This is a genomic window from Hydrotalea sp. AMD, from assembly GCF_004100315.1.
In the GTDB taxonomy this organism is placed as follows: Bacteria; Bacteroidota; Bacteroidia; order Chitinophagales; family Chitinophagaceae; genus Hydrotalea; species Hydrotalea flava.
In genome coordinates this window covers 1-115,343 of sequence record NZ_SCKY01000005.1, presented here as the reverse complement: position 1 = coordinate 115,343, position 115,343 = coordinate 1, and the positions used below count along the sequence as shown (strand labels likewise).

The window sequence follows — 115,343 nt, the reverse complement described above, 5'->3', positions numbered from 1 at the left end:
ATTAGAACATAATTTGGTATTGTATTACACACAAACCAGCAGAGAATCGGCTGATATTATTAAAGAGCAACAAAAAAATGTGCATGCCAAAAATGAAAAAAGTATTGAAGCCATGCATCAATTAAAAGAACAATCTAAAATGATGAAGGAGGCTTTATTAAAAGGCCGTTTACATGAAATTGGAGAAATATTGGATTTTGGTTTTCAGGAAAAAAGAAAAATGGCACACAATATCTCCAACTCTTTTATTGAAGATATTTATCAGTCCGCCCGACTGGCTGGCGCTACCGGCGGAAAAATTAGTGGTGCCGGCGGTGGTGGATTCATGACTTTTTATTGCCCTAATAATACCCGTTATAAAGTTATTGATGTATTGAATAATTTTGGCGGAATTGTAAAACCCTATCAGTTTACACAACATGGACTAACCAGCTGGACGGTTCAATAAAAAAATGTATTATGCAAAACAAATTTAAAGAAGTTATCAACGCCTCAATTGAGGTAAAACAAGCCATATTGCAGGATGCCAATATGCTGCAAAATTTAGAGCAGGCCATTGAGTTAATTACCAATGCCTTTAAAAATGGCAATAAAGTTTTGTTTTGTGGTAACGGAGGCAGCGCTGCCGATGCACAACATTTAGCAGCAGAATTTTCAGGCCGTTTTTATAAAAACAGAAAGGCATTACCGTCTGAAGCCCTGCACTGCAATACCTCATACCTTACTGCTGTTGCCAACGATTATAGTTATGATGTAATTTATGCCCGAATTATAGAGGGCACCGGATTACCGGGTGATGTATTGATAGGTTTAAGTACATCGGGCAATTCACCCAATATTTTAAAAGCATTTGAAGCCGCAAAAGCCAACCAAATGATAACTATTGGCTTTACCGGCAGTACCGGCGGTAAAATGAAAGATTGTAGCGATATTTTATTCAATGTGCCTTCAACCGATACACCACGTATTCAGGAAAGCCATATTATGCTGGGTCATATTATTTGTGAAATGGTAGAAGCGAATTTGTTTACATAAAACAACCGCCCATTACATTCACTATTACACCGGTTTTATAAACAAGCAACCGGTTTAACGCAATCATTTTAGAAGCACAACATGAATGAAGCCATTATACTTGCAGGGGGCATAGGTACCCGATTAAAAAGCGCTGTGCCCGATTTACCCAAATGTATGGCTCCGGTAAACGGCAAACCTTTTATTGCATATATCATAGCCCATTTGCAACAACAGGGTATTAACAGGTTTATTTTTTCTTTGGGCTACAAACACCAATATTTTACGGAGTACTTGCAACAACATTTGTCAGCAGAAAGCTATACCATTGTAACAGAGCAGGAACCTTTAGGCACCGGTGGCGCTATTCAGTTGGCCTGTTCGGTTGTACAATCAGAAAATGTATTGGTTACTAATGGAGATACCCTTTATACCATCCAATTTGCAACATTTATGCAGTTCCATCTTAACAAAAAAGCTGCTTGCGGCCTTTGTTTAAAACCAATGGAACACTTTGATAGATACGGGGCCGTTACCATCAATGAAAACAATGAAATTATTGCCTTTCATGAAAAAAAACATACAGAAAAAGGCCTGATAAACGGAGGCGTATACTTATTAAATGTACACCGGTTTTTAGCCAACAAATTGCCTGAAAAATTTTCTTTTGAAAAAGATTATCTGGAACAAAAAACCGGCAAGAACGAATTGTTTGGCTATGTGCAGGATGAATATTTTATTGATATCGGGATTCCGGATGATTATTTAAAAGCACAAGCGGAACTCAGTTAACCATTGGCAACCTTAAATACAGTTTAATGAATCATTTACCGGACATTAGCCAGGAATGGACTTTATTTTTAGACAGAGATGGCGTAATCAATGCCGAAAAAAAAGACGATTATGTATTGTCGTGGAACGAATTTCATTTTTTACCTGGGGTAAAAGAAGCATTGGCATTATTGAACCCATTGTTTAAAAGAATTGTAGTGGTAACCAATCAAAAATGTATTGGAAAAGGCTTGTTAACAGTAGATGGCCTTCATATCATTCATACAAATATGCTGCAGGAAATACAGGAAAAAGGGGGCAGGATAGATAAAATTTATTTTTGTCCTGATTTATCGGATGATTCACCCAACCGAAAACCCGCTCCCGGAATGGCTTTTCAGGCAAAAGAAGATTTTTCTGAAATAGACTTTTCAAAAAGTATGATGATTGGCAACAAATTATCAGATATGGCATTTGGCAAAAATGCCGGAATGTATACCATTTTTGTTGCAACTACTAATCCTGAAACACCATATCCACATCCACTGATTGATGCAAGATTTGATGATTTATACCATGTAGCAAAGGCTTTAATAAAAGCATAAAATTCATCCTCATTTTTGCATCAAAATCAATAAGCAGGAGTGGTGTTGTATCTTAGAGGCATATTTTATCAACATGCGCAGTACTGTTATTGTATTTTTAATGCTTCTACCCTTCTTTTCCTTCACGCAGGAAATACCGGCAACTTCTATACAAGCCATTCAAAAAATAGAAAACCTGCTACAAAAAGATGCGCACAATATTGTATATGCCAACGACTGGTTAGAACGTTTTCAGGCCGATAGTGCATTTATACGAAATTTTGTAAAAGCATTAAAAACACCATACTCATTTTATTATCCTTTCGATTCGGTTCAAAACATTTCCAAACTATATGCGCCGGATAGCAGCTTCAGAATATTTACCTGGCAGGTAATGAAAGATTATTCTTATTACCGGCAAAGAGGGGCCATTCAAATGCGCACTGCAGATGGCAGTTTAAAATTATTCCCTTTATTCGATGCTTCCGAATTTACCAAATCGCCTACCGATTCCATACGCACCAACAATAACTGGATTGGTGCCATATATTATAAAATTATCCTTACTACGTATCAAAATAAAAAATATTATACACTGTTAGGATTAGATGAAAACAATGCACGCAGTGAGAAGAAATGGATAGAAGTATTAACATTTAAACCCGATGGTCTGCCACAGTTTGGTGGCAATTATTTTAAATATCCGGCAGATGGAATTAAACCACCGCAACCTGCTTATCGGTTTTATTTAGAATATAAAAAAGATGCAGGCGTACGCATGAATTACGATGCAAAATACCATGCCATTATTTTTAGCCGGCTGGTAAGTGAATCGCCCGATGAAAAAAATACCTATAACTTAATTCCTTATGGCGATTATGAAGGGTTTAGATGGGTGAATGGTTTTTGGGTGTATGTAAACAATCCATTTCAAAATATCATTTTCGATAAAAATCAATCCGATTTACCTGCACCAATTTTAGATGAAAAAGGCAACAGAAAGGAAAAAGTTTTAGAAGAAATTTCCCGAAAAAATATGGAAAAAGCACAGCAAAAGAAGGATAGTATACAGAACCAATAATTCATCAATCTTAAATCAACATTTTTTTAGTCGAGTATCATGATTTGTTGAGCAAAATCATACCCCCATTATTTTTAGCAAAAATCATTTCATCTCAAAAACAAAAATGCCTCGTAAATAATACATTTACAAGGCATTTATTGCGGACTGGGCGGGGTCACAATCGAACCCCTAATTCCATTTTTGACATTTTTAGATAGTTTGAAAATTGCTTAACTATTCATTATCAACGGAAAATTGCTTACAAGTCACTCTGGATGAAAAATCAGATAATAAATATATCAATTATGCCGCAGCCTGTTGTCCCAAAGCGGAGATATCGGGGATGTGACTGGGGAACCCGGTTTGGGACAAGTGGCTGCACCGCTTCCAGCGCATGGGCTTTCCGCCTACGGGGAAAGGAATGCCCATGCGCCGCCCGGGAAGGGTTTCAGGCGACCTTAATTGGGTGGGTATTAAAGTCCTTAAGGTTGTGGAAAAAGCCCCTATATTGGGTCAATCCGTTACGGAATAAGCTCCACAATAAGGAGCAACCCATTTGGGTCAGTGAGGAATTAATATACAAGTCCTGTTTTTCCAGTGCTTCTGCTAAACTGCAACTTGGCGTGTCGTCCGTTGCTTCGGAGTGTTTCAATAAATCGCCAAATTCATCTGTAACAAATGGCAGGCTTGCCACCGTTTCGTACATTTCAGATTTGGGTTGGCTTATCTTTCCAATAGTAGATAATATAACCTGTCCTGTATGCTGGCTGTTGCCGAAATCAAGCCAATACTTAGGTTCATTACCGTAATTCCTGCTATTGCTCAACGCTTTTAAAATCCCTGCAATTTCAAACCTTGCTTGTACGCTGTCTACGCAAGAGATATAAATGCTTGCAGGTGCGTATTGGGGCAATCTCCCCAAATGGTCTTTTCCGAATTTTACTGTTTCGGCTTTCCAGTTTGTCCCTTCCCATCTATTGGAACGGTTTATCAAGGCTAAGGACTTGTACAGTCCTATTTCACATGCTGCAAAACGTTGTCTACCTAAATTTGGTTCAGTTACCCTATCATCATCCCAAAGACGAACGGATAATCCTGCGTGTCCCAATTCGACCAGACTGTGCTCCATCTCAATTAAAGCAGTCAAAACCTTTGAACCTGTGCCACCTGCACCAAAAACGTTTACTTGTATTGGATTGGTGGCATTTATCAGGGAGTTATCCGTAAAATGGACTTTCGTTTTTTCCGTGTTCATCATAATAAGTTTTTAAGTGTCCTGTTATTCTTTTTCAAAACCTCTTTAGGAAAGGCATTGCCTGTTTTAATAAGCTCTTTCCAAAGGCTTACACAATTCCCTTTAACCGGGTTGTGGTTCTGCATCAGATGGCTGAAATAGCTGTTAAAAAAATAGTTTTCCCATGCTTCGATAAATTCTTCCAGCGATGTCGATTTTTTGATATTCACATTTACTGTTCCCATGCATACATTTCCGTTTTCATATACATTGAAAAATGGAGCATGGAACAACGGCGTCTTTTCATGTGGTCGCCTGTCTGAACTAAGGGCAAAAACAAAAATGCTGTTTTTACTGGCAAACCAAATCATGGGCGGTACATATGCCTTCCCATTGAGTATTTCCAAATCTTTGACAAAGAATAACGGACGTTGCTGTGCTTTGGTGTACCATAATACCGTACCGTTGTCGCTTGGATTGATAACCAGTATATTGGTTGGCAAAATTCCCCTTGGTTTTAAAAAAGCTTTGTTCTTTTCCTTTCCTGTATTCAATGCCTTTGCCAATAGCTGTGCTTCCCTCACGGTCAAAGGGTGGGCATTGATTGGGTTGCCGTTTCTGTCCATGTCAAAATGCTCTACATACATATCCGTGTTTGTGCCTTTGGTTTCATAGAACACCAAAGCCGATTTGGGATGGTAAAGCATTCCAAAATCATTGGTTATGTCTGTTGTATTATTCATCGTCTTGTCGCTTTATAGTTGTTTAGTAAGTAGCATATATCTTCCAATAAAGTAAACAGTTGGGCTTCAAAATCGAGGTTGTTACGTGTTATCGGGTTTCCGTCAAAACATTTGCGGATGGTCGGTTCTTCCAGATTGCCATATTCGTTAAACTCGTTGTTAATACTATCCGAAAGGCTTTCATATAGCCAGCCTTTTCCATTCGCCATGAAGGATATGTACTTTTCCATACCAATAGTTTCCCGGTCATAGTCTTCGCACTCATCGTCAGGGCCCTCATCAGTTTTAGGAGCATTACGAAAGATATTCGTATGAGGATATTCCACGTAAAGTGCAAGCGCATCGCAAGCTAACTGCAAACATTCCTTATCAAACTCATCTGTCGGCTTAAATATCTTTACACGCTGTTCAAAAAAACTTAAATTGGTACGGTTAAACAGTTTTTGTTCGACACGCTCACCAACCCATTCGGCTTGCCGTAACTCATTTTTATATAGTTCTGTTTCGCTGGTTTCCTCGTCTTGCTCCACCCAATCGGTTAGCATTTCGTACATCCAATAGAGGTAGCTGTTTTCCTGCCGGTAATACGGAATACTCACAATATGGTACAGGTAACTGCAAACTGACACAAGCAATTGGGCGGTCTTTTTACGCATTGGGTCATTCAGCATTTCAAAGAGTGGTATAACGGGGATGTAATAAAGCGTAGCCCCTGCGCTGTACCGTTCTTCGCTGATAAAAAAGGCTTTTTTCCTGTCCTGTACAAATTGTAAACTGTTCCAATTGTAAACTATTTGTTTTAACTTCTCCTGTGTATCCCATAATGCCAAACTGATATTGTACGGATAACCATAGCTTTTTGTCTGCATTGGCTTAAATCCGTAATCTTCCGCCAGTAGGGAAAGGGAATGGTAAAAATCCCTTTCCGTTTTTTCATTTTCTGTACAAGCCTGTGCAGAATGCGCCGTTTTTAGTTTTGGCAGGAACGTAGACTTTAGAAAATTATTGGCAACATCGAAAGGGGTACGGACTTCCGTTTGTCCTTTCGGATTTCGTTTGCCTCTTTGGGTCTTTGCATCCAATTGGCAAACTCGCCCAACTGTTGGTGCAGTTCCCGTTGTTTTGGCTGTTGCGGTTTGCGGATAATCCCGGATATAATATTGCGTTGCATCGTTCATTTCTTTTAATTTTGATTAACCTTTTGTTCCCATTACGCTCTCAAATCTGTACTGTACGGTATCATCACGAATAACAGGTGCAGATACTTTTGCCGTTGTTAATATGGGATATGTATTGGCATAAAAATTCAATACCGCCTCAACACTCCATTTGGGTTCGGGGTCGGTCAATTTGATTTCCTGCCCTTTATCTTTCAGTAAGAACACTCGTTCTAATTGTGTTGCTAATAACATGGTTGTTGTTTTTTGATGTTGGTAAATTATTCTGTTTCGCTATCGTCTTCCCAATTATCCTCCACTTCATCGAGATTTTTCTCATTGTCGGGGCCTTCATGGAAAAGCGTATTTTCTTCCTGTGGTTCTGTTGTCTCTACCCCTGTTTCAGGTGCGCCGAACAAGTCGGGCGCAAACTTGGCTGACAATGCAGTCTTGCGCTTGCGTATTACTTCTGCCTGTTCGGGGAATTGTGCAGGGTCGGGTACTTTCATCCAGGCATCCCTGTAATTGCCCTCTTTCTCCAGTTCGTCCACTTTAGCCATAGCTTCCTTAAATTTCTTTTCCTTTTCTTCCTTAGCCTTTTTTTCTTTGTCGGCTTTCTCCTTTTCCATAGCCGATTGTGTTTTGGCTTCTTCCAATTGCTTCATAAAGGCTTCCATATTATCTAATAAGCCTGAAGCGGATTGCAAAGGCGTGGTTATCCTTTCAAAAAATCCCTCGTCCAATTCGTTTACCGTTCCCTTTAGATTAAGGGGCGGAATTAGTTTTCTTGCATCATCTCCACATTGTTCATTATTGAGCATAACCGATACTATCCAATTGTTTTCTGCTCCTTTGCGTATAGTCAATTGCAGGTCGCCTGTAATATTCAATGCCGCTACTTCGCTAAAAAAATTTGTCGTTTCCATCTTTTAAATAATTTATTTTTCAAATATTCTGTATAGTCCTACTACCGTTTTGTTCCACACCGTCCTACTTAAAAAGCAAGCCCCATACACCCCAAAGCATCACAAAAAAGGCTACCCATTTCAGTATCCATTCTATGGAAAGGGTAATCAGCCCGATGAAATAGTTGCTGAAATGCTGCAATCCTCCTAAGCCTCTGCGGTTAAACTGTCGCATACCGACGATGAGCCTGATGCCCAACCCTGCAAAAAACAGGGTTGGGTAAGAAATGCCTTGCAATAGTTTTATTAATGCCTCCATAAATTCACGTTTAAGGGTTGAACAATAAATCTACTGCCAGTACGAATTTGTGATTGCTGTGCTTGCGTGTGGTGGTATATAAAGTCAGGCAATGCACCATGTATAATGCGAGGTAGCCATCAAACAACTGGTCGGCAAATACTCGGCTATGTGTATGCAGGTAATTGCCGTATCGCTTAATTTTTTTTTCCACTTCGTCCACAAAGGACAGCCATGCCTCAATGGTCAGCAAACCATTTTCCCACTTCCCATGTAAATGCTCATCCTCTTTTATGGTTGCACATAAATTGCCGGCATATTCCAGTAAAGCAGGTATTTCCTGCGGGAACAGTTCATGCAGCAACTTGGCTTTCTCTACGTTTATCAATTTCTCTAAAGGTTTCATCATCCATTTTTTTGAGTAAATAAATGAGGGCAGGCAGGACTACTGCCCGCCCTGCTGTCTTAGTTCAGTGCAAATGCGTCAGCCCCGTTCATAGCAAATTCATTGCAGAGGTTAAAGGCTGACTGTGCTTTTAGTTGTGCCGTACCGCCCATCACGATAGATTGCAGTTTGGCTTCATCATCTTTGTAATTGCGGACATTCTGATAATAGCCCGTGATGCCGTTATACGCTCCGAACACTGTTCCTTTGGTAGTATCCATTTGTTGTGTATCCGCTATCATTGCATAGGCAAAGGCATCGTTAACGGTGTTTTTGAACACGGTAGACAATTCATCTTCTGCACCTTTTTTAAGTGCTGCAAATGTTTCCTTATTCGGGCATAGTGCCAGTTGAATAAGCTTTTTCACTTCCGTATCAGTGATACGTACCTTTGCCCATTGGTTGAATATTTCTTCCAGTTTGGTACTTAACTGGTTAGCCAGTCCCATTACTTTGTGCGCCTCTTCCAAACGCTGTTTTGCACCTGATGTATGACGAATGCGCACCACGTTGGACATATTACGAAGCGATGCATTCAGCGTGTTCTGGCAAACTATCCTTATGGGTGTAAAGGCTGCGGTTATGCTGCCTGTTCCATCGTGAGAGGTGGTCAGGAAAATGTATTTTTCGGTTACGTCATCACCATTGCCCACACGAATATAATCGGGTAGTTTGGCGGTTATAAATATGCGTTCCCCATTACCCAATGCCCCTGCGGTTTCATACAGTATGCCTTCGCCACCGCCTACAATCGCATCGAAAAAAGCGAAGGCATCTGCATTTTGTACAATTTGGTAATCCTTGCCCACTACCCCGAAAACCTGATTGGTATCGGTGCGCATGGTGGCGAAGTTTTCGGGCAGTAAAATATTACCACCCTCTTTTATTTCACCATCGTTGCCAATGGTTACCCCTGTACCATGCGTGTACAGCGGTGATTTGATGACCTCGAAGTCAAGCCCTGCGCATTTAACTGCTTCGGCACTGGTGGGATATTGCTCTACTACCTGCCCTAAATTATGCCATGCCTTGTGTTGTACGCTAAAGAAACTGTATTTGCCTGTACGTTCGTTGAAATTGAGATTATGTGCCATGATTATAATTTTTAAAAATTGATAAATGAAAAATGATTGTTTAGAAAGGCAGGTCGTCTTTTTCTGCTGTATTACCGCTTTTGCGTTTGTTAGCGGATGCCACGGTATTGTCTTCCCTATCGTCTGCTACGGTTTCCGTTCTCCTGCCACCTCCGTACAGTTTAATTTGTGAAGTATGGAAATTGAGTGCTGCATGCGCTTCTCCATCGCCCCCAATCCATGCCCTTGCACTTACCCGCCCCCTAAGCTCCACCAATGTACCTTTGGTCAGTGCCTTTGCCACGTTCGTTGAAATCCAGTAGGCGCAGTTGAAGTATTCGGTTAGTTCCACCTGTTCGCCCTGTTTGTTGCGGTAGCCATCATTGACCGCAATAGAAAAGTTAACCACTTGTTTGTCGCTCGGCAGGGTGCTGATTTCCGCATCCCTTGTCAGTCTTCCGATAATGTTCATAACGTTTGAATTTTAATTGTTAAACCATTTTGTTCATTCATCTTTTTTCACGCCGTCTGCCCCAAAGAGCATTTTTCCAAAAGAAAAAACGGAAAAAAAGAAAGCAGGTAAACAGTGCGGGTAAAGCGGAAAACCAAAAGGAAACGGAATAAGTCCCGAAGGGTGGATTTGTGAGGAACGAGCAAAGCCATTATGCCGTAGTCTTTTGGTTTTCCAGCCAGCTTTGCCCGCAATACATTAGCTGCCTTTTTATCCGTTTCGCATTGGAAAATGCGGAGCAGGCTGGCCGTCATCCCTTGTCATGAGGCATGGAAGTGACTTAAATAATAAAGCATGAGGGGGATGGAAGGCGGCGAGAAACGAGCCGGTGTGATCACACGGAAGCGAAGCGAACCCTGGAATGACCCGGTCCGAAGGGACATGCCCAAAGAATAAAATTATTTCATTCAAAGTCCTTTTCAATTTACACTATATCCCCTTGACGGCGATTAACGCCGTAATTTGACATTTTTATAAATTAGTTTATGTATCTTTGTTCTGACGGCGATAAACGCCGTCTAATACAAATAATGTAAACATGGCACTCAATCCTGAGAGACGTAAAATGCTGGAACAGCTTCTTCCTGAAGGAGTGATCGCTACCAGGAAATGGCTGATGGAGCAGGCAGGGCTGAATAAACATGCAATTGACAACCTGATCAAGAGCGAACAATTAAAACTCTTGCAGAAAGGCATTTATGCCAGGGGAAGTGTGCGGCTATCCTGGCAAAGTATTGTCCATGTCCTGCAATTCATTATGAAGACGGATTTTGTCGTGGGCGGACTGTCGGCACTGGAATTAAAAGGCTTTTCGCATTATTTACCAACGTCAAAGAAAGAGATAATACAGGTTTATGGCAACGACAAATTGCCCGCCTGGGTAAATGAGGTATCAGAAAACACGGTCATTATCCGCCATTCAAGAAAGGAACTTTTTGAAGATATGACACCGGCAATAGCTAATGATTATACAGCCACTGTACCCTGGAAAGAAGGAATGGCAGAACTGAAAATATCCTGCCCGGAAAAAGCTTGTCTTGAAATGTTGAATGAAGTGCCCGAAAAAATATCGTTTGAGCATGCCGATCAATTGATACAGGGTATGACTACGTTATCGCCCCGGACCTTGCAAAAACTCTTGGAACATTGCACCAATGTAAAGGTAAAACGGCTTTTCCTCTGGTTCGGTTCTAAACACAATTATGCCTGGTATAGCAAACTAAAACAGGAAAGTATAAACCTGGGGTCTGGCAACCGAATGATTGTGAAGGGTGGCGAACTGGACAAAACCTATAAAATAACCGTACCTAAAGATTTCCAACATTAAAACATGAAGAGAGACAGCATATATTACCGTCAGGTGCAATTACTTGTGCGCATACTTCCGTTATTAGACACCGAGAAATGCTTTGCACTGAAAGGAGGAACGGCCATCAATTTATTTTACCGGTCATTGCCACGTCTTTCGGTGGATATTGACCTGTTATACCTGCCTTCAGAAGACCGTGAGGAAGCGCTGGTCAATATCCGGGCGGCCTTGTCCCGGCTGAGCGAACTGATCAGGAAGACTATTCCTGGCATCCATATACAGAATACGCATGAACAGAGCAATGCACTCCGATTGATACTCCAGGTAGAGGACATACGTGTCAAAGTAGAGCTGTCCCCTGTGATCAGGGGAACGGTATTTCCCGAAGTGCGCATGGAAGTGAACGAATTAGTGGAAAAGGAATTTGGCTATGCGGAAATACAAGTGGCTTCACTGCCGGATTTATATGCAGGCAAAATCTGTGCGGCCTTAGACCGCCAGCACCCACGCGACCTCTTTGACGTAAAATTCCTGCTGGAAAATGAAGGCTTTACAGAAGATTTACGGAAGACATTTCTGGTATTTTTAATCAGCCACCAACGTCCTATGTCCGAATTGTTGGCTCCGCACCGCAAAGACATCCGCGAGATTTACGCAACGGAATTCACACAGATGGCAGAAGTAGATATTCCGGTAGAGGAATTGGAACAAACACGGGAAGATTTAATCGCCATTATCCATCAAAACATGACCGATGACGAACGGAATTTTTTGCAATCCTTCAAAGAAAGACGGCCACAGTGGGATTTATTGGGACTACCCAAAATGGAAGAAGTTTCCAGGCTTCCTTCGGTACAATGGAAGTTATTGAACCTTTCCAGAATGGATGAAACCAAACATCAACAGGCCGCAGAGAAACTGAAAAAAGTACTTTTCCCTAATAATGGATAAGAATATATGAAGAAGCAGTTAACCGATGTTTTGCCTATTCCTTGTTGGCTGGTTATAAGGGCAAACATTTAACCCTTATTAATGACCAGATGTGCCTGCCCCGGATCATTCAGCAACCGTTCCATTTCAGACTGTATAATGTCCTGGATGTCTTGCTTAATCTGTAAATAATTGCGTTGTACCATGCTATTGTCGAGCTTACGGATTACCTCTATATTTTTATAGTTTTCTTCCTCTCTTTTTAGTGCTTCATGGTCATTTATAATTTCACAATGGAAAGATTTCAGCTCTATTTTATTATCCGGATCGTCAGCTATCATACCCACAAATTCCCCGGAACTTAAACCGGATATTTTTGAGGGTGGTATAGCGGCTTCCAGTTGTTTGGAGCGACTGATGGAAGTGTCGCCGCTGTTAATGGAATAACTTTCCCTGTCTTGCATGATCTTTCCGAAGCGTTCGGAAAGCTGTTTGGCGGTATCACCTGTTACCTGTCCGGAAACAATATTGCCGGTAATATTCATGATTACATCGGCCTGTTCACGGCCATAATCTTTGCGTAGCTGGCTGAAATCCTGGATGCCTAAACAGGTGGAAACTTTGTTACTCCTTGCAGTGGCTATTAGGCTATCCATATTGTTCAGATAAATAGTAGGAAACTCATCGAAAATGAGACTGCTTTTCAATTTCCCCTTCTTATTTACTTGTTTTACCAAACGGGTTACATACAAGGAGAGAACTGCCCCATAGATCTGAATCTTTTGCGGGTTGTTCCCCATGCAAACGATCTTCGGATCGTCCGGGTTATTAATGTCAAGATTGAAGTCATTGCCCGATAAAACGTAATACAATTGCGGGGAAGAAAGCCTCGCCATGGCTACCTTTGCGGCTGCTATCTGGCCTTCCAGCTGTTCCATCACATCATTTAGATAAGCGTTCACAAAAGGGTTGATCAGCACTTCAATTTCCTTTTCTGTCCTGAGGAGGGTAAACAAACTATCGTAGTCCGCCTGCATCAGCTCGATAACATGGGGCAGGGTGCAAAATTCGCCGTCCTTGTATTTCTTTAGATACCATATTACCGCAGACAGAAAGTTGATTGGCGATTCCACAAAGAAGTCGCCCTGGCGTTTGATCCATTCCCTGTTCAAACCCATCAGGATGGTGCGGGCGCTTTCAGCAGCATCGGTAATATCGGTCATCGCAGAAGGCTCCAAGGGATTACACCGGTGGCTGCGGGTCAGGTCGTCAAAGTTGATCACATAAAAAGCAGGTGGTTTGGGGTACCGGTGCCTGTTCTTCAGCCAAGTGTTGTAGGCAATTTTAGAAAGGTCGTCAAACTTGAAATCGTACACGAACATGGTAAATCCCTTACGGATATGCTGCGTGATCACATGGCGAATGACGAAGTAGGATTTGCCCGAACCCGGTGTTCCCAAAACCATTATGGAACGGAAGGGGTTAATGATATTGATCCAGCTATTGCGTACCTTATTCTTTAGCTGGTAACGAGCCGGCAAATTGATCGAGTACTCATTTTCCAGCAGGCGTTCCTCCTGTGGAAAAGTTTCGTTTTCTTTATTGAAAATGTCCTTATTATTGAGCCTGTTTTTAATGATGCGGGAAAGCAAAGTACTCCCTGAAAGGACTAATAGAAAACCGATAGCAGTAATGCCAATATAAATAGCTGCTTTCTCCTGCACAGGCATTCTCAGCAGCATCGAAAGATAACTTGAAAAGTAAAGAAGCAAGCCTGTAATGATATAGGCGAATGCTGTTTTATAACTCAGCTTTTCATCTTTACGGCCTTTGGCCCCAAGTAGCGAAATCGTTAAGAAACCTAAAGCAATGAGTTTGCTTTTTACAAAATAGCTGAATAGTCCAGTCCTGTAGATATTGTTTAAAATTCGGTCGCTAAACGTACTGCTAAGCCCCCAAGCTTGAAATGCCTCATAGCAGTAGTAATAAAAATGCAACACTAAAATTACGATGCTGATCAGCCTGGTCATATCCAGAATTTTCCTCAGCGCCTGTTCGTTTTCACCTGTCTGCATAGCCATAGTCGTAAGTTTTATTGATTATTTGAAATATTACTTTTCTTTTTCTTCTTTTTACCCTTTTTCTTTAATTGGCCGGGTACATAATCCGCCATTTGCTCAGGTTGCATCAGGACGTCCAAAAGGCTTGTTCTATCTGCTGTAACCGGAGTGTTATTCGGCTCGTGGTAGGTTCCCGGCATGGGTGGTGTTTTAGCCTGTGAAAGCGGCCCTGTTTCAGCCGGTTTTAACTTTACTTGTGGTAGCAAAGCAGGATGGATTGTTTCTGTGGCTTGGCATCTTTCCTGAATGGCTTTGGCACTATACTGCTTGCCTAAAACGCTGCCGTTGAAAACACATTTAGTCTGATGATCTACGTAAGTTATCCCGTATAATAAACCGCTATCACTTTTGCGCAGGGCAGTATGTATCCCTTGCCTTTCCAGTTTTTTCATCAATTCATCAAGTGTTGGCGGCTTGCCGATGAGGGCCTTGTCTATTTCGTTTTTCACGCGGACTTTAAAGGGTATTCGTTTTGCATGGTTAGGGCCACATTTATCTTCCAAAAATTTAAGGGTTGGTTTGTTGTAAAAGTCGCTCGCTTTTATGGGTACGCCGATGGGATTTCCGATGTCATCCAGAATGCGATATACTAACCCTCCACCTTTAAAAATCCTCGAATTTTCACTCCCCCGGTCAGCCATTACGTTGTATTGGCGAAGCACAGCATTAAGCTCTGGCAGGCTGGTAAATTTGTAGGTATTTAAGACACCTTCCAGCACATTCCTGATGGCCTTTTTCGACTGTAATTTCCCATAGTGGATCTTACTCATTACGATTGGTTCCAACTCGTATGGTTGCTTTGTTTGCCTGCCCTGCGCAACCACTAATCCAAATTGCTTTTCAATTTCCTTCCTTGCCGGTTCCGACTTGCGGATGCCTAAATGATGAAGGTCTATACGCCTTCCGTCGGCTTGTATGTTCGTGGTTACTAAATGGATGTGGGGATGCCCCGCATCGCGGTGCTGGTAAACCAAATATGGCTGGTCGCCAAAGCCTAATTTTTGCATATAAGTTTTAGCAATCTCTGTTAATTTTTCCTTCGGCAAACCGATTTCCGAAGGATCGAAATTGAGCGAAATATGTACGCTGTTACGCTTCACATTTTCATTAAGTGCCATGCGCTTCAGCAGGTAATTGAGCTTTATGCTAAGACTCATTTCACCTGCATTCAGCGGATAATTCTCTGCGCCGATGCACTCTGCAACGCCTTCTTTTACTTTGTTCTCATTGTAGTTGAAAATGCGGTGCATGGAATGTCCGGCCTTGATCACTGCAACCATATTTCCAACATTTTTTTGATGTTATTCCTAACCTCATCCACCTTGTTATTCAGGATTTTTCTCTCCACTTCATAAGCAATCAGCCAACTCTTAAATTCAGCAATTTGGCTGAGTGTATGCAGTTTTTTAACCGCTTGGTTGAAATTGTTTCCAACTGCGTTAAGTTCGCTGCGAAGGCGTGTAAGTTCTGCCATTAAGTCATCCTGCGAGCTGTTGCGGTATGTTGTAACAATAGGCTTTTCAAATACACTGCGGCGTACATACTCGCTTAGCTTACGGCAGGTAGAAGCCTTCCATTTCTTTTCGATTTTGGCATACTCAACGGGAGTTAAGCGCAGCCCGATGATGCGTGTCCTGTTTGAATTTTCTCTTTCCATCACTTTTCATTTTCACGTTTTCAAACTCATTTTCACATTTTAGTAGCCCTGCCCACGAGTTCCGAGTAAAGGGCAGCCAGATCCGGTTGTTTAACAACCGTTCATCTGGCCGATTGCAGGAACGTTACAATCTGACAGCCTTCTATAAGATTTTATGACCTTAGAAGCAGTTGAAGACATCCTTTAAGGCGGCAAGAAGCTACAGCGTTGCTGATATACCTATAAGGCCACGATTATATCAGCGTAACCACCTCCTAAATACTTTTGGATGGCTTGCCGAAATTCACTATCCAGTCGTTAAGGTCTTTATGATTTTTGTAAAGACTGCTTTCATCTGAATATTTATCACTAATGGAAAGTGCAAGCTGACTGTAATTTCGTCCGGTAGCATCCCTGTCCAGATAAAGCCGGATAACTTCATGCTCTTCCATAAACAGGCGGGCTTTTTCAAAAAAGGAAACAGAATTTAAAACTACAAAATCATGGCTGTTTGATGGAAGGTGTTTATGGATGGCCATGAAAGATAAAAAATCTGTAAAGCCCTCAAAAACGATGGCCTCCTTAGCTCCGTTTTTATAGGTGGTAATATCTTTAGGCGAGCTGCTCGCCTTAAAATATGGGTTCCGTATTTCAAAACCGCCCGCATCATTTTTAAACCCTATGCCATAATACGTTTTACCGTTTAGCTGATACCTGATTTCCCGGCAGTATTTCTCGGCAATTTCAATGGGGATAAGTCTTTGCTTGAGGTAGCGTAATAACGGGTAAGAAGTAAGCGAGAAATCTCCCAACACTTTGATTTTATGATCGGATGCGTTCTCCACTTTGGTAGGATAAATAACAGGCTGCTGAAGGGAAAAATTAACACTAATCTTGTCCAGTAATTCACCGATAGTACAGCGATGGTATTCGATACCGAAATCAATAAGATTACCACCTTTTGCCAGGCCATGATCGTACCATCTGTTCAGCTTACGATTAATCTTAAAAGAAGCTGTCTTTTCTTTCCGCAAAGGAGACAGATACCAATAATCGCTATTCCTGATTTTTGAAGGCTCATGGCCTAATAAGGACAAGTAATTAACCATGTCCATTTCCTTGCCTTCCTCGATGGAAAGCCTTTGCTTTCTGAAATCCATAACTACACATTTTCAACTTCACTATTCAGTTTGATGAAGTAAAGTTAAACAGGTGTTATGGATTATACCTATCCTCATCATATTTTGATGAGGATGTTAAACGATGTACTTATTATTTTTGTACTTCAAGATTTTAAAAAATAAAACGTGTGATTATGTTAACAACAAATGATGTGGCCAAGGTTTATGATACCATTCTGAGTATCCCTGGCATGAACGAAACAGTGAAGATTGATTTAAGAATCTCACGCAAAAATGTATTGCTTCTAAACAGTGTTATAGAACGTGGACTGGCAGTGGAAAATGATGATAAATCATCGAACTTGTTGAACAGTGTTCCTCAGGAAACCTTACAAGAGCTGAAAGCGTTGGCTGGTGATTGTCTGCAAAAAGCGGGACTGATAGAGCTTAGTGAAAAATTGACTTCTTTAGGCAGTGGAAAATAATATTGATCATTATTTATGATGTGACCCAACCTTTCTCAGTTCTCATATCTATCACTTTATTCAATAGCAGCCAGTGGCGAAAAGAATTAGCATCATCTGGTTTAAAGTGGATAATACTTCCATCTTTTAGCATAATGGTAAAGAAATCAAGAACGCCTAAAAATTTAGATAGATTTTGAGCTGGATAATCAAATCCTGGATATTGGCTGTTTGCGGTCATAACATATTATTTTAGATTAGACATTGACCGTTGTCGCCTGCAAAAATAAGCGCAGGCAACAACTTACAGCACTGAGGTCTTAGGAAACCCAACAACAATAAGTGCGCCCACGCTATAGCATGAGCGTTCTTCACTTATGTCCTGCTGTTGGTGAAATTCCTAAGTTTCAGTGCCGGACTTAAAGCAAAAACGCTTCAAGAATATTTTGTACAAATGTACTATTTCAGTTAAACATAAGGGAATAAAATGAGCAGTTTTGCAGTTGCCTCTTGAAGATATGAACGTATGGAAAGTAATGTATTGTCCTGGAACCAGGCATTGGTAAAAGGATATGAGCCGAAACTATATCCTTATCAAACAGATCAAATACCTTTAGGAAGGTATTATGCTAAACTGGATTTCAAAATCTGGGCGAGGAAAATAGCGGGCATCTGCTGTTACTTTACTCAGCAGGATACCGGTATCAAATTTCAATTAACCGTGTATCGCAGAAAATCCGATGAACTATACCAATTAGAAGGATGTGATATAGACTTCAAAGTTTGTCCAATTCCGGTCTTTTACGAGATTAAGATCGGGCTAAATAATAGGGGAAATATTAGCTTTAAAGAAGCGACCATTTCAGGAGATCGATAAATCAAATTCATTGTTTTTTTTCCAATCTCCAGCCATCATCATACAGAGCAAAAGTAGCCTGATGGATATTTTCTTTTTGAAAATCGGTATTGACTAAGGCGGAGAATGGAGTAACGTTTTTGTATGTTGTAGTGTACTCTGCAACCGCACCTTTTCCGTCCTCGGTCATTTTTATACCGGTAACTTCTTTCAGTTCTTCTTCAGCCAATTTCACCTTTTGTATATTTATTGATTTGTCCTTTTCGGGAGTTGGTAATAGATAAGGCTCGGCTTTGCCAGAAAGCTGGATAATAGGCTTCCCTACATCACTTAATTTCTGAGTACGTTGCACAGTCAAGAGGCCCTGTGTTTCCAAGCCGGCATCAAGCACTTTTTTTGCAAATTCGGGATCTCCGCAAAACAGGTCATACTCAACAACCTTAGGGTATGCGGTTTCCTGTTTGATGAGATTCATAGCTTCGTCTCTGCTTAAATCTTTATTATCATTGGAGCAAGCTGTCATTAGGATACATGCGGCAAAAAAGACAAATAGTACATTCTTCATAGCAATAAAAAATTAGTTATTATAAAATTACGAATAATCTCTTTTTTTAGAAATGATTTTGAGAAAAAAGGGAGTTTACATCTCCCCTTCATCTGCTAATGAGCAATATCCTTCTGTAGTTACAATGATATGATCAAGTACCGAAATGTCCAGTAGCTTGCCTACTTCCTTTATCTTTCTGGTCAAGTACTTATCAGCTTCACTTGGTTTGATATTTCCAGAAGGATGATTATGTGCCAGGATCAGAGAACTTGCATTCGCTTTTAAGGCCGCTGAGAAAATCACTTTCGGGTCAGCAACAGTCCCTGCGATGCCACCGGTTGAAACCTCAACTATGCCTAAAATTCTTCCACATCTGTTTAATAGCAATATTTTAAACTGCTCCACAAATTCGATTTTATTTTCATCCCAGCTTTGCAGCAAAACATTATATACTTCTTTGGAAGATGTTACTTTGGGACGTTGCGATGCTTTAATTTTAGTTTTGTAAACCAGTTCAATTTCTGCAACATTGTACATTTCTGAAACACTCATTACGCTTTCCATAATTCAATCATTTAAAAGTTTAAAAATTAATTATGGTGCGTTTTCAGGCACAGGGCAATCAAGTCCAAAAAGCAAAGGAATAAATGAGGGATATGTGCGAGGGGCATGTGTTTATGCCGGAAGTTTTTGGGCGCTCCAGCAGCCCTGTGCCTAACTTTGCATATAATTAATGCGATAAACTCTTTAAATCCCTATATATAGCTGTGAAAGGAAGAATTAGCTGATGTCTGAATTGGTGTGGTTCAGTCTGTTATAAGGGCATAATTATTGAAGATTAGAAAACATGAACAAATATCTTTAAGAACTGTAGTCTTAATGATCCACCAAGATGCAATTGAGAAATACAGCCATAGTGAGTATTGCCGCACTTTATCTGTTGATAGCAACAGGTATGTTTGTGTGTATTGTTCATTGTGCAGGTGATTATTTACTTGGTAAGGTTCAAATAGCGCATCACGATCAGCCTCATAAAGACAATGAAAAAAGTGCTCACAATGACAAAGACAAGGATTGCGATGGAGATAAGGACTGTTCCTGTTGTAATAAGCATGGAAATTATGTAGTTACCGAAAATATTAAAGTAAACTTTGATATTAAAATTCCTGCTGTTCCTGAGTTACTTACCTATTCGAATTACCAGTTTGCTGCATATTATAAATACATATCATTAGAAGAATCGTGGCCTGAAATTCATGGTCCCCCTGGAATTTCAGGTAAAGATATTTCCATTAAATTTCGTTCCCTTCTTATATGATTCAAGCCATAATGCTGTAACCTCTTTCAGCAATGAATTCCTATTGCCCCAAAGAGCTTGAATTTAATAATCGTTTTACATCCTACGCGAATCTTTATTACCACGGCACATGTTTGTTGTGAGTTGGAAAATCAAGATAATGTGTAACACAAATACATTTCTATGAGAATACAATTCGTTGTCATAGTGACATTGCTAATATGTAATGCACTTATGGTCCGGGCTCAGCATCATATGCCAGGAATGACAGATAGCACTAAAAATAAGAGAATGATGCAGGATTCATCTATGATGGGCATAGATATACCCCCAATGAGTCATTCTTATTCTTTAAACCTTCCTATGAGCCGAAATGGTTCAGGAACAGCATGGCTCCCGGACGCATCACCCATGTATGGCATTATGGTACATTCCAAAAAATGGATGTACATGTTTCATGGTAATATTGCTCCCAGATATACCAAGCAGGATTTAGGAAACAAAGGCTCACGTGGCGATGAAGCCTTTGATGCGCCTAACTGGTTTATGGCAATGGGTCAACGAAAAGTTGGACAAAAAGGGTTATTCCATTTCAGTGCGATGCTTTCTTTAGACCGGTTAACCGAAGGTGGAGGCGGATATCCTCTGCTGTTCCAATCAGGGGAAAGCTGGCAAAACGAGCCTTTAGTAGATCATCAGCATCCGCATGACTTGTTTTCTGAACTTTCAGTTGGTTATACTTATGCCTTTTCCAAACAATCAGATCTGTCTATCTATGTCGGCTATCCGGGAGAACCTGCTTTGGGATCAGTGGCATTTATGCACCGCCCTTCGGCCCTGTCTAACCCGGATGCGCCAATAAGCCATCACTGGAACGACGGAACACATATTACGTTTGGCGTAGCAACTATTGGCTATAGGTATGATAAGTTCAAGATTGAAGCATCATCATTTACCGGCAGGGAACCCAATGAAAACCGTTATAATTTTGATAAGCCCCGGTTTGATTCCTACAGTGGCCGGTTATCTTTTAATCCATCTAAAAACTGGTCTCTTCAGGTATCGCAAGGCTGGATCAAAAGTCCGGAAGCCCTGCACTCAGAGGAGGATATCACCCGTACAACAGCATCCGCTATTTATAGCCTGTCATTTGGGGAAGAAAAATCGCTGAACGCAACGGCTCTTTGGGGATTAAATAAAAGTAAGGGGGCTGATGGAGAAAATGCAGCACTTCTTGAAGCTACTTTGCGTTTACAACGCCTGGCACTTTATACTCGTTATGAATGGACACAAAAATCTGCTGAAGAGTTGGATTTAAACCCGGTAACGTATGGTGATCGTTCTGTATTTCCGGTAAACGCATTGACACTTGGACTGAATTATGATCTGTTTTCCATCGGTAAGTTCCGTGTAGCTGGAGGCGGCCAGTTAATCGGTTACTATGCTGATAACCGTTTAGACAATTTGTATGGCAAAAATCCTATGTCAGGACAAGTTTTCCTAAGAATATATCCTTCATTGATGAAAATGAATATGTAAAAATTCACAATTAAATAAACACTACAATTATGAAAAATACAATTAAACTTTTAGCAATCTCTCTCTTTACAATTTCAGTTGCTTCTTGCAGTAAAGATGATGATACCATCAAAATCCAAAAACATGATGATAACCAGATGATGTCCATTATGCATAATATGATGGATACAATGATGGGTATGCAAAAAACAAATGACCCTGATAATGATTTTGCGATGATGATGCGAATGCATCACCAGGGAGCTATAGACATGTCTAATGCCGAACTGAAAAGTGGCGATGATGCACAAATGAAGGAAATGGCACAAATGATTATTGACGCTCAAACAGCAGAAATCGAACAGTTAACCACTTTCTTAAATTCCCATTCCCCACACGGAAATGTCCCTGAATTCAGTATGCAGCAAATGGCTAATATGGAAAGGTCAGGAAAAGTTACTGACCTCCAGATCATCAATGGAGACATAGATCATGATTTTGCCATGCTCATGATACAGCATCATCAAAGTGCTATTGAAAATGCAAGACTGGAATTAATCTACGGTCATGAGGATGCCATGAAAACAATGGCAAAGAATATCATTGAAGCGCAGGATCAAGAGATCAAAGAATTGCAGCAATGGATTTTATCAGACGGAAAATAACAATAACAATAATTCATCTAACTAAAAAAGTAACATTATGTCACATCAACAATTCAAAGATTGCATCGATGTCTGTGTAGCATGTGCAGTAACTTGTAGCCATTGTGCTACCGAATGTCTTAAAGAAGAAGACGTAAAAATGCTATCGAAATGTATTCAACTTGATCTGGAATGCGCAGCAATCTGCCGTTCAGCAGCAGAGGTAATGAGTTTAGGGAGTGAGTACAGTAATCATCTTTGCCGGGTTTGTGCAGATGTCTGTAATGCCTGCGCCGAAGAATGCGAAAAACATGCGCAAATGGGTATGGAGCATTGCAAAGAATGTGCAGAAGCTTGCCGCAAATGTGCTGCCGCCTGTGAACAAATGGCTACAGCAGCTTAATTTAATTTTCCTGCCTGGAAGACTCCAGGCAGGAATTATATAACAATTTGCCGTAATTGTGTAAGTTCCTGACTACTTAAAAAAGTACCTTTGTTGCTAAAGATGCAGGTATTTGTATAAATAGTTTTATTTTTGTATTGATTAATGAAAAAAAACCCATCCATACAACTAAAAGCAGTTTTTCTATTGATCGTATTTTCTTTAAATACGGTTGTAGGTTTTGCTTGCTCTGTTGGGTTAGATATGGGTTTTAATGGTTCACATCATCAGGAAGAAAAAACCGTCTTGGCTCATAAGGATGCGCCTGCTCATCAGCACTCTAAAGCACATTTACATGACGAACAGAATGGTTTGGCTAAGGATCACCATTCATCGAAAAAGACTAAAGACAACTGTTGCACAGACGAGGCAGCAAAATTTGCAAAGGTTGATAAGCTAACACCGCAATCTTTCGATTTTAGTATCCACCCTGTATTCTTCACAGCATTTGTTTCCTCTTTTTATCGTTTTGATGTTTTTGCATCAAATTCGCATATACCCAACAATAAATTTTTTGTCCGAACCCATCATCCACCTATATCGGACATACGAGTAGCTATTCAGAGTTTCCAGATTTGATTTAATGTTTTTTGCCTGTGGTATGGGTGTTGCACATCCATGCCCGTAATTATTTAGCTTAAAACATTAAAATCAATAAAGATGAAAAAGATATTTTTCTTAGTTGCTTTCATAGCAACTGCATTTGGTCAATATAGCTTTGCCCAAAACAATACAAATAATACCCAGTCCTCTCAATTACTCACTCAATACTATGCTATTAAGGATGCTTTAGTGAGCGGCAATGCCAGTACAGCGGCAGCAAAGGCTTCTGAGTTTGTAAAAACTGCTAACTCGATTGACGACAAAATCCTTCCCGAAGCAAGCCGTACCGCTTTGTTAAAAGATGCAGGTGATATTGTAAAAACAAAAGACATCAAAAAACAGCGGGAATATTTTACCGGTTTCTCAGACCATATGTTTGCTTTGGCCAAAACAACAGAGCTTAGTACAGAGCCTATCTACAAGGCTTATTGTCCCATGAAAAAGGCAAGCTGGCTCAGCAGCAGCACAGCAATTAAAAATCCTTATTTCGGTAGCTCCATGCTTACCTGCGGGAAAGTCGTTGAAACTTTAAAGTAACAGTAATTTGTTTGTGCCATAGTTGTTCTGCGACTATGGTTTTTACACTTTAATTTTTCAATTATGGCTAAGATAATCGCAGTCCTTAAAAGGATTTTTAAGAGCATTTTTATAAAAAAATGCTGCCGGTAATTTAACACTTCTCAATTCACAGTTTAAAATTAAAATAATGAAAACACTAATTTTTAGCATAGTTCTTTCTACGATGTTTTTCGCTGCCTGCAATAATGGTACACCTAAAAACCAAACGGCTGACAATACTACCCCTGCAACGGCAGAGGGATTAGATACAAAGGATGGATCTGTAGAAACAGGGTCATCAATAAAAGACTTATTAAACAGTTATTTGAAAATCAAAAACGCTTTAACAAAAGATAACGATAAAGATGCTGCCGATGCCGGAAATGAAATGGTAAAAGCATTTGACAGTTTTGATAAAGCTTCTTTAACCGCTGACCAGGCCAAAGTCTATAATGATATAGTAGATGATGCCAAAGAACATGCAGAGCATATCGGGGCCAATGCAGGTAACATCGAACATCAGCGTGAGCACTTTGAAACATTAAGTCAGGAAACGTACGAACTGGTCAAAGTAGTTGGTGCAGGACAGAAATTGTATGTTGACCATTGCCCTATGTACAATAAAAATAAAGGGGCTAATTGGTTGAGCGAGACTAAAGACATCGAAAATCCTTATTTAGGAAAATCTATGCCTACCTGCGGTACGGTAAAAGAAGAATTAAATTAATAACCACAATGAGCCGGATTAAAATAGGATTGTTAGTCTTGTCGGTTATAATCATTGCCATTCAGTTTGTACAACCTGCCCGAAATCAAAACCGACAGGTTTTGGATGCGGACATAACAAGGCTCTACATGGTGCCGGAGAACGTAGAAGCGGTTTTAAAAACTTCATGTTATGATTGCCACAGCAATAACACCAATTACCCTTGGTATGTAAACGTCCAACCGGGTGGCTGGTGGCTGGCCTCGCATATAAAAAAGGGGAAGGCAGAATTGAATTTCGATGAATTTGGGAATTATTCCAAACGAAGGCGGCAAAGCAAATTAAAATCCATCGCCAGCAGCATAGAAGATGGAACAATGCCTTTGCCTTCTTATACCTTAATCCATAAAAACGCGAAACTTTCAAAAGAAGATAAAACCCTTTTACTGAATTGGGTTAAAAAAACGAGAGACAGTCTTTTACTAAAAAATTAAATGATGAAGAGAATATTAATAGTGGTGTTTATACTTTGTTTCGGTCAATTAGCATTCGCTCAGCATCAAGGGCATAACACACCTACAGGGCAAAAAGAACAGCCCGTTACCTACACCTGCCCAATGCATCCTGAAATTCATGCATCAAAGCCGGGTAATTGTCCTAAATGCGGAATGAAACTGGTTAAGGAAAACCCTAAAGCTACAGCCCCTAAAGCAGTATCTCAAAAAGAGGCAAAAATGAAGATGCCTGCTAAGGTGCCAGCAAAGGCGCAGTCCGCAACATACACCTGTGTAATGCACCCTGAAATACATGCTTCTAAACCCGGCAATTGCCCTAAATGCGGAATGAAACTGGTAAAAGAAACTCCCAAGACAGCTCCTACTAAGCATGATGGAATGGATATGCCAATGAAAGAGGACGCTAAAAAGACGGGCAATATGGAAGACATGACCGGAATGCAGATGGGAGATGACAATCCTAATATGGAAAATATCAAACAGGCAAAGGCAAATTTAGGGCCCATAAAAACCATTCCCAGCAGTACACCTCCCCGTACAGTGCGTTACGATTTATACATAGCCGATACCACGGTAACATATGGCAAAAAATCAAAAAGAGCTATTGCGGTAAACGGCCAAATCCCTATGCCTACGTTGACTTTTACAGAAGGCGACACGGCATTGATTTATGTGCATAATAATCTTGATGAAGTAACATCGCTGCATTGGCATGGATTATTTTTACCCAACCGGATGGATGGAGTTCCCTTTTTAACTCAAATGCCGATTAAACCGGGGGAAACTTACCTCTATAAATTTCCGATTGTCCAACATGGCACCCATTGGTATCATAGCCATAGTAAATTGCAGGAGCAGATCGGTATGTACGGTGCATTCATCATGAATAAAAGAAAAGAATGGGATATTCCTACCATTCCGGTAGTATTAAGTGAATGGACGGATATGAAACCCGAAGAAGTTCACCGCAGCCTAAAGAACGCTACTGATTGGTTCGCCATACAAAAAGGCACTACCCAAAGCTATGCCGAAGCAATCCGAACAGGTCATTTCAAAACCAAAGTTAACAATGAATGGAAGCGTATGAATGCAATGGACGTTAGCGATGTGTATTATGATGCATTTTTAATCAATGGAAAAAACCAAAATGAGCAACCACAATTTAAGGCTGGTGACAAAGTACGATTACGTATAGCTAATGGCGGTGCATCTGATTATTTCTGGCTTACCTATTCTGGCGGTAAAATAACGGTAGTAGCTACGGACGGTAATGATGTTGAACCTGTAGAGGTGGACAGGTTAATTATAGCTGTATCTGAAACATACGATGTAGTGGTGACTATTCCTGATAATAAGAGTTACGAATTTTTGGTAACACCTGAAGACCGTACTAAATCGGCTTCGCTGTGGCTGGGAAAAGGAGAAAAAGTACCTGCTAAGAAGTTGCCAAAACTGAAATATTTTGCCGGAATGAAAATGATGAATGACATGATGGACATGCAAGGCAACATGATCGAAATGGAAGGTATGAAAATGCAGAACCAGGTTATGGATATGAATACGGTAATGTACCCGGAAATAACCGGCCCGGAAAATCCGGCTGATACTGCAAAAGCAGATCAAATGCAGATGAATGGCGGCATGCACAACATGGCAGAGATGGAGAACTCCAGCTCCGATATCGTAACCCTCAATTACAACATGCTCCGTGATCCCAAGAAAACAACATTGCCTAAAGGGCCGTGGAAGGAATTGAAGTTCGAGCTTACCGGCAACATGAACCGTTATGTATGGTCATTGGACAATAAAACCGTTTCTGAAAGTGACAAGATCCTGATCAAAAAAGGGGAAAATGTACGGATCATCATGTTCAATAACAGCATGATGCGGCATCCTATGCACCTTCATGGCCATGATTTCAGGGTGCTGAACGAACAAGGCGAAAATGCCCCGATGAAAAATGTGCTGGACATTATGCCTATGGAACGGGATACCATCGAATTTGCTGCATCCGAACCCGGCGGGGACTGGTTTTTCCACTGTCATATTCTATATCACATGATGAGCGGAATGGGCAGGGTTTTCAGCTACCAGGATACGCTGGTTGACAAAACCGATATTAAGGACCCCAAAGTAGCTAAGCGTGGGTTAAATTCCGATGACAGGGCATTTCATCCAATGGCGACCATAGGACTGGAAAGCAACGGAAGTGATGGTGAATTTATGCTGGCTAATACCCGCTACCGCTTTTCAACAGAATGGCGACTTGGCTTAAAGGCACATCACGGCAATGAAAGTGAAACCTATTTCGGGCGGTATATCGGCAGAATGCAATGGCTGTTTCCTTCATTGGATTTGATTATCACTACAACAGTATGAACAATGAGAGAGAAAACAATCTGTTCGGGCAAGTCAGCAACCAAAAGAACCGGAAAGCTGCTGTGATAGGGGTTCAATATATCCTTCCGATGCTGGTCACTGCTGAAGCACGGCTGGACAGTAAGGGAAAGCTGCGTTTTCAGTTGATGCGTGAAGATGTTCCCCTAACCAGCAGGTTAAGAATGAACTTTATGGCTAATACCGATAAGGAATACATGGCTGGCTTCCGATATATTGTTACCAAATACTTCTCATTATCCACACATTACGACAGTGATATGGGTTATGGAGGAGGGATTACGTTAACTTATTAATTGATAGCATCATGAAACATACCTATAAAATAACCGGAATGAGTTGCGACGGATGCCGCACAAAAGTTGAAAAAGCACTGAATGCCATAGAGGGAATTTCTGCGGTAGTTACATTAGAGCCGCCACAGGCTACTATTAACATGCAAAAGCATGTTTCAACCGAAAAGCTGCAGGAAGCATTATCCGCTACGGGAAATTATACAATTGTGATGTCAAATCAACATCATTCAGATGCGTCTAACCATCATGATGTGAAGTCACATGAAACCCATCAAAATCCTGATCCTCATCACGGAACAATGGTCTCGAAACCTCTAACTACAAACAGTGGAGGTAAATATTATTGTCCAATGCACTGTGAAGGTGACAAAACCTACGATAAGCCGGGAAACTGCCCGGTTTGTGGAATGGACCTTGTCCAACAGCCATCAGTAAAAAAAGCCACAAAATATACTTGTCCAATGCATCCCGAGATTATCCGGGATGAACCGGGTTCCTGCCCAATATGTGGAATGGATCTGGTGCCAATGGATGCTGATGCGGAGGAAGAGGATCAAACTTATAGCAAGCTCTTACGCAAATTTAAAATAGCCACTGTTTTTACAATTCCCATTTTCATCATCTCCATGTCGGAGATGATCCCGAATAATCCATTGTTTAAAATCATGGATCTGCAATATTGGAACTGGGTGCAATTTGCTTTGTCAATTCCTGTGGTATTTTATGCGACCTGGATGTTTTTTGAGCGGGCATGGCGCTCTATCGCTACATGGAAGCTGAATATGTTTACGCTTATCGGCATCGGGGCTGGTGTGGCTTGGTTGTTCAGTGTTGTTGCCTTATTGTTTCCCAATGTTTTTCCAGACCAATTTAAAACGCATATGGGAACCGTTTACGTGTATTTTGAAGCAGCTACTGTTATCCTGACACTGGTTTTGCTCGGACAGCTCTTAGAGGCAAGAGCACATGGAAAAACGAACAGTGCCATTAAAGAACTGCTTAAGCTGGCACCCAATAAGGCTACGAAGATCGTAGGGGAAAAGGAATTGCTTGTTGCCATCGATGACATTCAAAAAGGAGATCTCCTGCGTGTGAAGCCAGGTGAAAAAGTACCTGTCGATGGAAGTATTAAAATAGGAGAAGTAACGATTGATGAGTCTATGATTTCCGGTGAGCCAATCCCTGTTGATAAAAAGCCAGGAGACAAAGTAAGTTCTGGTACCATAAACGGAAATAAAACTTTCACAATGCTTGCCGAAAAGGTAGGTTCGGAAACCTTGCTTTCTCAGATTATTGAAATGGTCAATTCTGCAAGCCGTTCAAAAGCGCCCATTCAAAAGCTGGCCGATAAAATTTCCGGCTACTTTGTGCCTATTGTAGTTCTGATAGCGATAGCCACCTTTATTGTCTGGGCGATTTACGGTCCTGAACCTTCCTACGTGTATGCATTTGTAAATGCGATAGCAGTGCTGATCATTGCCTGCCCATGTGCGCTTGGCCTTGCCACCCCGATGTCTGTGATGGTTGGTGTTGGAAAAGGCGCAAAATCCGGTGTGCTCATCAAAAATGCCGAATCTTTGGAAAAAATGAATGTCATTGATATCGTAATCATTGATAAAACGGGAACGGTTACCGAAGGAAAGCCATCCGTTGAAAAGGTTATCAGCACAAATCCCGGTCTAAACGAAAATGATATCCTTCAAAGGATCATATCATTGAACAGCAGCAGTGAACATCCTTTGGCACAGGCAACGCTTCGATATGGACAAGAAAAAAATATAAACGTTCAGCCTATTTCAAATTTTGAAGCCATTACCGGGAAAGGGGTTATCGGGATGCTGGAAGGCAAGAAACTGGCTTTGGGCAACAAGAAACTGATGGAACAAGTGGAAGCGGAAGTTTCCTCTGAATTGCATGAACAGATCAAAGCGGAGCAAAGACAAGGAAAAACGGTTTCTTATTTAGCTGTCGGAAGTAAAGCCGTTGGGTTTGTGGTTATTTCTGATAAGATTAAGCCATCGAGTGCTATCGCTATCAAAAAACTTCAGGAAGAAGGCTTGGAGGTAATGATGTTTACCGGAGATAATGAAGATACGGCAAGAGCAGTAAGCGAAACCTTAAATCTGGATGGTTTCAAAGCTGGGATGCTACCGGAAGATAAACTGAACGAGATAAAACATTTGCAGGCAGAAGGAAAGAAAGTAGCAATGGCGGGCGATGGCATCAATGATGCCCCTGCGTTGTCACAGGCGGATATTGGTATTGCAATGGGTACGGGAACCGATGTCGCTATTGAAAGTGCGGCAATTACGCTGGTAAAAGGCGATCTTAATGGAATTGCAAAAGCACGGCAATTGAGCCACAAAGTGATGCGGAACATTAAAGAGAACCTGTTTTTCGCTCTGGGTTATAATGTTCTGGGAATTCCTATTGCAGCCGGGGTTTTATATCCGTTTTTTGGCATCCTACTTTCGCCAATGATCGCGGCACTGGCCATGAGTTTTAGCTCGGTATCCGTTATCCTGAATTCATTAAGGCTGAGGAGCACAAAGCTGGATTAAATAAATATAATGTTTAGGTACTAAGGACAAGTTAAATGAAAATAAAAAAATTAGACCATGAAAAACGAAAATCACAAAAACATAAACGGAACAATGGGACATGGTAGCCATCCATACAGAAAGTTATTGATCATGCTGGTGCTGTCTTTTATTTCAATGTATATTCTCATGTATGCCATGGTAAATCGCCTGGAAAATGTGTATCCGAATATTAACCAGTTTTACATGGCCTCTTTGATGACCATGCCTATGATAATTATTGAACTGGTTTTAATGGGTAAAATGTATATGAACAAAAGACTGAATGCGGTTCTTATTTCTTTAAGTTCTGTAGCATTAATAGCATTTTTTTTACTGATCCAGTTTCAGACAGCGGTTTCTGATAAACAATTTTTGAAAGGAATGATCCCGCACCATGCAGCAGCCATCCTGATGAGCGAACAATCGAAGTCACAAGATCCGGAAATAAAAAAATTACAGGAAGAAATTATAACAAGTCAGCGGGAAGAAATAAAAATCATGAAAGCCAAATTGAAAGAATTCCAAAAATAATAATGGATTGCCGAGTAACATGATACCCCATACGAGAATTAGTAATTTCAGATAGAATGAAATCAAAACCAATGTCACGTTTTAAGCGGAGATTAGCGCAACATATCATTTTAGGTTTGACGAGCAGTGTTTCACTTTTCATCATTTATTTTACGCTGGAATCTCCAATGCCAAATTCAAATGGAGTATGAGTACTGCTTATGTATCTCTTTTACTTTTAGGATTAACATTAGTTACCGGTCCGGTAAACTTGCTGCTTAGGCGGCGCAACCCTGTTTCTACAGATTTACGCAGGGATATCGGTATATGGGGCGGAATTATTGGCCTGGCTCATGTTGCAATTGGCTGGCAAGTGCACATGGGAAACATGTTGTTGTATTTTTTCAAAGAAGATAAGATTGCTAAGGAATTAATACTTCGTTCGGATCTGTTTGGCTTTGCCAATTATACGGGTTTAATCGGAGCAATAATTTTGGTTATGTTATTGGCGCTATCAAATGATTTGACGCTGCGAAAGTTCAAAGCGCCCCGTTGGAAGTATTGGCAAAGATGGAATTATGTGTTTTACTTATTGGTAATCATTCACGCCATAGCTTACCAAGTTATTGAAAAGAGAGAAATTCCATACACTGCATTATTAGCAGTGCTCATACTACCCGTTTTAATTATTCAACTGATAGAATATTTTAAATATAAAAAGAGAAGTGCTATATAATTCTATCATCATTTGGAAATAAAGCCAGAACACTAAATGACCCTACGATCAAAATAAATTTATAAATGAAATCAATTATACCGTTCGTTTCCAAATTTTTTGAAAGAAATATTTCGCCGAACTGCATGGGATTGCAGCGGCATCCTCCCCAAAAGGGAGATATAGCGAACAGGTACTGTCTTAAAAAGCAAGAAAAATTTGACAAAAAAATCCGACACTTTTGATGTCGGATTTGAGAGGTGATTAAAACTCTCAGTATTTCATGAAGCTGTAAAACAGGGTCAGTTATACCGTCCGATTACAAATTTTTTTCAATAAAAATTTTATGAAAGCAGTTGTCTCTCGCGCCGGGGATAGCAGCGTAAATCCTTTTTATTAAAGAAAAGATTGCAGTACATAGCTCGATCCCAAGGAGGCGCCCAATTTTTTATATTTAAGCATTTGCTTAAATAGTTAAAATGCTATATTTTTGCTTGAAACGAATGGTATGGAAAATTTGAATAGCTGCATCCGGGAGAAAGCGAATCAAATGCAAATACAGGATTGCAGAAGTATAATATACGGTGGTAAAGATTCATTTCTTCAATTGTCGGCGCTGCTTTCATTAGCTGGAAATGAAGTAAGGTTAAAGATCCTTTACCTACTGGACCGGGAAAAGGAATTGTGTCCCTGTGACCTAAGCGATATACTGGGCATGACGGTCCCGGCTATCTCCCAACATTTAAGAAAGATGAAAGATGGGCACCTTATAGAATTTAGAAAGGAAGGACAAACAATCTTTTATTTCTTAAAATCAGACAGCCTGAGCCTGCTAACACCTTTTTTCAGCATCATTAACCAGGAAAACCTAATCCCGCAAACCTAATGAGCAGCACTAAACAAATCAGGAAGTTATTGGGATCAGGATTACTGCTGGCCCTGGCCTCATCGTTGTGCTGCATTGTGCCGATACTTGCCCTGTTCGGTGCAGCGGGCAGTGCGGTATCCATGTTTAGCTGGATAGCACCTTTGCGGCCCTATTTACTTACCCTTACAGTAGTAGTTTTGGGAATTGCATTTTACCGGGCCTACCGACCTGCAAGAAAAGATGAATGCGGCTGTGCGGATAAGAAAACAGGAATGCAGTCAAAACAATTTTTATGGATAATTGCATTTCTTTCTGTCGGATTATCTGCCTTTCCTTACTACGCAGATTATTTTTATCCAAAGAACCCTGCTCAACCTGCGGCTACGACCGGGCATTTCAGCCAGACAGTGATCCGGATCAAAGGCATGAGCTGCGAAGCCTGTGAGGGGCATGTAAACCATGCCTTGCAGCAGCAAAAAGGTGTGCAGCAGGTAAGTACCTCTTATGCTAAAGGGGAATCACTGGTCAAATTCGACAGCAGCCAGGTATCGCTCCAGCAACTGGCTGCGGCCGTAGAAAAAGAGACTGGCTATACTGTAACTAACATTAAAAATGATGTCAACTAATATGATACTTCAATCAGTAATTACCTGTCCGCTCTGTAAACACCAGAAAGAAGAAACTATGCCTACTGATGCCTGTCAGTATTTTTATGAATGTGAAAGCTGCCACGAGCGGTTAAAGCCACTTCCAGGAGACTGCTGCGTGTATTGCAGTTACGGAACAGTGCCATGCCCACCCATCCAGCAGGGTAAATCCTGTTGTTCCAAAACCTAAGCACTTTAAAAAACAAGAAATGGTCAACTTCAAAAGCAGTATTCCGGCATTACCGGTTGTGGAAATTCGAAAGCAATCGCGTTCTACCAAAAGAGATTCCATGCACGTCACCAGGAGCCTTCTTTTGCCATTCTGGTTAGGGATGAAGTGGAAATACATCTTTGGCAGGCTTGTGACAGGGGCTGGAAATTCAGAAGTCTATTTCTTTTCCTGAGACCAATATGGAGCGGTGCTGAGACCTTCCTTGCCGGAACAGCAAGCTGCCGGGTCAAAGTGGAAGGGATTGATGAACTCTACCAGGAATACAAATCCCAAAGTGTCCTGCATGGTGAACATTCGGTTGTGGAGCAACAGCATTTGGGCCACAGGGATTTTGCAACCTTGGACCTGTATGGTAACCTGATCACGTTTTACCAGGAATATTAGCTTACCCTTTCAGAAAGTTATCGGAAACCAGTATCGGGCAGTTTTCTTCCGGGTTTGCAGGATTACAGCAATCCACACATTTTTTTACGCCATTGATCAGTTGATTGCGCAAAGCAAGCATATCCATAATCTTGGCATCCAATAGCTGCACCTTTTTATCAATCATTTCGCTGACGTTGTTGCAGGTGGCTTCCTTCACTTCTATCATATCTAATACTTCTGCGGATTCATTCAGGGTAAAGCCAAAATTCTTTAACCGCTTTATGGTTTGCAACCTCTCCAGCACATCATCAGAATACTCTTTATAGTTGTTATCCCGGCGCTGTTTTCTCCTTACAGCAATCAATCCCTGCTTCTCGTAAAAGCGGATGGCGTCCCTGGAAAGACCTGTTTTTGCTGACAATTCTCCTATTAACATAAAAATATTAAGTTTTTTCTTGACAGTGGACTATACTCCACGGTTTATATTTGCTAAAATATACTTATTTACATGATATGACAATCGTAAAATCAATACTGACCTTCTTGCTTGCGGGAATTTGTGAAATAGGCGGCGGCTACCTGGTGTGGCTGTGGCTGAAAGAAGATAAACCATTCTGGTACGGCATCCTCGGCGCAGTGATCCTTGTGTTCTACGGGGTAGTTGCCACATGGCAAACCAATAGCTTTGGCCGTGTTTACGCTACATATGGCGGGATCTTCATTGCACTCTCCCTGTTGTGGGCCTGGAAGGTTGACGGCTTCAAGCCTGATCGTTACGATATTATCGGGGCGCTAATCGCGCTGGTCGGCGTCTGCATTATTTTTTACGCACCACGTTCAATCCAACAATAATATGAAATACATCCTCATTATTCCGTTACTGACCCATTCGCTCGCCGGATGCTGCCAGAGTAAGCAAACAAAAGATACGGTTATGAAAAAGAAAACGGCAGCAGCCATCTGCACAGATCAATGTACCGACAACTGCGGAGAAACAACCGGGAAAACCCTTAGCTGCAAACTGACCAGCCCTGAAATGCAGCAGCGGAAAGCAACCGTGATTGCAAGCCTTAAAAAGCAGGTGATCGAAAAAAAGGAGCTTACAAATGGCTATTCCTATAAATTCAAAGGCACAGACAGTGTAGTAAATGAACTGGCAGACTTTGTAAAAACAGAACGCTTATGCTGCGATTTTTTTGACTTTGAGCTGAAGATCGCAGGTGACGCATCAACCGCCTGGCTGACGATCACCGGCCAAAAAGGGGCAAAAGATTTTATAAAGACTGAACTGGAGTTATAACCAGTTCAGTCGTTTATTTTGCTTGTCGTAACATCTCAGCAAATTCATTAGGCAAAGGACTATCTTCAATAGCTTTCGCTGCCTTTTCTATGTCATAGTCTAAGCGAATGAACTCAACAGACAAAGGATCACTGTTGCCATTAGGCTCAATCGTTAGTAAAACATAACATCCTTTAGAATTGCCATCCTTCGGCTTTCCAACCGAACCTGTATTGACGACGTGCTTTTTGTTACCTTTTTCATCAACGATCACTCTATGGTAAGGTTTATGGGAATGACCCACGCAAAGTACATCTGCGTTTGTCTCCTGCATTAGCTCCAACACATAGTCTTCATCAGTATCAATAAGTACATATTCATCAATGCTCCGGGTACTCCCGTGCGCAAGTACAATATTCAATGGTTTCCCATCTAACGAATATTCCAGACGTATATATGCAGGTAGCGTTGAAAGATACTTGCGGCCTGGTCCTTCAATGATGTGGTAGGCGTGTTTCTTACCGGGTTCTTTCAGGCTGGCATCTGTAGTAACCAAACCATTTACCTTTACATCGTGGTTTCCGGCAATACAGGGAACCTTGCGGCGTTGCATCTCGGCGATAATTTCGTTCGGCCAGACATTATAGCCTACAAGATCACCTAAGCAATAAACAGCATCGATGGGGCGGCTATCGAGATCTGTCAGCATTTCTTCAAAGGCCGGAAGATTTGCATGTATATCAGAGAATAAAGCAATTTTCATAGGTTATCCGTTTCGTAACATATCAGCATATTCATTAGGAAGGGGACTGTCTTCAACAGCTTTGGCCGCTTTCTCGACATCATACTCAAAGCGGATAAATTCTACACTGATGCTGTCTTTCACAATGACCGTGTTGTCCGGGTTTATGGTAAGGATCACATAACCACCCCTGGGGTCCTTATCCTTTGGCTTACCCACAGAGCCGATGTTGATCGCATGCCTGAAATGATCATTGCCCTCTGTTCCGGAGTTCAAAATTCGGTGATAAGGCTGATGGGTATGTCCAAAGCACATGATATCAGCATCGGCCTGTTCCATGATCCTGATAATACTTTTCTCATCCCGGTCTTCAAACAAGTATTCATTTACTTTGCGAGGGCTTCCATGCACAAACAGAATATTCCGTTTGTCATGGTTTAACTGATATTCCAGACGGATATGTGCTGGCAATGTTCTCAGGTAAGCACGCTGCTCGTCCTTAACAACCTCATTGGTATAGGCTATGGAAACCTTGCCCATCGCTTTTTCTTCGTCCGTCTTGTAAGCACATCCGCAATCATCACTGCTTCTACCAATGCCCCAATCGTAATTTCCTGCAATGGTTGGTATTCCGCGCTTGCGGATTTCATCAATGACTTCATTGGGCCAAATGTTATAGCCGACCAGATCGCCAAGGCAGTAGATGGCATCTGTGTTGCGTGTTTCCACGTCTTTAAAAAAGGCTTCCAGCGCCGGAAGGTTGGCGTGGATATCGGAAAAAAGGGCGATTTTCATCTTATATTTGAGTTTGTGGTACAGGATAGTATTTATTACGGAGCCAGAAGGCCAAATTTACCAGTGCAATTAATGCGGGTACTTCAACCAGTGGGCCGATGACGCCTACAAATGCCTGTCCTGAGTTGATGCCGAACACACCAATTGCTACAGCGATAGCCAGTTCAAAGTTGTTTCCGGCGGCAGTGAAAGCTATGGAGGCGCTTTGCGAATAATCTGCGCCCATTTTCTTACCTGCAAAAAAGCTGACCAGGAACATAATGGCAAAATAGATCACCAGCGGAATTGCAATCCGAACTACGTCCATTGGGATCTGTACGATCAATTCACCTTTCAGGCTAAACATCACTACAATGGTAAACAGCAGGGCTATCAAGGTTATCGGAGAGATAACGGGAATAAACTTTTTCTGGAACCATTCTTCACCTTTGGCTCTGATCAGCACGTAACGGCTGACCACACCCGCTGCAAATGGAATCCCTAAGTAGATACCTACACTTTTAGCAATCTCCGCAATGGTAATATTAACCTCCAGCCCTTTGATCCCAAAAAGTGGTGGTAGCACCGTAATGAACAGGTAGGCATACACACTGTAAAGCAACACTTGGAAGATACTGTTGAGGGCAATAAGCCCGGCAGCATACTCCCGGTTGCCTTCGGCCAGTTCATTCCAAACCACTACCATTGCAATACAGCGGGCAAGTCCGATCAGGATCAGCCCGATCATGTATTCTGGATAACCATGCAAAAAAGTAATAGCAAGAACAAACATTAAAATCGGGCCGATGACCCAGTTCAGGAAAAGGGATGTTCCCAGAACCTTCGTGTTCTTGAATACCTCGCCCATTTTTTCATACTTCACTTTTGCCAGGGGCGGGTACATCATCAGAATCAGGCCAATTGCCAGAGGAACATTGGTTGTTCCGCTGGAAAAGGAATTGATAAAACCTGAAGATGATGGCAGGAAATAGCCGATGCCAACGCCAATGGCCATAGCAAGGAATATCCAAAGGGTTAAGTAACGGTCAAGGAAGCTGAGCTTCTTCCGCTCATGTGCAGGAGCACAATTGTTTGCTGTCATAATAGTTTATCAGATTAAAGATTAATTGCAACATCCCGGAGCACAGCAGGCTTCGGCTGTTTCCAATGGTTTTTCCGCGTAAACGGTGATGCTGTAGACGCCCGTTCCACTGGCTTTGAAAGCTGCTATTTCCGCTTCATTCAGGTAATCTTTCAGGATATCATCCGGAATGGTAATGGCCTTTTCTTTTTGCAGTACTACGTTCTTAAAGCCCGTGGTATCAATCAGCTTCAGGTATTCATCTTTTTGTATTGCACCAGATACACAGCCCGCGTACATTTCTGCTGCTGATTTCAGGTTTTCCGGCAGGTCACCTGCCAGTACCACATCTGAAATGCTAAAGTGTCCACCTGGCTTTAACACACGGTAGATGTCTTTAAATACACCTGCCTTATTCGGCACCAGGTTGAGGACGCAATTGCTCACGATCACGTCAGCTACATTAGCGGTAACCGGCATATTCTCAATATCCCCCTGACGGAATTCTACATTGTGGAAAGACAGCTTTTCAGCGTTTATCCTTGCTTTGTCGATCATAGCCGGTGTGAAGTCGATACCAATCACCTTACCGGTTTCACCTGCCTCTGTACGTGCAATAAAAGCATCGTTACCAGCGCCACTGCCCAGGTCAATTACCACATCACCTTTCTTGATCTTGGCGAATTGAGTTGGCAGTCCGCAACCTAAACCCAGGTCGGCATCTGCGTTATATCCCTCCAGCTTGGTGTAATCTTCGTTCATGATGTTATATACATCGGTGGAGCAGCCGCCAGAGCCACAGCAAGAGGCTGCATTGGTTTCTTTGTCTTGTAAAGCGATCTCACCGTATTTCTGCTTTACCAGTTCTTTGAGTTGTTCATCAGTTTTCATAACATTTGATTTTTATCGTACTATTGCAATATTGCGATTATTTTAAACAAAAAAATATTTAGCAGCAGCCACCGCTCAAGTCAACTTCTTTGAAGAAGCTGCTGAACAGGGAATGGTACTGGTTCCAGACTTTAGGATCAATGCAGTAACAAACGCTTGCACCTTCAATATTGCCCTGTATGATCCCGGCATTCTTCAATTCCTTTAAATGCTGTGAAGTCGTAGCCTGGGCTAGCCCCAGTTCTTCTACCAGGTCACCACATACACAAGCATTCTTCTTTACCAGATATTGCAGGATTGCAATACGGGCCGGATGCGCAATGGCTTTAGCCATCACTGCCATATCGTTCTGCGCTTTGGTAAATAATGTTGTTTTCGTTGCACCCATCGTCTTTGTTATAGTTATCGCAATATTACGATAACTATTTTTGACCGGCAAATGTTTCTGAAAAAAACTTCGAGGTGCCGGCGGTTATGACTTTAGCTTGATGAAATGCCCGAGGCATCTTCCAGTTTCCTTCGGGCGCTGGACATTCTTACGCGATATCGGAGCAGTTGTAAACACCAGCATAAAAGCCTTCGTTGATGGTATCACTGCTTCAGTGATCGGAGCCCTGGTTGGAGCAGTAATAGTTATTGGAATACGTTCTATTGTTGATATTCCGACGGCATTAATTGCTATATTGAGCGTGCTAACGCTTATATATATAAAGAAAGTACAAGAACCGGCAATCATTGCTATAGCCGCCGTAGCTGGAATTATAATTAAATTGATGCAGTAGGGCTAATAAACTATTTACAACTTGAATATTTATATTATGCAGCTCTATTTACTCAGATAGAGATAGATAGGCATCCAAAATATCTCCAATTTTAAAGCTTAACTTAGTACCAATTTCGGTAATATGAAAATTTTAGTGATAGAAGATGAATTAAGCCTGCTGAGTAGCATTCAAGAATATTTTAAGCAGGAAGAGTTCTATTGCGAGGGAGTAGCTACTTACAAAGATGCTATTTACAGAATTGAAGATTTTAGTTACGATTGCATTATTCTTGATATTAATCTGCCGGATGGGAATGGGCTTAAACTTCTACAATTCTTACGTGAAAATAAACAAGCTGACGGAGTAATTATAATTTCCGCAAGAGATTCAGTTGATGACAGAATTAATGGTCTTGAACTGGGGGCTGATGATTATCTAACAAAACCTTTTCATCTTTCAGAACTGAATGCAAGAGTAAAGGCATTATTACGAAGAAAGTATGCTAAAGGGAACGATATACTTGAAATTGAAGGATTGTGTATTGATTTATTTTCCAGATCTGTGTTTTATCGATCAAAAAGGATTATGTTGACCAAAAATGAATTTAACCTCCTAGCGTATTTAATTAATAACAAAAATCGAGTAGTAAGCAGACAGGCTATTGCGGAGCATATATACGGTAACGAAACTGAAAGCATGCCCTCTTTTGATTTCGTTTATTACCAAATGAAAAATTTAAAAAGGAAGTTAAAAGAAAATGGATGTAAGGATGTGATAGAAACTGTTTATGGGTTGGGTTATAAATTCACGGTATGAGTAAACCACTATTACAGAAAAATACTCGTTTATTATTGACCTGGCTACCGCTGGTTCTTCTAATTTGTTCCCTGCTATTTTATTTCCTGATGCAAATGCAGGCGCATCATATGCAGGAAAAACAATTGATGCTCAAACAAAAAAATATTTGGAAGGCCTTTCTGAATAAATCCGGAAATCTTGAAAGATATATACAAGGTGAGTATGATATTAGTACTGATATAAATCCCCAAATCAAATTAAACAGACCAAAAGATACTATTATTTATTTTAAGGAAAGCAATCAGTTCCTGCCTTTCGAAATGAGTACAAGCAAGGCCAAGTGGGCTAATCATGATTATTACATAACCACTTACGTTTCCTCAACAGAAATACATCATTTCATCATTAAGGTATTTATTATCGAAGCAATAATTTTACTGTTATTATTAGGGGTCATTGTTAGGTTAAATACCAAGAATTCCGCTTCATTATGGAAACCTTTCTTCAAATCTCTGGATAAAATAAGAGATTACGACATAACTAATAATTCATCTTTACAATTACCAACTCAAACCGCAACAGCCGAATTTGATGAATTAAATAAAGTACTTAATAATCTTATATACAACATTCATACAGCTTACATCAATCAGAAACAATTTGTTGAGAATGCTTCCCATGAAATACAAACTCCTTTGTCCATTATTCGGTCTAAACTGGAATTACTGATTAATCAACCCTCATTAACAGAACAAGAGGCTCTCATTTTAGCAGATATTACAGAGGCAAATAATCGGTTAAGCCAGATGAACAGAACATTATTATTGCTGGCGAAGATTGAAAATAAACAGTTCCCCGCTATTGAGACAGTAAATCTCACAAAAATGGTTAATGATACAGTAGCAAATCTAAAAGAGCACTACGAAGATAAATTTCCTGGATTAACATTATATGTTGCTGAAGACGTTGTAATACAGGCCAATAAATCTTTAATTGAAATTCTGTTGACAAACATTTTAAAGAATGCAATCGTCCATAATGAAACGAATGGGAAAATAGAAATAGAATTACGGCCATCAGTACTGATCATAAAGAATACAGGATTTGCGCCCGAAGTTGACACACAGATGCTGTTTGAACGTTTTAAAAAAGGTTCTCATCAATCTAAAACAACAGGATTAGGCTTAGCTTTAGTAAAGCAGATTTGTCAGCTATATCAGTACTCCATTGACTATTCCTATAAAGATGGATGGCATCAAATAAAAATAGTGCTTACATAAGCCCAGCCTAAATTTCTCCAAAATCTCTTATTAGGTTTGTTGTTGCTATTGTTAGCGTGAGGATATCATGTATGCAGGTAGCATGAGCATCCAAAACCCGGACTTTCTTAATAATATTATTCATTTTAAATATAAACTTATGAAGACCCAAAAATTTCTTTCAAACTTTTCACGCCGCAGCTGGCTAAAAGGCAGTGCCCTTGTTTTAGGCGCTAGTCTGATAGATATAAAAAATGCCACAGCCTTTACTTTGGCGGGTGCTAAAACACCCGCTTTAACTCAGGCAGAAATTGAGGCAATCGAAGCGGCAATGGGTAAAAAAGGGATGTATAAAGAAGCGGAAGCTGTTCACACAACACCTCTTCCGAGAAATGATCTGAAAGTAACTGTTAAGGGAGAAGCTGTCCCTATTTCATTTGGCTTTGGCGGCTGGGCTGCCATCAAAAAAACTATTGACGGAAAATCAGCGGTATTAATGAGTGATTGTGTGCTCCTCCAGGAAGAAGTTAACCCGCTTATATCCGCAGCTCATGCTAATGGTTTAGAAGTCAGCGCTATTCATAACCACTTCTTTTACGAAGAGCCAAGAATATTTTATATGCACATTCATGGAATGGGATCTCCCGAGGAACTTGCAAAAAAATATGCAAAGGCTATTGCAGAAACTAAAATTTCTCCGGCAAACCAACCTCCTGTAGGCGCTCCGCCAACTAAAACAGGGAAAGATATTTTTGATATGCCGAAACTGAATGGAATAGTTAAATATGAAGCTGCTGTCAATGGGCCAACAATTAAGTATACGATTGGAAGGGATGACCTAACTATCACAGCAATGGGTGCGGAAATGACCTCCTCGATTGGACTCAATACCTGGGCGTCTTTTACCGGATCGATGGACAACGCAATGGTAGCGGGGGATATAGCGATGCTGGAACATGAAGTAAATTCGGTAATCAAAGTGCTAAGAACTAATAACATCGAAGTGGTAGCGGTGCATAACCATATGCTGGGAGACAAGCCTCATATGATTTTCCTGCATTACCTCGGTAGAGGCCCTGCTTTGCAACTTGCTAAAGGATTTAGAGCGGCTCTGGATCAGTTAGGAAAAGGAAAGAAAATGATGCATTAACCCTTCGATCTGTAATTTCATATATACTTTGTTTGTTGGACTTGTCCTATTGATAAAAAATTATGTAGTCTTAGCATCCGTAATTTGTTCATTTTTAAATTGCTTCGCTGTTTTTCCAAATACGCCTTTAAACATTTTATTCAAATGGCTTTCATCCGTAAAGTTCATTTCATCAGCAATTTCCGAGATAGTAAGATCACTGAATTTTAACCGTGTTTGGATCAGATTAAGTTTATAACGGGTAATATAGTCCTTAATAGTATTACCCGTCTCGCTTTTAAAATACCGGTTCAAATAGTCCGGAGATTTGTTGAACCAGGCAGCCAGATTTTCTAACTTAATCAGTTCCTTGTCGTAAATATGCTCCTGAATATATGCCGTTATTTCATAGATTTTACTCTTCGGATTTTGCTTTTTTGAAAAAGTGGTCATACTCTCCTGTATGTTTCTGGCAATAAGGTGAAGAAGTAAAAAAACGATATTTTGAAGAATGATCTCTCCGAAGATCCGGTTCTTCTCTTTTTCTTTTATCAACTGAAAAATCAAAACCTTAAACAGGTTCCGGTCGGTGTTTGCTATAATATTGCCTTTGACATTGTGATGGTTATGAAATACATATTCCAGTCTCTTGAAAAACTCACTGACATCCATTTTTTCCTCATCCCTGTGGACACTTTTAGAGAAGAAACTTTTTGTAAAGTCAACAATACAAAATTTGGTTGGAGTAACAATCTGAAAAGTATGGGCATCTTCCGGGGTTAGCAAAAATACGTCGCCCTTTGAAAAATCGAAATGGTTATTGTTGATATTATGAACGCCCGAGCCATCAAGAACGTAAATCAATTCAAAAAAATGATGTTTGTGAAGGCCAGATTTATTTGCAGTAACCTCTTTAATTGTCACTTCTACGTCCTTGAAAAGCTGTACTGATTTCATAATACAAAGCTACCGAAAAATGTCGGTTTTTTACCTGTTTTACCTCTGCCGACTTAGTTAATTTTGTAGATATATGTATATGGAAAATCGAGAGGAAACAGGAAGCGATATTATCATTTATCAGTGCGTTGGACAGAATTGTAGAAAGAAAAAAGGTAAACTTTTAGAAAACTATATTAAAAAATACCGGCTTAAAGACCGAATTGATATTGAAAAAATGGACTGTAGTGACAGGTGTACTAATGCACCTGTTTTACACCTGCATCCGAATGACCTGTGGTTCTCGGAGAAGGATTTAGGAAGTGTTATTAAGAAGTTTATTCTACCCAAATAAGGAATTATGGATCAAGCAATGATATTATCAAAACCAAACAAAGGATTGTCTTTCGGTGCTTGGGAGCGACACGGGGCGGCTATCGTTACCGGTTTATGCCTCTTGTTTATTGGCCTTGCCTGGTGGGCGGGAAAGAATGAAATGAGCGTCTTAGAAATTACGCTATACATTTTCGCATATGTAATTGGGGGTTATCAAAAAGCGATAGAAGGATTAGAAACTCTTTTTAAAGAAAAAGACCTGGACGTAGATTTATTAATGGTTGTAGCTGCGATTGGTGCAGCTGCGATTGGCTATTGGATGGATGGCGCTATTCTGATTTTCATTTTCTCATTAAGCGGTGCCTTAGAAGGCTACACAATGGAAAGAACAAATAAGGCTATCCAATCTATTATGAAATTACGACCTGAGGTGGCCGTATTGTTTCAGAACGGTGTCGAAAAAAAGGTAAAAGTAGAAGATCTTAAAAAGGGAGATATTATAATAGTTCGCCCAGGCGACCGGATTGCCGCTGATGGAGTTATTGTGGACGGGTTTTCAGCTGTCAATCAGGCTTCTATCACAGGTGAAGCTATACCTGTAGACAAAAAGGAAGGCGATGAAGTTTTTTCAGGAACGATTAATGGACAGGGAGCATTGCAAATTGAAGTATCCAAGCCGGCTGAAGAAACCATGCTGGCGAAGATTATTCACCTTGTTCAGGAGGCACAGAATGAAAAACCACCAACACAGCTTTTTGTAGAACGGTTTGAAGGTGTTTATGCAAAGATTGTAGTGGCAGTTGCGATATTACTGATGACCCTGCCACCATTTTTAATTAACTGGACCTGGAGTGAAACGATTTACCGGGCAATGATTTTTCTGGTAGTTGCTTCTCCCTGTGCGCTGGTCTCTTCTATTATGCCTGCTTTTTTATCAGCTATCTCCAATGCAGCAAGAAAAGGGGTTTTATTCAAAGGAGGAGTTCACCTTGAGAATGTGAGCGGTGTTAAAGTGGTTGCCTTTGATAAAACCGGAACGCTTACCAGCGGTAAACCGAAGGTAATTGATATTGTTGCCTTAAAAAATATTACGGATATGGAATTGTTGCGTGTGGCAGCATCCATCGAAACGCTATCACAGCACCCTATTGCCAAAGCCATTGTACAAGCAGCCAATGAAAAGAATATATCCTTAGAAAGGCCAAAGGAATTACAAGCCATACATGGTTTGGGAGTTCATGGATCTTTAAATGGTGTAGCGTATAAAATAGGCAAACTTGAGATGCTGAAAGATCTAACCATCGAAAAAAAGCATTTACAAAAGATTGATGAGCTGGAAGAGCAAGGAAAGACTGTAATTTTTGTTGCAGCGGACGAACAACTAATCGGCTTGCTTTCTATTCAGGATACCATTCGTCCACAGGCAAAAAAAGTAGTGGATGAATTAAAAGCGATGGGCATAAAAGTAGCTTTATTAACGGGAGACAGCGAAACCACAGGTAAGGCCGTTGGAAAACAAGCCGGAATTGACGAAGTATATGCCGAACTTTTACCAGAACAAAAGGTAGAAGCGGTTAAAAAACTCGAAAGTAAATATGGCAAGGTAGCAATGGTTGGTGATGGCGTTAACGATGCACCGGCTTTAGCAACCGCTTCGGTTGGCATAGCAATGGGTAGCGGAGGCACGGATGTGGCGATGGAAACCGCAGATATTATTTTAATGGCAGACAATATAGAAAATATTCCGTTTGCTATTTCATTAGGAAAGCGCACCAACAGGGTTGTGAAACAAAATATAGTTTTTGCAATAGCCGTGGTGCTTACACTGGTAACCTTGAATTTTATTGGTGGAGTGGTTAATCTGCCTGAAGGAGTAGTTGGACATGAAGGAAGTACGGTGTTGGTAATATTAAGCGGATTGAGATTATTGAGATAATTATAATGCTACTAAACTCCATAATGGGAAACACATAATAAAATGTTTTCAAAGAAAACATTCAAATTTATTAAACAGCTCATGCAAGTATATCGTAATATAACACCTGATGAAATAAAGCGGCTCATATTGAGACCAGGTAAGAATAATACTGAAGTTGAGCAGATAGTTCAGCCTATATTAAATGCAGTAAAACAAGAAAAGGACTTAGCTATTCATAAATATACCCATGAACATGACGGTGTATTACTGAATACGCTGGAAGTGACACCAGACGAAAAACTTCAATGCTCGCAACAGTTAAGTGATGATTTGAAATCAGCAATAAAGCAAGCGAAAGAGAATATTGAAAAATTTCATGAAGCACAACGAGATCCTATTCTCGAAGTAGAAACAATGCCTGGAGTTCATTGCTGGAGAAAGTCGTTACCTATTCAAAAGGTAGGGCTTTATGTTCCTGGCGGCACAGCTCCTCTGTTTTCAACAGTTTTAATGTTGGCTGTTCCTGCAAAGGTAGCAGGATGTTCTGAAATAGTGATATGCACACCGCCGCAAAAAGACCAAACCATACATCCTGCCATAATTTATGCAGCAGAGCTTTCAGGTGTTCATCGAATATTTAAAATAGGTGGTGCCCAAGCGATTGCAGCAATGGCATACGGTACTGAAACGGTCCCACAAGTTTTTAAAATTTTTGGTCCTGGTAACCAGTATGTAGCTGTTGCAAAACAATTAGTAAATAAGGATGGAGTAGCCATTGATCTGTTTGCAGGCCCTTCTGAGGTTTTAATACTTGCAGACCATACTGCCAACCCTGTGTATGTTGCAAGTGATCTACTTGCTCAGGCAGAGCATGGTAAGGATAGTCATTGCCTATTAGTAACTACTTCACAAGATTTACTCGATAACGTCCAAATTCACTTGAAAAAACAAATTGAGACTAATTCAAGATTTGAAATACTTCAAGCTTCAATTAAGAATTTTAGATTGATCTTGGTTAAAGACCTGAATGAGGGAATTGCTTTCAGTAATCTATATGCACCTGAACATTTGATCATCGCTACTCAAAATGCAAAGGATATTTCACAAAATATTGAAAACGCTGGATCAGTATTTATAGGACATCATACACCGGTGTCCGTAGGCGATTATGCATCTGGTACAAACCATACATTGCCAACAAACGGATCAGCAATTGCTTATAGCGGAGTATCATTAGATAGTTTTATAAAGAAGGTAACCTTTCAAGAATTAACAATTGAAGGCTTAAAAAATATAGGCCCAATTGTAAAAGAAATGGCAGAGGCCGAGAAATTACCTGCACATAGTAATTCAATATCTGTGAGACTTAATGATAATGGCTGATATTTCTCCCGATGATTAAGGGTTTTAAAAAAAAATCTACGGAAATATATAATGAAAGAAAAATATAATGTTGAAGAATTAAATAAAATCATACTGCATAGGCGCAGCATTTATCCTTATCAATATGAAAAAGGAAAAGTGATACCCGATGAGATTATCTGGCAAATACTGGAGAATGCTAACCGAGCTCCAAATCATAAACAAACCGAACCCTGGAGGTTTACTGTTTTTACAGGCGAAGGATTGAAATACTTTGGGAAATTGCAGGCAGAAATTTATAAGAAATATTCAGGCAATAGCTTTGATGAAAGCAGGTATAAAAAATTAATTGATTACCCATTGATGTCCTCTCACGTTATCGCTATTGGTATGAAAAAAAATGAAACGAATAAGCTTCCTGAAATAGAAGAAATAGAAGCCGTTGCCTGTGCCGTTCAGAATATGTTTTTAACCGTTACCGCTTACGGCTTGGGTTCTTACTGGACAACGGCTGGAATTACATATTTTGAAGAAGCTAAATCACACTTTCATTTAAATGAGAAAGATAAGTTGCTGGGGTTCTTTTATGTAGGATATGTGGCAAAACCGCTGCTTGCTCCATCTAAAAGGAGACCTATTCAGGAAAAAGTTAAATGGACTAATAATTGTGGAACAATAGAGAATTAATTGATAACAGTAATAAAAACAGAAAATCATGAAAAAAGTAATTTTAACGGTAGCACTTGCAGCATCAACTTTAATCGCTTTTCAGGCTTGTAATAATGGTGGTGACAATAGCAGCAGTACTGAAATAGAAAATACTGATGTTGTTCCTTCAGGAACCTATACAGGGACCGCTAATAAGGTAGATCCAGACGAAAAGGAAGTTTATGTTAAAACAAGCGACGGGAAGATGTTAGAACTTTATTTTACGGATCAAACCAAGCTGATGCAAAATGGACAAACAGCTTCTTTTGACGCTTTGAAGGAAGGGCAAAATCTTGAAGTAACAGTAGAGAAAAAAGGGAACAGATTAGAGCCTATGGAAGTCAATATCATTCAATAAAATGTATGAAAACTTTGGGATTGAGAGAACTGAACTTTGGCATCCATTGTCTGTTCATTTTCCAATAGCTTTTTTATTATTAAGCACTGCACTGGGTATGCTGGCTCTATTTGCCAATAGAAAACGAACTTTGGCTGGCCACCTGAAATTTACCATGTCCTTACTCTTGTGGAGCGGCACAATACTTTTATGGCTTGCATTTTACACGGGTAAACTGGCTTATAGTTCCGAGGTAAGAAGAATATGTGATCCGTTCGTTTTAAAAGATCATTTGTACTGGGCCAACGTAACCAGCTTTGTTTTTTCGGGTGCTACAATCGCAGACATAGCGCATAAATTTGCTGCCGTGAATGCTAAAAAATGGTTATTCATTAGCAGTGTTATCTTAATGGTTGCAGGGTCAGTTGCACTTGCATATACCGGCCATCTTGGTGCGTCTTTAGTTTATGAACAGGGTGCCGGTGTTCATGCACCAGCTTCAGATTGTAGCGACTACAAATAATCTATGGAAGTTTCAAACGAGAAGATTACTGTTCCGAACAGGGGACTAAGAACAACTTTAATTGGCATCATAGTAAGTGGTGTCCTGGCAATAATCAAGGCATTGGGTGGTATATTCGGCCATTCCTATGCTTTGATAGCCGATGCCATAGAATCTACTGCTGATATTTTTACATCCACTATGCTTTGGTTAGGTTTAAAATGGTCTGCAAAGCCCGCTGATGACGAACACCCTTATGGACACGGCAAAGCCGAGGCACTTACAGCCCTCGGGATTGCAATCGCTTTAGCGATTGCCGCGTTTATTATTGCTAAAGAAAGTATTCATAATATTATAACCCCGCATAAAACGCCAGCCGCTTATACTTTAATAATTCTTGTTGTGGTTATTGCTACAAAAGAGTTATTATTCCGCTATGTCTTAAAAACCGGTCTCGAAATTAACAGCGGTGCAGTAAAAGCAGATGCTTTTCACCACCGTAGTGACGCTATTACCTCTGCGGCAGCATTTATAGGTATTACAATTGGTTTAATTGGTGGTAAAGGATATGAAGTGGCTGATGACTATGCGGCATTGTTCGCTTCTGCCATAATCTTGATTAATGCCTACTTAATTTGCAGACCTGCCATCGGTGAATTACTGGATGAAGACCTTGAGCCTGAACTTAATCAAAAAGTCAGACTACTGGCTGCTGAAGTTCAGGATGTCATACTCGTTGAAAAGTGTCATACCCGAAAAATGGGTGTGATGAATCATGCAGACCTTCACATTTGGGTCGATAAAAATCTATCTGTGGAAGAAGGACATGCTATTGCGCATAAGGCAAAAAACCATATCCAGAATAGCTTACCCCAATTTATAGATGTGATGATCCATATAGAACCTGCTAAATAAAAAATCCTATATTTGCAAAATATACAATGAAGTTATTTTCTTTCATATGGATCATCATCATTATGGCAGCGCATTTTGTGCCCTGTACTGATGTGTCTATTATGGAAGGCAATGCCAAATATGAATCTGTAAAGAAAACTACAGAGCAACATCAGAATAAAACTGATGAATGCAGTCCTTTTTGCACATGTGCCTGCTTCTCACTTCCAACTGTCGCTCAGACTTTGTTTGCTGTCGCTTTTCATCCTCCGATTTATCCTCCGGCCTATACAGATTATAGGCAGGGAGAATTCATAAATATCAGCCTTCCCATCTGGCAACCTCCTCAATTAGGCTAGTACTTCTCTTTATTTAAAATTAGAGATCTATGACTGCAATAATGCAGCTCATTCAAGTACATGTATTGGTTCTAACCATTACAAATGCCTAAGCAGATAAAAAAACGCAGAAAAAAGAAAAGAAAAGTTTCTACTGCCCAAATTGTCCGGCTGATAATATATTATCTACTGGCCGCAATTCTGGGAGCAGCTGTCTTTATGCGCCTATGGCATTTCTATTCGTATCACTTTAATAAATAAGAAATGCTGGATAAGATCATTAAATTTTCCATACATAATAAACTGATCATTGGCCTGTTTACATTGGGCCTGATCGTCTGGGGGATTTTTTCCCTCAGGCAATTACCTATTGATGCAGTACCGGACATCACCAACAACCAGGTACAGATCATCACCGTCTCTCCTTCAAATGGTGCAGAAGACATAGAACGCTTTGTCACTTTTCCTATAGAACAAACAATGGCAACTATTCCTGAGAAGGAAGAGATACGTTCATTCTCCCGTTTTGGGCTCTCTGTTGTAACCGTCATTTTTAAAGATGATGTGGATGTTTACTGGGCCCGGCAACAGGTTAATGAGCGGCTAAGCGATGCAAAGAACCAGATTCCGGCAGGAATGGGTGAACCCACTTTAGGACCCATATCTACCGGTTTAGGAGAAATTTATCAGTACATCGTTCGGGCTAAACCCGGCTATGAAAAAAAATACTCTGCTATGGAGTTGCGAAGCATTCAAGACTGGATTGTGAGAAGACAGTTACTGGGTGTAGAAGGGATTGCCGATGTGAGCAGCTTTGGTGGTTATCTCAAACAATATGAAATCGCCCTCAATCCTGATAAACTTCGGGGAATCGGTGTCAGCATCAGCGATGTTTTAGATGCACTTGAAAAGAACAATCAAAATACCGGGGGTGCTTATATTGATAAGAAACCGAATGCCTACTTCATCCGAAGCAATGGATTGCTTAAAAATCTGGATGATATCCGAAACGTTGTGGTTAAAAACACATCCGATGGCACACCGATATTAATAAGAGATGTAGGCACTGTGCAATACGGATCAGCGATCCGATACGGTGCCATGACAAGAAACACTGAAGGTGAAGTGGTAGGTGCACTGGTCTTGATGCTGAAAGGAGCCAATGCTTCCAAAGTGATCGGAGATGTCAAAGAACGTATTGCGGAAATCTCAAAAACACTTCCAGATGGTGTTGTCATCGAACCTTTCTTAGACCGTACCAAACTGGTCAATAATGCCATTAGTACAGTGACCCGCAACCTTGCCGAAGGTGCTTTAATTGTCATATTCGTCTTAGTGCTTTTCCTCGGAAATCTAAGAGCAGGATTAATAGTGGCTTCTGTCATTCCGCTGGCCATGTTGTTTGCCATTTCATTAATGAAAGTTTTTGGAGTGTCCGGCAATCTGATGTCTTTGGGTGCTATTGATTTTGGTTTGATCGTGGATGGAGCTGTGATTATCGTGGAAAGTGTATTGCATCAGATCACGTCCCGAAAGCATGATGGAAGGCTCACAGGGCAGGAAATGGATCATGAGGTAAATAGTTCTGCAAAGAAAATGATGAGTTCTGCGGCTTTTGGGCAGATTATCATCCTCATTGTGTATTTACCCATTCTGGCTTTGGTTGGTATTGAAGGTAAAATGTTCCGTCCGATGGCTCAAACCGTCTCCTTTGCGATTCTGGGTGCATTCTTACTTTCTCTTACTTATGTCCCTATGATGAGTGCACTTTTTTTAAGTAAGAAAGTAACTCACAAAAAAAATATCTCAGATCGAATGATGGCTTTCTTCCAGAAGCTCTACACGCCGCTGATTCATCTGGCATTAAAAAGAAGGATTATCACAGTAAGCATTGCCGTTGTTTTGTTTGTTTTGAGTTTAGTAACCTTCAAATTTTTAGGTGCTGAATTTATTCCAACCCTGGACGAGGGTGATTTTGCCATAGAAACACGGGTAATGACGGGTAGCAGTATATCCCAAACCATTGATGCTACTCAACGTGGTGCAAAAGTATTACTTGATAATTTTCCCGAAGTCAAAGAGGTCGTCAATAAAATCGGTTCTTCTGAAATACCTACTGACCCCATGCCGGTGGAAGCTGCTGATATGATGGTGATCCTGAAAGATAAGTCCGAGTGGACAAGTGCATCTTCAAGGGACGAACTTGCTGAAAAAATGCAGGCCAAATTAGAGGCGAATGTTCCGGGTGTAACATTCGGTTTTCAGCAACCGATTCAAATGCGGTTTAATGAGCTGATGGCCGGTGCCAGGCAGGATGTCGTGATTAAAATCTACGGCGAAGATCTGAATAAACTGGCTGAATACGCTGCACAGGTTGGAAACATTGCCGGTACGGTAGAAGGTACGGCAGATATTTATGTGGAACAGGTAACCGGACTTCCGCAGATCGTGGTTAATTATAACCGGGCTCAAATCGCCCGTTTCGGATTAAACATCGAAGATATAAACAGAGTGATAAGAGCAGGCTTCGCAGGTGAAGCGGCAGGATTGGTTTTTGAAGGTGAACGACGGTTTGATTTGGTTGTGCGCCTGGAAGAAGAAAGCCGCCAAAGCCTTGAGGATATCCGAAATCTTTCCGTAACCACTTCTACAGGCATACAGGTTCCGGTCAGCCAATTGGCAGATGTTCAAATTGAGGTTGGACCCAACCAGATCCAGCGTGATGATGCAAAGCGAAGAATTATTGTGGGTACCAATGTTCGTGGACGAGATGTGGAAAGCCTGGTAACTGAATTACAGCAGAAGGTTGATCAGCAGGTAAAATTTGATCCTGGTTATTCTATCACTTACGGAGGAGCCTTTGAAAACCTTCAGGAAGCCAGTGCCCGTCTAAGTATAGCGGTGCCCGTAGCACTTTTGTTGATCCTGTTCCTCTTATTCATTTCATTCAATTCTATCAAACAGGCTCTACTGATCTTCACAGCTATTCCCTTATCTGCTATAGGCGGTGTGTTCGCTTTATGGATCAGGGATATGCCTTTTAGCATTTCAGCGGGCATCGGGTTCATCGCTCTTTTTGGTGTCGCAGTACTGAATGGCATTGTATTGATCGCCGAATTTAACCGGTTAAAAAAATCAGGCATTACCGATATTATGGAAATTGTACTGATTGGTACACGGATGCGTTTACGGCCGGTACTAATGACGGCAACAGTTGCCTCACTTGGTTTTTTACCTATGGCTTTATCTCATGGTAGCGGGGCGGAAGTTCAGAAGCCACTTGCTACAGTGGTAATCGGCGGTTTGCTTACGGCTACCCTTCTTACGTTACTGGTTCTACCTGTACTATACACCTGGTTTGAAACGATAAAATTGAAGAAAATGAAATTTGGAGCGAAAACACCGCTTATTTTATTGTTGCTGCTAACTGGCTCATTCGCTCAGGCGCAAATCAATCCTCCGGCCAAAAGCTTGGATGAACTAATCCAGATTGCAATACAACAAAACGCGTCAGTAAGATCTGCTACATTAGAAGTAAACCAACAGGAGTTTCTCAAGAAGTCTGCTTTCGATCTTGGGAAGACACAAATTGGGGCGCAATATGGTCAGGCAAATAGTAATCTAAATGATAACTATTTCTCAATAACCCAGCCTATTCCAAACCCTGGCTTAATCGGTGCTAAGAAACGTTTGGGTGAAGCAAGGATCAAAGAACGGCAGTTGAATGTGCAGGTCACCAAAAATGAACTGGTATATAATGTCAAATCGGCTTATTATCAGCTAAACTATCTGCTTGCATTGAACATGCAATTGCAAAGTCAGGATACCGTTTATCAAAACTTTTTAAAAGCGGCGCAATTGCGGTATGAAACCGGGGAAAGTACGTTGCTGGAATCTAAAACCGCAGAAACGCAATTAAATGAAATCAGGAACACTATACAGAAAAACAAAGGAGACATCCTGATCTATCAGCGACAACTGCAAATACTTTTGAACAGCAGCCAACCTGTAATTATTTCAGATGCAACAATAGAGAAAGAAAGTATTAATGCATTGCTTAACCGCCAGGATTCAATTAATAGCCCTTACTGAATTTATTGAAACAACAAATAGAAGTAGCGGGCCGGACTGTTGGGGTGGAGAAAGCCAATGCAGGCCCTGATTTCTCCATTGGGTATTTTAATCAAAGCATCCGTGGTTTTCAAAACATCAACGGACAGAATATATATTCAGGCCCGGGAGATCGTTTTTCAGGATTTCAGGCCGGTATTCAAATCCCTCTGTTTTTCTCCGCTTACAGTAATCGTATCAAGGCTGCAAAGACTGGTGCCCGGATTGCTGCCACGCAATATTCCTTATATGAAACGAACGTTAAGGGCCAGTACCAACAAGCGGTGGAAGAATACCTGAAACAGTTAAAAAGCATGGAATATTATGAGCAGAATGCACTGCCCAATGCTGATTTCTTAAGAAAACAATCGCAGGCGGCTTTTACACAGGGAGAGATCCAATATGTAGAACTGTTGCAGGCACTACGTACCTATTCGGAAATCAGGTCAAATTATCTCCAAACAGTCAATCAGTTCAATCAATCTATTATTGAATTGCAGTATCTGTCTGGTCAAACTATTAACAGATAAATCTTAATAATATTCTAACATGATAAAGATCAAAAAATAGTCATTCTTATTATTGGCTGCTTATGTTACCATACAGATTACAGCCTGCGGCGATACAAACAAAAAGAATGAGCAATCGACAAATACGGAAGTGGCTACCGAAACTACTGAAGATCCGCAAAACACTGTTAGCCTAAGCGCAGAGCAATATCAGGCAATAAAAATAAAGACCGGAAAATCTGAGCTGCGGAATTTAAGTGCTGCCATTCAGGTGAACGGTAAATTGGAAGTGCCTCCACAAAATGCAGTAAGTATCACAGTGCCTTATGGCGGGATTGTAAAGGCGACTTCACTATTACAAGGCAAGCGTGTTTCCAAAGGAGAACGGTTGGTTACATTAGAGAACCCTGAATTCATCCAGTTGCAACAGGATTATTTAGACAGCAAAAGCCAGTTGGAGTTTTTAACTACAGAGTATAACCGTCAGCAGGAACTCTCTGCGCAAAATATCAATGCCAAGAAAACGCTACAAAAAGCCAAAGCAGACTATTTGGGTGCTCAGAATAGCGTAAAAGGCTTAAAGGCCAAGCTGTCATTATTGAACATCAATGTGAATACTTTGGAAAAGAACGGCATCCAAAACACAGTTTCCATTTATTCACCCATTAATGGTTTTGTAACCCAGGTTAATGTTAACCGGGGTACTTATGTCAGTCCAAATGATATGATGTTCAGGATTGTGAACGCAGAAAACGTGTATGTAGAATTAGATGTTTTTGAAAAGGATATTCCTAAATTAAAAATAGGACAAATGGTCCGTTTCTCTTTGGCAAATGATTCTGCCTCGCATACTGCTAAAATTTATTTGATTGGAAAAGAAATAGATAAAGATCGCAGCATACCCGTGAATTGTCGCATAACAGAAAAAATTGATCCGGCAATGGTACCAGGCATGTACCTGAAAGCCTCTATAGAAACTGGCAGTAATCAGGTAACAGCTCTTCCTGAAAAATCGGTTGTTAATTTCGGAGGAAAGAGTTACATCTTTTTGCCTGAAGCTGATAAAACTGAGCAAAACAACAAAAGCTATAGCTTCCGGATGGTAGAAATTCAAACTGGTGTAACAGAAAACGGCTATACAGAAGTGATATTCCCGCAAGAATTTAATGCACAAACGGAGATTGTCATTGACGGGGCGTATGATCTGCTTTCAAAAATGAAAAACAGTGCTGAAGAGGAATAAATTTCAAATATACAGCCGGGCAATGTCCGGCTGTTTTAACAACATATGATGAAAGAAATTTTTAATGAATTTGAAGCGGATTTACAAAATTTAAAACCGAAGGTGAGGGAAAAAGCTATCGAAATAGCCGCAGCACTGCTCACAAAAAATAATTACACCAGGCGGGATGCTTTAAAAGAAGGGATAAGGCAAGCTGAAGAATGGTTTCTTGATTTAGAAGGTTAAAACACGAAAACAATTTATGAAAAAACATAAAAACAAACTGACAACAGATCATAATAATAACGTGATGGCTGAGGGTGATCATCCTGAAGATAATAATAATAACAAAAAAGACGATGATCAATCACATAATGATAATGGTATCTTCGGAAAGAATACGGAACTGATTTTCAGCCTTATTTGTGGCACTTTTCTCGCCACCGGATTTGGTTTATCTTTCATTAAAGACTTACCAGCCTGGATTAGTCTGGCCTGCTATTGCATTGCCTATTTTTTTGGAGGATTTTATACCACAAAAGAAGCTTTTGAAAGTATTATCAAAGGTCATTTCGAAATTGACTTTTTGATGCTGGTAGCGGCTGTTGGTGCGGCCACCCTGGGACAATGGGCAGAAGGAGCATTATTGCTCTTTTTGTTCAGTCTGGGGCATGCTTTAGAGCATTATGCAATGAATAAAGCAAGGAAGTCTATTGCGTCACTGGCAGAACTGGCACCAAAAACAGCCCTTATTAAAAAGGATGGCGGTGAACAGGAAGTGCCTATCGAAGAACTAAAATTAGGCGATGTGATTTTTGTAAAACCTAATAGTAAGATTTCTGCTGACGGTGTGGTTATCAAAGGAGAAAGTAGCGTGAACCAAGCTCCGATCACGGGAGAAAGTGTGCCTGTGGATAAATCACCGGTGGACGATCCGGAGAAGGATTATCGTGATGATAAAAGCTTAAAACCAGAGCATAAAGTTTTTGCCGGAACTATTAATGGAAGTCAGGTACTGGAAGTGAGGGTTACCAAATTGGCTGTTGATTCCACGCTTTCCAGGTTGGTTAAACTGGTGAATGATACAGAAGCTCAAAAATCGCCCACGCAATTATTCACAGATAAGCTTCAAAAATATTACGTTCCTGCTGTATTAGCTCTGATTGTGATCTTATTGTTTGCTTTTGTGGTGGTGGATGAGCCATTTAGTAAAAGTTTTTATCGGGCGATGGCCGTACTGGTTGCAGCCAGTCCCTGTGCGCTGGCGATCTCTACACCAAGCGCCGTTTTAAGCGGAATTGCCAGGGCAGCTAAAGGCGGCGTACTGATAAAAGGTGGCGGCCCTTTAGAAGAATTGGGTGGCTTAACCGCAATAGCATTTGATAAAACGGGTACGCTAACTGAAGGCAAACCTAAATTAACCCATATAGTTGGGCTTAATAATGTTTCAGAAGATGAAGTTTTAGAGATGGCTGTAGCGGTTGAAAGATTAAGCGACCATCCTCTTGCTGCCGCTATTGTAAAAGGTGGTCTGGATAAACTAAAAAAAGATATTCTTTCCGCTCAAAATCTCGAAGCTGTTACCGGGCATGGTGTTAAAGCAGAAGTGAACGGCAAAAAAATTATTATTGGAAATCAGAAATTATTTAAAAATCTTTCACAGGATGTTATTGAACAGGTTAACAAACTGGAAAAAGAAGGCAATACAACAATGATTGTTCAGCGCAATGATCAGGTGATTGGTCTGATAGCCTTAATGGATGTTCCCCGGAAAGAAGCAGCAGAAACTTTAAAACAGCTGCAGTCACTTGGCATTAAGCGAATGATCATGCTAACGGGAGATAATCAGGAAGTAGCAGAAGCTGTAGCTAAGCAAATCGGAATTACCGATGCCTGGGGCAATTTACTACCTGAACAGAAAGTGAAATCCATCGAAGATTTAACAGCTAATAAGGGCAAAGTCGCAATGGTGGGTGATGGTGTAAATGATGCTCCTGCAATGGCTAAAAGTACTGTTGGTATTGCTATGGGTGCTGCCGGATCTGATGTTGCGTTGGAAACAGCCGATGTTGCATTAATGGCTGACCAATTAAATAATCTGCCATTCGCCATAGGATTAAGCCGCCAGTCACGCAGCATCATTAAGCAGAATTTATGGATTAGCCTGGGCATGGTAGTCATCCTCATTCCCCTCACCATAGCAGGCATAACAGGTATTGGCCCGGCTGTAATTGGACATGAGGGTTCTACACTTATTGTGGTTTTTAACGGGCTGCGGTTACTGGCTTATAATAAAAGCAAAGGCAATGCGTAATTTATTAATAAAAAAAGCGGTCACAAGAAATTTTTTGATCAATTAGCAAATGCGATTTGTTGTATAACTTATTGAAAGTTTAGCTATTTTCCAAATTTATTAGCTATTTTAGCAGCTAAATTGGCAAATTGTGTGTTTTTGATCAAATGAAACAAGTCAGGTACATAGCATTTCTTTTATCCCTCGTGGTAATGATGGGGCATGATGTTGTTCCTCATTTTCATGTGGATGAAGACCATGTACCTGAACATTCCGCTACATCATCGCATTCAACAAATAATGGGTTAAAGGATATTCAAAATGCGTTTTCTTATTTACAGCATAGTTCGGCTGAAAGAAATTTAGTGTATTTGGGTGCCACCGAGAAGAAAGCCAATTTCCCAATCAAGGCGCTTGATTATTTACCATTTTTAACTACTGTTGAATATCCTCTGGTCTGGTATGCAAACTATAAAAAACAACGTTTTTGGGAATATGTAACATTTCCACCCAGTTACAAATTAAACTCCTCCTCCCTGCGGGGTCCTCCTTCCTGTTAATTTTTTACAAGTATTACTGCATTGTATAAGTGCCGGAATGTTCGTTTCGGTGCCTTTAATTATTTTATTGATGATTTTCAAATAGTAATTGGCATTAGCCACATTGCATTAATACCCCCAATAAGGTAGCCATACTTTTTTGTATGAGATGTGCTATTGTTCTGGCTTCAATCTGCTGCTATAAATACCCTTTTCATGTCATTCAACTAATAACTAAAAATGTTAGATAAAATCATTCATTTTTCGATAAAGAATAAATTAATTATCGGATTATTCACCCTGGCTTTAATCGGCTGGGGCTCTTATTCGTTAACCAAACTCCCCATAGATGCAGTTCCCGATATTACCGATAACCAGGTGATGGTGATTACAGTATCGCCAACCCTGGCAGCACAGGAAGTAGAACAATTAGTCACCTTTCCGGTAGAACAGACAATGGTCAGTATTCCGGGCATAAAGAATATGCGTTCTTTTTCTCGTTTCGGACTTTCCATTGTTACCATTATTTTTGAAGAAAATGTCGACTTATATTGGGGCAGGCAGCAAATACAGGAACGTCTTACACTTGCTGCAAAAGATATTCCCGAAGGGATCGGGAAGCCGGAAATGGCGCCTGTTACTACTGGCCTTGGAGAAATCTATCAGTATGTTATTCATCCTGAAAAAGGGTATGAAAACAAATACGATGCGACCGAACTGCGCACTATACAAGACTGGATTATTAAACGACAGTTATTAGGTACTCCGGGAGTAGCTGAGGTGAGCGGATTCGGGGGTTTTGTAAAGCAATATGAGGTAGCCGTTGACCCAGATAAGCTCCAAAGCATGGATATTACCATTGCGGACATCTTTACTGCACTGGAAAAGAACAATCAGAATACAGGAGGAGCTTATATAGATAAAAACCCCAATGCCTATTTTATTCGTAGTGAAGGTTTGATTAAGAACCTCGATGAGCTAAACAAAATAGTTATTAAAGCTAACGATAATGGAACACCGGTACTTATTCGTGATGTGGCGAAAGTCCAGTTTGGGCATGGTGTACGTTATGGTGCGGCTACACGTAATGGAGAAGGTGAAGTGGTTACCGGAATAGTGATGATGTTAAAAGGCGCCAATTCCTCACAGGTAATATCTGATGTAAAAGAGAAGATTGAGCAAATAAAAAAGACCTTGCCTGACGGCGTTACCATAGAACCTTATCTTGACCGTAAGAAATTAGTGGATAGTGCCATTGCTACCGTTACCAAAAATTTAGCCGAAGGGGCTTTAATTGTCATCTTCGTTCTCATTTTATTTCTGGGGAATCTTCGGGGTGGTTTGGTTGTGGCTTCTGTTATCCCACTTTCTATGCTGTTTGCCATAGCTATGATGAATCTGTTTGGCGTATCCGGCAATTTGATGAGCCTTGGGGCGATAGACTTTGGGTTAATAGTGGATGGAGCGGTGATTATCGTGGAAGCCGTGATGCATAGGATTACGCAGAGCAAACACCATCATCCCGGAGTAGTCAAATTATCTTCCACTCAAATGGATGCAGAAGTGCGGGAATCGGCAGGTAAGATGATGAGTTCTGCGGCTTTTGGACAGATTATCATCCTTATTGTGTATCTGCCGCTTTGGGCATTGGTGGGTGTGGAAGGTAAAATGTTTACACCAATGGCGCAAACAGTGTCATTTGCCATATTAGGGGCTTTCTTGCTGTCTCTTACTTATGTCCCCATGATGTCGGCACTTGCATTGAGCCGTAAAACCGAGCATAAGCCCAATTTCTCTGACCGGATGATGAATTTCTTCCAGCGTGTGTACAGGCCGGTTATTGAAACCGCTATTCACCGAAAGCTACTGGTTGTTATCATTGCGATTGGATTATTCGTTATCACACTCATTACTTTTTCACGCATGGGCGGTGAGTTTATTCCGCAACTGGATGAGGGCGATTTTGCAGTAGAAACCAGGGTTCCCGTTGGAAGCTCCATCCAGCAAATGATTGATGTTTCTCAAAAGGCTCAAACCATATTATTAAAAAATTATCCGGAGGTAAATCAGGTCGTCAATAAAATAGGATCAGGCGAAATTCCTACAGATCCGATGCCTATAGAAGCAGGTGATATGATGGTCATCTTAAAACCCCGCAAAGAATGGACGAGCGCAGAATCAAGGGAAGAATTGATACAGAAAATGCAGCAATCACTTGCTGTTATTCCGAATGCCACCTTCAGTTTTCAGCAGCCCATCCAGATGCGCTTCAATGAATTGCTTACCGGGGCAAAACAGGATGTTGTTATCAAAATTTATGGCGAAGACCTAAATATTCTTTCAGACCTGGCAAGTGATGTTGGAAAGAAAATAAGACCTGTTGATGGTGTTGAAGACCTGTATGTAGAAGAAGTAACCGGCTTACCGCAGATACAAATCCAGCTTAACCGCGATAAAATCGCTCAGTACGCCATGAATGTGGAAGACATCAACAATGCTATTGAAACAGCATTTGCAGGCAAATCAGCCGGTCTGATCTATGAAGGGGAAAGGCGTTTTGATGTTGTTGTAAGGCTGGATAGTGCGTATAGAACTGACATAACCGATGTCCGAAACTTGTATGTAAATACGCCATCTGGTCAGCAAATACCCCTTAACGAAGTAGCAACAATATCCTATAAACCAGGCCCCGTTCAAATCCAGAGAGATAATGCCAAAAGAAGGATTACGATAGGCTTTAACGTTCGTAACAGGGATGTACAAAGTATTGTAAACGACATTCAGCAGATCATCGGATCACGAGTGGATTTACCGGCAGGTTACTACGTAACCTATGGCGGACAATTCCAGAATTTAAAAGAAGCTACGCAACGGCTCGCAATAGCTGTACCGGTAGCCTTATTGCTTATTTTATTGCTGTTGTATTTCACTTTTCGTTCCGTTAAACAGAGCCTGCTAATCTTCACAGCCATTCCACTATCGGCCATCGGAGGAGTTTTCGCTCTACTGATAAGAGGAATGCCATTTAGTATTTCTGCTGGCGTAGGATTTATTGCACTATTTGGCGTGGCGGTGCTGAATGGTATCGTACTCGTAGCCGAATTTAACCGGCTTGCTGAAGAAGGTGTTGATGATATTTACGAAAGGGTACTGAAAGGAACCCGTGTACGGTTAAGGCCGGTATTAATGACGGCAACAGTGGCATCCTTAGGATTTTTACCAATGGCTATTTCAGCCTCTTCCGGTGCCGAGGTTCAGCGCCCTTTAGCTACCGTGGTAATCGGGGGATTAATAACGGCTACTTTGCTTACCCTTATCGTACTGCCGGTACTCTATATCTATTTTACAACCGGCAAGAAAAAAAAGAAGGCAACACCCGCAATTACTATTTTGATGTTTTTATTAGGCACTTCCTTCTTTCAAACTACCATTGTTCAGGCGCAGGAAATTAATCCAGGCCAGCCTCGTAAGCTTAATTTGCAGCAGGCGATTGATGAGGCTTTAAAGAATAACAACAGTATTAAGATTGCCCAATACCAGATTGACTTACAGCAATCACTCAAACGGGGATCGGTCACCATTCCTAAAACTGACCTGTTCTACACACAGGGGGTTGTGAGTAATCCCACGTTACAGGATAACATTTATAATGTTACCCAACGATTGGATTTTCCTACGCTTTACAGCAGTCAAACCAAACTGGCCGGAGCAAAAGTTGGCAGCAGTGAGCGGTATAAAATGATCAAAGAAAATGATCTAATTGCAGATGTAAAATCTGCTTACCTGCAATACCTATATGTAACAGATAAAAGGAGATTATTACTTCATCAAGACAGCATTTACAGTAATCTGGACAGGTCAAGTAACCTGCGTTATCAAACGGGCGAATCTACTAAACTGGAAAGTGTCACTTCTTCTGCACAGTCTATGCAGATAAAGAACAAGATCGAGCAGAATGATGCTGATTTAGAAATCGCTAAAAAGCAATTGCAAACTTTATTGAATACACAAGACAATATCATCATAGCTGATTCAAAATTGACTCCAAGAAATCTGGTGCTGCCAACAGATAGTAATTCACTTGTTCAAAGTCCGCTAATTCAATATCTCCAACAGGAACTGAAAGTTAATCAGCAACAAACCAAGGTGGAAAAGAACAGAATGCTGCCTGATATTGTATTGGGTTACAGCAGTCAAACCTATAAAGGTATTCAATACATCAATGGTGCCAATCGTGAATTTACCGGCAGTGACCGTTTTTCATTTTATCAGCTTGGACTGTCTATTCCGATTTTACCGGGCGGTTACCGCTCTAAAATAAATGCTGCGAAAATAAATGAGAATATCGCTCAATCTCAGATAGCCCTGACTAAGACAACGCTTCAGGGAGAACTGCAAAAGCTTATACAACAATATTACAAGCTTCAAAACACCATAAATTATTATCAAAAACTGGCTTTACCACAAGCAGAACTAATTATTGATAATTCAGAAAAGGGTTTTAAAAGCGGTGATATCTCCTACATCCAGCATTTTCAAAATCTCACACTGGCAATTAATATCCAGGCAGAGTATCTGGATAATCTTTACCAGTATAATCAAGCAGTAATTTCCATCGAAACCCTGTTAGGCACTAAATAATAACCATTTAATAAAATAAAGAGCAATGAACTTAGTATTCAATAAACATATCCCGGTAGCATTAGTAGCCCTTTTGTTCCTGTCAGCTTGTGGGAGTAAGCAATCAGAAAAAAATACAGCAGCGGTAGAAACTGCTGCCGATTCAACAGACACAGTCTCAACTGCGGCAAAGCAAATCACTTTTTCATCGGCTCAATACCAGCTTGCGGGTATTGAGACTGGCACCATTGAGATGCGCAATCTGAGTAACATCATCAAACTTAATGGAGTAATTGATGTAGAGCCTAAAGGTACGGCAACTGTCTCTGCTCCCTTGGGGGGTTATATTAAAACGGCAGGATTGCTTCCAGGGCAAGCCGTGAAAAAAGGACAGGTTTTAGCTACTATTGAAAACCCTGATTTTATCACCATGCAACAGGAGTATCTGGAAAGCAAAGGCCGCCTGCAATTTCTTGAACAGGAATACCAACGCCAGCAGAAGTTGAGAGAAGAAGATGTAAACTCGGCAAAAACTTTTCAGCAGGTAGCATCAGACTACAAGGTTTTGCAAGCCCGAATTAACGGCATTGAACAACAACTCGCCTTAGCGGGTATCAGCAGGTCGGCTTTACAAATCGGAAAAATAACACGGACGGCCAACCTCTATGCTCCCATCAGCGGATATATCAAGACCAGTAATGTAAACATTGGTAAATATGCAACTCCAACAGATGTACTGTTTGAAATTATCAATAAGAATGATCTCCATCTGGCATTAAATGCTTTTGAAAAAGATCTGGGGAAGATACAGGTAGGGCAAACCGTTAGATTCTCATTAGCTAAGGAGAACAACTTTAACCGTACAGCGAAGATATTTTTAATTGGTCAATCAACGGGCGATGACCGCATGGTACCGGTCCACTGCCATTTTGTAAATCAAAAAGACCCAGATCTCTTACCTGGTATGTATGTAAAAGCCTGGATTGAGACAGGTTCAGAAAAACAGTATGCTATACCTTCCGAAGCAATCGTACAGTTGGAAGGAAATGATTTTCTGATCTTTCAAACAGAGCAATCTTCAAATGGATACACCTTTCGGTTAGAACAGGTTAAAAAAGGAATTGAACAAGAAGGATACACAGCTATAACTCTACCTGAAGGCGTGAACGCAGAAAATACTAAAGTCGTAGTTAAGAATGCTTACGCTATCCTGTCTGCATTAAAGAATTCTGAAGAAGAAGAATAAGTAACATATCAATATTTTATTTGCTTTTCCGCTGACAGGTATTGAAAATAACCAATAATACCAATTTCTTATTAACTATTAACAAAAATTAATTCACTAAAATTTAAAAAACAAACATGAAAAAAGTATTCATCATTGCGTCAATGGCTTGTATCATATTATCAGCCTGTTCAAATAATACAAACAAAGAATCTGACGCATCTACACAAAATGAGCAAGAGACAATGGGTGCAGATAGCAACAATATGAGTGTTACAGATACCACCCAGGCTGCGGCCGATAAAATGGCAAAAGATAGTGCCGATGCTGCTCATGGACATACACATTAATAAAATTTGACCGACTCTTCTCTCTTGAGTTATATCAGAGAGAAGAGTTATTCAGTAAACGGAAAAATTATGAATTTAAGGAAAATTGTATCACTGGCTATTATACTCCTATTGTACAGCGTTAGTAATAATGTTTTGGCTCATGGTGTCGATGGAGACACTCAAGCCTTTTTATCAGGAAACGATGGTGTAGCATTTGGCCCATTCTTATATATAGGCGCAAAGCATATGCTCACAGGTTATGATCATTTGCTGTTTTTGGTTGGAGTTATTTTTTTCCTGTACCGGCCTAAAGAAGTATTGCTTTATGTAAGCTTTTTTACCATAGGCCATAGTTTAACCTTATTGTTTGGCGTAATGAGCAATATTGCGATCAACGCTTATCTTATAGATGCCATCATTGCACTTTCCATAGTATATAAAGGTTTCGATAATTTAGGAGGCTTCAAACGGTTTTTTGGCATCCAACCCAATACAAAGGCAGCAGTTTTAATTTTCGGGCTATTTCATGGCTTTGGACTGGCCAGTAAATTACAGGATTTCAAATTTGATAAAGAAGGCTTGTTCACCAACTTATTGGGTTTCAATATCGGTGTAGAAATAGGACAGTTTATTGCTTTGGCTTTCGTGTTGATCCTTATTACCCTTTGGCGAAGATCTCCCAGCTTTAATAGGTTTTCTACGCTCACCAATACCATGCTCATGGCAGCAGGTTTCTTATTGTTGGGCTACCAGTTAACAGGTTATATCACATCTTAAAAAAGAAATAATGACAGAAATTAATCATCCGATATTGGAAAAAAAGAAAATAATAAAAGCGACTATCACTGCAATGCTCGTTGGATTTGTCTTGTTAATTACAGCTGTACTCCCTGCTGAATATGGCATTGATCCCACTGGTGCAGGCAAAGCTTTCGGCTTTACCAGGTTGTATATTCCTGAAGATGGCAACAATGGAACTGCCGGATCAGGAATTATGTCAAATAATATTCCCTTGATAAAAATGGAAAAAGCAGGTTCAGGACCAGATGTACAAAGACCTGTGGAGGCTGATAATCCAGCTCCTGAAATACAATTAACACACAGAGAAGATAGTGTTGAAGTAATAGTACCGGCAGGAAAAGGGATTGAATATAAAATAAACATGCTCAAACATGGCCGTATGAAATACGAATGGACAACAGATAATGGCATTCTATATTTTGATTTTCATGGCGAGGTAAAACAAGCAAAGGCCGCTAAAGCAGTTTATTTTGAAAGTTACACAATCGCTAACGCTAATAATATGGTGGGTACTTTTTTATCTCCTTATGAAGGCAAGCATGGTTGGTTTTTCAGAAATAACGGAAGCAAAGATGTTACGGTAACCCTAAGATTAAAAGGACAATATGAACTCTAAGGATAAATCTTTGGGAGATAGTTTCAATTAATGGTAAGTTATGAATATTCGAAAGATACTAAATGAACTGTCTGAACCATTTCATGCGCTACAAAACAGACTGTTTGCTAAACTTTATTTTGCACAAACCATCAGTCTTTTAGGGGATGCTTTTACCTGGGTTGGCCTGGCTTTACTTTCCTATCAGTTTGGAAAAGAACGGTCGGCATTAATTCTTTCTTCAGCCCTTACTCTTCGGGTAGTCGCATTCATCATATTCTCTCCCTTCGCCGGAGTTCTGGCAGACCGTATAGACCGTAAAAAAATACTTTATATTACCCATTTCATGCGCATGGGTATTGTTGCCTGTATGCCCTTTATTACAGCCGAATGGCAGATATATGTTCTGGTGTTTCTATTGAATGTTTTCAACGCCTTCTTTACACCAACATATAAATCGGTTATACCCACAATTGTAGATAAAGCAATTTACAGGCAGGCTATAGGTTTATCAACCGCTACCTATCAGCTATTAGGAATGTTAGGGCCAGGTTTAGCCGGAATATTAGCAATATGGCTGGGTGCAAGGGAAATTTTCTTTGTGGATGCAGTTTCCTTTATTCTGGCAGGTATCCTGATTGTAACGCTGCCGGGCAATCTAATTAAAAAATCAAAGGAAGTGCTCTCTAATGAGAAACCGCTGACTACCTGGCAGGATGTGGTTAAAGGAGCAAGGCTACTGTTTAAAAATAAACTGATCCGATTTGCTTTGTCCATTGAATTTGTTTCTGCCATTGCAGGCGCACAGATATTGGTTAACACGATAGGACATGTTAAAAGCGGATTACATCTCACAGACAAGCACTATGGCTTGGTGATGTCGGCTTTTGGTATTGGGGCTGCGGTTGCCGCATTCGTTTCAGGTGCAATTGATAAATCAAAATCGCGAAAGGTATCACTGATAGTTGGCGCACTTATACTTGCCCTGGCAATTAGTAGCGCTAATTACATGAACTATTCCTTCCTACTGGGATTATGGGTGTTGGCAGGATTAGGCCAGAGCCTGGCCGAAATACCATCAGAAACACTGATTGGAGAAAATATAGCTGAGGAGGAACAGGGAAAAGTATATGGGTCTCATTTTGCTTTTTCTCATCTGTGGTGGGCAATTGCCTATCCGGTTGCAGGCTTTTTAGGAAGCAGTTTTCCAAATACAAATTTCCTGTATGGAGGGATAATGACTATGATTTTATTGGCGATAGCCTATTCTTTTTTCAGGCCTAAACGTCAATCCTCTCATTTAAAGCCGTCGGTATAAAATGACATGACATAGCAATAATAAAATTTACTTATGAAAAAAAGAAAAGCCAATCTATCGAAAAGGTTGAAAGAACCAAAAGTATCGCCTCCAAAAAGGATCAGAATTTTTCGTGTTTTAGCGATCATAGCCTTGGTAATCTTATTTCTTCTCATACTGCTGCTTGTATATTTTCTCCCGATGCTTTCAGTTGATACAAAACATACATAAACTTAAAAACAACATAAAAACAATTTTATGAAAAAGGCAGAATACACTGACAAGGCTTTAATAGTAGATATACTAACAAAGTCGTTTGAAGCTAACCAAAGTGTTAATTACATTGTAAAGCAAGATGAAAAAAGGATGAAGAGAATTAGTGCGCTGATGGATTATTCTTTTGAAGTCTGTTACTTATTTGGTGACGTTTTCATTTCCGATTATAATAATGCGTGTGCATTGATATTATATCCGGATAAAAAGAAAACAACAATTAAATCCATTTTATTGGATGTAAAATTGATTCTTTCCTGTGTCGGTATAGAAAACATACAAAAAACGCTTGCCAGGGAGTCTTTGATCAAGAAAGCTCAGCCGAAAGAACTCATGTACTATTTATGGTTTATAGGGGTTGATCCGGATTTTCAAAATACTGGAATCGGAAGTGTTTTTCTGGATGAGCTAATAGAAGATAGCCGAGTTAAAGGAAGACCCATCTATCTGGAAACCTCTACTTTAAAAAATTTACCCTGGTATCAAAAGTTTGGCTTTAATATCTACCATGAAGCAGATTTAAGCTATAAACTATTTTTTCTTAGAAGAGAGCTTGCTAAACCATAGCGCATATGCTGGTATTCGGAACAGAAATGCACATTGTCACGTTTGTTTTCGTGTGTTTAGAAACGGTTATACTTTTTTATCTGGCCACCTATAAATTATCCCGGCCGGATGATAAGAACACCAACCTAAACATAATTCTTATTTCTTTACTTATAATTTATAATGTGACAGGCGGCCTACTGCCTGATTCTGATTTGCCGGGATCGTTTTTTATTCAGGAAGTTATTGCGTACGCTACGGGGTTTATCACACCCTGTTATTTTCCCTATTATGTGTATAAAGCATTCGGGTTAGAGAAAATGAAATTCCATGTCTACAAGGGTGTTTATCTGTTCTTGATGCTTCCTTATCTCACCTTTGTTATCGTTTTTGCCAAATCAGATAACCTGCTGACGGCACAGCAACTGCTCATAGTGCCGGTTTTGTATGCTTTATGGGTTATCTATTCTTTAGTAAAAGCTATTCAATTTAAATACAACAACGAGTTTGGCAGTATAGAATCAAGAACGGAAATGGCGATTTTATTTTTTAGTTTAACGCCTTGGATCGGCCTGCCATTTATTGCATACTTCGATCAAAGTCAGGCAATAGAGGCTTCGGTTACCAACACAGGGTTTCTACTCCTATTCGGGCTACAGATGCATCGGCATATCCAACAAACAAGATCGGAGCGTCAACGGCTTATAGATTCAGAATTGCTTCTGCTGAACTGGAATACAAGTTTGCAGGAAGAGGTTGAGAAAAGAACAAAGGAACTGGAGAAAATGAACGAGCAGAAAACCGACAATTTTATTAACCTCGTTCATGAAACAAAGACACCGCTAACGCTTGTCAATAATTATTTGGAGGAATATATCACCAAATACGGATCAGTTGCAGAATTGGACATTATAAAAGGTGGTATAGACAAACTCACAAATGATATCACAAATCTATTCGATCTCGAACGGTTTACTAAAGGCTTTACTGTTTATAATCATAATCAAATAACCGATTTTAGTGAGATTATAAGAAACAGCTTCATTCTGTTTGAATATTACTGCAAGAAACAGAACCTCCAGTGTGTCAAGGATATCGAAGAAGGCCTTTTTGTAAACGCAGATCCTAATGCTATTAATAGAATTGTGAATAATTTAATAGAAAATGCCATCAAGTTTTCAAATGCGGAAGGAAATATAGAAATAGCACTGAAGAGTATTGGCGATAAAATCATCTTCTCTGTAAAGGATAATGGAATAGGGATATTACCCCATTTACAAAAGAAAATATTCAAGCCATATTACCAAATCAGCCATAAAAAAACCGGATTGCAGGGCATGGGGCTGGGCTTACCAATTGTAAAAAAGGTAACGGATAGTTTAGGGGCACATATCCAAATTGAAAGCAATCCTACTGAGATGCCGGGAACCACCGTTGAGATAACTTTTGAAAAATACAATGTAAAAGACAGTGATATTAAATCTCAGGCTACATCAAAGACCCAATCTCTGATTTACAGCATTGAAAATCTCGATATTGTTGATACTCCTTATCTACCCGAACGGCAATCAATCCTGCTTATAGAAGACAATAAGGCTATGCTTCATTTTCTATTTAAAAAGCTGAGCATTAGATACAATATTTTTTGCTCGTTAAATGGAGCAGAAGCACTAAAAAAATTGGAGAATTTACCCACGTTGCCTGATTTGATTTTATCGGATATTATGATGGATAAGATGGATGGCTTTGCCTTCGTTAAAGCAATTGGTGACCAAGACACCTATGGTCACATTCCAATAATTTTCTTATCGGCAAAATCTGCACCAACTGATAAACTTAAAGGCTTGCGATTGGGTGCGATTGATTTTATACAAAAACCCTTCTCGTTTGAAGTACTATATCAGAAAATTGAAACTGTGCTGATTAACATTATGAAGCAGAAAAAGGCCATTATAGATTCATCAATTTCAAACCTAAAGATTTTAAATGTCCCGGAAATTGGTACGATCTCAGGTAACGAGTTGTTGCCTTCCGTAGACCAAAAATGCAAGCTTTACCAACTGACCAACAGAGAGATAGAAATTGTTAAACTTATCTTAAAGGGAATTCAGTATAAAACGATAGCTAAAGCTTTGTTTATCTCCGAAAAGACCGTGTCCAAGCATATTCAGAACATTTTTGAGAAGGTTGAGGTTACAAATAAAGTAGAGCTTCTAAATAAGCTAAAGTCCTGACGAAATAATTCAGATTTTATTTGCAAGTTATTAATATACTACATTTTAAGTACAAAAATGCGGTAAATGCCTTATTTCCTTTGCACTGATAAACAGACAACTTTGGATATGGAAAATGTTCCCCTTATTCAATCTATGAAATATGTGCAGAAGATATATTTTGGACTGGCTGGATTCTCTTATTACCGTATCTCTTAACCCTGAGAAGACCAATTTAGCCACAATAACTGAACAGCAAATCGAAGCTGCCATAGCCAAAATGGCTGAGGAAAGGATTAAATTTCAATCTTTATTAAAAGATCATGTCTTTGGCTTAACTGAGGCAAAGCAGATTGAATTATTCCTTAAGCAATACCATTCGGCTTTGATTATCCTGCTTGACCAGGCTTCGCAGAATCATGAATCCATACCCAAGAAAAGAACAACACTCAGGCATCTTTCAAGTGAAGTCATTAACTGCCTGGATGAACTGCTTTTTTGTATTGAAAGTCGCTTTCCCACTTATCTGCCTTTAGATGAACGTGTCCCCTTAACTTATCTTTCAGTAATACAAAAGGAATTAGCGCAACGCATAAAGAAACAGGAAACAAAGTTATCATCACAGACAGTAGACCATCGGCTTAAGGTTATCGTTGTAAAATATCTAAATTATTTTCTACTTCCAGGTAAGAACAATTCTCCGATTACTTTTCATGAAATGTTTTATGTCAAGGAATTGCTTTATGAACTTGAATTGAAAGAATGCGATGTAAAAAGCCACATTTTTTCTCCATTGGATCGCTTGCTTATTTATTTAAACTTTAACAGCAGTGAATACATGAACTGCTTTACTCAAAATGTTGCAGAAAAAATAAATGTTTACGAAGATCTTTCAGAAAAAATGGATTGCCTGCTTTTTTATTTTAAAGAGTTTAATCAACTATGCCGAAAGGCAGAAACGGCATTACATCCCCAACAAAACGATCTTAAACAGGAACTAACTAATTGGTTTACCCAAGAGGTTTTTTACCTTGAAAAGAAACTTCATTTTTCTATTGTTCCCTTTCAGGATAAAACAGCAAGCCCCAAAGAAGTGAGGCCGGTTGAAAAGGAGAAATCTAAAGTCCTGTGCGTTCTGTCTACAGATCAGGCTGCACTTATACTGCGAGCCGCTGATGAAATGAAAATCTTAATCGCCAGATCCATGAACGAAGTATTCAGAACAATTGTTCCGCATCTTTCTACTCCTTACAAAGAAGAGCTTTCCTATGATTCTATGCGCAGCAAATCTTATGCTGCTGAAGAGAGAGATAAAAAGATAGCCATTGAAACTTTGGAAAAGATTATAGAGAAGATAAAACAATATTGATTCCAGAATAGTAAATGGACCATACACTATTCTAATATAACAAATTTCTATTTTTTTGCTATATTTGTTTCTTATAACAGGAAATGGTGTCTTCCTGACCCAACCGCTTTAATTAGCTAATGGCGCCTACAGATAGTAATATAAATAAGTAAACTATTTGTAGGATGAAAAAATTTGCATACTCTTTTGAACAATTTAATATTGCGAGACACCTTCTTTATTGGACAATTTTAGTTATTCCTGTTTCCATTACTGTAGGCTCATTAGTAGCCTTATTTCTTTGGCTTTTGGATGTTGCAACTGCTGTAAGATGGAATAATATCTGGTTAATATTCCTGCTTCCTTTGTCAGGGTTGCTTATTACCTTCCTTTATAAAACGTTTGGCAAAAATTCTGATGCAGGCAACAACCTCATAATGGATGAAATTCATAAACCAGGTGGCGGCATTCCTACCAGAATGGCTCCATTGGTTTTATTTTCAACTGTCATCACTCATTTGTTTGGCGGTTCTGCCGGTAGAGAAGGTACTGCCGTTCAAATGGGGGGAAGTGTTTCGTCACTTTTCTCTAAATGGTACAAATTAAAGGATCGTGATAAACGCATATTGCTTATGTGTGGTATGGCGGCAGGTTTTGGTGCAGTTTTCGGAACTCCTATAGCCGGAACTATCTTTGCCTTGGAAGTTTTAGCAATAGGCAGAATTAAGTATGATGCACTAATTCCTTGCTTCATTGCCAGTATTCTGGCAGACATAACCTGTTCTGCTTACGGCATTCATCACACTCAATACTCCATTGACTTTATAAGAGATACCAAGCAATGGATGCCCTTTATTTCTTTTGATCTCTGGCTGCTATTTAAAGTAATAGTTGCCGGGGTAGCTTTCGGCTTAGCGGGATATTTGTTTGGAGAAATGTCACATCGCATTAAAGATGCTGCAACTAAATACGTTCACAACAAATGGCTTACTCCTGTAATTGGCGGGATTTTAGTGATTGCCATCAGCTATGCCTTAGGTACTTTTGACTATTTAGGATTAGGTGTTACCAATCCCAATAGCGGTGTAAGTATCATCTCTGCTTTTGGATTAAATGGTTCACGCACCTGGAGTTGGTTTTGGAAGCTTCTTCTAACAGCTATTACGCTCAGTACAGGTTTTAAAGGCGGTGAAGTGACACCATTATTTTTTATAGGAGCTACTTTAGGTAATACCCTGGCGATAATGAGCGGCTCACCCATTGACTTGTTTGCAGGACTTGGTTTTATTGCAGTTTTTGCTGGAGCCACCAATACACCTCTTGCATGTACACTAATGGGAGTAGAACTTTTTGGTTCCAATAATCTCATCTATTACGCCGTTGCGTGCTTTACCGCTTATTATTTTAGTGGACATTCGGGTATTTATGGATCGCAAAGAATAGCCGTCTCCAAATTTCACTTATCCCATCCAGAAGAACGCACTCTTAAAGACATAAAAAAAAAATTCAAAACCAATGACAGAGGAACTCAAAATAACTAAGATGGGAAAGCTACGTATTTACATGACTACCGGAGAATCCATTCAATCCAAAAACCTGTTAAGAAAGTTTTTTCCTAAAATCAAATACTTAAAAATTATGGAGGAAGCAAAAGTCTCCGGTATTATGAATGCTCACGTTTTTCATACCCATGCAGCGGTACAAAAAGGCGGAAAAATTACTCAGTATTCAATTGAAGGCGATACATCGGGCTTAACTGTTTGTTTAGAATTAGTGGATGAAAAAGCAAAGCTGCAACGTTTCTTTATAACCCATAAAGACATCCTGAAAGAAAACACAGTCATCTATAAAGAAGTAGAGTTCTGGGAATACCCTCAATTATAAGATATGATTAAACTTTTTTTCATCGTCGGCTTAGGTGGGGCTTTAGGGAGTTTTCTAAGGTACTGTACAGGCATATTATTTTCTAAATGGCATCTCGCTGCTTTCCCTTACAGTACTTTTACAGTGAATATTTTGGGTAGTTTGATCATTGGATTACTATTCAGTACTTCCGAAAAATATCATTGGATTTCCCTTAACTGGCGCCTGTTCTTAATAACCGGTTTTTGTGGCGGTTTTACAACTTTTTCCACTTTCGCCTATGAAAATATTAAGCTATTGCAAGAAGGAAATACAATGTATTTTATTTTATATAGTGTGGGCAGTTATGCCCTAAGCCTTTTAGCAGTAATAGCGGGTATAAGCATCATTAAAATATTTTAAAGCAACATATCATGACTTACAAAAAAATACTCATCGCTGTGGATAACAGTGCCTTTTCGCTGAAAGCGGCGGAAATAGGTTTTGATTTAGGACATCAGTTGGATGCGGAAGTCGCCTTGCTTTTTGTCATCAACCGTCAAAAGGAAAATGTAAATATAGAAACTGGCCCAACCAGAGAAGTAAGTGAAATGATATTACTTAAAGAAGCTGAAGAAACCATAGATCAGTTAATCAAAATGTACAATGGCACTAAAAAGTTATATCGCTTTACACCGGAAGGTTTTCCAAAAGAAGAGATACTCAATATTGCAAAAGAATGGGAGGCGGATTTAATTGTAATTGGCACACACGGGAGGACTGGACTATCTCACTTATTCAAGGGGAGCATCGCGGAGCACATTGCGCATCATGCTTTAGTGCCTGTGTTTATTATTCCACCTGGAATAAAATAAAACACTTACAATATCTAAAAGATTTGAGAGCTTCCTATGGAAGCTCTTTTTTATTTTTTTCAATCGTCACTTAATTTTTTTCTCGCTGATAATCAGCAGGGTACAAAGGGTACAACTCAGGTACAGAAAAAGTTGGACTTGTAACGCCCTCTCTGTCTTTGTTCTTTTGCTATAGAAATCTTTAGTAAATGACCTGGCATAATGCCGGATTGAATTGAGAAAATGATAAAACGAAAAGCGTATGTTAACTAACATTTCATGGACAGACTACTTGATAGCAGTCGCCATATTATTAGCCATTTATTACCTGTATGTGGTAGTGCAATATTTTTCTGCCGATATCCAAGAATTCTTTTACCGGAAACGGAAAGTGAACTTCAAGGCAGCCTTGTCCAATGATACAGACGGAGGAACCATTTTGTCCGCTGAAGAAAGCAGCGGAACCGAAATAGATGCTTTTGAAGAAACCTCAGATGATGAATTCGCAGAAGTAGAACATCTCATCGAGCGCCTGAAAGGTGTGATTGCAGATGCCTCTACTAAAAAGCTGGTTCCACAAGAGTTTAAACATTACCTGCACCTGGTACTTAAGGAATATCCATCTGTACAGAATTCTCCCCTCCGGTCATCTGTCAATGAGCTGATCGTATCAGAGTGCGAAAAATATAGTGCTGTTACACTTAGTGAAGATGAGGTGGATTTGTTGTGGAAGGATGCCGTGTAACAGCCTTAGCGGAGTGTGCCTCCCTGTCCGTCCCGATGCGTAAGGGCAAAGTGTGGATGGTTAACGGGTACTGTGATAGCGAAGCCGCTCCGCTTCTTTTATTTCCCCTTGATTGATTTGAAACTTTAAAAAAACGTGTTATGGAAATGTGCAGAAGGAAAAGAAAAAGGTTTAACCGAAAAAGGTTTATCATATTATGCGCTGTAGTGGCGCTCATCGCTATTCATTATGGGGCGTTTGCCCAGGACGGTATTCAAGGCATCAATGAAGCCAATACCAAAGTACGCAGCTATTTCGCTGCTGGAACTCAGCTCATGTATGCCGTGGGCGCTTTACTCGGCCTCATCGGGGCGGTCAAAGTCTACCAGAAATGGAATGCCGGTGACCAGGATACCGGCAAAGTAGCCGCTGCCTGGTTTGGTAGTTGTATTTTTTTGGTGGTAGTCGCTACCGTGATCCAATCCTTCTTTGGCGTTTAAAACGGGATATATGCAAAGTATGCTCAAAGAAAAGTTGTGGACGTACATCGTCCACAACAATCCCGATCTAATGTTTAGCCTTCAAGAAGATTATTCAGTTACCCGTTATCTGGAAGAAAAGGTAAATTCAATTATGCCGGTCGCCGGGCAGTTGCTTACAGAAGGCAGGCCCCTATATGCTGTTGAAGAGCTCTGCCTGGAGACACTGACGGAGGATTTGAAACCCTCACGGTATCTATACATCCGGTCAGTTATCGAAGAAGAATTTAAACAGGATTACGACCGGCTGAAAGAAAATGGGGTTCTCACTTTTGAGATCGTAAATCTTATCGAAGCCTGCAAAGACATCTTTAGTGATTTTGGATTTAGTCGTGAAAATGAAGAAAACAGGCATTTAAAATATGCCATTATTGGGCAGATACATCAGTATTTGCTGTAAAGTCAAAGAAAAGTGAAGAAAGAAAATGTGTGGTTATGGCTTATAATGTATCCCAAAAACTTCGTGATAATCTAAAGGCGATCCGCATCGCACTGGACTATCAAAAAGGTAATCCGTTGTCAGCGGAAGATGTCGCCAGCTTGAAAAGCTATTCAGGCTTTGGCGGTATCAAAGCCATATTATATCCCCATGGTTCACCGGAGGAATGGCAAACCAATGGTGCCACTAAAGAGGATCTGAAACTGCACAAAGATATAATCCAGCTCCATGATCTGCTGAAAGAAAATTATTCAGAAAAGGAATACAAAGAAATTGTTGGTTCATTACGTAACAGTGTACTGACCGCATTTTATACACCTGATATTGTTCCCAAAACATTATACACTGCGCTTAGCGGCCAAGGCATTGAACCAAAGCGAATGTATGAACCCTCTGCGGGTTCCGGTGTGTTTATTAGTGAAGCCGTTAATGCATTTTCGAAACTGGAGCAAATTACGGCGGTAGAAAAAGACCGGCTTACCGGTCTGGTACTTTCGGCAATCAACAGCAGCCTGAATGTTAAAACGGACACGCATATTACGGGCTTTGAAGAAACTCCCGTTCAGGATAATGGCACTTATGATTTGGTCGTAAGCAATATACCTTTCGGTAATTTCTCTGTTTATGATGAAGCCTATCCTGACAAAGAGTTGTCGGGTAAAATACATAATTACTTTTTTGCTAAAGGCTTAGACAAGCTCGCTGATGGCGGGTTAATGGCCTACATAACTACAGATGCTTTTCTTAACAGTCCTTCCAATCATTCTGGAAGGCAATACCTTTTTAAGCATGCCGATTTTGTGAGCCTGTCCGTGATGCCTGATAACCTGATGAAAGATACAGGCAATACAGAAGCTCCCAATCATTTGCTGATTGTCCAGAAAAACGAAAACAAGGAACAACTTTCATATAGCGAGAAGTTGCTGATTGATGTTGAGCAACTCAAAAACGAATATGGAAGCTACAACCAAAACCTCTACCTGTTCAATCATAAGGAAGTAATTATTGGCAACGAAGTGAAGCCCGGTAAGAACCAATATGGTCAAGCTCATGAAACGGTTTGGCAGCAGGGCGATATAAATGCTATTGCAGGAAAATTCGCCGAAACCCTGAACGAGGGCTTTACCAAACGGTTTGACAGTAACCGTTACATACAGGCGCAAACGATAAGGATTATCCCGTCAGAAACAACAGGCAAAAAGCTGACCTATTTACCAATGCCGGAGAATAAAGCCGAAACCGTATCGGTGCAATTAGGCTTATTTGACACAGCCCCTGCGGAAAATATCAATAGAGCGATAGACTATATAAATCCGTTGGACGAAACAGTTGTACAAAAAGAAACAGCCCGTATTATAAGCACCATACGCACTACTGATAATCCCGGGCATGAGAATATCCTATTGCTCACTGCTAAACAACATAAGAGCAACCGTTATTTATATAAGCTGTATTCCAACGTAAAGGAAGTAAATCACCTTTCGGCCAACTGGATGGATGCTCGCCTTTTAACGCATGAGCTGACAGGAATATCCAATTATCTGAAGCAATTTGACCATGCTTTTAAATATGAAGGCGACCAGACCCTAAACGGCTTGTTTCGTTTTGAACAAAAGGAAACGCTTCCCTATACAAGATTGAAATCTTTTTACAAGGAAGGTACATTGGTAGTACATCTTGGACAGGTAGGTGCAATCGGTAGTCCAGATCCCGACTTTAAACAAGCTATATTTCATCCGCTCGGCATTCAGGGTAACAAAAGTTTCTATGAAAGCTATACAGCACTTCGGGATTTCTATCTTGAACTATCGGCCAAAGAAATAGCAGGCGAAACCATAAATGAACAGGATAGGGAACAACTTAATGACAATTATGACCGCTTTGTTTCGCAGTACGGTCTATTAAACAGTCCAGGTAACCGCAGGAATATCCTTGAAGACACAGCCTTTGGTATGGTTATGCTTTCCTCGTTGGAACGAAGGGAGGGTGAACGTTTTGTAAAAGCAGATATTCTCATTCATTCTGTACAGCAATCAAAGGAACGGTTTGCCACTGATGATCCTATTGAAGCCCTTGCCCATAGCCTGAACGATACTGGCCAAGTGGACATCGCCTTTATTAGTGCGGCATTAGGTTTGGAAGAAAACGAGACTATAGGACACCTGGGCAACCATGTGTATAAGAATCCAGTGAATAATGAATGGGAGACTGCCGATCAATACTTGAGCGGAAATGTGGTGGAAAAATTAAAACAGGCCGAACACCTATCCAGCCAGTTTCCGGACAATCCACAGTACCTGCGCAGCGCTGAAGCCATGCAAAAAATACAGCCCGAGCGCATCCCTTTTGATCTGCTTGATTTTAACTTGGGCGAACGCTGGATACCAACCCACTATTATGAAAAATTTGCCTCTAACCTATTTGAGCAGGAAACCAGCATCAATTACTTTCCCTCACTGGATGCCTTCAAAGTAAGTACCGGCATGAATATGAAAGTGGCCAGAGAATTTGCCGTTACGCCTAAAAGTGGCAGGACAACCTACGGTTATACCATGCTGGAACATGCGCTGGAAAACACCACGCCCTTCTTTACTTATGAGGTATCTATCGGTGACGGAAAAACCATACGCCTGCCCGACAACGAAGCCATACAACTGGCGCATCAAAAGATTGAGCAAATCCGTACAGGTTTCGTCGGCTGGCTCAAAGAGCTGCCTGATACAGAAAAAAAGTACATTGAGAATTTATACAATGATACATTCAATTGCTATGTACTGCGGGAGTTTGATGGCAGTCATCTCAACTTTCCGGGGCTGAATAAAAAAACACTTGGCATTGAAGATCTGTACAGTTCTCAAAAAAATGCAGCCTGGCGTATTATACAAAACAAAGGGGCATTGGTAGATCATGAAGTCGGCCTGGGCAAAACCCTGACCATGATTGTTTCCGCTCAGGAAATGAAGAGGCTGGGCATCGTACACAAGCCTATGATCCTGGCTTTAAAAGCCAATGTCAACCAGATTGCCGAAACCTATAAGAAAGCCTATCCCAATGCCCGTATTCTTTTTCCTGGAGAAAATGATTTTACGCCTGCCAAAAGGCTGCGCCTTTTCCATGAGATAAAAAATAACAATTGGGACTGCATCATTCTTACCCATGACCAATTTGGTAAAATCCCTCAATCGCCAGAAATACAGAAGCAGATTTTTCAATCAGAATTGGACAACATAGAAAGCGATCTGGAAACCGCAAAAGATCTTGGAGGCGACATCTCTAAAAAGATGCTAAAAGGTCTGGAAATACGAAAAAACAATCTGGAAGGCCAGTTGAAAACCGTATTAAAGAATATCGAGGAAAAGAAAGATGCCGGTATCAACTTCAGGGAAATGGGCATTGACCATTTGTTCGTAGACGAAGCTCATAAATTCAAGAACCTGACATTTACAACACGCCATAACCGCGTGGCAGGATTGGGTAATATGGCAGGCAGCCAAAAGGCACTGAACATGCTTTTTGCCGTACGTACTTTGCAGGAGCGGTTTGATGCTGATTTATGTGTGACTTTTTTATCAGGTACGCCCATCTCCAATAGCCTGACCGAGATGTACCTTCTCTTCAAATACCTGCGCCCTAAAGAAATGGAGCGTCAGCGTATTGAAAACTTCGACGGCTGGGCGGCGGTATTTGCCCGAAAAACCACCGATTTTGAGTTTAGTGTAACCAATGAAATTATCGCCAAAGAGCGTTTTAGACATTTTATTAAAGTGCCGGAACTGGCCTTGTTCTACAATGAGATCACCGATTATAAGACCGCCAAACATATTCGCCTCGACAAACCAGAACTGAACGAAACACTGGTAAATATTAAGCCTACACCTGAACAAACTGAATTCATCAAAAATCTGATGCAGTTCGCTAAAACTGGTAACGGCGAATTGATTGGACGTGGCAAGCTTACACCTGAAGAAGATAAAGGCAGGATGCTGATTGCGACCAACTATGCCAAAAAAATGGCTGCGGACATGCGTTTAATTAATGACAGGAGATTTAGCGACCATCCAGACAATAAAGTAAATGTTAGTGCCAGGAAGATTGCGGAGATATACAATCAAACTACACCGCATAAAGGAACGCAGATTGTCTTCTCAGACATTGGTACACCCAAACCAAACGAGTTCAATATTTACGATGCACTAAAAGTTAAGCTGTTAAGAGACTTTAATATTCCTGTGGCGGAGATCACTTTTATACATGACTGGACAGATAAAAAGAAACCCGAGCTTTTCCGTAAAATGAACAAAGGCGAAATACGCATTCTGCTCGGCAGTACGGAAAAAGCAGGAACAGGCTTGAATGTGCAGGAACGTGTAGTTGCCATGCACCACCTGGATATTCCCTGGAAGCCATCGGAATTGGAGCAGCGCAATGGTCGCGGGGCCAGGCAGGGCAATAAGGCAGCAAAAGAGTATTACGATAACAAGGTACAGAACTATGTATATGCCGTAGAGCAATCGCTGGACAATTACAAGTTCAACCTGTTGAAGAATAAGCAAACCTTCATTTCTCAAATGAAGAATTGTGAGCTGAATGTACGCACCATTGATGAAGGTGCGATGGACGAAAAGAACGGGATGAATTTTTCGGAATACATCGCCATTCTTTCGGGGGATACCTCCCTATTGGAAAAATCAAAGCTGGAAAAAAAAGTAGCGGTGATGGAAAGCCTGAAGGTATCCCATTTCAGGGAAGTGGGCCGTAACAGATATCAATTGGAGAGCCTGCAAAACGAAAGTGTTTCTACCATTAAAACACTGGAGAAATTAACTACCGATGAAACAGCCTATAAGAATAAACTTCAGTTTGAAAAGGACGGTATAAAATCCAACCCTATACAACTGGATGGCATCGGACCGTCAGACAGTGAAGGTGTAGGGAAGTACCTTATCAGTCTGTATAAAGACTGGAAACCCAGAACTGAAGAGGAACATGAGCGAAAAATCGGCAACCTGTACGGCTTTAACCTCTATATCAGGAGACAGCAGGAAGCATATGAAGAAAACGGCATGTTTGAATACCGTTATTCCAATAGTTTCTATGCCCAACGGGAAGCAGGCGGCATTAAGTACAGCTACAATAACGGGCTTCCGAACACTGATAATTCCAAGCTGGCTGCAAGGCATTTTCTCAATGCTATTGACCGGGTAGAAAGCCTGAAAGAAAAATACGAGCGTACACTTTCAGAGCTGAAAACAGAAATACCCAAACTGGAACAACTCACTACGAAACCTTTTTTACAGGAAGCAGAGTTGCAAGCGATGAAAAGCGAACTATCGAACCTGGAACGGCAGATCGCTATTAAAATACAAGAAAACCAGTTAAAGCAGCACCAGGTACAGGAGGCCGATGCAGTTAGCCCCGAAGAAACACCAGTAATCAAGTTGATGCCCGGTAAAGAACTATCAATAGTTAATGGGCACACAGTTTCAAGGGAGGTAATAGCTGCACAGCAATCCGAAGCGCCACGGGTACGCAGCAGGATGCGATTGTAAAATATTAAAGGAGAGTTATGGCAAACAGTGTCTATCAGGTCAATAAAGGAATTAACCAGAGTATTGAATTCAAGGGATTGAAGGCCCAATATATCTGGTATCTCGGCGGCGGCGTGGTCGCCTTGCTGATTGTGTTTGCAGTAATGTACATTATTGGCCTGCCCTCTTATATATGTATTGGTGTGATCCTGATCAGTGGCACATTACTGGTCATGCGCATTTACGGAATGAGTAACAAGTATGGCGAACATGGCCTGATGAAAGCCCTTGCCCGTAAGCAGGTTCCTAAAGTGATCAAATCAAGAAGCAGAAATGTGTTTCTGAAAAAGAAAAATAACAATACCGATAAGGTAAAAATTAATTGAGATGGAAAAAGTGTTGGATGAAATTTTACCGATTATGGATGTGGAACACGACTGCATCCTGAGCAAGCAGGGCGATATAACCATTGTCTTTAAAGTAGACCTGCCGGAAATATTTACGCTCTCCGATCAGGAATACGAAGCCTTTCATCAGGCGTGGATAAAGGCTATCAAGTTACTGCCCAAATTCAGTGTGCTTCATAAACAGGATTGGTTTTTACAAAGCAGGCATAAGCCCGACTTTACAAAAGATGACACCAGTTTTTTGAGCCGGAGCAGTGAGCGGTTCTTCAATGAACGCCCTTTTCTGGCTCACAGTTGTTACATCATGCTGACCAAAAAGCCGGTGGGCAGGAAAACGGCAAGCTCCCTGTTCTCCAACCTCCTTCGCAAATCTATGGTGCCTGAAGAAACCCTTAAACCGCAGTTGTTACAGGATTTTCTGGACAGTGCCGGACAATTCAAACGCATTATGGATGACAGCGGTTTTGTAAAGCTAACCAGGCTCAGAGAAAAAGACCTGCAAAGCCATAGCCGCAAAATGGGGCTGGTTGAACAATATTGCTATTTATCGGAACGAAACGATAGTTTCCTGATGAATGATATTTCCTTTGATGAAGGCTTGCAGGTAGGTGATAAACGTTGCCAGTTGTACACATTAGGCGATGCGGCTGATCTTCCGGCTTTGTGCGGCAGCCGTATCAACTACGATCGATATTCAACCGACAAAACAAAGTTTAGCGTGGGCTTTGCTTCCACACTCGGACAGCTTTTGCCTTGTAACCATATTTATAACCAGTACATTTTTATTGAAGATGCACAAAAGACTATCCAGAAACTTGAAAGCAAAAGGCTAAGGCTGCAATCCTTATCAGCATATAGCCGGGAGAACCTAATTGCCAGAGACGCAACCAATGATTTTCTGAATGAGGCCATCAGCCAGCAGCGGCTTCCTGTAAAAGCGCATTTTAATGTTTTGGTATGGACAGATGATAAGGAAGAACTGAAAGACCTGAAAAATATGGTATCCTCAGCACTGGCACAGATGGACGCCGTAGCCAAACAGGAAACGGTAGGCGCTCCTCAAATCTTTTGGGCAGGAATTCCCGGCAATGCCGCCGACTTTCCGATGAATGATACCTTCGATACGTTCGCTGAACAGGCTACTTGTTTCCTAAACCTCGAAACAAGCTACCGTTCCTCATTAAGCCCTGTGGGTATTCGCATGGGCGACCGGTTGACCGGTAAGCCCGTACATGTGGATATCAGCGATGAACCTATGAAAATGGGTATATGTACCAACCGGAACAAATTCATTCTTGGCCCATCAGGTAGCGGAAAATCTTTTTTTACCAACCACATGGTGCGCAGTTATTATGAGCAGGGAACGCACATTGTGCTGGTAGATGTGGGGCACAGTTATAAGGGCCTATGCGACATGGTAAAGGGTTACTACTTTACGTATAGCGAGGATAATCCCATTCGGTTTAACCCTTTCTACATCGGTGAAGGCGATAGCCTGGATACCGAAAAGAAAGAAAGCATTAAAACCTTGTTACTGGCATTATGGAAAAAGGACGATGAGACATTCAGGCGAAGTGAGTACGTGGCTTTATCAAATGCTATTGGCGGTTACTATGCTCATCTTGATAAACACACTGAAATCTTCGCCTGCTTTAACAGCTTTTATGCCTTTCTGAGAGATGAATATATACAAGTTTTAGAGGGCGACAGAGTAAAGGAAAAAGATTTTGATATTGATAATTTCCTGTATGTGCTCCGTCCGTATTATGAGGGTGGCGAATTTGATTACCTGCTTAATGCCACTGAAAACCTTAACCTCTTGCAAGAACGCTTTATTGTATTTGAACTGGATAATATCAAGGATCACCCCATTTTATTTCCGGTGGTAACTATCATCATCATGGAAGTCTTCATCAACAAGATGCGAAAGATGAAGGGGCTGCGTAAAATGATACTCATTGAGGAAGCCTGGAAAGCCCTGATGAAAGAAGGCTTTGCGGAATACATTAAATACCTCTTTAAAACAGTAAGAAAATTTTTCGGCGAGGCCATCGTGGTAACCCAAGAGATAGAAGATATCATTTCATCACCTGTGGTTAAGCAGGCCATAATCAATAACAGCGATTGCAAAATACTGCTTGACCAAAGCAAATACCAGAACAAGTTTGACCAGATACAGGAATTATTGGGACTGACCGAAAAAGAGAAGGCTTTGGTGCTTTCCGTAAACAAATCCAATGATCCCACCAAAAAATACAAGGAGGTATTTATCAGCCTTGGCGGTATGCTTAGCAAAGTGTACCGTACCGAAGTAAGCCTGGAGGAATACCTGGCCTATACTACGGAACAGACAGAAAAAGTAAAGCTGATGGAATATGCGGCAAGGTTTGGCGGTGAAATACAAAAAGGCATTGCAGCAATGGCAGACGACATAAGAAGTAAAATTTAAAATAAAGGATTTATGAAAAAGATTTTAGCAATAATAATCATGTGCGCAGTATTACTGGTTGTGCCTACCCAAAAGAGCCATGCTGTTGTATGGGTTGTAGTTAAAGCTGCCGTAAAAAAGGTAATCAAGGCTATTGACTTGCAGATACAGCGGCAACAGAATAAAGTGATCTGGCTGCAAAATGCGCAAAAAACATTGGAGAATACCTTGTCTAAATTAAAGCTGGACGAAATTTCGGAGTGGACAGAAAAGCAGAAGGAGCAGTACCGGAAGTATTATGAAGAACTGGCTAAAGTAAAAGCCATTATCTCCTATTACCAGCGCATCCGGGACATTACCAGAAAGCAGGTGCGGTTGGTGGATGAATATAACAGATCGTGGCAACTCATCCGGCAGGATGAACATTTCACTGCTGGCGAGATCAATTATATGGCAACGGTTTATTCTGGCATACTGAATGAAAGCCTGAAGAATATCGACCAGATCTCCCGCATCATAAAATCTTTTACCACAACCATGAGTGATGCCAAACGATTGGAACTTATTAATGATGCCGCTGACCGGATAGATGGCAACTACGATGACCTGATTCTCTTTAACCGCCAAAATGTGTTGTTAAGCCTCCAGCGGGCAAAAACTGCAATTGAGGTAGAAACGGTAAAAAAACTATATGGACTTCCCTAAAGCTAATGATATGAAAAAGGTACTTGTACTTCTGCTGCTCTTTGTGTCGGCAACAGGCAGCCTTCAGGCACAAACTTTTGCCGAGTGGTTCCAGCAAAAAAAGACACAGAAAAAATACCTGCTCCAGCAGATCGCAGCTCTACAGGTCTACATCGGATACGCCCAGAAAGGCTATAAGATAGCCAAAGAAGGACTTACCACGATCAGCGGTTTTACCAAAGGCGAGTTTAACCTACACGGAGATTATTTCAATTCCCTTAAAACCGTGAATCCCAAAGTCAGGAAATATGTGAAGGTAGCCGACATCATTTCACTACAGGTAAAGATTGTACAGGATTATAACCGAACCTATGGGAAGCTTGCTAAAAGCGATGCTTTTTCCAGCGAAGAACAGGACTACATCCGAAGGGTATTCGGCAGACTGCTGAATGATTGTGAACAGACGCTGGATGCATTGATTGCTGTTACCACCGATGGCAAACTGGAGATGAAAGACAATGAGCGGATGAAGAGGATAGATCAATTGTACACTGACATGCAGGATAAATACACGTTCTCCAAAAGTTTCAGCAACGATGCCAGCCTTATTGCAGCCGCCAGAATAAAAGAACAAACCGAAATACAAACCAGCCGTGCATTGCAGGGCATTAAAAATGAATAAACATGAAAAAGATAATTCTTATTGCTTGCCTTACTTCATTTGCCTTGCTGCCTGCCTTCAAAGCATCAGCACAAGCAGACGAAATTGCACAATTGGTATTGAACATAGAAAAACTGGCGCAATTCAAGCAAATACTCAGCGATATGAAAAAAGGCTACCAAATACTGGAAGGTGGCTACAACACCGTCAAAAATATTTCACAAGGCAACTTTAGTTTGCATAAAGCTTTTCTTGACGGACTGATGGAGGTAAGCCCGACCGTACGCAATTACAGGCGTGTGGCCGATATTATCAATTACCAGGTTGTACTGGTAAAGGAATACCGTAATGCCTATGACCGTTTCAGGCGAGACAATAATTTCAACCCCGATGAACTGGCTTATCTGAGCCGGGTATATAATAACCTGCTCAAAGAAAGCCTGCGCAACCTCAACGAACTGACCACTGTGATCACAGCGGGTGAAGCTCGCATGAGTGATGATGAGCGCTTGCAAGCCATTGACCGCATTTATGCTGATATGCAGGATAAGTTGATGTTCCTGCGACACTTCAATAACAACACAACGGTACTGGCAGTACAAAGGGCTAAAGAAAGAAACGATGCGCAGACCATCCGTAAAATATATGGATTAAACAATTAAATAAACGACATATGGTAAAGTGTAGAAAGATCGTCTGGATGGCGTTAGTGGGGTTGATGTTGCCTTTTATAGGCCATGCGCAAGGCATAGCAGGTGAAATGAACGGGATGCATGGTGTGTTAGACCAGCTGTATGATGAGATGATACCTTTATGTAGCCAGCTCATTGGTGTTGGACAAGGACTGGCTGGTTTTGCCGCCATGTGGTATATCGCTGCAAGGGTTTGGCGGCATTTGGCCAATGCAGAGCCGATAGATTTTTATCCGCTCTTTCGTCCGTTTGTTATCGGCTTTTGCGTATTGATATTCCCTTCCATTTTGGGATTGATTAATGGTGTGATGAAACCAACCGTAACGGCTACCGCTGCTATGGTGGAAGGTTCTGATAAAGCGATTGCCGTCTTACTCCAAAAGAAAGAGGAGGCGATTAAGCAATCAAATGTTTGGCAAATGTACGTCGGAGAAAATGGTGGTGGTGATAGAGATCGTTGGTATAAATATACGCATGATAATGCTGATCCATCTGACGAGGGATTTTTCGAGAGCATAGGCAATGACGTCAGGTTTGCCATGTCCAAAGCATCATACAGCTTCCGAAATTCTGTAAAAGAGTGGATGAGCGAAGTGCTCAGGGTATTGTTTGAAGCGGCTGCATTATGTATTGATACGCTACGAACGTTTCAATTGATTGTACTCGCCATATTAGGGCCATTGGTGTTCGGCATTGCCGTCTTTGATGGGTTTCAGCATACGCTTACGGTCTGGCTGGCCCGATACATCAACATTTTCTTATGGCTTCCAGTCGCCAATATCTTTGGCAGCATCATCGGCAAGATCCAGGAAAAAATGCTTACGCTGGATATATCTCAGGTACAAGAATACGGTGATACATTCTTTAGCAGGACAGATGTTGCCTATCTGGTCTTCATGATCATCGGTATAATCGGATATTTTACTGTTCCCTCCGTCGCTAATTACATCGTTCATGCTGGCGGTGGTGGCGCTTTGGGTCACAAGGTTACCAGCCTTTTCAGCAGTTCCTCAAGAAGTGTCGTCAGCACAGCATCAGCGGGTGCAGGCATGGCGGTAGACGCAATGGGAAATGCAGCAAGTCGCATATCGCAGAGCATGGCCAGCAACGGTTCTTCTAACCCTTATTTCAATGATAGCGGTAGCGGCAGTTCGGGTTATATGAACGACAAATTAAAGGGTAATTCTTAATCAGGTAAAAGGAGGAAATATGTTCAAAAAAATGAAAAATATTGATACGGCATTTCGGCATGTAAGAGGTTTTACCATGTTGATGATTGTAGGTTGTGTGCTTATTTGCTGTTTTGCACTCTATAAAAGTTTTAGTCTTGTGTCGCAGATGCAGGGCAAGATTTACATTCTTGCCAATGGTAAAGCCTTAGAAGCTTACGCTTCGGAACGGCGAATTAACATTCCTGTAGAAGCAAGAGATCATGTGAAGACCTTTCACAGGCTGTTCTTCACCCTTGATCCCGATGATAAAGCTATCCAGGCGAATATTACTAAAGCGCTGTATCTCGCAGATGGAAGTGCCAAACGAACTTATGATGACTTGAAGGAGAATGGCTTTTACGCAGGATTAATCTCGGGCAATGTCAACCAGACGATAATGGTAGATAGTGTAGCGGTCGACATCAACGAATATCCTTACCGGTTCCGCTGTTTTGCTACCCAAAGTATTGTCCGCCCCACCAGCATAACCACCCGCAGTTTGGTTACAGAAGGTGGACTGCGAAACGTATCCCGCAGTGATAATAATCCTCATGGTTTCCTGATCGAGCGATGGAATATCATTGACAACAGGGATTTAAAAACAGTTAGCAGGCATCAATAAATGGAGGCTATGAAATTCTTACTTAAAAATAAAAACCGAAAAGCACAGGAACCCGCTGTTGAAAGCAAAGTTGCTAAAGGGATGCAGGCATTGTATAGAAACCTTCAATGTACCTGGGCAACATACATGGAAAAGCTTACGGCAAAACTCTCGTCCGGCAATTGGAAGATTGTACTTGTTCTTTTTGTATTGCTTACCGGCGGGTACAATGCTTACCTGATATTAAATGCTTTTACTCAAAAAGAGATAAAATCATTTGCTGTTACTCCCATCAAAAAACCTGAACACCTGACCCAAACAGGTGATGCCAAAAATGGAGCCTTGCAAGTCTCAGAAGCAGAATACCTGCGAATTCGCAGTTTCAGGATTTACATGGATAGTCTGCTGGGAAGTCCTTCCAGTAAACCGGTATATGACAGTATCACCAACAATCGTCCCGGCCTCATGGATAGTGTGCGATTTATAGAAAACTATTACGAACAATTTAAAAATAAATAAACATGGAAAAGAAAGTAAAAACTCCAAAGATGATCAGACAACGCAGATTTATGTTGATGATGCCTTTGCTCGCATTGCCTTTTATGACTATGATGTTCTGGGCGCTTGGTGGCGGTAAAGTGCAAAAAGCAGAAGCGCAAGCCCAAAAACAGGAAGGCTTTAATCTCAAACTCCCATCTGCGAACTTTAAAGATGATAAGCCGATGGATAAAATGAGTTACTATGATCGGGCAAAATCAGACTCGGCAAAATTTCTCGAACTCGTAAAAAATGATCCGAACTACCGGAATATGACTTTATCCGATACAGAGGATTATTTACAGGAACCGAACGTTGGATCGAAAAGATCAGAAAAAGGTTTAAATACTTCTATATACGGAAGTAGTGGATATAATGACCCCAATTCAGAGAAGATCTACCAAAAGCTGGCTGTCCTTAATAGCGAATTAAACAAACCCGTAAATGTGCCCACTGCCGCGGAGGATAGGGAAACTCGCAACTCGATTAGTAATAAACGAACTTCTGTAGGAACAGCCGATGTAGATAGACTGGAACAGATGATGCAAATGATGAACCAACCCGGTGAAACTGATCCCGAAATGCAACAGATTAACGGGATGTTGGAAAAGATACTGGACATACAGCATCCTGATCGGGTACAGGAGAAACTAAGGCAAACTTCAGAAGCAAGAAAGGGACAGGTTTTTGCCGTTTTTTCTCAACCCGCTGACAACACAGTTTCTTTATTGGCCGGCCAACAAAGTAATAGCCAGATAAATGGCTTCTATCCACTGGACGATGCCTCTGCTATCGAAGAATCACAAAATGCTATACAGGCAGTTATCCATGAAACACAGACCATAGTTGATGGCTCTACCGTCAAGCTGCGTCTGGTAAATGATATATTTATCAGTGGAGTACATATCCCCAAAGATAATTTTCTGTTTGGTACTGCTTCTTTAAGAGGGGAAAGATTAAGCATTCAAATCAACAGCATCCGTTACAACAATTCTTTGTTTCCGGTCGAGCTTTCCGTGTATGACATGGACGGGTTGGATGGCATCTATATCCCAGGTGCCATTACACGGGATGTTGCTAAACAATCAGCAGACCGTTCCATGCAAACCCTCGGGCTGACCTCCCTTGATCCTTCATGGCAGGCGCAGGCAGCAGGAGCTGGAGTAGAGGCCGCAAAGTCTCTATTCAGTAAGAAGGTAAAACTTATCAAGGTCACAGTGAAAGCAGGCTATCAGGTACTGCTCCATGATGAAAAACAAAAACAGGATCAATCAAGCTAATTATTTAATCATTAAAATTCCAGAAGATGAAAAAGATCAGTGCAGTAATGGTAATGGGATTTTCCCTTTTTGTTACATTTTTCAGCGCCCAGGCGCAACAGGCAATCGGTAGTGTTCAGGTCAGATCAATTGAGCCTTACCAGGTTGCTATATCATTTTTCAAAACAACTAACATTATTTTTTCACATGCTATCATCAGTGTAGATCGTGGCAGTAAAGATGTCCTTGCACAGAAAGCCAAAGGCGTGGAAAATATCTTGCAAATAAAGGCAGCAAAGGAGGGTTTCCCAGAAACTAACCTTACTGTTGTAACGGCAGACGGAAAACTTAATTCTTTCCTTATAGATTACGCAGATCAGCCTTCCATACTAAACCTGTCACTGACTGGTAGCGAGCCGACGAATACCATTTTCCTTTCACCGGAAAACATTAATCAGGCCATTGTAGAGCGTTACGCAAAAACAGCGATCCTGTCGAAAAAGAAAGTAAGGGGGATTAAGGATAAAGATTTTGGTATCCGTCTCCGAATGAATGGCCTCTTTATTCAGGGCAATGTGATGTACATGCGCATCAACATCGAAAACCAGTCCAATATCAATTATGATATTGACCAGCTTCGTTTCTTTATACGCGATCAGAAAAAAGCGAAACGAACGGCAACCCAAGAAATAGAAATATTGCCTGTTCTCACCTATAATAATACCGATAAAATTAAAGGGCAGACCAGTAATACTATTGTGTTTGCGCTGTCAAAGTTTACTATTCCTGATAAAAAATACCTGGCCATACAACTCATGGAAAAGAATGGTGGCAGGCATCTGGAATTGCATATCAAAAATAAGACAATCGTAAAAGCACTACCGATTGATTGACTTAAAGACGGGATAGCTTGGTAATGAAGCCAACTATTCTATTCCCGTCGAATTGAACCTGTATTTATTTCCTTAAAAAAATGAATATGAAAATCAGTAAAGATGATTATCAGGATATTTTGGAATATCTCGTGAGAAAACGTGAGGAGGGTGAAGAATTTGTCGCTTTCCTCAGCGAACCCTACCCTCTCAATAAGGAAGATCTATCCACCTTCCCTACACAATATGAGGCTCAGGAGTTCTGCTATGAAATGTCAACCGATGTAGATAACTATGACTATCTGGCAATAAGGTCCGCTTACAGAACAATGACACAGGCTGTTGAAAACAATGACCTGATGATTGAAAGGGAAGGTATTGTTGATGTATCCTTAATGGTAGCGATGTATTATCAGCAATTAGAAACAGAACAATTAAATAACAATCAAAATTCAAAAATCATGAATCAGAAAAATTTTGAATACCTGCGTGATCAGGTAAAGTACACAGGTTTTGGTGAAGGGTTAGAAAATGACCTGAAGCAAAAAATTGAAGAAGGCAAACCGGAATTTAAGTTGCAGTATCAAACGCAGTATGGCAATGATTCGGTTTCTGCAACATTGAATTTCAGTCAGTCGAAACAAAGTGATATGTACTTCTTCAATTCCTACCAGGCCAGCTTGCAAAAAGAAAACAGTGCTGAAAAAATGGAGCAGTCCTTTTACATCAACAAAGGCAGTAATATCACTTTGAAGGAAGCTTATAATCTGATGGATGGCAGATCTGTCAATAAAGACCTCACCAATAAGGAAGGTCAGGTTTACAATGCCTGGGTACAGATGGACTTTAAGCAGAGTGATGATAACGGCAACTTCAAATTGAAGCATTATCATCAAAATTATGGTTACGATCTGGAAGCTACATTGTCTAAACACCCGATCAAAGAATTAAGTAATGATGATTTTAAGGCCAGCTTGCTCGACAGTCTTAAAAAAGGGAACCGGCAATCAGCAACCTTTTTGCAGAACGACACAGAGCAAAAACAATACATCGAGGCCAATCCCCAATTCAAGACAATCAATATTTATGATAGCGGCATGCAAAGGCTGGACAATCGCCAGGCAAAAACAGAAAGGCAATCCGAAGGCGAAAGCAATTCGGTTAAACAGGACAGTAAAAAGGAAAGGCAGACACCTGCTGAAGATGATGGTCCTGAAATACCGAAGGCTGCGAACAAAAGAAGGAAAAAGCAGGCGCAATCCATGTAATGGGCAACAGGATATTATATAACATAAAATGTTGACTTATGAACAACCAGCATCCCGTAAACAGAGTGGAAATGGAGCTGAACCAATGGCGTTCAAGGGAAGAGCGCTTCAGTAAACTGTTTTCATTTAGTCTTTCATCCAACAGTGTGTTACTCAAAGAAAAACTGGAATACTATGATCGCATTGCGGCAAAGTATAAAGGCACACAGGATTCGGATGAACGCTTTGGGCTGAAGGCACTAAGACAAGAGAGAAATCGGATAGAAAAGCAGCTCTATCCAAATCTCCTAATACGCCTGTTACGCAGGTTGTTGGTTGTTCCCTTTAAAGAGCAGGTTATTGTACGGCAGAACGAGCGACGGACTGAACAAAACAATCAACTGTTGCATAGTCAATTACAACGTTCCGGGTTTTCCGGTCTTTCTAAAAAAGTAGAGGAACAGATCAGGCAGGGGCAGCCTCAATTTGTACTCCCGGTTTCTTATTATATCAATGATAAAGAGAGGCTGGATCATCAGCTATCATTTGTCAAAGATCAGTCCGGGCAATACAGGTTTGAAGGTTATAAAATCAATCTACATAACGAGACAAAGCCTGAAGAACAGCGACAACAGTATTTTGGGATGAGGACAGACTACAATATAAATACTACTGAAGCTTATAACCTGCTTACCGGCCGTGCCATTCAAAAAGAAGGAACCTGGATGCAACTTGACCTGAATGATAAAGATCCGCATCGCAATTTCCGTATTAAAGAATTTCATTCCGGCTATGGTTATGATCTTCAAAAAATATTACAGCAAATACCCTTAAAAGAATTGCTCAATAAGAATGATGCGGATAAGCTACATGATGCACTAAGGCAAGGGAATCGACAGTCGGTAAGCTTTATAAAGGACGGTAAAGAACAACGCTATTATATTGAAGCCAATCCTCAATTCAAGTCAGTAAATATTTATGACGAACATTCTAGAAAGGTAACGCTCAATACCGCATTAGGAAACAAAACGATGCAAGCGGTTAAATTGACGCATAAAATCAATGAACGGCAGGAAAAAAATCACATGAAAAAGAATGCTATGCGTGTAAGCTAACAACGATTAGACATAATGGAGCAGTTAAACCCTTTATCTGATTTCTTTTCAGCCATACAACAGGATGGCCGTATCAGCATCACGCACATAGGTATATATGCTGCTTTGCTGCAATACCGTATAGATAATGGTTTTATCAATCCCATTCAGGTTTTCAGCCATGAGATTATGCAGCTTGCTAAAATATCTGCTCCAATAACATACCACAAATGTGTGAGGGAATTAAGTGAATACGGATATATCAATTATATGCCTTCTTTCAAACGTAATCAAGGGAGTAAGATTTATTTTCCTGATTACAGATAAGAACAATTAGAAGTGATGAAATTAAAAACTTAGCAAAGCCCGTAAAGGGCTTTTGCTGTCTAAACAGAGGAGGTGCAAAGTGGAAGAGGAAATGAACAGGCCTGTTTATCAGACAGAAAGTAATGAAAATAAAGAGAATTGTTTCTCATCATCCGAGCTAAAATTGCTAAATTTGATAGCAGAGTTAGTAGTTAATATTTCTATAAGAGAGAGCTATGAAAAAAGCAATACGATACCTACGCTTCAGCGATAGAAAGCAAAGCAACGGGTCAATAGAAAGGCAAGAGTTATATACTGGTCAATGGGTAAAAAATAATGAAGTTGAATTAGTCGATACTTTCATCGACCGGGGATACAGCGCAAAAACATTTGATCGTCCTGATTTTAAAAAACTACAGGAGTTTATTTCCAAACACCATAAAAGGGTTGATTATCTCATCGTAGACCAGTTGGACCGATTTAGCAGAAACGCAAGTGAGGCTATGGGGTACGTGAAAAAATTGCAGCAAACTTACAGCATACAAATCGTTAGCGTAACTGAAGGTATCACTTTTGACTATGATACACCCGGCAGCTTTTTTAGGGCTGGACTTCAATTATTACTTGCTGAAGAAGACAATATCAATAGGAGCATCAAAGTTCGTGGCGGAATTTACACTGCAAAAGCAAAGGAAGGTCGGTACATCTACAAAAATCCTCCATTTGGCTATTATAAGGTTGGGGAACGCAAAGAGAGGCGACTTGTAATAGACGAGTCGCAGGCTGCAGTAGTCAGGTTTATATTTACAGCATTTTTAAAAGAGGTGCCTATATATCTCATAGCAGAACAAGCCAGAGAGAAGGGCTTTAGAAGGTCTGGCAATGTGGCTATACAGCGCATTCTTAGTTATCCTCTTTATGCAGGAATGCAATATGTTGAGCCTTTTAAGACCTATCCCGGTGGTTTGTTTCCTGCACAACATGACCCAATTATAGACCTTGCTACATGGGAGCAAGTGCAACGCAAGCTTAAAAAACCTGAAAAGGAAAAGGTAGTAGTCAGCGATGAAATGCCTCTGAGAGGTGTATTGAAGTGCTCATGCGGAAAACCTTTAACGGGAGCACCTTCACGTGGAAAGCTTGGCCGTTACTACTACTATTATAAATGCAATAAGACAACACACCTCAATTTGAGTGCAATAAAAGCTCACGATCAGCTTCGTCAGGTTTTTGGCTTAATGAGCATGCCTGATAAAGCAATTAAAGTCATTAGGAATAGCGCCGACAGGATATTTGAAAACAAGATAGTGGAAGATAAACGGCTATTGGAAGACAAAAAAAGGGAGCTTGCTTCAGAGGAAGCAAAGCTGTTTTCAATAGAGGAAAAGTGGATTACAAACAAAATAACGCAGGATACTTATGAAAGATGGTTTAGCACAATTAACAACTCAAGAATATCTCTAAGAGCTTCAATTGAGCGTTTAAGTGGTAACCAGGATAAGACGTATAAAATTCTTCAAAAGAATTTGGATAAACTTTCTGACCTTGAATTTGTGTTCACAAACACGAATACACTGGAGAAACAAGAGTTGGTAAAGCTGGGGTTCGAGCAAAATCTTTACTATCATGATGGGGTGTATCGAACCCCGACAATGATAGATTTACTTGCTCATAACTCTCACATAATGAGGGAAAAAGGGTTGCTTATATATGAAAAAAAGCGGGAGAATTTTTCAATTCCCCCGCTCAGCGGACCGGACGGGACTCGAACCCGCGACCTCCGCCGTGACAGGGCGGCATTCTAACCAACTGAACTACCGATCCTTTTCCCATTTTTAGGTATTTACTCCTGTTTTCGGGACGGCAAAGATAAGGGGATTGATATTTTCAAAACAAATCTTTTCTAAAAAAAATTACAAACCCTAATTTTACCGCATCAATCATACTTTTAACTATGCCACAATACCCCAACAGACAATTCCTCGACTTCGAACAACCTATTAAAACCTTGTACGAAGAAATAGAAAAATTAAAACAAACTGCTGAAAAAAGCAAAATAGATATGAGTGACAGCATTCAGAAATTAGAGAATGCTATCATTGAAAAAAGAAGAGAAATTACCGCTTCGCTTACACCATGGCAAAGGGTACAGTTGAGCCGCCACCCCGACAGACCCTACACTCATAAGTACATTGAAAAAATGTTAACCAATTATGTAGAACTCCATGGTGATAGAAACTTTCGCGATGACAAAGCCATGATTGGCGGTTTTGCACAATTAGATGGCGAAACAGTAATGGTAGTTGGGCAACAAAAAGGTATTAATACCAAAATGCGCCAACAGCGTAATTTTGGTATGGCCAATCCGGAAGGTTACCGAAAAGCACTTCGGTTAATGAAGTTGGCAGAAAAATTCAATAAACCTGTGATTACTTTTATTGATACACCCGGTGCCTATCCAGGATTAGAAGCAGAAGAACGTGGACAAGGTGAGGCTATCGCCCGTAACATTTATGAAATGATTCGTTTAAAAGTTCCCGTTATCTGTGTCATCATTGGCGAAGGTGCCAGTGGCGGTGCACTCGGCATAGGTGTGGGCGATAAAATACTCATGATGGAAAATACCTGGTACACCGTTATATCGCCTGAAAGCTGTAGTTCTATTTTATGGCGTAGCTGGGATAAAAAAGAAGTGGCTGCTGAGCAATTGCGCCTTACTTCAGTTGATATGAAAGGATTTGGACTGGTAGATGAAATTGTACCTGAACCAATAGGTGGTGCACATTGGGATTATAATCAGGCAGCTGCTCTTTTAAAAACATCTATCAGCAATGCATTAGCGTTAGTGAAAAATACAGACCCGGAAATACGCATTCAACAAAGAATTGAAAAATTTGGCAAAATGGGCTTTTGGGATGAATTGCCTGTTGAGCCGGCTGAAGCACAATAAGTATCGTCCCTTGCGTCGCACACTTGTACTACAGTACACCATGCAACAAAACAACAATTAACCATCATTATTCTATACAATGAACTCTCTACATCAAATATTGAAAGGTACCGGTGTTGCTATTATTACCCCTTTCACTGCACAAAAAGCTGTAGATTATCCTGCACTTGGCCGGGTAATTGAACATATTATTTCCGGTGGTGCCGAATATATTGTAACATTAGGCACAACAGGAGAAACTCCTACCTTAACCAAAGACGAAAAAATTGAAATTGTACACTTTACTTTTGAAAAAGTAAACAACCGGATTCCTGTAGTGGTAGGTATTGGTGGAAATAATACCCAATCTGTAATAGATGATGTACAATCCTATCCACTTGAAAAAGCCGCTGCTATTTTGAGTGCTGCACCCTATTATAACAAACCATCCCAGCAGGGTATTTATGAGCATTATAAAGCCATTGCTCAATCTGCACCCAAACCGGTTATTTTATACAATGTACCCGGCCGTACCGGCAGAAATATAACGGCAGCTACTACACTGCGACTGGCACACGAAGTACCCAATATTGCAGGCATGAAAGAAGCGAGTGGCGATTTTCAACAATGTATGGATATTTTACGCGACAGACCATCTGATTTTTTAGTAGTAAGCGGCGATGATGCTATAAGCTTACCACTGATTGCATTGGGAATGGACGGTGTTATCAGCGTAGCAGCCAATGCATTCCCAAAAGAATTTTCTACTATGATACGGTATTGCCTTGACGGCAATTTTAATTTGGCCAAACCCTTACACTTCAAACTTTTACATGCATTCGATTATATGTTTGTTGAAAATAATCCGGCAGGTGTAAAAGCATTTATGCATCATTTAACCCTGATTGAAAATTCCGTTCGTTTACCGGTGGTGCCTGTAAGCACAGAATTAGACCAGAAAATACAAAAATGGCTGCAACAGTTTCAGTAGCAAACCGTTTTCTACTGTTTGCGCATTCTAAAGCATTGTATGAAGAAAATAATCATAGCAATAGATGGTTACTCATCCTGCGGTAAGAGCACATTAGCCAAAGCATTGGCTAAAAAATTACATTATGTTTTTATTGACAGTGGCGCTATGTACAGAGCCATTACTTTGTATTTCATTCAACATAAAATTAAAACCAATCATGAAAACGAAGTTGCTGAAGCTTTAAAACATATTCATTTGGCATTTGAGTTTCATCCGGAAACAGAACAAAATAACATGTTACTGAATGGGATCAATGTAGAAGCCGAAATAAGAAATATGGCAGTAAGTGCAAAAGTGAGTGAAGTGGCCGCTATACCCGCCGTTAGAAAATTTGCAGTTGCACAACAGCAGCAAATGGGCCGTTTAAAAGGCATTGTTATGGATGGCAGAGATATTGGTACCACTGTATTTCCACAAGCAGAATTAAAAATATTTGTAACTGCCGATCCTGCCATAAGGGTTGAACGCCGTTTTAAAGAATTGTTTGCACAGAACAAAAATATAACGATTGAAGATGTAAAAGCCAATTTAGAAATGCGGGATTATATTGACACCAACAGAACGGAAAGCCCACTACGTAAGGCAAATGATGCTAAGGAATTAAATAACAGCAACTTAACCAAAGAAGAACAGTTAAACATTGCGTATAAATGGGCAATGGAAACGACTCACCAAAAATAACTTTCAATATCCCTTATATTGAAAGTGGCCTGCATTAAAAAACAGGCCATTTTATTCAAAAAACTTGTATACTTATTGCTACCAGAAAACGGTATACAATGCCGCTATAATGCCACAAACAATCAATACCCCTACCGTAAAAGCGGGGCTTAGTTTAAACATGGAACGATCAATTTCTAAACCTTTGGTAGTTTCGCCTCGCCTGTTTTCAATCGTACTGATAACATACATTCCAAAAATGCAAATCACAAATACAAAACCCATTCTGTCTAAAAATGGAATTTCAAAAACACCTGATTCATTAGGTACTGCAAACCCATAAGGTGACAAGAAAGACAGATTTATGAGCATTGGCAAAAATTTAAAAACAATTGACATAGCAAAGCCGCCAATGGTAGCAAATAAAGCTGCATTTGAAGTGGTTTTCTTCCAGAAAAAACCCAGTATAAACATGGCAAAAATACCCGGTGATACAAATCCGGTATACTCCTGAATATACTGAAAGCCTCCTTTTTTATCGATGCCCATTAAGGGCGCAATGATGATAGCCAGTATCATTGCCACTACTACTACAATTTTTCCTACAACAACTGTTTTTTGTTCAGTAGCAGCCGGATTAATTTTTTTCTTATAAATATCTAATGTAAAAATGGTAGAAATACTATTGGCTTTACCGGCTAATGAAGCTACTACTGCAGCGGTAAGTGCTGCAAAAGCAAGCCCTTTTAATCCTGCCGGTAATAAATTCAATAAAACAGGATAAGCTTTATCGGTATTTACTTCGCCATTCTGTAACATAGCATGTTGAAAATCGCCCTGTTGGTATAAAACAAATGCAGCAATACCGGGTAATACCACAATTACAGGCATCAACAACTTTAAAAAAGCAGCAAACAATAATCCACCACGTGCAGTTTTTAAATCGGCTCCTAATGCACGTTGGGTAATATATTGATTACAACCCCAGTAATTTAAATTTACGATCCACATACCGCCAATTAAAACTGTTAATCCGGGCAAATCAATATAATTCGGATTATCTCTTTTCAAAATCATATGGAAATGATTATTGGCATGTGTCATCATTAAATGAAACCCTTTTAGCAAACCTGTTGCACCAAATTTATCGGCCACTAAATTTAAAGCAAGGTAGGTAGTCACCAATCCACCTAATATTAAAAAGAAAACCTGAATAACATCCGTATATCCAATTACTTTCATACCACCCAGCGTAATAAAGATGGCAAACACGGCCAATAAATACATACAAAAAGTAGTGTTAATACCCGATATGCTGTTAATAGCCAAAGCACCTAAATATAAAATGGAGGTAAGATTCACCACTACATACAACAACAACCAAAATACCGCCATAATCATTGCTACGGTTCCATTGTAACGCTGGCTAAGGAACTGAGGCATGGTGTAAATCTTGTTTTTCAAATAAACAGGTATGAAAAAAATGGCCACAATCATTAAAGTAGCTGCAGCCATCCACTCATAAGTAGAAATTGCAAGGCCCATTTTAAACCCATTACCACTCATGCCAATGAACTGTTCGGCTGAAATATTTGAAGCAATTAATGATGCACCGATGGCCCACCAGGTTAAAGAACCTTCTGCCAAAAAATAATCGTGTGAGGCAGTGGTGGTTACTTTCTTTTTTCGTTTATACACCCAATATCCATATACCGAAACAATAATAAAATAACATAAAAAAACTAAGTAATCGAATAAATGAAGGCCTTGCATACTTGGGATTTATTGATGAATAAACAAATTAAATATAACGATTAATAATGCTTTCAAGATATTCCTGTTGACCACTAATTGTAGCAGGTGTTCCTTGTTTAACAGCAAAATTTCTTAAATCTTCCAATGATAATTTACCCTCTTCAAAAGCTTTGCCCTCGCCGGAATCAAAACTGGCATACCGTTGGGTACGTATTTTTTTGTAATCAGATTGGGTTAAAATTTTATCGGCAATTTCCAAAGCTCTGGCAAATGTATCCATGGCACCAATATGGGCATAAAATAAATCAAGGTTATCGGTAGAATTTCTTCTGCGTTTCGCATCGAAATTAATACCACCGCCTTTAAATCCACCTGCTTCCAAAATAACCAGCATAGCTTCTGTTATTTCATTGATATTATTGGGAAACTGATCGGTATCCCATCCATTTTGATAATCACCACGATTGGCATCCATACTGCCCAATACACCTGCATCAACCGCTACTTGTAACTCATGTTGAAAAGTATGTCCGGCCAGTGTAGCGTGATTTACTTCAATATTCAATTTAAAATCATTCAATAAATCATATTCACGTAAAAAGCCAATCACTGTTTCACTATCATAATCATATTGATGTTTGGTAGGCTCACAAGGTTTGGGTTCAATAAAGAAAGTGCCGGTAAAGCCATTTCTTCTGGCATAATCTTTTGCAGTATGTAAGAAGCGGGCCATGTGTTCTTTTTCACGCTTCATGTTTGTGTTCAACAAGCTCATATAGCCTTCTCTTCCACCCCAAAACACATAATTGGCACCGCCCAAAGCAATGGTAGCATCTAATGCAGCTTTTACCTGAGCAGCAGCATGTGTTAACACTAAAAAATCAGGATTAGTAGCTGCTCCATTCATGTATTTGCGATGGCTGAATAAATTAGCAGTACCCCACAATAATTGCACACCACTATCTGTTTGTTTTTGCTTTGCATATTCAACCATTGTTAACAAGCGCTTTTCGTTTTCAATCAAATCATTGGTAAAGTCTACCACATCTACATCATGAAAACAATAAAATGGCATATTCATTTTGGTGATAAATTCAAAAGCAGCATCCATTTTATCTTTGGCACGTTCTATAGGATCTGCCTTCACATTCCAGAGATACAAATGTGTTGGCTCACCAAACGGATCAGCGCCATTACCAACAAACGAATGCCAGTAAGCACAAGCAAAACGTAACCATTCTTTCATGGGTTTGCCCGCAACTACTTTTTCAGCATTATACCATCTAAAAGCAAGTGGATTGTCGGTTTCCGGCCCTTCATATTTTATTGCGCCGGTTTCTTTAAAAAACAATTGGTTTCCTGTTACTACATTCATATTATTACAATTTAAAGTGATTGAATAGGATTGCTTAATTTTTCATTTAATAATGCTTCCCACCGGTTATAAATCTGACTATATAGTTCCATTTTATTTTTATCGGGCATCATAACGGCAACGGGTTGCTGATGCTGCATTGCTTCCTGAATAGAGTTGTAGGCACCTGCTCCAATTGCTGCGCCCATGGCTGCGCCAATACTTCCATCGTTGTTATACAAATGCAAGGGCACACCGGTATTTTGAACAAAAATATCGGCAAACACCTCACTCAAAAACATATTGGCTTTTCCGGCACGGATAACCTTGGGTACCAGTTTATTTTCACGCATTATGTTTAGGCCATATTTAAAAGCAAATGCAATACCTTCCTGTGCTGCTCTATATAAATGTGCTGAAGAGTGTATATTCAAACCAATGTTTGCAATATGCGCCTGTAGGGTTTTATTTTGCAATATCCGTTCGGCACCATTACCAAATGGTAACATCAAAAGTCCATCACTCCCAAACGAAACTTGTGCAGCCAAATGGTTCATTTCTGCATAAGATATAGACGCACCGCTAATTTTTCGCAACCAACTATTTAAGATGCCTGTACCATTAATACAAAGCAATACGCCAATACGTTGTGCATCATTGGTATAATTTACATGCGCAAAACTATTGATGCGGGATTGCCGATCGAAAACAAGCTGGTCGGTAACCCCATAAATAACACCCGATGTTCCTGCTGTGGCAGCAAATTCGCCGGGTTCAGATACGTTGAGAGAAAGTGCATTGTTAGGCTGATCGCCGGCTTTGTAAGTAATCGGTATGCCGGGTTGCAATTGAAGTTGTGCGGCTACATCGGGTAACAATGTACCATGTTCTCCAAAAACAGGCTGAACAGTGGGAATATAATCTGCACTAAAACCAAAATAATGCATAACAGCAGCAGATAGTTGACACTGTTGAAAATCCCAAAAAACTCCCTCCGACAAAGCTGATACCGTTGTTGTGGTTTGTCCGGTAAATTGTAATGCAATATAATCACCTGGTAAAAGTATCTGATAAATCTGATTGTAGAGGTGTGGTTCATGCTGTTGAACCCAGGCTAATTTAGAAGCAGTAAAATTGCCCGGTGAATTGAGTAAATGCGTTAAACAATAATTTTCACCCATTGCTTGAAATGCTGTATCGCCAATAGTTACGGCTCGACTATCGCACCAGATAATACTATTTCGGATTACCTCATGCTTTCGATTAATCATCACCAATCCATGCATTTGATAGGCAATTCCAATGGCTTTAATTTCTTTTGGAACATACTTTTGGGTAGCATGGGCTTTTAAAATAGCCTGTTGAACATCCTCCCACCATTGGGTGGGTGCCTGTTCGGCCCATCCATTTTCAGGGGAAATTATAGCACGTTCTTTTTCGGGATATTGCACTGTTACAACAATGCGTGCTGTTGCAATTTCAACTACTGAAACTTTAATGGAGGAAGTTCCTACATCTATTCCTAACACATACATAATAAAACATTTTCAATATGGCAATCAAATTTTGCTGTTCAACACAATTCAAAAGTAGGTGGTGCACAGAGATTGAAACAACTGCTATTTTTAAAAAGAAATATTCTATCTTATCATTTTTACCTAATTTTCAGAATATTTTCTGATAAAATAGAGGTTATTTTCAATTATGCAACCACTCATTCAAAAAATTCATATTGCACAAGACAGCTCATTTGCGTGCCGAACCTATAGAACACCAAACTTTGAAACCAATTGGCACCAGCATGAAGAATATGAATTAATTTTAATTACCGAAGGTCAGGGAACGGCCTTAATTGGAGATTATGTTGGTAATTATACAGTAGGAGATATCTTTTTTTTAGCCGGAAATTTACCACACTGGTTTAGAAAAGCACATCATAAAATGATAGGCAGTGCCATTGTTGTGCATTTTACCAAACATTTTTTAGGAGAGTCATTTTTAATGTTACCCGAATTAAAAAGCGTTTATCATTTACTAACTGGAAATAATAATGGATTGCAACTTCAAAAAACTTTGCAAAATAAGATTGCAAAAGAAATAAGTGCCTTAGAAAAATTAAACGGATTAAACAGTATTACACAATTATTGCATTGTTTGCATGCTATTAGCACATCAAACGAATATCAGGTTATCACTGCCAACTTTTCGCTAACTCCCTCTTCCAAAGAAAACTCAGTGATTGAAAAAGTATTTGAATACTCATTAAAAAATTACCTGAAACATATTACTTTGGAGGAAGTTGCAGCCATTGCAGAAATGAGCATTCCAACATTTTGCCGATTTTTTAAAAAAAATATTAAAAAAAGTTATTTTGATTTTTTACAGGAGCTGCGTATTGGACATGCCTGTAAACTTTTACAAACAGGTAATCATAATATTTTAGATGTTTGTTATAACAGTGGGTATAATAGTTGGGCACATTTTAGCAAACAATTTAAACAGGTAAAACAGGTAACCCCATCTCAATATAGAAAACAGTTTAAGCTGGGTTAATTAAATGGCAGGTTGCAGCATTAACACCTGCAAAGGAGATATCGGACTCAAAAAATCGGCCAATGAACGTTTAATAATACTTTTTTTACCGGGTGTTCCTTTTTCAGGATTAATAAGAATCATGTCAGCATTTACCTGATGCGCATATTTAATTAATATTTCAGGTGCATATACGCCAGAAAGCATTTTATAGTGGGGATTGAACCCCTCGTCTTTTAATTTTTTATACGTTAAATAAAACACATCTGCTATTATTTTTGACTGGGCTTCATTATCATTTAAAATGGTGATAATATAAATCTGAGCATTGTATTTCTTTGCAAAAGCAGAAGCCAATTCTATTTTTTTATCGGGCAAAAACGAATATACCGGTATTAAAATAGATTTGATGGAATGATTCATGGTTCCCGCATTCACACTTAAAACCGGACAGCCTGCGTGTTGGATAATATAATTGATATTGATGCCTGTTTGGTAAAAAATATTTTTTAATGTTTGACGGATAGACAATACCAGATCAATAGATGCGAGATTGATGTATTGCACCAATGCATGATTAACAGAGGCATCTACAACAATCTGAGTATATATGATTGCATCCGGAAATGCCTGAAATACCCTGGCCTGTATTTCATTCAACAACATTTCTGCTTCAATTTTTTTTTGCCTGATACGGCTATTTTTTAAAGCTCGTTGTTGTTGCGGTTTAAGGCCAATAAATTTTCTCCAGCTAAAATATTTAATTACCCAAACAAAATGCAGTTCGGTGCAGGGATGTTCATACAAATCTTTTAACTTATGAATTGCAATTTCTGCATCAATATTATTATGAATGAGAATTAATATTTTTTGGAAGGGCAGCATTTACATAATTTAAACAAAACAAACATACGTTACCGAAATTAACAGGCTATTAGTGTGAAATTAGAAGTATATTAAACATAAAATAAGAAAGCCGCACTTAGAAAAGTGCGGCTTTTAATTAACCCTGCTTGAGTATATGAGAAAACCTTAAATATTTATTGGTTATTTTTTTCGAGTAATTTGAAGAACTGATCTAATTGTGGTAAAATAATGATTCTTGTTCTTCTATTTAAAGCTCTGCCTTCTTTGGTATCATTAGATGCAACGGGTACATACTCACCTCTACCGGCAGCAGTAATTCGTTTAGGATCTATTTGATAGTTATGTTGTAAAATTCTTGTAACAGCAGTAGCACGTTTAACACTTAAATCCCAGTTGTCTAATAATAATCCATTTCGATAAGGTTTAGAATCGGTATTACCTTCTACCATAAAATCAATATTAGGATGTGCATTCAAAACTTTAGCTACTTTACCCAATACTTCTTTTGCCCTGTTGGTAACATTGTAGCTACCACTGTTGAACAATAATTTATCAGAAATATCAATGTACACTACATCTTTTTCAACTTTAATATTAATATCAGTATCATTAATATCACTTAAAGCACTTTTCAAATTCATTACCAATGCCATGTTTAAAGAATCTTTCCGGGCTAAAGATGCTTGCAAGTTGTTGATGTACAAATCTTTTGCATTTAAATTGGCCAATGATTGTTTGATACTCTCTGCCTGAGATCCGGAAACAACAGAAAGATCTTTTAACTGATCGAGTACTCTGGTACTGTTTTGTTTCAGATAACCAATCTGGTTATTCAAATCATCAATTCTGGCTTGTAAAGCTGCTTTTTGTTTGGCAAAATCGCTTGCCTGATCATTCAGATTTTTCATATTACCCTGACATTCCCTTAATTCATTTTGCTTGGCAACATAAGCGGAATCTAATTGATTGTATTTGGCTTCGGCAGTACGTAATTTTTTGGGGCTAACACAGGCTCCAAATAAAATAAGAGAGGAAGCAATGAGTAAAAGACTGGGAAGTTTCATTGTGGTGTATTTAATTTTTTCATGCAGCTTTTCAAAACATAATACAACAAAATGTACTTTTAATATGCTTTGAAAAGGTTGTTTTTTTACAACAGGATGCAAGATAGAATGGTACAATTAATCGGTAATTAGTATTGCATTAGAAAGCAATTAGAAATTTAAATAAGATGGAATGACCTGCCAATGGGTAGAATAATTGTAAATTCTGAGCCTTTTCCTTTTTCACTTTTGATGATGATATTACCCTTGTGCATTTTTATAATTCTGAGTGCCAATGGGAGGCCTAAACCAAAACCTTGTTTATTATCCCCTTCTTCGCCCCGATAAAAAGGCTGAAAAATAAGATCAATATCGCTTTGAAGAATGCCCGGTCCGTTATCACTGACCATAATATTCAACTCATTTTCAGAAAATACCAGCGAAACATTTGCAGTATGATTATGTGAATACTTACAGGCATTTATAACAATATTTCTGATGGCACTGTATAATAAATCTACATTTCCAAATACTAATAGTTTGTCTTCATTTTCCGGAAATGTTTCAAAGTGTAGCTCTACAAAATATTTGGCATCTGCTTTACGTAATTCAACCGGTAAACGCATTAATAATTCATCAATCCTAACTAACGATAGTTCAATACCATCTGATGTACCACTTGCTTTTGCAATTTCTAATAAACTACGGGTTAACTGGTTCAGGTTTTTCACATCATCGTACACAGAATAAATGACCGACTTATATTCTTCTGCGGAACGTTCATTTTGAAGTGTAATTTCTAATTGACTGGAAATAGCTGTTAAAGGGGTTGATAATTCATGAGAAGCATTGGCAATAAACCTACGTTGAATTTCAAATGATTCCTGAAGGCGGTTTAACAACTCATTAAATGTTGAAGACAATTGGTACAGTTCATCTTGGGGTTCTTTTATTTCAATTCTGCGAGATAAATTTTGAGAGGAAATTTCTTTTACTTCTCTTGTAATTTTTTGAATGGGGTGTACTATTCTTTCAGAAAAGAATAGCCCCGAAAGAAATGTGATGAGAACACCTAAAATAAAGCTGAAGAATAAAATCCATTTTAATTCATCTAATTTTTGTAACCCATCTTTATCAAATGCGGCACCAACTACAATATAATTGTGTGCATCATCCAAATAGTTTACAGCCACTACATCTCTTCCTTCGTAATTAAAAAAATAGATTCCTTTTGTTTTTGCCCTGTTTAAAACAGCACTATTAACATGTACCGGTGCTATATTTTCGTCCGCATAACTATATATAATTTTACCGGAGGCATCAAACACCTGAAAGCTTTTCTGGTCTAAAGATATCTGCGTTATTTCATCAATGCGCCGTAATAAATTTGGATTAATACCAGTAACTTTTAATAATAAACTTACTGTTGTAATAGCTCTGTTCTTTATGCGTTCCCGAAATGAAAATGCCCTGTTTAGATTGGAAAAATAAAAGATAGACAGGCATAATAAAAGCAGAATACCAGACACCACCAGTGTAAACAAAAATGTAATTCTATACTTAATATTCATATTGCTGCTTTAATCATTTCCTAAAAAGTATAAAAACAGGCTATTTATGTTTACCGGTTGTGTTCTTCCTTTAATACATACCCCATGCCTACCTGTGTATGAATTAATTTAGTTGGAAATTGTTTGTCAATTTTATTACGCAAATAGTTTACGTACACATCAATTACATTGGTTTGTGTATCAAAGTCAATATCCCAAACGCTTTCAGCAATATCTGCCCTGGATAAAACACGATTTCGGTTACGCATAAAATATTCCAACAACTGAAATTCTTTGGCAGTAAGAATTATTTTTTTATCGCCTCGTTTTACTTCCTTGCTATCTAAATTCATTTCCAGATCTGCCACACGTAAAATATTGCCCATGGGCATTTGCTGATTGATGGTTCGCTTCAGCAGCGCCCTTATTCTAACCAATAACTCTTTAAACTCAAAAGGTTTTATTACATAATCATCCGCACCGGCATCAAAACCTTCAATCTTATCATCGGTTGTGCTAAGCGCAGTGAGCATGATTACCGGTATGTGCTGATTTTGGGTACGAATAAATTTGCATAAATCATAACCATTCATGCCTGGCAAATTCACATCTAATATAATTACATCATATTCATGTTGCTGGAAGAGTCGTTTGGCAATAGCCCCATCAAAAACAGCTTCTACATAATAGCCATTTTCTGTTAAGCCTTTTTTTAAGGCCTGAGCAATTTTAGTTTCATCTTCCACTAATAAAATCTTTCTTTCATCCATATGAATATTTTAGAACTATATTTTTTGAATCATTTTCATTATTTTCACCTCAATCCATCAAATGATCAACCTAATTCTAATTGGTTATTAATATCCGGAACGCATTTTTTTTAAGACCTTTGCGATTCGAAAAAATGGATTTAGTGAAATTTAATATCAAAAATAGTTATAGAATCCGAATACATGGCGATAAAAGGGAAAATTAGAGCAATTGGTAAGCAGATTTATGACAGATTGCATAATGACAGGCTTAGAAAAAACATTTTGAGTGCTATACCTTATTGGGTTGCCTCTTTATTGGTGGGATTGATTGCAGTGTACTATGGCAGAGCATTTTCGTGGGCCGAAAATATGGGAATGCAATTATTTACAACACACCGTTATTTATTATTTATTATTCCCCCCATTGCATTTGTGGTAGCCTGGTGGTTGGTGAAACAATTTGCACCATTTGCCAGGGGAAGTGGTAATCCGCAGGTAATTGCTGCCATTGAACTGGCTAAACCACATAATGAAGAAAAACTGACGAAGCTATTGGGTTTAAGAATTATTTTTATTAAAATATTATCCAGTTTGGTATTTATTTTTGGTGGGGGTGTTATTGGCAGAGAAGGCCCTATTATACACATTGGCAGTTCTGTATTTAGAAAAGTGAATGAATGGTTACCCGACTGGTGGCCCAAAGTTTCTAAACGTTATATGATTATGACAGGTGCTGCCGCCGGTCTTGCAGCCGCCTTTAATACCCCTTTGGGTGGTATTGTGTTTGCCATGGAAGAACTCACCAAAACGCATATCAGTAATTTTAGAACCTCCATCTTCTCTGCTTTAATTATTGCCGGATTAACTACACAGGCATTGGCAGGTCCCTTTCTGTATCTGGGCTATCCGAATGTAACCCATCTATCTAATTTTGTATTTATTCCTGTAATTATTGTAGCCATTATATCGGGTGTAGGAGGTTCAGCTTTAGGATATTATGTTTTAAAAATATTAAAGTGGAAAGAAAGTTTTAAACACACTTATCAAACCATACTATACATTGTAATTGGCGCTTTTATTTTAGCATTCATGGCCTATTTTATTGATATAAGGGTACTAAATTCAGGAAAAGATTTAATGACCAACACCTTGTTTAGTAGTGATAAACACTTACCCTGGTATTTGCCCATTTTACGTACGGTAGGTATTATTATTTGTAATCCTATGGGCGGTGCTGCGGGTATTATGGTAAACTCACTCAGTGCGGGGTCAACAGTAGGTGCTGTTGTGGGCGGTTGGCTCCATCTTTCTGCCACAGATACCAATGTGCTTATTTTGGCCGGCATGGCTGCTTTTTTAACCGGCATCAGCAGAACACCCTTTACCTGTGCTATTTTAGTATTAGAAATGACTGATCGGCATACACTTATTTTTCACTTATTGCTCGCAGCAATGGTAGCCAATATGGCTGCACTGATTATTGACAGACATTCATTTTACGACCGTGTGAAAGATAAATTCATTGATGAATTAAACAAGGAAGAAGAAATGGAGAATGAGAAAAAAAACAATAGCGTAGCACCAACTTTATCCTCTAATTCATAATATATTACCAATGCCTGATTCAAATTTAAAACCATTGGAATTGTTTTCACAAAGTTTTTGGTTTTGGTTAATGAATATATAAATACATCCTTTCACATTTAAATAGTACTGTTTATATATTCAATAGTCCGGTAAGAATTTGATGTGGAAATATGAAAAAGTTGGATACAATAAAAGGTAAAAGAAAAGGGATTAGTTATGTGTGAAAACAACAAAGCCCTTGAAGATATTCCCGCCATTGTTAAGCCAAACGGATAATAATGCGTCTCTTCAAGTATTGGTCCTCGTGTATGCACTACCTGTACATTATCAAAGAACACATCTACCGGACTTTCATTGCTGCAGTAAATATAAATATACCCATTTTTAGGTATTTGTATACCCTGCATACTGGCATCATTGTGGTGGTCTTTTACTACACCACTACTGCCTACCACACTAAAGCCATCACTAATATACTGAAATTGGTAATTCTATACAATTTAATTGATATAAGACTTTTGCAGAAATTGCATGGGATAATAATACCAAAATAAAAAAGACAACCTTTTGCAAGATGGCCTTTTGAAAGAATATGTTGGCAGTGGTGGGGTTTTGATATAGAGGTGATTATTGGATGAAATTTGCTACGGGTAGCTGCAAGCTACAAGAAATTACGGCGTAGGCTAAGCCATACGACGAGGGGAAATTTTATGTTGGATAAACTTAAACTACGCTTAGGTTGGGCTATAATTTTCCAGGTTTTAAAAAAGCAACTGAAAAAATTAATAAAAAAGATAACACTACATATACAGCAACAATAGCATTACCTCTCTTTCTTTTTTTTGCACTTTCGTGTGAATATTTATTAAGAACAGCGGTATATTTATTTTTTCTGTAGTAAAGCATTGCTAAAATAATCATTACTGCAGTAAACCATGCTCCTTGTTTTGGATCCTTAAATAAAAAAGTACCAATGCCTATTTTTGCTAAAAAAGCGTTTACTATCATAAAATTTGCACTTATTAAACCTCCCAAGTATATTGGTGTTATATACTGTGGTATATCTTTTAATGAGCCTGTTAAAGTAGCTCGATATAATTTATAATATAAATAATCTAAAATCATGTTCTGCATTTAATGACTATCTATCCAGCTATAAAAATCATCTCCCCAAATCGCATCTGCTAATCCAATTCCAATTGAAATACCCCAGCCAACAACCGGAATAAATCCTGCTGCAACAGCAGCACCTTGAACAGTAAGTCTAGTAGTGTTGCCTAAAGTTGGATTATTTATTTCTTTTGCAATAGCATAACCTGCACTCACAACATTACCAGCTACTCCAACAACCTTTAATGTTGTACCTAATGCACCAGCCTGTTTAGCAAGTCCAGCCAACTGTGCAGCTTCTTCACTTCCTGTTGCGACTTTAGCTGCATTACTTGCTAATTTTTCCCCTTGCTGTACACCCTTTTCTAATATATCACTTCCCATGCCTACCACTGTTGCAACCTTTTCTGTAGGTGAAGCTTTTTCCAGTTCTGTATTAGCAGGATCAGGTGTGGTTGTAGTGGATTTACCATTTTCAAATTTGGTAGTTGAACCATCCGCATTTAATTGATATCCCTTATTATCTGTTGCAGTATACCTAAATGTTTTACCAAGGTATATAGCTCCTTTTTCATTTGCCTGCTTTTTATTATGTACGCTTTTATCAAAAACAGGTGTATAGGTTCCGTTTGCATTTTTATAGGCTAACCAATCGTTAAATGAAGCTGCTGAAGTAGTATTGTCTCTAACACCATATTCACCTTCATATTCCTCCGCTTCCATACCATCTTTATCAACAAATCTTTCCGGGTTATCCAATGCATAGTTATAGGGAGAAAAGCGGCGCATTTGTTCAGCCAATGGGTCAACTCCATTCCACCTGCCTAATTGGGGGTCTTGCAGCCGGGCACCAAAATCATACAGTTCTATACCACTGCCATCACTAAACTCCCGGTGCTGTAATTCCTTGCCATTGTATTTGTATTTATTTTCTATAACGCCTGCTGCTTTACTGCTTATTCCCGCCATTGTCAATCCAAATGGATAATAATGCGTCTCTTCAAGTATCGGCCCTCGTGTATGCACTACCTGTACATTATCAAAGAACACATCTACCGGACTTTCATTGCTGCAATAAATATAAATATACCCATTTTTGGGTATTTGTATCCCCTGCATAGTAGCATCATTATGATGGTCTTTTACTACACCACTACTGCCTACCACACTAAAGCCTCCGCTAATATACTGAAATAATAATGCTATACAAAATTATTGATATATTGAATGAAAATTGGTGATGGTAGATGAAAACTACAAAAATGTGCGGCGTAGGCACAGCCATACGCCGAGGGAAAAATTGAATTTTCGATAAACTACGCTGAGATGGGGTCAACACCATTCCATCTGCCTAATTGAGGGTCTTGCATTCTAGCGCCAAAATCATACAGTTCTATACCACTGCCATCACTAAACTCCCGGTGCTGTAATTCCTTGCTATTGTATTTGTATTTGTTCTCAGTGCCGCCTGCTGCTTTACTGCTTATGCCTGCCATGGTTAACCCAAAAGGATAATAATGAGCCTCTTCCAAAAGCGGCCCTCGGGTATGTACTACCTGCACATTATCAAAGAACACATCTACCGGACTTTCATTGCTGCAATAAATATAAATATACCCATTTCTCGGTATTTGTATACCCTGCATGCTGGCATCATTGTGGTGGTCTTTTACTACACCACTACTGCCTACCACACTAAAGCCTCCGCTAATATACTGAAATTAATACTGCTATACAAAATTATTAATATGGGTTTTGCAAGAAATTCATGAGTGTTTAATATCAAATAAAAAAGCAACCTTTAACTATATGGCCTTTTTAAAGAATTTGTTGGCAGTGGTGGGGTTTTGAGGTAGAGGTGATTATTGGATGAAATTTGCTACGGGTAGCTGTAAGCTACAAGAAATACGGCGTAGGCACATCCTTACGCCGAAGGGAAATTTTTATGTTGGATAAACTTAAACTACGCTTAAGTTGGGGTTCAGTCTATGTAGAGGGCTTTGTTGTTATAGCGTACCTAAAAAAATATCAGTTTATTTTTTTATCAACCCAAATTTAATTGAGTCTTTATCAGAAACAATAGGATATATATCATCAGCTGTATTTGGTATTCCATCAATGCCAACTGAAAACAATGTATATTTTTCTCCTATCTTCTTATACTCAAAAGTAGTTTTTATATTATTATCCATCTTTCGGGTTAATAATGGGTCATAAATCAAAACCATTTTATCACTTTCTCTTAATTGCTCTAAACTATCAGGATATGTTCCTTTCTGTAATTTGTAAAATTCTATTGATTTCACCAGGCTGTTCAACTCCGTTTGAGATATTTTTGCAAAGCCATTGGTAGCATTTTTCCCATATTTTAAATTATAAAAAACAAAAGAATAAACTGCTACTGTTATAATTAAGCCAATTGAACCAATAATTACAAGTTTTCTGTCTTTATATCTAAAAATACCATAAAAAATCAATCCCAACCCAACAAAAGCTCCTATTAATGGAATTAAGCAAAGTAACCCAAGTAAATATGGTGGTTTATTATTTTTCATAATAATTTTCTTAAAATTTGTACTAGAATAATCTAAAATGCAATAGCTCCTAACCCTCCTGTTGAAATAATAAAAACTGCAGCAGCGGCAGCAGCCAAGGTGCCTCCTCCTGCCTTAAATGTTACATCTCCCCCTGTTATAGCTCCTTTTGAAGTATGGCTTCCACCAACAGAAACTTGACCTAACCCATTCCCAATACCCACACCAACATGCCCCTCATATCCAAATGCACCAAGACCTAGTGAAAGCGAAGCATCTGTACCATACCCAAAAGTAAGGACACCTCCAACAGTCACAGAACCCCCTTCTACTTTACCGTTATTAGTTGATGCATCTGTAGTAATTAGACTCCCCTCTTTTCCAGTAACAACACCTGTGTATTTTGACATATTAAGCTCATCACCCCATCCTGACTTCCAACTATCTTCGTTAGAAAATTTATTTGTAGCTGTCGAGCCGGTTAAATTTCTCTGCTCCTCTCCGCCAGATTTATCACCTGTCTGTTTCACAGTAATTCCACCGGGTGTTATAGGGCCATCTTTCTTCTTTTTATTTTTATCCCCTCCATCAGACTCTTCGGAGCTGCCTCCCCCACCAATTTCACCACCAACTGTTGTTACTGTTAAACCACCTTCAAATGTTGAGGAATGATTATAAATAGAACCGGCAATATCATCTGCCCAATTAGAACTTTCCGCTTCCATCCCATCTTTATCTATAAATCTTTCAGGGTTATCTAATGCATAGTTGTAGGGAGAAAAGCTGCGTATTTGCTCTGCCAATGGGTCAACACCATTCCATCTGCCTAATTGCGGGTCTTGCAGCCGGGCACCAAAATCATACAGTTCTATACCACTGCCATCACTAAACTCCCGGTGCTGTAATTCTTTGCCATTATATTTGTATGGGTTCTCTTTTCCGCCTGCTGCTTTACTGCTGATGCCTGCCATGGTGAGTCCGAACGGATAATAATGGCTCTCTTCCAAAAGCGGCCCTCGTGTATGCACTACCTGCAAATTATCAAAGAACACATCTACCGGGCTTTCATTGCTGCAATAAATATAAATATACCCATTTCTCGGTATTTGTATACCCTGCATGCTGGCATCGTTATGGTGGTCTTTTACTACACCACTACTGCCTACCACACTAAAGCCTCCGCTAATATACTGAAATTGTTCATTAAAAATAATATAATTAATGTAAGCCCTAGGTACGGTAGAAGAAGTGGGTAACCTGCCAGATGTTAAAAAACTACCAACTCCACTGCTGTTGTTACCTATACTACTTAACTGGCTTCCTGTTATTGCCCCATGTGTAGCAGCAGCCATTGGATTAGCAGGTGTACCCAATAAGCCACTTAACAGAGTTAATATAGGTAAATTATAATTGCTATTATCATTAGTGTTATTTTGGCTGTAATAGCTTTTTCCAAAAATATCAATTACATCACCGGCCATTACTTTTAGTGTAATACCTAGTCCGCTTTTATCGCCAGTACTACTGTTTAATTTATATACCTGTGTACTATTAGCAGTCGTATTGCTATTGGGGTTGTTGTTGGGTATGCCATTATTATTTGGGTAAGTTGGCATAAACCGGGGGTTGGGTACAATGGCTGCAGGATTAATACTATAATATTGGTTTTCTATATACGCAGCACTGGTATTGCTAGTTATGCTGCCTTCAACTGTAGCAGCAGGGTATATGTCTTGTTTTTGCTCATCGGTCAGTACCATTCTTACATTACCCAAATGGTCTTTAATAAAATAATCCATTACAAAGCTGGCCGGTACACTGCCAACTGCGGGTATAAATCTTGCTCTACCTTCCTCATGACTTACAAATTGCAACACGTCATTCTGATACACAAACCCATTAATGTAAAGTGTTGTATTAGTAACTGCAGGGTTCAAGGTATTATCCGTTGTTATTTTTGCCAGCTTGTTACCCGATGCATCATATACATATTGAATGTTTCCTTTTGCTGTTACACTTACCTGTTGTGGCAGGTTTAAATAATTGTATTGTATGCTGCTAATG

General features: G+C 39.9%; 116 protein-coding genes, 1 tRNA gene, 2 pseudogenes and 1 riboswitch (1 of these 120 running past the window's edge). Of the genes and pseudogenes, 82 read left to right on the top strand and 37 right to left on the bottom strand.

Annotated elements, in window-relative coordinates:
• From EO766_RS04655 to EO766_RS04635, 5 genes are all read left to right on the top strand, one after another.
• Window positions 1-448 carry the end of a GHMP family kinase ATP-binding protein gene (locus tag EO766_RS04655; RefSeq protein ID WP_074420013.1) on the top strand. 578 nt of this gene lie to the left of the window's left edge, so 448 of the gene's 1,026 nt are visible here — the last part of the coding sequence; its start codon lies off the left edge, out of view; it ends in the stop codon at window positions 446-448.
• 11 nt (window positions 449-459) lie between these two features.
• Window positions 460-1,035, top strand: a complete 576-nt coding sequence (gene gmhA, locus EO766_RS04650; RefSeq protein ID WP_081301286.1) for a D-sedoheptulose 7-phosphate isomerase — start codon at window positions 460-462, stop codon at window positions 1,033-1,035.
• Window positions 1,036-1,116: 81 nt separating this feature from the next.
• Window positions 1,117-1,806 carry a nucleotidyltransferase family protein gene (locus tag EO766_RS04645; RefSeq protein WP_074420015.1) on the top strand — a complete coding sequence of 230 codons (690 nt, stop codon included), beginning with the start codon at window positions 1,117-1,119 and terminating at the stop codon, window positions 1,804-1,806.
• Window positions 1,807-1,832: 26 nt separating this feature from the next.
• Window positions 1,833-2,390, top strand: a complete 558-nt coding sequence (locus EO766_RS04640) for a D-glycero-alpha-D-manno-heptose-1,7-bisphosphate 7-phosphatase (RefSeq protein WP_074420016.1) — start codon at window positions 1,833-1,835, stop codon at window positions 2,388-2,390.
• Window positions 2,391-2,463: 73 nt separating this feature from the next.
• A complete protein-coding gene (locus tag EO766_RS04635; RefSeq protein WP_074420017.1) occupies window positions 2,464-3,450 on the top strand; it encodes a hypothetical protein in 987 nt (328 codons plus the stop codon).
• Between the two features lie 430 nt (window positions 3,451-3,880).
• On the opposite strand, the gene EO766_RS04630 is transcribed toward EO766_RS04635, so the two are convergent.
• From EO766_RS04630 to EO766_RS04590, 9 genes are all read right to left on the bottom strand, one after another.
• Window positions 3,881-4,690: a PRTRC system ThiF family protein gene (locus tag EO766_RS04630; RefSeq protein ID WP_287100779.1), complete on the bottom strand. Its 810-nt coding sequence runs from the start codon at window positions 4,688-4,690 to the stop codon at window positions 3,881-3,883.
• Entirely contained in the window at window positions 4,687-5,409 is a 723-nt protein-coding gene (locus EO766_RS04625) for a PRTRC system protein B (protein WP_075051849.1), read from the bottom strand. Before EO766_RS04625 ends, EO766_RS04630 begins: the two co-directional genes overlap by 4 nt.
• On the bottom strand, window positions 5,406-6,587 hold the full coding sequence (locus EO766_RS04620) for a hypothetical protein (RefSeq protein WP_287100778.1): 1,182 nt from the start codon (window positions 6,585-6,587) through the stop codon (window positions 5,406-5,408). The genes EO766_RS04625 and EO766_RS04620 overlap by 4 nt, the downstream gene beginning before the upstream one ends.
• A 15-nt stretch (window positions 6,588-6,602) precedes the next feature.
• Window positions 6,603-6,821 (bottom strand): PRTRC system protein C, encoded by a 219-nt coding sequence (locus tag EO766_RS04615; protein WP_287100777.1) that lies wholly within the window; start codon window positions 6,819-6,821, stop codon window positions 6,603-6,605.
• A gap of 26 nt (window positions 6,822-6,847) precedes the next feature.
• The gene (locus tag EO766_RS04610) at window positions 6,848-7,492 is read right to left on the bottom strand and encodes a PRTRC system protein E (RefSeq protein WP_287100776.1); all 645 of its coding nucleotides are present in this window, start codon (window positions 7,490-7,492) and stop codon (window positions 6,848-6,850) included.
• A gap of 64 nt (window positions 7,493-7,556) precedes the next feature.
• Window positions 7,557-7,790, bottom strand: a complete 234-nt coding sequence (locus EO766_RS04605) for a hypothetical protein (protein ID WP_287100775.1) — start codon at window positions 7,788-7,790, stop codon at window positions 7,557-7,559.
• Window positions 7,791-7,800: 10 nt separating this feature from the next.
• Complete coding sequence (locus EO766_RS04600) at window positions 7,801-8,178, bottom strand: hypothetical protein (protein ID WP_287100774.1); 378 nt, start codon at window positions 8,176-8,178, stop codon at window positions 7,801-7,803.
• 56 nt (window positions 8,179-8,234) lie between these two features.
• Window positions 8,235-9,308: a DUF932 domain-containing protein gene (locus tag EO766_RS04595; RefSeq protein WP_287100773.1), complete on the bottom strand. Its 1,074-nt coding sequence runs from the start codon at window positions 9,306-9,308 to the stop codon at window positions 8,235-8,237.
• A gap of 40 nt (window positions 9,309-9,348) precedes the next feature.
• Window positions 9,349-9,759, bottom strand: coding sequence for a single-stranded DNA-binding protein (locus EO766_RS04590; protein WP_287100772.1), 411 nt, complete (start codon window positions 9,757-9,759; stop codon window positions 9,349-9,351).
• Between the two features lie 577 nt (window positions 9,760-10,336).
• Here EO766_RS04590 and EO766_RS04585 point away from each other — a divergent pair.
• Complete coding sequence (locus tag EO766_RS04585) at window positions 10,337-11,125, top strand: type IV toxin-antitoxin system AbiEi family antitoxin (protein ID WP_287100771.1); 789 nt, start codon at window positions 10,337-10,339, stop codon at window positions 11,123-11,125.
• Window positions 11,126-11,128: 3 nt separating this feature from the next.
• Window positions 11,129-12,058 (top strand): nucleotidyl transferase AbiEii/AbiGii toxin family protein, encoded by a 930-nt coding sequence (locus EO766_RS04580; RefSeq protein ID WP_287100770.1) that lies wholly within the window; start codon window positions 11,129-11,131, stop codon window positions 12,056-12,058.
• A gap of 68 nt (window positions 12,059-12,126) precedes the next feature.
• On the opposite strand, the gene mobC is transcribed toward EO766_RS04580, so the two are convergent.
• From mobC to EO766_RS04560, 4 genes are all read right to left on the bottom strand, one after another.
• Window positions 12,127-14,118, bottom strand: a complete 1,992-nt coding sequence (gene mobC / locus EO766_RS04575) for a conjugal transfer protein MobC (protein WP_287100769.1) — start codon at window positions 14,116-14,118, stop codon at window positions 12,127-12,129.
• Window positions 14,119-14,129: 11 nt separating this feature from the next.
• A complete protein-coding gene (locus EO766_RS04570; RefSeq protein ID WP_287100768.1) occupies window positions 14,130-15,437 on the bottom strand; it encodes a relaxase/mobilization nuclease domain-containing protein in 1,308 nt (435 codons plus the stop codon).
• A complete protein-coding gene (locus EO766_RS04565) occupies window positions 15,425-15,814 on the bottom strand; it encodes a plasmid mobilization protein (RefSeq protein WP_287100767.1) in 390 nt (129 codons plus the stop codon). The genes EO766_RS04570 and EO766_RS04565 overlap by 13 nt, the downstream gene beginning before the upstream one ends.
• A gap of 254 nt (window positions 15,815-16,068) precedes the next feature.
• Window positions 16,069-16,953, bottom strand: a complete 885-nt coding sequence (locus EO766_RS04560; protein ID WP_287100766.1) for a DUF8464 domain-containing protein — start codon at window positions 16,951-16,953, stop codon at window positions 16,069-16,071.
• A gap of 155 nt (window positions 16,954-17,108) precedes the next feature.
• On the opposite strand from EO766_RS04560, the gene EO766_RS04555 reads away from it, so the two are divergent.
• On the top strand, window positions 17,109-17,399 hold the full coding sequence (locus EO766_RS04555; protein ID WP_287100765.1) for a hypothetical protein: 291 nt from the start codon (window positions 17,109-17,111) through the stop codon (window positions 17,397-17,399).
• A gap of 13 nt (window positions 17,400-17,412) precedes the next feature.
• Here EO766_RS04555 and EO766_RS04550 read toward each other — a convergent pair whose 3' ends face one another.
• Window positions 17,413-17,619 (bottom strand): hypothetical protein, encoded by a 207-nt coding sequence (locus EO766_RS04550; protein WP_287100764.1) that lies wholly within the window; start codon window positions 17,617-17,619, stop codon window positions 17,413-17,415.
• Window positions 17,620-17,904: 285 nt separating this feature from the next.
• On the opposite strand from EO766_RS04550, the gene EO766_RS04545 reads away from it, so the two are divergent.
• On the top strand, window positions 17,905-18,255 hold the full coding sequence (locus EO766_RS04545) for a hypothetical protein (protein ID WP_287100763.1): 351 nt from the start codon (window positions 17,905-17,907) through the stop codon (window positions 18,253-18,255).
• Window positions 18,256-18,262: 7 nt separating this feature from the next.
• Here the strand turns inward: EO766_RS04545 and EO766_RS04540 are convergent, their stop codons facing one another.
• Both EO766_RS04540 and EO766_RS04535 read right to left on the bottom strand, forming a co-directional pair.
• Window positions 18,263-18,799: a hypothetical protein gene (locus EO766_RS04540; RefSeq protein ID WP_287100762.1), complete on the bottom strand. Its 537-nt coding sequence runs from the start codon at window positions 18,797-18,799 to the stop codon at window positions 18,263-18,265.
• A 75-nt stretch (window positions 18,800-18,874) separates the two neighbouring features.
• Entirely contained in the window at window positions 18,875-19,345 is a 471-nt protein-coding gene (locus tag EO766_RS04535; protein ID WP_287100761.1) for a JAB domain-containing protein, read from the bottom strand.
• A gap of 328 nt (window positions 19,346-19,673) precedes the next feature.
• On the opposite strand from EO766_RS04535, the gene EO766_RS04530 reads away from it, so the two are divergent.
• The 17 genes and pseudogenes from EO766_RS04530 to EO766_RS04450 all read left to right on the top strand — a co-directional run bounded on the left by EO766_RS04530 (window position 19,674) and on the right by EO766_RS04450 (window position 33,695).
• Window positions 19,674-20,099 (top strand): HYC_CC_PP family protein, encoded by a 426-nt coding sequence (locus tag EO766_RS04530; RefSeq protein WP_287100760.1) that lies wholly within the window; start codon window positions 19,674-19,676, stop codon window positions 20,097-20,099.
• Between the two features lie 270 nt (window positions 20,100-20,369).
• The gene (locus EO766_RS04525; RefSeq protein ID WP_287100759.1) at window positions 20,370-21,617 is read left to right on the top strand and encodes a hypothetical protein; all 1,248 of its coding nucleotides are present in this window, start codon (window positions 20,370-20,372) and stop codon (window positions 21,615-21,617) included.
• Between the two features lie 29 nt (window positions 21,618-21,646).
• Window positions 21,647-22,261, top strand: coding sequence for a DUF305 domain-containing protein (locus EO766_RS04520; RefSeq protein WP_287100758.1), 615 nt, complete (start codon window positions 21,647-21,649; stop codon window positions 22,259-22,261).
• Window positions 22,262-22,298: 37 nt separating this feature from the next.
• The gene (locus tag EO766_RS04515; protein ID WP_287100757.1) at window positions 22,299-22,643 is read left to right on the top strand and encodes a four-helix bundle copper-binding protein; all 345 of its coding nucleotides are present in this window, start codon (window positions 22,299-22,301) and stop codon (window positions 22,641-22,643) included.
• A gap of 144 nt (window positions 22,644-22,787) precedes the next feature.
• Window positions 22,788-23,261 carry an HYC_CC_PP family protein gene (locus EO766_RS04510; protein WP_287100756.1) on the top strand — a complete coding sequence of 158 codons (474 nt, stop codon included), beginning with the start codon at window positions 22,788-22,790 and terminating at the stop codon, window positions 23,259-23,261.
• An 81-nt stretch (window positions 23,262-23,342) separates the two neighbouring features.
• The gene (locus EO766_RS04505; RefSeq protein ID WP_287100755.1) at window positions 23,343-23,822 is read left to right on the top strand and encodes a DUF3347 domain-containing protein; all 480 of its coding nucleotides are present in this window, start codon (window positions 23,343-23,345) and stop codon (window positions 23,820-23,822) included.
• Window positions 23,823-23,991: 169 nt separating this feature from the next.
• A complete protein-coding gene (locus EO766_RS04500) occupies window positions 23,992-24,570 on the top strand; it encodes a DUF3347 domain-containing protein (protein WP_287100754.1) in 579 nt (192 codons plus the stop codon).
• Window positions 24,571-24,578: 8 nt separating this feature from the next.
• The gene (locus EO766_RS04495; RefSeq protein WP_287100753.1) at window positions 24,579-25,043 is read left to right on the top strand and encodes a heme-binding domain-containing protein; all 465 of its coding nucleotides are present in this window, start codon (window positions 24,579-24,581) and stop codon (window positions 25,041-25,043) included.
• Window positions 25,044-27,443, top strand: a complete 2,400-nt coding sequence (locus EO766_RS04490) for a multicopper oxidase domain-containing protein (protein WP_287100752.1) — start codon at window positions 25,044-25,046, stop codon at window positions 27,441-27,443.
• An 89-nt stretch (window positions 27,444-27,532) separates the two neighbouring features.
• Window positions 27,533-27,757, top strand: coding sequence for a hypothetical protein (locus EO766_RS04485; RefSeq protein WP_287100751.1), 225 nt, complete (start codon window positions 27,533-27,535; stop codon window positions 27,755-27,757).
• Window positions 27,758-27,768: 11 nt separating this feature from the next.
• The gene (locus tag EO766_RS04480; protein WP_287100750.1) at window positions 27,769-30,318 is read left to right on the top strand and encodes a heavy metal translocating P-type ATPase; all 2,550 of its coding nucleotides are present in this window, start codon (window positions 27,769-27,771) and stop codon (window positions 30,316-30,318) included.
• A 57-nt stretch (window positions 30,319-30,375) separates the two neighbouring features.
• Window positions 30,376-30,870, top strand: a complete 495-nt coding sequence (locus EO766_RS04475; protein WP_287100749.1) for a DUF305 domain-containing protein — start codon at window positions 30,376-30,378, stop codon at window positions 30,868-30,870.
• A gap of 187 nt (window positions 30,871-31,057) precedes the next feature.
• Window positions 31,058-31,585, top strand: a complete 528-nt coding sequence (locus tag EO766_RS04470; RefSeq protein WP_287100748.1) for a ferric reductase-like transmembrane domain-containing protein — start codon at window positions 31,058-31,060, stop codon at window positions 31,583-31,585.
• Between the two features lie 469 nt (window positions 31,586-32,054).
• Window positions 32,055-32,450 (top strand): ArsR/SmtB family transcription factor, encoded by a 396-nt coding sequence (locus EO766_RS04465; RefSeq protein ID WP_287100747.1) that lies wholly within the window; start codon window positions 32,055-32,057, stop codon window positions 32,448-32,450.
• The gene (merTP, locus tag EO766_RS04460) at window positions 32,450-33,058 is read left to right on the top strand and encodes a mercuric transport protein MerTP (RefSeq protein ID WP_287100746.1); all 609 of its coding nucleotides are present in this window, start codon (window positions 32,450-32,452) and stop codon (window positions 33,056-33,058) included. The genes EO766_RS04465 and merTP overlap by 1 nt, the downstream gene beginning before the upstream one ends.
• Window positions 33,045-33,269, top strand: a complete 225-nt coding sequence (locus tag EO766_RS04455; RefSeq protein ID WP_502697227.1) for a GDCCVxC domain-containing (seleno)protein — start codon at window positions 33,045-33,047, stop codon at window positions 33,267-33,269. Before merTP ends, EO766_RS04455 begins: the two co-directional genes overlap by 14 nt.
• Before the next feature lie 19 nt (window positions 33,270-33,288).
• Window positions 33,289-33,695: pseudogene (locus EO766_RS04450) on the top strand (VOC family protein).
• 1 nt (window position 33,696) lies between these two features.
• On the opposite strand, the gene EO766_RS04445 reads toward EO766_RS04450, so the two are convergent.
• Complete coding sequence (locus EO766_RS04445; protein WP_287100744.1) at window positions 33,697-34,113, bottom strand: MerR family transcriptional regulator; 417 nt, start codon at window positions 34,111-34,113, stop codon at window positions 33,697-33,699.
• A gap of 77 nt (window positions 34,114-34,190) precedes the next feature.
• Between EO766_RS04445 and EO766_RS04440 the strand changes: the two genes are divergently transcribed.
• Both EO766_RS04440 and EO766_RS04435 read left to right on the top strand, forming a co-directional pair.
• The gene (locus EO766_RS04440) at window positions 34,191-34,529 is read left to right on the top strand and encodes a YnfA family protein (protein WP_287100743.1); all 339 of its coding nucleotides are present in this window, start codon (window positions 34,191-34,193) and stop codon (window positions 34,527-34,529) included.
• A 1-nt stretch (window position 34,530) separates the two neighbouring features.
• Window positions 34,531-34,977: a hypothetical protein gene (locus tag EO766_RS04435; RefSeq protein WP_287100742.1), complete on the top strand. Its 447-nt coding sequence runs from the start codon at window positions 34,531-34,533 to the stop codon at window positions 34,975-34,977.
• 13 nt (window positions 34,978-34,990) lie between these two features.
• Here EO766_RS04435 and EO766_RS04430 read toward each other — a convergent pair whose 3' ends face one another.
• The 5 genes from EO766_RS04430 to EO766_RS04410 are packed head-to-tail and all read right to left on the bottom strand — an operon-like array spanning window position 34,991 to window position 38,832.
• Complete coding sequence (locus EO766_RS04430; protein WP_287100741.1) at window positions 34,991-35,719, bottom strand: metallophosphoesterase family protein; 729 nt, start codon at window positions 35,717-35,719, stop codon at window positions 34,991-34,993.
• A 3-nt stretch (window positions 35,720-35,722) separates the two neighbouring features.
• Window positions 35,723-36,493, bottom strand: coding sequence for a metallophosphoesterase family protein (locus EO766_RS04425; protein ID WP_287100740.1), 771 nt, complete (start codon window positions 36,491-36,493; stop codon window positions 35,723-35,725).
• Window position 36,494: 1 nt separating this feature from the next.
• Window positions 36,495-37,574, bottom strand: a complete 1,080-nt coding sequence (arsB, locus tag EO766_RS04420; RefSeq protein WP_287100739.1) for an ACR3 family arsenite efflux transporter — start codon at window positions 37,572-37,574, stop codon at window positions 36,495-36,497.
• Window positions 37,575-37,595: 21 nt separating this feature from the next.
• The gene (locus EO766_RS04415) at window positions 37,596-38,444 is read right to left on the bottom strand and encodes an arsenite methyltransferase (protein WP_287100738.1); all 849 of its coding nucleotides are present in this window, start codon (window positions 38,442-38,444) and stop codon (window positions 37,596-37,598) included.
• A 58-nt stretch (window positions 38,445-38,502) separates the two neighbouring features.
• A complete protein-coding gene (locus tag EO766_RS04410) occupies window positions 38,503-38,832 on the bottom strand; it encodes an ArsR/SmtB family transcription factor (protein WP_287100737.1) in 330 nt (109 codons plus the stop codon).
• A 100-nt stretch (window positions 38,833-38,932) separates the two neighbouring features.
• Here EO766_RS04410 and EO766_RS18545 point away from each other — a divergent pair, with 100 nt between their 5' ends.
• From EO766_RS18545 to EO766_RS04395, 4 genes are all read left to right on the top strand, one after another.
• Window positions 38,933-39,226 (top strand): chromate transporter, encoded by a 294-nt coding sequence (locus EO766_RS18545; protein WP_502697228.1) that lies wholly within the window; start codon window positions 38,933-38,935, stop codon window positions 39,224-39,226.
• Between the two features lie 123 nt (window positions 39,227-39,349).
• Window positions 39,350-40,024 (top strand): response regulator transcription factor, encoded by a 675-nt coding sequence (locus EO766_RS04405; RefSeq protein ID WP_287100736.1) that lies wholly within the window; start codon window positions 39,350-39,352, stop codon window positions 40,022-40,024.
• Window positions 40,021-41,286 (top strand): sensor histidine kinase, encoded by a 1,266-nt coding sequence (locus tag EO766_RS04400; RefSeq protein ID WP_287100735.1) that lies wholly within the window; start codon window positions 40,021-40,023, stop codon window positions 41,284-41,286. The genes EO766_RS04405 and EO766_RS04400 overlap by 4 nt, the downstream gene beginning before the upstream one ends.
• Window positions 41,287-41,425: 139 nt before the next feature.
• On the top strand, window positions 41,426-42,415 hold the full coding sequence (locus tag EO766_RS04395; protein ID WP_287100734.1) for a DUF1259 domain-containing protein: 990 nt from the start codon (window positions 41,426-41,428) through the stop codon (window positions 42,413-42,415).
• A 60-nt stretch (window positions 42,416-42,475) separates the two neighbouring features.
• On the opposite strand, the gene EO766_RS04390 is transcribed toward EO766_RS04395, so the two are convergent.
• Entirely contained in the window at window positions 42,476-43,351 is an 876-nt protein-coding gene (locus EO766_RS04390) for an AraC family transcriptional regulator (protein ID WP_287100733.1), read from the bottom strand.
• A gap of 79 nt (window positions 43,352-43,430) precedes the next feature.
• Here EO766_RS04390 and EO766_RS04385 point away from each other — a divergent pair, with 79 nt between their 5' ends.
• The 45 genes and pseudogenes from EO766_RS04385 to EO766_RS18385 all read left to right on the top strand — a co-directional run.
• Entirely contained in the window at window positions 43,431-43,685 is a 255-nt protein-coding gene (locus EO766_RS04385; protein ID WP_287100732.1) for a (2Fe-2S) ferredoxin domain-containing protein, read from the top strand.
• Between the two features lie 6 nt (window positions 43,686-43,691).
• On the top strand, window positions 43,692-45,602 hold the full coding sequence (locus EO766_RS04380) for a heavy metal translocating P-type ATPase (RefSeq protein ID WP_287100731.1): 1,911 nt from the start codon (window positions 43,692-43,694) through the stop codon (window positions 45,600-45,602).
• 42 nt (window positions 45,603-45,644) lie between these two features.
• Window positions 45,645-46,967: a histidinol dehydrogenase gene (hisD, locus tag EO766_RS04375; protein ID WP_287100730.1), complete on the top strand. Its 1,323-nt coding sequence runs from the start codon at window positions 45,645-45,647 to the stop codon at window positions 46,965-46,967.
• 51 nt (window positions 46,968-47,018) lie between these two features.
• Entirely contained in the window at window positions 47,019-47,633 is a 615-nt protein-coding gene (locus tag EO766_RS04370; protein ID WP_287100729.1) for a nitroreductase family protein, read from the top strand.
• Window positions 47,634-47,661: 28 nt separating this feature from the next.
• Entirely contained in the window at window positions 47,662-48,012 is a 351-nt protein-coding gene (locus EO766_RS04365; protein ID WP_287100728.1) for a hypothetical protein, read from the top strand.
• Between the two features lies 1 nt (window position 48,013).
• On the top strand, window positions 48,014-48,514 hold the full coding sequence (locus tag EO766_RS04360) for a DUF2231 domain-containing protein (RefSeq protein WP_287100727.1): 501 nt from the start codon (window positions 48,014-48,016) through the stop codon (window positions 48,512-48,514).
• 3 nt (window positions 48,515-48,517) lie between these two features.
• Entirely contained in the window at window positions 48,518-49,408 is an 891-nt protein-coding gene (locus EO766_RS04355; protein WP_287100726.1) for a cation diffusion facilitator family transporter, read from the top strand.
• Between the two features lie 26 nt (window positions 49,409-49,434).
• Complete coding sequence (locus EO766_RS04350; RefSeq protein ID WP_287100725.1) at window positions 49,435-49,746, top strand: DUF6660 family protein; 312 nt, start codon at window positions 49,435-49,437, stop codon at window positions 49,744-49,746.
• 243 nt (window positions 49,747-49,989) lie between these two features.
• Entirely contained in the window at window positions 49,990-53,817 is a 3,828-nt protein-coding gene (locus tag EO766_RS04345; RefSeq protein WP_287100724.1) for a CusA/CzcA family heavy metal efflux RND transporter, read from the top strand.
• 5 nt (window positions 53,818-53,822) lie between these two features.
• Entirely contained in the window at window positions 53,823-54,365 is a 543-nt protein-coding gene (locus EO766_RS04340) for a TolC family protein (protein WP_287100723.1), read from the top strand.
• A gap of 52 nt (window positions 54,366-54,417) precedes the next feature.
• Window positions 54,418-55,587: an efflux RND transporter periplasmic adaptor subunit gene (locus EO766_RS04335; protein WP_287100721.1), complete on the top strand. Its 1,170-nt coding sequence runs from the start codon at window positions 54,418-54,420 to the stop codon at window positions 55,585-55,587.
• Between the two features lie 45 nt (window positions 55,588-55,632).
• Entirely contained in the window at window positions 55,633-55,812 is a 180-nt protein-coding gene (locus EO766_RS04330) for a hypothetical protein (RefSeq protein ID WP_287100720.1), read from the top strand.
• A gap of 16 nt (window positions 55,813-55,828) precedes the next feature.
• Entirely contained in the window at window positions 55,829-57,880 is a 2,052-nt protein-coding gene (locus EO766_RS04325) for a heavy metal translocating P-type ATPase (protein ID WP_287100719.1), read from the top strand.
• A gap of 146 nt (window positions 57,881-58,026) precedes the next feature.
• On the top strand, window positions 58,027-58,419 hold the full coding sequence (locus EO766_RS04320) for a hypothetical protein (RefSeq protein WP_287100717.1): 393 nt from the start codon (window positions 58,027-58,029) through the stop codon (window positions 58,417-58,419).
• 219 nt (window positions 58,420-58,638) lie between these two features.
• The gene (locus EO766_RS04315) at window positions 58,639-63,039 is read left to right on the top strand and encodes a CusA/CzcA family heavy metal efflux RND transporter (protein WP_074418496.1); all 4,401 of its coding nucleotides are present in this window, start codon (window positions 58,639-58,641) and stop codon (window positions 63,037-63,039) included.
• A gap of 25 nt (window positions 63,040-63,064) precedes the next feature.
• Window positions 63,065-64,264, top strand: a complete 1,200-nt coding sequence (locus EO766_RS04310; RefSeq protein WP_074418495.1) for an efflux RND transporter periplasmic adaptor subunit — start codon at window positions 63,065-63,067, stop codon at window positions 64,262-64,264.
• A gap of 116 nt (window positions 64,265-64,380) precedes the next feature.
• Entirely contained in the window at window positions 64,381-64,593 is a 213-nt protein-coding gene (locus tag EO766_RS04305; RefSeq protein ID WP_074418494.1) for a hypothetical protein, read from the top strand.
• 69 nt (window positions 64,594-64,662) lie between these two features.
• Complete coding sequence (locus EO766_RS04300) at window positions 64,663-65,352, top strand: HupE/UreJ family protein (RefSeq protein WP_074418493.1); 690 nt, start codon at window positions 64,663-64,665, stop codon at window positions 65,350-65,352.
• Window positions 65,353-65,386: 34 nt separating this feature from the next.
• Entirely contained in the window at window positions 65,387-65,992 is a 606-nt protein-coding gene (locus EO766_RS04295) for a hypothetical protein (RefSeq protein WP_287100714.1), read from the top strand.
• Between the two features lie 40 nt (window positions 65,993-66,032).
• Window positions 66,033-67,289, top strand: coding sequence for an MFS transporter (locus tag EO766_RS04290; RefSeq protein ID WP_287100712.1), 1,257 nt, complete (start codon window positions 66,033-66,035; stop codon window positions 67,287-67,289).
• A gap of 237 nt (window positions 67,290-67,526) precedes the next feature.
• Window positions 67,527-68,108, top strand: a complete 582-nt coding sequence (locus EO766_RS04285) for a GNAT family N-acetyltransferase (RefSeq protein WP_287100711.1) — start codon at window positions 67,527-67,529, stop codon at window positions 68,106-68,108.
• Window positions 68,109-68,113: 5 nt separating this feature from the next.
• On the top strand, window positions 68,114-70,321 hold the full coding sequence (locus EO766_RS04280; RefSeq protein ID WP_287100710.1) for an ATP-binding response regulator: 2,208 nt from the start codon (window positions 68,114-68,116) through the stop codon (window positions 70,319-70,321).
• Window positions 70,322-70,463: 142 nt separating this feature from the next.
• Window positions 70,464-71,669, top strand: a complete 1,206-nt coding sequence (locus tag EO766_RS04275; RefSeq protein ID WP_287100709.1) for a hypothetical protein — start codon at window positions 70,464-70,466, stop codon at window positions 71,667-71,669.
• 70 nt (window positions 71,670-71,739) lie between these two features.
• Window positions 71,740-71,805, top strand: a riboswitch (Fluoride riboswitch).
• Window positions 71,806-71,833: 28 nt separating this feature from the next.
• Complete coding sequence (locus tag EO766_RS04270) at window positions 71,834-73,189, top strand: voltage-gated chloride channel family protein (RefSeq protein WP_287100708.1); 1,356 nt, start codon at window positions 71,834-71,836, stop codon at window positions 73,187-73,189.
• 1 nt (window position 73,190) lies between these two features.
• Entirely contained in the window at window positions 73,191-73,532 is a 342-nt protein-coding gene (locus EO766_RS04265; protein ID WP_287100707.1) for a DUF190 domain-containing protein, read from the top strand.
• 3 nt (window positions 73,533-73,535) lie between these two features.
• Window positions 73,536-73,913 (top strand): fluoride efflux transporter CrcB, encoded by a 378-nt coding sequence (crcB, locus tag EO766_RS04260; protein WP_287100706.1) that lies wholly within the window; start codon window positions 73,536-73,538, stop codon window positions 73,911-73,913.
• Window positions 73,914-73,924: 11 nt separating this feature from the next.
• Complete coding sequence (locus EO766_RS04255) at window positions 73,925-74,365, top strand: universal stress protein (protein WP_287100705.1); 441 nt, start codon at window positions 73,925-73,927, stop codon at window positions 74,363-74,365.
• A 241-nt stretch (window positions 74,366-74,606) separates the two neighbouring features.
• A complete protein-coding gene (locus tag EO766_RS04250; protein WP_143439243.1) occupies window positions 74,607-75,089 on the top strand; it encodes a hypothetical protein in 483 nt (160 codons plus the stop codon).
• A 140-nt stretch (window positions 75,090-75,229) separates the two neighbouring features.
• Window positions 75,230-75,568 carry a DUF4134 domain-containing protein gene (locus EO766_RS04245; protein ID WP_075051589.1) on the top strand — a complete coding sequence of 113 codons (339 nt, stop codon included), beginning with the start codon at window positions 75,230-75,232 and terminating at the stop codon, window positions 75,566-75,568.
• Window positions 75,569-75,638: 70 nt separating this feature from the next.
• On the top strand, window positions 75,639-76,007 hold the full coding sequence (locus EO766_RS04240) for a DUF1896 family protein (protein WP_218836672.1): 369 nt from the start codon (window positions 75,639-75,641) through the stop codon (window positions 76,005-76,007).
• A gap of 35 nt (window positions 76,008-76,042) precedes the next feature.
• On the top strand, window positions 76,043-81,595 hold the full coding sequence (locus EO766_RS04235) for a helicase-like domain-containing protein (protein WP_075051592.1): 5,553 nt from the start codon (window positions 76,043-76,045) through the stop codon (window positions 81,593-81,595).
• 17 nt (window positions 81,596-81,612) lie between these two features.
• Window positions 81,613-81,960, top strand: a complete 348-nt coding sequence (locus EO766_RS04230; RefSeq protein WP_075051588.1) for a DUF4133 domain-containing protein — start codon at window positions 81,613-81,615, stop codon at window positions 81,958-81,960.
• A 1-nt stretch (window position 81,961) separates the two neighbouring features.
• Window positions 81,962-84,430, top strand: a complete 2,469-nt coding sequence (locus tag EO766_RS04225) for a TraG family conjugative transposon ATPase (RefSeq protein WP_075051587.1) — start codon at window positions 81,962-81,964, stop codon at window positions 84,428-84,430.
• 12 nt (window positions 84,431-84,442) lie between these two features.
• On the top strand, window positions 84,443-85,114 hold the full coding sequence (locus EO766_RS04220) for a conjugal transfer protein TraI (protein WP_075051586.1): 672 nt from the start codon (window positions 84,443-84,445) through the stop codon (window positions 85,112-85,114).
• Window positions 85,101-85,775: a TerB family tellurite resistance protein gene (locus EO766_RS04215; RefSeq protein WP_218058138.1), complete on the top strand. Its 675-nt coding sequence runs from the start codon at window positions 85,101-85,103 to the stop codon at window positions 85,773-85,775. The genes EO766_RS04220 and EO766_RS04215 overlap by 14 nt, the downstream gene beginning before the upstream one ends.
• A 2-nt stretch (window positions 85,776-85,777) precedes the next feature.
• Window positions 85,778-86,416, top strand: a complete 639-nt coding sequence (locus EO766_RS04210; RefSeq protein WP_074418229.1) for a hypothetical protein — start codon at window positions 85,778-85,780, stop codon at window positions 86,414-86,416.
• An 11-nt stretch (window positions 86,417-86,427) separates the two neighbouring features.
• Entirely contained in the window at window positions 86,428-87,636 is a 1,209-nt protein-coding gene (gene traJ / locus EO766_RS04205; RefSeq protein ID WP_074418228.1) for a conjugative transposon protein TraJ, read from the top strand.
• A 19-nt stretch (window positions 87,637-87,655) separates the two neighbouring features.
• Window positions 87,656-88,279: a conjugative transposon protein TraK gene (traK, locus tag EO766_RS04200; protein ID WP_074418227.1), complete on the top strand. Its 624-nt coding sequence runs from the start codon at window positions 87,656-87,658 to the stop codon at window positions 88,277-88,279.
• Between the two features lie 9 nt (window positions 88,280-88,288).
• Window positions 88,289-88,777 carry a hypothetical protein gene (locus EO766_RS04195; RefSeq protein ID WP_141676782.1) on the top strand — a complete coding sequence of 163 codons (489 nt, stop codon included), beginning with the start codon at window positions 88,289-88,291 and terminating at the stop codon, window positions 88,775-88,777.
• A 2-nt stretch (window positions 88,778-88,779) separates the two neighbouring features.
• Window positions 88,780-90,075, top strand: a complete 1,296-nt coding sequence (gene traM / locus EO766_RS04190; protein ID WP_074418225.1) for a conjugative transposon protein TraM — start codon at window positions 88,780-88,782, stop codon at window positions 90,073-90,075.
• 26 nt (window positions 90,076-90,101) lie between these two features.
• The gene (gene traN / locus EO766_RS04185) at window positions 90,102-90,947 is read left to right on the top strand and encodes a conjugative transposon protein TraN (protein WP_074418224.1); all 846 of its coding nucleotides are present in this window, start codon (window positions 90,102-90,104) and stop codon (window positions 90,945-90,947) included.
• Between the two features lie 86 nt (window positions 90,948-91,033).
• On the top strand, window positions 91,034-92,194 hold the full coding sequence (locus EO766_RS04180; RefSeq protein ID WP_287100703.1) for a hypothetical protein: 1,161 nt from the start codon (window positions 91,034-91,036) through the stop codon (window positions 92,192-92,194).
• A 38-nt stretch (window positions 92,195-92,232) separates the two neighbouring features.
• Complete coding sequence (locus tag EO766_RS04175; protein WP_141676781.1) at window positions 92,233-93,288, top strand: hypothetical protein; 1,056 nt, start codon at window positions 92,233-92,235, stop codon at window positions 93,286-93,288.
• A 15-nt stretch (window positions 93,289-93,303) separates the two neighbouring features.
• On the top strand, window positions 93,304-93,594 hold the full coding sequence (locus EO766_RS04170; protein ID WP_074418222.1) for a hypothetical protein: 291 nt from the start codon (window positions 93,304-93,306) through the stop codon (window positions 93,592-93,594).
• 215 nt (window positions 93,595-93,809) lie between these two features.
• A pseudogene (locus tag EO766_RS18385) lies at window positions 93,810-94,598 on the top strand (recombinase family protein); the annotation flags it as partial.
• A gap of 725 nt (window positions 94,599-95,323) precedes the next feature.
• On the opposite strand, the gene EO766_RS04165 reads toward EO766_RS18385, so the two are convergent.
• A tRNA-Asp gene (locus EO766_RS04165) sits at window positions 95,324-95,397 on the bottom strand.
• Between the two features lie 130 nt (window positions 95,398-95,527).
• Here EO766_RS04165 and EO766_RS04160 point away from each other — a divergent pair.
• The 3 genes from EO766_RS04160 to cmk all read left to right on the top strand — a co-directional run bounded on the left by EO766_RS04160 (window position 95,528) and on the right by cmk (window position 98,216).
• The gene (locus EO766_RS04160; RefSeq protein ID WP_074418221.1) at window positions 95,528-96,523 is read left to right on the top strand and encodes an acetyl-CoA carboxylase carboxyltransferase subunit alpha; all 996 of its coding nucleotides are present in this window, start codon (window positions 95,528-95,530) and stop codon (window positions 96,521-96,523) included.
• 79 nt (window positions 96,524-96,602) lie between these two features.
• Window positions 96,603-97,493: a 4-hydroxy-tetrahydrodipicolinate synthase gene (gene dapA, locus EO766_RS04155; RefSeq protein ID WP_074418220.1), complete on the top strand. Its 891-nt coding sequence runs from the start codon at window positions 96,603-96,605 to the stop codon at window positions 97,491-97,493.
• A 39-nt stretch (window positions 97,494-97,532) separates the two neighbouring features.
• Entirely contained in the window at window positions 97,533-98,216 is a 684-nt protein-coding gene (gene cmk, locus EO766_RS04150) for a (d)CMP kinase (protein ID WP_074418219.1), read from the top strand.
• Between the two features lie 78 nt (window positions 98,217-98,294).
• On the opposite strand, the gene EO766_RS04145 is transcribed toward cmk, so the two are convergent.
• From EO766_RS04145 to EO766_RS04135, 3 genes are read right to left on the bottom strand one after another with little or no spacing between them, the layout of a single operon-like run.
• Window positions 98,295-99,968 (bottom strand): sodium:solute symporter family transporter, encoded by a 1,674-nt coding sequence (locus tag EO766_RS04145; protein WP_074420018.1) that lies wholly within the window; start codon window positions 99,966-99,968, stop codon window positions 98,295-98,297.
• Window positions 99,969-99,996: 28 nt separating this feature from the next.
• Window positions 99,997-101,325 (bottom strand): xylose isomerase, encoded by a 1,329-nt coding sequence (gene xylA, locus EO766_RS04140; RefSeq protein ID WP_074420019.1) that lies wholly within the window; start codon window positions 101,323-101,325, stop codon window positions 99,997-99,999.
• Between the two features lie 11 nt (window positions 101,326-101,336).
• Complete coding sequence (locus EO766_RS04135) at window positions 101,337-102,839, bottom strand: xylulokinase (protein ID WP_074420020.1); 1,503 nt, start codon at window positions 102,837-102,839, stop codon at window positions 101,337-101,339.
• 169 nt (window positions 102,840-103,008) lie between these two features.
• Between EO766_RS04135 and EO766_RS04130 the strand changes: the two genes are divergently transcribed.
• Complete coding sequence (locus tag EO766_RS04130; protein WP_068242888.1) at window positions 103,009-103,857, top strand: AraC family transcriptional regulator; 849 nt, start codon at window positions 103,009-103,011, stop codon at window positions 103,855-103,857.
• On the opposite strand, the gene EO766_RS04125 is transcribed toward EO766_RS04130, so the two are convergent.
• The 4 genes from EO766_RS04125 to EO766_RS04110 all read right to left on the bottom strand — a co-directional run bounded on the left by EO766_RS04125 (window position 103,858) and on the right by EO766_RS04110 (window position 108,066).
• Window positions 103,858-104,721, bottom strand: a complete 864-nt coding sequence (locus EO766_RS04125; protein ID WP_074420021.1) for a universal stress protein — start codon at window positions 104,719-104,721, stop codon at window positions 103,858-103,860.
• 155 nt (window positions 104,722-104,876) lie between these two features.
• Window positions 104,877-105,767 carry an OmpA/MotB family protein gene (locus EO766_RS04120; RefSeq protein ID WP_218330722.1) on the bottom strand — a complete coding sequence of 297 codons (891 nt, stop codon included), beginning with the start codon at window positions 105,765-105,767 and terminating at the stop codon, window positions 104,877-104,879.
• Window positions 105,768-105,925: 158 nt separating this feature from the next.
• Window positions 105,926-107,317: a sensor histidine kinase gene (locus EO766_RS04115; RefSeq protein WP_218330723.1), complete on the bottom strand. Its 1,392-nt coding sequence runs from the start codon at window positions 107,315-107,317 to the stop codon at window positions 105,926-105,928.
• A gap of 50 nt (window positions 107,318-107,367) precedes the next feature.
• The gene (locus EO766_RS04110) at window positions 107,368-108,066 is read right to left on the bottom strand and encodes a response regulator transcription factor (RefSeq protein ID WP_176712979.1); all 699 of its coding nucleotides are present in this window, start codon (window positions 108,064-108,066) and stop codon (window positions 107,368-107,370) included.
• A 183-nt stretch (window positions 108,067-108,249) separates the two neighbouring features.
• Here EO766_RS04110 and EO766_RS04105 point away from each other — a divergent pair, with 183 nt between their 5' ends.
• On the top strand, window positions 108,250-109,653 hold the full coding sequence (locus tag EO766_RS04105) for a chloride channel protein (protein WP_218330724.1): 1,404 nt from the start codon (window positions 108,250-108,252) through the stop codon (window positions 109,651-109,653).
• A gap of 98 nt (window positions 109,654-109,751) precedes the next feature.
• Here EO766_RS04105 and EO766_RS04100 read toward each other — a convergent pair whose 3' ends face one another.
• The 6 genes from EO766_RS04100 to EO766_RS04075 all read right to left on the bottom strand — a co-directional run.
• A complete protein-coding gene (locus EO766_RS04100; protein WP_287100698.1) occupies window positions 109,752-110,090 on the bottom strand; it encodes a hypothetical protein in 339 nt (112 codons plus the stop codon).
• 289 nt (window positions 110,091-110,379) lie between these two features.
• A complete protein-coding gene (locus EO766_RS04095) occupies window positions 110,380-110,760 on the bottom strand; it encodes a hypothetical protein (RefSeq protein ID WP_141676738.1) in 381 nt (126 codons plus the stop codon).
• 9 nt (window positions 110,761-110,769) lie between these two features.
• Window positions 110,770-111,912, bottom strand: coding sequence for an RHS repeat protein (locus tag EO766_RS04090; RefSeq protein WP_074417698.1), 1,143 nt, complete (start codon window positions 111,910-111,912; stop codon window positions 110,770-110,772).
• 149 nt (window positions 111,913-112,061) lie between these two features.
• Window positions 112,062-112,439 (bottom strand): hypothetical protein, encoded by a 378-nt coding sequence (locus tag EO766_RS04085; RefSeq protein WP_074417697.1) that lies wholly within the window; start codon window positions 112,437-112,439, stop codon window positions 112,062-112,064.
• 339 nt (window positions 112,440-112,778) lie between these two features.
• The gene (locus EO766_RS04080) at window positions 112,779-113,300 is read right to left on the bottom strand and encodes a type II secretion system protein GspG (protein WP_074417696.1); all 522 of its coding nucleotides are present in this window, start codon (window positions 113,298-113,300) and stop codon (window positions 112,779-112,781) included.
• Window positions 113,301-113,332: 32 nt separating this feature from the next.
• On the bottom strand, window positions 113,333-115,343 hold a 2,011-nt coding region (locus tag EO766_RS04075), incomplete at its 5' end, for an RHS repeat-associated core domain-containing protein (protein WP_287100697.1).

Coding starts and splice junctions, on each gene's coding strand:
- gmhA (WP_081301286.1), top strand. CDS start 460: ATGCAAAACAAATTTAAAGAAGTTATCAACGCCTCAATTGAGGTAAAA.
- EO766_RS04645 (WP_074420015.1), top strand. CDS start 1,117: ATGAATGAAGCCATTATACTTGCAGGGGGCATAGGTACCCGATTAAAA.
- EO766_RS04640 (WP_074420016.1), top strand. CDS start 1,833: ATGAATCATTTACCGGACATTAGCCAGGAATGGACTTTATTTTTAGAC.
- EO766_RS04635 (WP_074420017.1), top strand. CDS start 2,464: ATGCGCAGTACTGTTATTGTATTTTTAATGCTTCTACCCTTCTTTTCC.
- EO766_RS04630 (WP_287100779.1), bottom strand. CDS start 4,690: ATGATGAACACGGAAAAAACGAAAGTCCATTTTACGGATAACTCCCTG.
- EO766_RS04625 (WP_075051849.1), bottom strand. CDS start 5,409: ATGAATAATACAACAGACATAACCAATGATTTTGGAATGCTTTACCAT.
- EO766_RS04620 (WP_287100778.1), bottom strand. CDS start 6,587: ATGAACGATGCAACGCAATATTATATCCGGGATTATCCGCAAACCGCA.
- EO766_RS04615 (WP_287100777.1), bottom strand. CDS start 6,821: ATGTTATTAGCAACACAATTAGAACGAGTGTTCTTACTGAAAGATAAA.
- EO766_RS04610 (WP_287100776.1), bottom strand. CDS start 7,492: ATGGAAACGACAAATTTTTTTAGCGAAGTAGCGGCATTGAATATTACA.
- EO766_RS04605 (WP_287100775.1), bottom strand. CDS start 7,790: ATGGAGGCATTAATAAAACTATTGCAAGGCATTTCTTACCCAACCCTG.
- EO766_RS04600 (WP_287100774.1), bottom strand. CDS start 8,178: ATGATGAAACCTTTAGAGAAATTGATAAACGTAGAGAAAGCCAAGTTG.
- EO766_RS04595 (WP_287100773.1), bottom strand. CDS start 9,308: ATGGCACATAATCTCAATTTCAACGAACGTACAGGCAAATACAGTTTC.
- EO766_RS04590 (WP_287100772.1), bottom strand. CDS start 9,759: ATGAACATTATCGGAAGACTGACAAGGGATGCGGAAATCAGCACCCTG.
- EO766_RS04585 (WP_287100771.1), top strand. CDS start 10,337: ATGGCACTCAATCCTGAGAGACGTAAAATGCTGGAACAGCTTCTTCCT.
- EO766_RS04580 (WP_287100770.1), top strand. CDS start 11,129: ATGAAGAGAGACAGCATATATTACCGTCAGGTGCAATTACTTGTGCGC.
- mobC (WP_287100769.1), bottom strand. CDS start 14,118: ATGGCTATGCAGACAGGTGAAAACGAACAGGCGCTGAGGAAAATTCTG.
- EO766_RS04570 (WP_287100768.1), bottom strand. CDS start 15,437: ATGGTTGCAGTGATCAAGGCCGGACATTCCATGCACCGCATTTTCAAC.
- EO766_RS04565 (WP_287100767.1), bottom strand. CDS start 15,814: ATGGAAAGAGAAAATTCAAACAGGACACGCATCATCGGGCTGCGCTTA.
- EO766_RS04560 (WP_287100766.1), bottom strand. CDS start 16,953: ATGGATTTCAGAAAGCAAAGGCTTTCCATCGAGGAAGGCAAGGAAATG.
- EO766_RS04555 (WP_287100765.1), top strand. CDS start 17,109: ATGTTAACAACAAATGATGTGGCCAAGGTTTATGATACCATTCTGAGT.
- EO766_RS04550 (WP_287100764.1), bottom strand. CDS start 17,619: ATGACCGCAAACAGCCAATATCCAGGATTTGATTATCCAGCTCAAAAT.
- EO766_RS04545 (WP_287100763.1), top strand. CDS start 17,905: ATGGAAAGTAATGTATTGTCCTGGAACCAGGCATTGGTAAAAGGATAT.
- EO766_RS04540 (WP_287100762.1), bottom strand. CDS start 18,799: ATGAAGAATGTACTATTTGTCTTTTTTGCCGCATGTATCCTAATGACA.
- EO766_RS04535 (WP_287100761.1), bottom strand. CDS start 19,345: ATGGAAAGCGTAATGAGTGTTTCAGAAATGTACAATGTTGCAGAAATT.
- EO766_RS04530 (WP_287100760.1), top strand. CDS start 19,674: ATGCAATTGAGAAATACAGCCATAGTGAGTATTGCCGCACTTTATCTG.
- EO766_RS04525 (WP_287100759.1), top strand. CDS start 20,370: ATGATGCAGGATTCATCTATGATGGGCATAGATATACCCCCAATGAGT.
- EO766_RS04520 (WP_287100758.1), top strand. CDS start 21,647: ATGAAAAATACAATTAAACTTTTAGCAATCTCTCTCTTTACAATTTCA.
- EO766_RS04515 (WP_287100757.1), top strand. CDS start 22,299: ATGTCACATCAACAATTCAAAGATTGCATCGATGTCTGTGTAGCATGT.
- EO766_RS04510 (WP_287100756.1), top strand. CDS start 22,788: ATGAAAAAAAACCCATCCATACAACTAAAAGCAGTTTTTCTATTGATC.
- EO766_RS04505 (WP_287100755.1), top strand. CDS start 23,343: ATGAAAAAGATATTTTTCTTAGTTGCTTTCATAGCAACTGCATTTGGT.
- EO766_RS04500 (WP_287100754.1), top strand. CDS start 23,992: ATGAAAACACTAATTTTTAGCATAGTTCTTTCTACGATGTTTTTCGCT.
- EO766_RS04495 (WP_287100753.1), top strand. CDS start 24,579: ATGAGCCGGATTAAAATAGGATTGTTAGTCTTGTCGGTTATAATCATT.
- EO766_RS04490 (WP_287100752.1), top strand. CDS start 25,044: ATGATGAAGAGAATATTAATAGTGGTGTTTATACTTTGTTTCGGTCAA.
- EO766_RS04485 (WP_287100751.1), top strand. CDS start 27,533: ATGCTGGTCACTGCTGAAGCACGGCTGGACAGTAAGGGAAAGCTGCGT.
- EO766_RS04480 (WP_287100750.1), top strand. CDS start 27,769: ATGAAACATACCTATAAAATAACCGGAATGAGTTGCGACGGATGCCGC.
- EO766_RS04475 (WP_287100749.1), top strand. CDS start 30,376: ATGAAAAACGAAAATCACAAAAACATAAACGGAACAATGGGACATGGT.
- EO766_RS04470 (WP_287100748.1), top strand. CDS start 31,058: ATGAGTACTGCTTATGTATCTCTTTTACTTTTAGGATTAACATTAGTT.
- merTP (WP_287100746.1), top strand. CDS start 32,450: ATGAGCAGCACTAAACAAATCAGGAAGTTATTGGGATCAGGATTACTG.
- EO766_RS04455 (WP_502697227.1), top strand. CDS start 33,045: ATGATGTCAACTAATATGATACTTCAATCAGTAATTACCTGTCCGCTC.
- EO766_RS04445 (WP_287100744.1), bottom strand. CDS start 34,113: ATGTTAATAGGAGAATTGTCAGCAAAAACAGGTCTTTCCAGGGACGCC.
- EO766_RS04440 (WP_287100743.1), top strand. CDS start 34,191: ATGACAATCGTAAAATCAATACTGACCTTCTTGCTTGCGGGAATTTGT.
- EO766_RS04435 (WP_287100742.1), top strand. CDS start 34,531: ATGAAATACATCCTCATTATTCCGTTACTGACCCATTCGCTCGCCGGA.
- EO766_RS04430 (WP_287100741.1), bottom strand. CDS start 35,719: ATGAAAATTGCTTTATTCTCTGATATACATGCAAATCTTCCGGCCTTT.
- EO766_RS04425 (WP_287100740.1), bottom strand. CDS start 36,493: ATGAAAATCGCCCTTTTTTCCGATATCCACGCCAACCTTCCGGCGCTG.
- arsB (WP_287100739.1), bottom strand. CDS start 37,574: ATGACAGCAAACAATTGTGCTCCTGCACATGAGCGGAAGAAGCTCAGC.
- EO766_RS04415 (WP_287100738.1), bottom strand. CDS start 38,444: ATGAAAACTGATGAACAACTCAAAGAACTGGTAAAGCAGAAATACGGT.
- EO766_RS04410 (WP_287100737.1), bottom strand. CDS start 38,832: ATGGGTGCAACGAAAACAACATTATTTACCAAAGCGCAGAACGATATG.
- EO766_RS18545 (WP_502697228.1), top strand. CDS start 38,933: ATGAAATGCCCGAGGCATCTTCCAGTTTCCTTCGGGCGCTGGACATTC.
- EO766_RS04405 (WP_287100736.1), top strand. CDS start 39,350: ATGAAAATTTTAGTGATAGAAGATGAATTAAGCCTGCTGAGTAGCATT.
- EO766_RS04400 (WP_287100735.1), top strand. CDS start 40,021: ATGAGTAAACCACTATTACAGAAAAATACTCGTTTATTATTGACCTGG.
- EO766_RS04395 (WP_287100734.1), top strand. CDS start 41,426: ATGAAGACCCAAAAATTTCTTTCAAACTTTTCACGCCGCAGCTGGCTA.
- EO766_RS04390 (WP_287100733.1), bottom strand. CDS start 43,351: ATGAAATCAGTACAGCTTTTCAAGGACGTAGAAGTGACAATTAAAGAG.
- EO766_RS04385 (WP_287100732.1), top strand. CDS start 43,431: ATGGAAAATCGAGAGGAAACAGGAAGCGATATTATCATTTATCAGTGC.
- EO766_RS04380 (WP_287100731.1), top strand. CDS start 43,692: ATGGATCAAGCAATGATATTATCAAAACCAAACAAAGGATTGTCTTTC.
- hisD (WP_287100730.1), top strand. CDS start 45,645: ATGTTTTCAAAGAAAACATTCAAATTTATTAAACAGCTCATGCAAGTA.
- EO766_RS04370 (WP_287100729.1), top strand. CDS start 47,019: ATGAAAGAAAAATATAATGTTGAAGAATTAAATAAAATCATACTGCAT.
- EO766_RS04365 (WP_287100728.1), top strand. CDS start 47,662: ATGAAAAAAGTAATTTTAACGGTAGCACTTGCAGCATCAACTTTAATC.
- EO766_RS04360 (WP_287100727.1), top strand. CDS start 48,014: ATGTATGAAAACTTTGGGATTGAGAGAACTGAACTTTGGCATCCATTG.
- EO766_RS04355 (WP_287100726.1), top strand. CDS start 48,518: ATGGAAGTTTCAAACGAGAAGATTACTGTTCCGAACAGGGGACTAAGA.
- EO766_RS04350 (WP_287100725.1), top strand. CDS start 49,435: ATGAAGTTATTTTCTTTCATATGGATCATCATCATTATGGCAGCGCAT.
- EO766_RS04345 (WP_287100724.1), top strand. CDS start 49,990: ATGCTGGATAAGATCATTAAATTTTCCATACATAATAAACTGATCATT.
- EO766_RS04330 (WP_287100720.1), top strand. CDS start 55,633: ATGATGAAAGAAATTTTTAATGAATTTGAAGCGGATTTACAAAATTTA.
- EO766_RS04325 (WP_287100719.1), top strand. CDS start 55,829: ATGAAAAAACATAAAAACAAACTGACAACAGATCATAATAATAACGTG.
- EO766_RS04320 (WP_287100717.1), top strand. CDS start 58,027: ATGAAACAAGTCAGGTACATAGCATTTCTTTTATCCCTCGTGGTAATG.
- EO766_RS04315 (WP_074418496.1), top strand. CDS start 58,639: ATGTTAGATAAAATCATTCATTTTTCGATAAAGAATAAATTAATTATC.
- EO766_RS04310 (WP_074418495.1), top strand. CDS start 63,065: ATGAACTTAGTATTCAATAAACATATCCCGGTAGCATTAGTAGCCCTT.
- EO766_RS04305 (WP_074418494.1), top strand. CDS start 64,381: ATGAAAAAAGTATTCATCATTGCGTCAATGGCTTGTATCATATTATCA.
- EO766_RS04300 (WP_074418493.1), top strand. CDS start 64,663: ATGAATTTAAGGAAAATTGTATCACTGGCTATTATACTCCTATTGTAC.
- EO766_RS04290 (WP_287100712.1), top strand. CDS start 66,033: ATGAATATTCGAAAGATACTAAATGAACTGTCTGAACCATTTCATGCG.
- EO766_RS04285 (WP_287100711.1), top strand. CDS start 67,527: ATGAAAAAGGCAGAATACACTGACAAGGCTTTAATAGTAGATATACTA.
- EO766_RS04280 (WP_287100710.1), top strand. CDS start 68,114: ATGCTGGTATTCGGAACAGAAATGCACATTGTCACGTTTGTTTTCGTG.
- EO766_RS04275 (WP_287100709.1), top strand. CDS start 70,464: ATGTGCAGAAGATATATTTTGGACTGGCTGGATTCTCTTATTACCGTA.
- EO766_RS04270 (WP_287100708.1), top strand. CDS start 71,834: ATGAAAAAATTTGCATACTCTTTTGAACAATTTAATATTGCGAGACAC.
- EO766_RS04265 (WP_287100707.1), top strand. CDS start 73,191: ATGGGAAAGCTACGTATTTACATGACTACCGGAGAATCCATTCAATCC.
- crcB (WP_287100706.1), top strand. CDS start 73,536: ATGATTAAACTTTTTTTCATCGTCGGCTTAGGTGGGGCTTTAGGGAGT.
- EO766_RS04255 (WP_287100705.1), top strand. CDS start 73,925: ATGACTTACAAAAAAATACTCATCGCTGTGGATAACAGTGCCTTTTCG.
- EO766_RS04250 (WP_143439243.1), top strand. CDS start 74,607: ATGTTAACTAACATTTCATGGACAGACTACTTGATAGCAGTCGCCATA.
- EO766_RS04245 (WP_075051589.1), top strand. CDS start 75,230: ATGGAAATGTGCAGAAGGAAAAGAAAAAGGTTTAACCGAAAAAGGTTT.
- EO766_RS04240 (WP_218836672.1), top strand. CDS start 75,639: ATGTTTAGCCTTCAAGAAGATTATTCAGTTACCCGTTATCTGGAAGAA.
- EO766_RS04235 (WP_075051592.1), top strand. CDS start 76,043: ATGGCTTATAATGTATCCCAAAAACTTCGTGATAATCTAAAGGCGATC.
- EO766_RS04230 (WP_075051588.1), top strand. CDS start 81,613: ATGGCAAACAGTGTCTATCAGGTCAATAAAGGAATTAACCAGAGTATT.
- EO766_RS04225 (WP_075051587.1), top strand. CDS start 81,962: ATGGAAAAAGTGTTGGATGAAATTTTACCGATTATGGATGTGGAACAC.
- EO766_RS04220 (WP_075051586.1), top strand. CDS start 84,443: ATGAAAAAGATTTTAGCAATAATAATCATGTGCGCAGTATTACTGGTT.
- EO766_RS04215 (WP_218058138.1), top strand. CDS start 85,101: ATGGACTTCCCTAAAGCTAATGATATGAAAAAGGTACTTGTACTTCTG.
- EO766_RS04210 (WP_074418229.1), top strand. CDS start 85,778: ATGAAAAAGATAATTCTTATTGCTTGCCTTACTTCATTTGCCTTGCTG.
- traJ (WP_074418228.1), top strand. CDS start 86,428: ATGGTAAAGTGTAGAAAGATCGTCTGGATGGCGTTAGTGGGGTTGATG.
- traK (WP_074418227.1), top strand. CDS start 87,656: ATGTTCAAAAAAATGAAAAATATTGATACGGCATTTCGGCATGTAAGA.
- EO766_RS04195 (WP_141676782.1), top strand. CDS start 88,289: ATGAAATTCTTACTTAAAAATAAAAACCGAAAAGCACAGGAACCCGCT.
- traM (WP_074418225.1), top strand. CDS start 88,780: ATGGAAAAGAAAGTAAAAACTCCAAAGATGATCAGACAACGCAGATTT.
- traN (WP_074418224.1), top strand. CDS start 90,102: ATGAAAAAGATCAGTGCAGTAATGGTAATGGGATTTTCCCTTTTTGTT.
- EO766_RS04180 (WP_287100703.1), top strand. CDS start 91,034: ATGAAAATCAGTAAAGATGATTATCAGGATATTTTGGAATATCTCGTG.
- EO766_RS04175 (WP_141676781.1), top strand. CDS start 92,233: ATGAACAACCAGCATCCCGTAAACAGAGTGGAAATGGAGCTGAACCAA.
- EO766_RS04170 (WP_074418222.1), top strand. CDS start 93,304: ATGGAGCAGTTAAACCCTTTATCTGATTTCTTTTCAGCCATACAACAG.
- EO766_RS04160 (WP_074418221.1), top strand. CDS start 95,528: ATGCCACAATACCCCAACAGACAATTCCTCGACTTCGAACAACCTATT.
- dapA (WP_074418220.1), top strand. CDS start 96,603: ATGAACTCTCTACATCAAATATTGAAAGGTACCGGTGTTGCTATTATT.
- cmk (WP_074418219.1), top strand. CDS start 97,533: ATGAAGAAAATAATCATAGCAATAGATGGTTACTCATCCTGCGGTAAG.
- EO766_RS04145 (WP_074420018.1), bottom strand. CDS start 99,968: ATGCAAGGCCTTCATTTATTCGATTACTTAGTTTTTTTATGTTATTTT.
- xylA (WP_074420019.1), bottom strand. CDS start 101,325: ATGAATGTAGTAACAGGAAACCAATTGTTTTTTAAAGAAACCGGCGCA.
- EO766_RS04135 (WP_074420020.1), bottom strand. CDS start 102,839: ATGTATGTGTTAGGAATAGATGTAGGAACTTCCTCCATTAAAGTTTCA.
- EO766_RS04130 (WP_068242888.1), top strand. CDS start 103,009: ATGCAACCACTCATTCAAAAAATTCATATTGCACAAGACAGCTCATTT.
- EO766_RS04125 (WP_074420021.1), bottom strand. CDS start 104,721: ATGCTGCCCTTCCAAAAAATATTAATTCTCATTCATAATAATATTGAT.
- EO766_RS04120 (WP_218330722.1), bottom strand. CDS start 105,767: ATGAAACTTCCCAGTCTTTTACTCATTGCTTCCTCTCTTATTTTATTT.
- EO766_RS04115 (WP_218330723.1), bottom strand. CDS start 107,317: ATGAATATTAAGTATAGAATTACATTTTTGTTTACACTGGTGGTGTCT.
- EO766_RS04110 (WP_176712979.1), bottom strand. CDS start 108,066: ATGGATGAAAGAAAGATTTTATTAGTGGAAGATGAAACTAAAATTGCT.
- EO766_RS04105 (WP_218330724.1), top strand. CDS start 108,250: ATGGCGATAAAAGGGAAAATTAGAGCAATTGGTAAGCAGATTTATGAC.
- EO766_RS04095 (WP_141676738.1), bottom strand. CDS start 110,760: ATGATTTTAGATTATTTATATTATAAATTATATCGAGCTACTTTAACA.
- EO766_RS04080 (WP_074417696.1), bottom strand. CDS start 113,300: ATGAAAAATAATAAACCACCATATTTACTTGGGTTACTTTGCTTAATT.